At 43.1% G+C, this 115,343-nt stretch carries 110 protein-coding genes, 1 tRNA gene, 3 pseudogenes and 1 riboswitch (1 of these 115 running past the window's edge); of the genes and pseudogenes, 98 read left to right on the top strand and 16 right to left on the bottom strand.

The genetic code is table 11. The annotated features are described in order from the left end of the window. The 3 genes from DWW86_RS12215 to DWW86_RS17160 all read left to right on the top strand — a co-directional run. A protein-coding gene (locus DWW86_RS12215) for a DUF4179 domain-containing protein (RefSeq protein ID WP_117943409.1) crosses the window boundary here: on the top strand, window positions 1-408 show its 3' end. 777 nt of this gene lie to the left of the window's left edge; 408 of the gene's 1,185 nt are visible here — the last part of the coding sequence; the start codon falls outside the window, past its left edge; it ends in the stop codon at window positions 406-408. Window positions 409-422: 14 nt separating this feature from the next. Next, complete coding sequence (locus DWW86_RS12210) at window positions 423-1,409, top strand: M28 family metallopeptidase (protein WP_117943407.1); 987 nt, start codon at window positions 423-425, stop codon at window positions 1,407-1,409. A 566-nt stretch (window positions 1,410-1,975) separates the two neighbouring features. Further along, window positions 1,976-2,143: a hypothetical protein gene (locus DWW86_RS17160; protein ID WP_015543165.1), complete on the top strand. Its 168-nt coding sequence runs from the start codon at window positions 1,976-1,978 to the stop codon at window positions 2,141-2,143. 109 nt (window positions 2,144-2,252) lie between these two features. On the opposite strand, the gene DWW86_RS12205 is transcribed toward DWW86_RS17160, so the two are convergent. Next, the gene (locus DWW86_RS12205; protein ID WP_117943405.1) at window positions 2,253-3,386 is read right to left on the bottom strand and encodes a hypothetical protein; all 1,134 of its coding nucleotides are present in this window, start codon (window positions 3,384-3,386) and stop codon (window positions 2,253-2,255) included. 486 nt (window positions 3,387-3,872) lie between these two features. Between DWW86_RS12205 and DWW86_RS12200 the strand changes: the two genes are divergently transcribed. The 7 genes from DWW86_RS12200 (at window position 3,873) to DWW86_RS12170 (ending at window position 11,595) form a co-directional block, all read left to right on the top strand. Further along, window positions 3,873-4,010, top strand: coding sequence for a helix-turn-helix domain-containing protein (locus DWW86_RS12200; protein ID WP_243002453.1), 138 nt, complete (start codon window positions 3,873-3,875; stop codon window positions 4,008-4,010). Between the two features lie 211 nt (window positions 4,011-4,221). Further along, complete coding sequence (locus tag DWW86_RS12195; protein WP_117447642.1) at window positions 4,222-4,914, top strand: response regulator transcription factor; 693 nt, start codon at window positions 4,222-4,224, stop codon at window positions 4,912-4,914. Then, window positions 4,911-5,942: a sensor histidine kinase gene (locus DWW86_RS12190; protein WP_117943403.1), complete on the top strand. Its 1,032-nt coding sequence runs from the start codon at window positions 4,911-4,913 to the stop codon at window positions 5,940-5,942. The genes DWW86_RS12195 and DWW86_RS12190 overlap by 4 nt, the downstream gene beginning before the upstream one ends. A 165-nt stretch (window positions 5,943-6,107) precedes the next feature. Further along, complete coding sequence (locus DWW86_RS12185) at window positions 6,108-8,141, top strand: ABC transporter permease (protein ID WP_055201191.1); 2,034 nt, start codon at window positions 6,108-6,110, stop codon at window positions 8,139-8,141. Window positions 8,142-8,270: 129 nt separating this feature from the next. Continuing rightward, window positions 8,271-8,531, top strand: a complete 261-nt coding sequence (locus DWW86_RS12180) for a hypothetical protein (protein ID WP_117943401.1) — start codon at window positions 8,271-8,273, stop codon at window positions 8,529-8,531. 5 nt (window positions 8,532-8,536) lie between these two features. Continuing rightward, the gene (locus DWW86_RS12175) at window positions 8,537-9,202 is read left to right on the top strand and encodes an ABC transporter ATP-binding protein (RefSeq protein WP_005927557.1); all 666 of its coding nucleotides are present in this window, start codon (window positions 8,537-8,539) and stop codon (window positions 9,200-9,202) included. 14 nt (window positions 9,203-9,216) lie between these two features. After that, window positions 9,217-11,595, top strand: a complete 2,379-nt coding sequence (locus DWW86_RS12170) for an ABC transporter permease (RefSeq protein ID WP_117943399.1) — start codon at window positions 9,217-9,219, stop codon at window positions 11,593-11,595. 224 nt (window positions 11,596-11,819) lie between these two features. Here the strand turns inward: DWW86_RS12170 and DWW86_RS12160 are convergent, their stop codons facing one another. Beyond that, window positions 11,820-12,860, bottom strand: coding sequence for a DUF6076 domain-containing protein (locus tag DWW86_RS12160; protein WP_008816376.1), 1,041 nt, complete (start codon window positions 12,858-12,860; stop codon window positions 11,820-11,822). A gap of 302 nt (window positions 12,861-13,162) precedes the next feature. Here DWW86_RS12160 and DWW86_RS12155 point away from each other — a divergent pair, with 302 nt between their 5' ends. The 15 genes from DWW86_RS12155 to DWW86_RS12085 all read left to right on the top strand — a co-directional run bounded on the left by DWW86_RS12155 (window position 13,163) and on the right by DWW86_RS12085 (window position 27,884). Next, a complete protein-coding gene (locus DWW86_RS12155) occupies window positions 13,163-13,387 on the top strand; it encodes a helix-turn-helix domain-containing protein (protein WP_024726897.1) in 225 nt (74 codons plus the stop codon). A 147-nt stretch (window positions 13,388-13,534) separates the two neighbouring features. Then, window positions 13,535-13,738, top strand: a complete 204-nt coding sequence (locus DWW86_RS12150; RefSeq protein WP_004614949.1) for a hypothetical protein — start codon at window positions 13,535-13,537, stop codon at window positions 13,736-13,738. 286 nt (window positions 13,739-14,024) lie between these two features. Then, window positions 14,025-14,342: a DUF3847 domain-containing protein gene (locus DWW86_RS12145; RefSeq protein WP_008816380.1), complete on the top strand. Its 318-nt coding sequence runs from the start codon at window positions 14,025-14,027 to the stop codon at window positions 14,340-14,342. Between the two features lie 2 nt (window positions 14,343-14,344). Continuing rightward, window positions 14,345-15,817: a MobQ family relaxase gene (gene mobQ, locus DWW86_RS12140; RefSeq protein ID WP_181985353.1), complete on the top strand. Its 1,473-nt coding sequence runs from the start codon at window positions 14,345-14,347 to the stop codon at window positions 15,815-15,817. 47 nt (window positions 15,818-15,864) lie between these two features. Next, window positions 15,865-16,605, top strand: coding sequence for a CHC2 zinc finger domain-containing protein (locus DWW86_RS12135; protein ID WP_117943395.1), 741 nt, complete (start codon window positions 15,865-15,867; stop codon window positions 16,603-16,605). Then, the gene (locus DWW86_RS12130; RefSeq protein WP_009321442.1) at window positions 16,490-17,830 is read left to right on the top strand and encodes a virulence-associated E family protein; all 1,341 of its coding nucleotides are present in this window, start codon (window positions 16,490-16,492) and stop codon (window positions 17,828-17,830) included. Before DWW86_RS12135 ends, DWW86_RS12130 begins: the two co-directional genes overlap by 116 nt. A gap of 270 nt (window positions 17,831-18,100) precedes the next feature. After that, window positions 18,101-18,286 (top strand): hypothetical protein, encoded by a 186-nt coding sequence (locus DWW86_RS12125; protein ID WP_004849804.1) that lies wholly within the window; start codon window positions 18,101-18,103, stop codon window positions 18,284-18,286. A 38-nt stretch (window positions 18,287-18,324) separates the two neighbouring features. Next, entirely contained in the window at window positions 18,325-20,016 is a 1,692-nt protein-coding gene (locus DWW86_RS12120) for a recombinase family protein (protein WP_463680980.1), read from the top strand. 138 nt (window positions 20,017-20,154) lie between these two features. Beyond that, complete coding sequence (locus tag DWW86_RS12115) at window positions 20,155-20,886, top strand: putative signal transducing protein (RefSeq protein ID WP_286187714.1); 732 nt, start codon at window positions 20,155-20,157, stop codon at window positions 20,884-20,886. A 313-nt stretch (window positions 20,887-21,199) separates the two neighbouring features. Further along, window positions 21,200-21,301: a DUF6034 family protein gene (locus DWW86_RS17390; RefSeq protein ID WP_015543168.1), complete on the top strand. Its 102-nt coding sequence runs from the start codon at window positions 21,200-21,202 to the stop codon at window positions 21,299-21,301. Between the two features lie 319 nt (window positions 21,302-21,620). After that, entirely contained in the window at window positions 21,621-22,016 is a 396-nt protein-coding gene (locus tag DWW86_RS12105) for a poly(ADP-ribose) polymerase family protein (protein ID WP_286187713.1), read from the top strand. A gap of 295 nt (window positions 22,017-22,311) precedes the next feature. Further along, on the top strand, window positions 22,312-23,646 hold the full coding sequence (locus tag DWW86_RS12100; protein ID WP_072522864.1) for an ABC transporter substrate-binding protein: 1,335 nt from the start codon (window positions 22,312-22,314) through the stop codon (window positions 23,644-23,646). Window positions 23,647-23,767: 121 nt separating this feature from the next. Continuing rightward, on the top strand, window positions 23,768-24,664 hold the full coding sequence (locus tag DWW86_RS12095) for a carbohydrate ABC transporter permease (RefSeq protein ID WP_072522865.1): 897 nt from the start codon (window positions 23,768-23,770) through the stop codon (window positions 24,662-24,664). A gap of 9 nt (window positions 24,665-24,673) precedes the next feature. Further along, window positions 24,674-25,534: a carbohydrate ABC transporter permease gene (locus DWW86_RS12090; protein ID WP_083585545.1), complete on the top strand. Its 861-nt coding sequence runs from the start codon at window positions 24,674-24,676 to the stop codon at window positions 25,532-25,534. A gap of 19 nt (window positions 25,535-25,553) precedes the next feature. After that, window positions 25,554-27,884: a glycoside hydrolase family 95 protein gene (locus tag DWW86_RS12085; protein WP_117943391.1), complete on the top strand. Its 2,331-nt coding sequence runs from the start codon at window positions 25,554-25,556 to the stop codon at window positions 27,882-27,884. Between the two features lie 9 nt (window positions 27,885-27,893). On the opposite strand, the gene DWW86_RS12080 is transcribed toward DWW86_RS12085, so the two are convergent. After that, window positions 27,894-28,898 (bottom strand): LacI family DNA-binding transcriptional regulator, encoded by a 1,005-nt coding sequence (locus DWW86_RS12080; RefSeq protein ID WP_117943390.1) that lies wholly within the window; start codon window positions 28,896-28,898, stop codon window positions 27,894-27,896. Between the two features lie 453 nt (window positions 28,899-29,351). On the opposite strand from DWW86_RS12080, the gene DWW86_RS12075 reads away from it, so the two are divergent. The 10 genes and pseudogenes from DWW86_RS12075 to DWW86_RS12035 all read left to right on the top strand — a co-directional run bounded on the left by DWW86_RS12075 (window position 29,352) and on the right by DWW86_RS12035 (window position 35,430). After that, window positions 29,352-30,059, top strand: a complete 708-nt coding sequence (locus DWW86_RS12075) for a FadR/GntR family transcriptional regulator (RefSeq protein WP_117943388.1) — start codon at window positions 29,352-29,354, stop codon at window positions 30,057-30,059. Window positions 30,060-30,193: 134 nt separating this feature from the next. Then, on the top strand, window positions 30,194-31,324 hold the full coding sequence (locus DWW86_RS12070) for an Ldh family oxidoreductase (protein WP_117943386.1): 1,131 nt from the start codon (window positions 30,194-30,196) through the stop codon (window positions 31,322-31,324). 98 nt (window positions 31,325-31,422) lie between these two features. Next, entirely contained in the window at window positions 31,423-32,598 is a 1,176-nt protein-coding gene (locus DWW86_RS12065) for an NAD(P)-dependent malic enzyme (protein WP_117943384.1), read from the top strand. 12 nt (window positions 32,599-32,610) lie between these two features. Continuing rightward, window positions 32,611-32,697, top strand: a pseudogene (locus tag DWW86_RS17385) (amidase); the annotation flags it as partial. A 272-nt stretch (window positions 32,698-32,969) separates the two neighbouring features. Next, window positions 32,970-33,227 carry a hypothetical protein gene (locus DWW86_RS17670; protein ID WP_330392870.1) on the top strand — a complete coding sequence of 86 codons (258 nt, stop codon included), beginning with the start codon at window positions 32,970-32,972 and terminating at the stop codon, window positions 33,225-33,227. A 27-nt stretch (window positions 33,228-33,254) separates the two neighbouring features. Next, window positions 33,255-33,527: a DUF4869 domain-containing protein gene (locus DWW86_RS12050; RefSeq protein ID WP_117943382.1), complete on the top strand. Its 273-nt coding sequence runs from the start codon at window positions 33,255-33,257 to the stop codon at window positions 33,525-33,527. Then, window positions 33,488-33,790, top strand: coding sequence for a hypothetical protein (locus DWW86_RS12045; protein WP_072522871.1), 303 nt, complete (start codon window positions 33,488-33,490; stop codon window positions 33,788-33,790). Before DWW86_RS12050 ends, DWW86_RS12045 begins: the two co-directional genes overlap by 40 nt. 547 nt (window positions 33,791-34,337) lie before the next feature. Next, entirely contained in the window at window positions 34,338-34,478 is a 141-nt protein-coding gene (locus DWW86_RS17570) for a nitroreductase family protein (RefSeq protein WP_353652704.1), read from the top strand. Then, window positions 34,475-34,837: a nitroreductase family protein gene (locus DWW86_RS12040; RefSeq protein ID WP_353652703.1), complete on the top strand. Its 363-nt coding sequence runs from the start codon at window positions 34,475-34,477 to the stop codon at window positions 34,835-34,837. Before DWW86_RS17570 ends, DWW86_RS12040 begins: the two co-directional genes overlap by 4 nt. A gap of 32 nt (window positions 34,838-34,869) precedes the next feature. Next, window positions 34,870-35,430, top strand: coding sequence for an NUDIX hydrolase (locus DWW86_RS12035; protein ID WP_117943380.1), 561 nt, complete (start codon window positions 34,870-34,872; stop codon window positions 35,428-35,430). A gap of 76 nt (window positions 35,431-35,506) precedes the next feature. On the opposite strand, the gene DWW86_RS12030 is transcribed toward DWW86_RS12035, so the two are convergent. Further along, window positions 35,507-36,151 carry a Crp/Fnr family transcriptional regulator gene (locus DWW86_RS12030; protein WP_286187712.1) on the bottom strand — a complete coding sequence of 215 codons (645 nt, stop codon included), beginning with the start codon at window positions 36,149-36,151 and terminating at the stop codon, window positions 35,507-35,509. Window positions 36,152-36,399: 248 nt separating this feature from the next. On the opposite strand from DWW86_RS12030, the gene DWW86_RS12025 reads away from it, so the two are divergent. Beyond that, window positions 36,400-38,190, top strand: a complete 1,791-nt coding sequence (locus tag DWW86_RS12025) for a flavin reductase (protein ID WP_117943378.1) — start codon at window positions 36,400-36,402, stop codon at window positions 38,188-38,190. Window positions 38,191-38,192: 2 nt separating this feature from the next. On the opposite strand, the gene DWW86_RS12020 is transcribed toward DWW86_RS12025, so the two are convergent. Next, window positions 38,193-38,561, bottom strand: coding sequence for a DUF3783 domain-containing protein (locus DWW86_RS12020; RefSeq protein WP_117943376.1), 369 nt, complete (start codon window positions 38,559-38,561; stop codon window positions 38,193-38,195). A gap of 23 nt (window positions 38,562-38,584) precedes the next feature. Beyond that, a complete protein-coding gene (locus DWW86_RS12015) occupies window positions 38,585-38,857 on the bottom strand; it encodes a hypothetical protein (protein ID WP_015543187.1) in 273 nt (90 codons plus the stop codon). Window positions 38,858-39,046: 189 nt separating this feature from the next. Here DWW86_RS12015 and DWW86_RS12010 point away from each other — a divergent pair, with 189 nt between their 5' ends. Next, window positions 39,047-40,036 carry an aldo/keto reductase gene (locus DWW86_RS12010; RefSeq protein ID WP_117943374.1) on the top strand — a complete coding sequence of 330 codons (990 nt, stop codon included), beginning with the start codon at window positions 39,047-39,049 and terminating at the stop codon, window positions 40,034-40,036. Window positions 40,037-40,257: 221 nt separating this feature from the next. Here DWW86_RS12010 and DWW86_RS12005 read toward each other — a convergent pair whose 3' ends face one another. Further along, window positions 40,258-41,445 carry a M20 family metallopeptidase gene (locus DWW86_RS12005; RefSeq protein WP_117943372.1) on the bottom strand — a complete coding sequence of 396 codons (1,188 nt, stop codon included), beginning with the start codon at window positions 41,443-41,445 and terminating at the stop codon, window positions 40,258-40,260. A gap of 220 nt (window positions 41,446-41,665) precedes the next feature. Here DWW86_RS12005 and DWW86_RS12000 point away from each other — a divergent pair, with 220 nt between their 5' ends. After that, a complete protein-coding gene (locus DWW86_RS12000; RefSeq protein ID WP_117943370.1) occupies window positions 41,666-42,169 on the top strand; it encodes an NUDIX hydrolase in 504 nt (167 codons plus the stop codon). Between the two features lie 49 nt (window positions 42,170-42,218). On the opposite strand, the gene DWW86_RS11995 is transcribed toward DWW86_RS12000, so the two are convergent. Then, a complete protein-coding gene (locus DWW86_RS11995; RefSeq protein ID WP_117943368.1) occupies window positions 42,219-42,881 on the bottom strand; it encodes a Crp/Fnr family transcriptional regulator in 663 nt (220 codons plus the stop codon). Between the two features lie 144 nt (window positions 42,882-43,025). Between DWW86_RS11995 and DWW86_RS11990 the strand changes: the two genes are divergently transcribed. The 3 genes from DWW86_RS11990 (at window position 43,026) to DWW86_RS17155 (ending at window position 44,987) form a co-directional block, all read left to right on the top strand. Then, a complete protein-coding gene (locus DWW86_RS11990) occupies window positions 43,026-43,736 on the top strand; it encodes a 4Fe-4S binding protein (protein WP_117943366.1) in 711 nt (236 codons plus the stop codon). Window positions 43,737-43,852: 116 nt separating this feature from the next. Beyond that, the gene (locus DWW86_RS11985) at window positions 43,853-44,644 is read left to right on the top strand and encodes a ParA family protein (RefSeq protein ID WP_072522882.1); all 792 of its coding nucleotides are present in this window, start codon (window positions 43,853-43,855) and stop codon (window positions 44,642-44,644) included. Continuing rightward, a complete protein-coding gene (locus DWW86_RS17155) occupies window positions 44,631-44,987 on the top strand; it encodes a hypothetical protein (RefSeq protein ID WP_072522883.1) in 357 nt (118 codons plus the stop codon). Before DWW86_RS11985 ends, DWW86_RS17155 begins: the two co-directional genes overlap by 14 nt. Before the next feature lie 169 nt (window positions 44,988-45,156). On the opposite strand, the gene DWW86_RS11975 is transcribed toward DWW86_RS17155, so the two are convergent. Next, window positions 45,157-45,651 (bottom strand): DUF2798 domain-containing protein, encoded by a 495-nt coding sequence (locus DWW86_RS11975; RefSeq protein ID WP_072522884.1) that lies wholly within the window; start codon window positions 45,649-45,651, stop codon window positions 45,157-45,159. Window positions 45,652-46,055: 404 nt separating this feature from the next. Beyond that, window positions 46,056-47,528, bottom strand: a complete 1,473-nt coding sequence (locus DWW86_RS11970; RefSeq protein ID WP_117943364.1) for a helix-turn-helix domain-containing protein — start codon at window positions 47,526-47,528, stop codon at window positions 46,056-46,058. Between the two features lie 311 nt (window positions 47,529-47,839). Between DWW86_RS11970 and DWW86_RS11965 the strand changes: the two genes are divergently transcribed. From DWW86_RS11965 to DWW86_RS11940, 6 genes are read left to right on the top strand one after another with little or no spacing between them, the layout of a single operon-like run. Continuing rightward, on the top strand, window positions 47,840-50,809 hold the full coding sequence (locus DWW86_RS11965) for an InlB B-repeat-containing protein (RefSeq protein WP_181985351.1): 2,970 nt from the start codon (window positions 47,840-47,842) through the stop codon (window positions 50,807-50,809). Between the two features lie 15 nt (window positions 50,810-50,824). Then, window positions 50,825-51,310 carry a signal peptidase I gene (gene lepB, locus DWW86_RS11960; RefSeq protein ID WP_117943359.1) on the top strand — a complete coding sequence of 162 codons (486 nt, stop codon included), beginning with the start codon at window positions 50,825-50,827 and terminating at the stop codon, window positions 51,308-51,310. Window positions 51,311-51,362: 52 nt separating this feature from the next. Beyond that, the gene (locus tag DWW86_RS11955; RefSeq protein ID WP_072522889.1) at window positions 51,363-51,821 is read left to right on the top strand and encodes an NUMOD4 domain-containing protein; all 459 of its coding nucleotides are present in this window, start codon (window positions 51,363-51,365) and stop codon (window positions 51,819-51,821) included. Window positions 51,822-51,850: 29 nt separating this feature from the next. Then, on the top strand, window positions 51,851-52,891 hold the full coding sequence (locus DWW86_RS11950) for a DUF7601 domain-containing protein (RefSeq protein WP_117943357.1): 1,041 nt from the start codon (window positions 51,851-51,853) through the stop codon (window positions 52,889-52,891). Next, a complete protein-coding gene (srtB, locus tag DWW86_RS11945; RefSeq protein WP_117943355.1) occupies window positions 52,888-53,652 on the top strand; it encodes a class B sortase in 765 nt (254 codons plus the stop codon). Before DWW86_RS11950 ends, srtB begins: the two co-directional genes overlap by 4 nt. Continuing rightward, a complete protein-coding gene (locus DWW86_RS11940) occupies window positions 53,649-54,386 on the top strand; it encodes a streptococcal pilin isopeptide linkage domain-containing protein (RefSeq protein WP_117943455.1) in 738 nt (245 codons plus the stop codon). The genes srtB and DWW86_RS11940 overlap by 4 nt, the downstream gene beginning before the upstream one ends. A gap of 134 nt (window positions 54,387-54,520) precedes the next feature. On the opposite strand, the gene DWW86_RS11935 is transcribed toward DWW86_RS11940, so the two are convergent. Further along, the gene (locus tag DWW86_RS11935) at window positions 54,521-54,799 is read right to left on the bottom strand and encodes a type II toxin-antitoxin system HicB family antitoxin (protein WP_015543219.1); all 279 of its coding nucleotides are present in this window, start codon (window positions 54,797-54,799) and stop codon (window positions 54,521-54,523) included. A 564-nt stretch (window positions 54,800-55,363) separates the two neighbouring features. Between DWW86_RS11935 and trpE the strand changes: the two genes are divergently transcribed. The 31 genes from trpE (at window position 55,364) to DWW86_RS11770 (ending at window position 89,274) form a co-directional block, all read left to right on the top strand. Further along, on the top strand, window positions 55,364-56,848 hold the full coding sequence (trpE, locus tag DWW86_RS11925; protein ID WP_117943353.1) for an anthranilate synthase component I: 1,485 nt from the start codon (window positions 55,364-55,366) through the stop codon (window positions 56,846-56,848). Further along, on the top strand, window positions 56,845-57,432 hold the full coding sequence (locus tag DWW86_RS11920) for an anthranilate synthase component II (RefSeq protein ID WP_117943351.1): 588 nt from the start codon (window positions 56,845-56,847) through the stop codon (window positions 57,430-57,432). The genes trpE and DWW86_RS11920 overlap by 4 nt, the downstream gene beginning before the upstream one ends. A gap of 53 nt (window positions 57,433-57,485) precedes the next feature. Next, window positions 57,486-58,496, top strand: coding sequence for an anthranilate phosphoribosyltransferase (trpD, locus tag DWW86_RS11915; protein ID WP_117943349.1), 1,011 nt, complete (start codon window positions 57,486-57,488; stop codon window positions 58,494-58,496). 83 nt (window positions 58,497-58,579) lie between these two features. Beyond that, window positions 58,580-59,416 carry an indole-3-glycerol phosphate synthase TrpC gene (gene trpC / locus DWW86_RS11910; protein WP_072522896.1) on the top strand — a complete coding sequence of 279 codons (837 nt, stop codon included), beginning with the start codon at window positions 58,580-58,582 and terminating at the stop codon, window positions 59,414-59,416. A 19-nt stretch (window positions 59,417-59,435) separates the two neighbouring features. After that, a complete protein-coding gene (locus tag DWW86_RS11905) occupies window positions 59,436-60,071 on the top strand; it encodes a phosphoribosylanthranilate isomerase (protein WP_117943344.1) in 636 nt (211 codons plus the stop codon). Window positions 60,072-60,133: 62 nt separating this feature from the next. Beyond that, window positions 60,134-61,318 carry a tryptophan synthase subunit beta gene (gene trpB / locus DWW86_RS11900; RefSeq protein ID WP_117943342.1) on the top strand — a complete coding sequence of 395 codons (1,185 nt, stop codon included), beginning with the start codon at window positions 60,134-60,136 and terminating at the stop codon, window positions 61,316-61,318. Next, on the top strand, window positions 61,311-62,084 hold the full coding sequence (gene trpA / locus DWW86_RS11895; RefSeq protein WP_117943340.1) for a tryptophan synthase subunit alpha: 774 nt from the start codon (window positions 61,311-61,313) through the stop codon (window positions 62,082-62,084). Before trpB ends, trpA begins: the two co-directional genes overlap by 8 nt. A 141-nt stretch (window positions 62,085-62,225) precedes the next feature. Beyond that, window positions 62,226-63,050: an AraC family transcriptional regulator gene (locus tag DWW86_RS11890; RefSeq protein WP_015543226.1), complete on the top strand. Its 825-nt coding sequence runs from the start codon at window positions 62,226-62,228 to the stop codon at window positions 63,048-63,050. A 180-nt stretch (window positions 63,051-63,230) separates the two neighbouring features. Further along, on the top strand, window positions 63,231-63,848 hold the full coding sequence (locus tag DWW86_RS11885; RefSeq protein ID WP_072522900.1) for a DUF4867 family protein: 618 nt from the start codon (window positions 63,231-63,233) through the stop codon (window positions 63,846-63,848). Window positions 63,849-63,907: 59 nt separating this feature from the next. After that, window positions 63,908-65,389 (top strand): L-fucose/L-arabinose isomerase family protein, encoded by a 1,482-nt coding sequence (locus tag DWW86_RS11880; RefSeq protein WP_117943338.1) that lies wholly within the window; start codon window positions 63,908-63,910, stop codon window positions 65,387-65,389. Between the two features lie 164 nt (window positions 65,390-65,553). Next, entirely contained in the window at window positions 65,554-67,011 is a 1,458-nt protein-coding gene (gene xylB, locus DWW86_RS11875; protein WP_015543228.1) for a xylulokinase, read from the top strand. A gap of 436 nt (window positions 67,012-67,447) precedes the next feature. Further along, window positions 67,448-67,530: riboswitch (ZMP/ZTP riboswitch) on the top strand. A gap of 67 nt (window positions 67,531-67,597) precedes the next feature. Beyond that, window positions 67,598-69,283, top strand: a complete 1,686-nt coding sequence (locus DWW86_RS11865) for a formate--tetrahydrofolate ligase (RefSeq protein WP_072522902.1) — start codon at window positions 67,598-67,600, stop codon at window positions 69,281-69,283. Between the two features lie 374 nt (window positions 69,284-69,657). Continuing rightward, window positions 69,658-70,416: an IclR family transcriptional regulator gene (locus DWW86_RS11860; protein ID WP_117943334.1), complete on the top strand. Its 759-nt coding sequence runs from the start codon at window positions 69,658-69,660 to the stop codon at window positions 70,414-70,416. Between the two features lie 159 nt (window positions 70,417-70,575). Further along, window positions 70,576-71,574, top strand: a complete 999-nt coding sequence (locus DWW86_RS11855; protein WP_117943332.1) for a sialidase family protein — start codon at window positions 70,576-70,578, stop codon at window positions 71,572-71,574. Window positions 71,575-71,596: 22 nt separating this feature from the next. Beyond that, the gene (locus DWW86_RS11850) at window positions 71,597-72,517 is read left to right on the top strand and encodes a dihydrodipicolinate synthase family protein (protein ID WP_117943330.1); all 921 of its coding nucleotides are present in this window, start codon (window positions 71,597-71,599) and stop codon (window positions 72,515-72,517) included. An 18-nt stretch (window positions 72,518-72,535) separates the two neighbouring features. After that, window positions 72,536-73,513, top strand: coding sequence for a Bug family tripartite tricarboxylate transporter substrate binding protein (locus DWW86_RS11845; RefSeq protein WP_207661402.1), 978 nt, complete (start codon window positions 72,536-72,538; stop codon window positions 73,511-73,513). Window positions 73,514-73,573: 60 nt separating this feature from the next. Then, on the top strand, window positions 73,574-74,044 hold the full coding sequence (locus tag DWW86_RS11840) for a tripartite tricarboxylate transporter TctB family protein (protein WP_117943328.1): 471 nt from the start codon (window positions 73,574-73,576) through the stop codon (window positions 74,042-74,044). A gap of 12 nt (window positions 74,045-74,056) precedes the next feature. After that, complete coding sequence (locus DWW86_RS11835) at window positions 74,057-75,574, top strand: tripartite tricarboxylate transporter permease (protein ID WP_117943326.1); 1,518 nt, start codon at window positions 74,057-74,059, stop codon at window positions 75,572-75,574. Next, window positions 75,571-76,047 carry a NanQ anomerase/TabA/YiaL family protein gene (locus DWW86_RS11830; RefSeq protein WP_117943324.1) on the top strand — a complete coding sequence of 159 codons (477 nt, stop codon included), beginning with the start codon at window positions 75,571-75,573 and terminating at the stop codon, window positions 76,045-76,047. The genes DWW86_RS11835 and DWW86_RS11830 overlap by 4 nt, the downstream gene beginning before the upstream one ends. A 354-nt stretch (window positions 76,048-76,401) precedes the next feature. Then, window positions 76,402-78,192, top strand: coding sequence for an aminopeptidase P family protein (locus tag DWW86_RS11825; RefSeq protein WP_117943322.1), 1,791 nt, complete (start codon window positions 76,402-76,404; stop codon window positions 78,190-78,192). Next, entirely contained in the window at window positions 78,162-78,749 is a 588-nt protein-coding gene (locus tag DWW86_RS11820) for a TetR/AcrR family transcriptional regulator C-terminal domain-containing protein (protein ID WP_117943320.1), read from the top strand. The genes DWW86_RS11825 and DWW86_RS11820 overlap by 31 nt, the downstream gene beginning before the upstream one ends. A 257-nt stretch (window positions 78,750-79,006) precedes the next feature. Continuing rightward, the gene (gene fucO, locus DWW86_RS11815) at window positions 79,007-80,152 is read left to right on the top strand and encodes a lactaldehyde reductase (protein ID WP_117943319.1); all 1,146 of its coding nucleotides are present in this window, start codon (window positions 79,007-79,009) and stop codon (window positions 80,150-80,152) included. A 379-nt stretch (window positions 80,153-80,531) separates the two neighbouring features. Beyond that, entirely contained in the window at window positions 80,532-81,083 is a 552-nt protein-coding gene (gene cyaB / locus DWW86_RS11810) for a class IV adenylate cyclase (protein WP_117943318.1), read from the top strand. Between the two features lie 188 nt (window positions 81,084-81,271). Next, the gene (locus DWW86_RS11805; protein ID WP_353652702.1) at window positions 81,272-82,267 is read left to right on the top strand and encodes a phage tail tip lysozyme; all 996 of its coding nucleotides are present in this window, start codon (window positions 81,272-81,274) and stop codon (window positions 82,265-82,267) included. Between the two features lie 515 nt (window positions 82,268-82,782). Next, on the top strand, window positions 82,783-82,980 hold the full coding sequence (locus DWW86_RS11800) for a helix-turn-helix domain-containing protein (RefSeq protein WP_002591290.1): 198 nt from the start codon (window positions 82,783-82,785) through the stop codon (window positions 82,978-82,980). 21 nt (window positions 82,981-83,001) lie between these two features. Then, complete coding sequence (locus tag DWW86_RS11795) at window positions 83,002-83,496, top strand: hypothetical protein (protein ID WP_117943317.1); 495 nt, start codon at window positions 83,002-83,004, stop codon at window positions 83,494-83,496. Window positions 83,497-83,773: 277 nt separating this feature from the next. Next, window positions 83,774-84,835, top strand: coding sequence for an IS30 family transposase (locus tag DWW86_RS11790; protein ID WP_117943316.1), 1,062 nt, complete (start codon window positions 83,774-83,776; stop codon window positions 84,833-84,835). A gap of 249 nt (window positions 84,836-85,084) precedes the next feature. Continuing rightward, the gene (proC, locus tag DWW86_RS11785; RefSeq protein ID WP_117943314.1) at window positions 85,085-85,879 is read left to right on the top strand and encodes a pyrroline-5-carboxylate reductase; all 795 of its coding nucleotides are present in this window, start codon (window positions 85,085-85,087) and stop codon (window positions 85,877-85,879) included. A gap of 249 nt (window positions 85,880-86,128) precedes the next feature. Then, on the top strand, window positions 86,129-87,022 hold the full coding sequence (locus tag DWW86_RS11780) for a beta propeller repeat protein (protein ID WP_181985350.1): 894 nt from the start codon (window positions 86,129-86,131) through the stop codon (window positions 87,020-87,022). A gap of 110 nt (window positions 87,023-87,132) precedes the next feature. After that, the gene (locus tag DWW86_RS11775; RefSeq protein WP_117943312.1) at window positions 87,133-87,522 is read left to right on the top strand and encodes a BlaI/MecI/CopY family transcriptional regulator; all 390 of its coding nucleotides are present in this window, start codon (window positions 87,133-87,135) and stop codon (window positions 87,520-87,522) included. 6 nt (window positions 87,523-87,528) lie between these two features. Continuing rightward, window positions 87,529-89,274, top strand: coding sequence for a M56 family metallopeptidase (locus DWW86_RS11770; RefSeq protein ID WP_117943310.1), 1,746 nt, complete (start codon window positions 87,529-87,531; stop codon window positions 89,272-89,274). Between the two features lie 40 nt (window positions 89,275-89,314). On the opposite strand, the pseudogene DWW86_RS11765 reads toward DWW86_RS11770, so the two are convergent. Beyond that, window positions 89,315-89,650: pseudogene (locus DWW86_RS11765) on the bottom strand (LysR family transcriptional regulator substrate-binding protein); the annotation flags it as partial. A gap of 68 nt (window positions 89,651-89,718) precedes the next feature. On the opposite strand from DWW86_RS11765, the pseudogene DWW86_RS11760 reads away from it, so the two are divergent. From DWW86_RS11760 to DWW86_RS11745, 4 genes and pseudogenes are all read left to right on the top strand, one after another. Then, window positions 89,719-89,886: pseudogene (locus DWW86_RS11760) on the top strand (peptide ABC transporter ATP-binding protein); the annotation flags it as partial. 67 nt (window positions 89,887-89,953) lie between these two features. Continuing rightward, the gene (locus DWW86_RS11755) at window positions 89,954-90,409 is read left to right on the top strand and encodes a MarR family winged helix-turn-helix transcriptional regulator (protein WP_181985349.1); all 456 of its coding nucleotides are present in this window, start codon (window positions 89,954-89,956) and stop codon (window positions 90,407-90,409) included. After that, the gene (locus DWW86_RS11750; protein ID WP_117943306.1) at window positions 90,406-91,704 is read left to right on the top strand and encodes a cytidylate kinase family protein; all 1,299 of its coding nucleotides are present in this window, start codon (window positions 90,406-90,408) and stop codon (window positions 91,702-91,704) included. The genes DWW86_RS11755 and DWW86_RS11750 overlap by 4 nt, the downstream gene beginning before the upstream one ends. Before the next feature lie 259 nt (window positions 91,705-91,963). Beyond that, complete coding sequence (locus DWW86_RS11745) at window positions 91,964-92,650, top strand: DUF6198 family protein (RefSeq protein WP_117943304.1); 687 nt, start codon at window positions 91,964-91,966, stop codon at window positions 92,648-92,650. A 4-nt stretch (window positions 92,651-92,654) separates the two neighbouring features. On the opposite strand, the gene DWW86_RS11740 is transcribed toward DWW86_RS11745, so the two are convergent. After that, window positions 92,655-93,128 (bottom strand): DUF1700 domain-containing protein, encoded by a 474-nt coding sequence (locus DWW86_RS11740; protein ID WP_117943302.1) that lies wholly within the window; start codon window positions 93,126-93,128, stop codon window positions 92,655-92,657. Window positions 93,129-93,356: 228 nt separating this feature from the next. On the opposite strand from DWW86_RS11740, the gene DWW86_RS11735 reads away from it, so the two are divergent. From DWW86_RS11735 to DWW86_RS11695, 9 genes are all read left to right on the top strand, one after another. Continuing rightward, window positions 93,357-95,006 carry a response regulator gene (locus DWW86_RS11735; RefSeq protein ID WP_117943300.1) on the top strand — a complete coding sequence of 550 codons (1,650 nt, stop codon included), beginning with the start codon at window positions 93,357-93,359 and terminating at the stop codon, window positions 95,004-95,006. Continuing rightward, window positions 95,003-96,439, top strand: coding sequence for a sensor histidine kinase (locus DWW86_RS11730; RefSeq protein WP_117943298.1), 1,437 nt, complete (start codon window positions 95,003-95,005; stop codon window positions 96,437-96,439). The genes DWW86_RS11735 and DWW86_RS11730 overlap by 4 nt, the downstream gene beginning before the upstream one ends. A 145-nt stretch (window positions 96,440-96,584) precedes the next feature. Beyond that, window positions 96,585-97,622, top strand: a complete 1,038-nt coding sequence (locus tag DWW86_RS11725) for an ABC transporter substrate-binding protein (RefSeq protein WP_015543255.1) — start codon at window positions 96,585-96,587, stop codon at window positions 97,620-97,622. Between the two features lie 165 nt (window positions 97,623-97,787). Then, window positions 97,788-99,317: a sugar ABC transporter ATP-binding protein gene (locus DWW86_RS11720; RefSeq protein ID WP_117943296.1), complete on the top strand. Its 1,530-nt coding sequence runs from the start codon at window positions 97,788-97,790 to the stop codon at window positions 99,315-99,317. Next, entirely contained in the window at window positions 99,310-100,368 is a 1,059-nt protein-coding gene (locus DWW86_RS11715; protein ID WP_117943294.1) for an ABC transporter permease, read from the top strand. The genes DWW86_RS11720 and DWW86_RS11715 overlap by 8 nt, the downstream gene beginning before the upstream one ends. Further along, a complete protein-coding gene (locus DWW86_RS11710; protein WP_015543258.1) occupies window positions 100,368-101,378 on the top strand; it encodes an ABC transporter permease subunit in 1,011 nt (336 codons plus the stop codon). The genes DWW86_RS11715 and DWW86_RS11710 overlap by 1 nt, the downstream gene beginning before the upstream one ends. Before the next feature lie 110 nt (window positions 101,379-101,488). Beyond that, window positions 101,489-102,988, top strand: a complete 1,500-nt coding sequence (araA, locus tag DWW86_RS11705; RefSeq protein WP_117943292.1) for an L-arabinose isomerase — start codon at window positions 101,489-101,491, stop codon at window positions 102,986-102,988. A 75-nt stretch (window positions 102,989-103,063) separates the two neighbouring features. Continuing rightward, window positions 103,064-104,668, top strand: a complete 1,605-nt coding sequence (locus DWW86_RS11700; RefSeq protein ID WP_117943290.1) for a xylulokinase — start codon at window positions 103,064-103,066, stop codon at window positions 104,666-104,668. Window positions 104,669-104,750: 82 nt separating this feature from the next. Then, window positions 104,751-105,446 carry an L-ribulose-5-phosphate 4-epimerase gene (locus DWW86_RS11695; RefSeq protein ID WP_117943288.1) on the top strand — a complete coding sequence of 232 codons (696 nt, stop codon included), beginning with the start codon at window positions 104,751-104,753 and terminating at the stop codon, window positions 105,444-105,446. Between the two features lie 665 nt (window positions 105,447-106,111). Here DWW86_RS11695 and DWW86_RS11690 read toward each other — a convergent pair. Continuing rightward, a complete protein-coding gene (locus DWW86_RS11690) occupies window positions 106,112-108,244 on the bottom strand; it encodes a glycogen debranching protein (protein ID WP_117943286.1) in 2,133 nt (710 codons plus the stop codon). 12 nt (window positions 108,245-108,256) lie between these two features. Then, the gene (gene uraA, locus DWW86_RS11685; protein ID WP_072522936.1) at window positions 108,257-109,507 is read right to left on the bottom strand and encodes a uracil permease; all 1,251 of its coding nucleotides are present in this window, start codon (window positions 109,505-109,507) and stop codon (window positions 108,257-108,259) included. 232 nt (window positions 109,508-109,739) lie between these two features. On the opposite strand from uraA, the gene DWW86_RS11680 reads away from it, so the two are divergent. From DWW86_RS11680 to DWW86_RS11650, 7 genes are all read left to right on the top strand, one after another. Next, window positions 109,740-110,828: an acyltransferase family protein gene (locus DWW86_RS11680; RefSeq protein ID WP_072522937.1), complete on the top strand. Its 1,089-nt coding sequence runs from the start codon at window positions 109,740-109,742 to the stop codon at window positions 110,826-110,828. A 341-nt stretch (window positions 110,829-111,169) separates the two neighbouring features. Next, entirely contained in the window at window positions 111,170-111,370 is a 201-nt protein-coding gene (locus DWW86_RS11675) for a hypothetical protein (protein WP_072522938.1), read from the top strand. A gap of 133 nt (window positions 111,371-111,503) precedes the next feature. After that, entirely contained in the window at window positions 111,504-111,842 is a 339-nt protein-coding gene (locus DWW86_RS11670) for a rhodanese-like domain-containing protein (RefSeq protein WP_083585600.1), read from the top strand. An 89-nt stretch (window positions 111,843-111,931) separates the two neighbouring features. Next, window positions 111,932-112,477: a phosphodiesterase gene (yfcE, locus tag DWW86_RS11665; protein ID WP_015543265.1), complete on the top strand. Its 546-nt coding sequence runs from the start codon at window positions 111,932-111,934 to the stop codon at window positions 112,475-112,477. Further along, window positions 112,474-113,625, top strand: coding sequence for a THUMP domain-containing class I SAM-dependent RNA methyltransferase (locus DWW86_RS11660; protein WP_117943282.1), 1,152 nt, complete (start codon window positions 112,474-112,476; stop codon window positions 113,623-113,625). Before yfcE ends, DWW86_RS11660 begins: the two co-directional genes overlap by 4 nt. After that, entirely contained in the window at window positions 113,622-114,206 is a 585-nt protein-coding gene (locus tag DWW86_RS11655; protein WP_117943280.1) for an XTP/dITP diphosphatase, read from the top strand. The genes DWW86_RS11660 and DWW86_RS11655 overlap by 4 nt, the downstream gene beginning before the upstream one ends. Next, window positions 114,203-114,679 (top strand): metallophosphoesterase family protein, encoded by a 477-nt coding sequence (locus DWW86_RS11650; protein WP_117943278.1) that lies wholly within the window; start codon window positions 114,203-114,205, stop codon window positions 114,677-114,679. The genes DWW86_RS11655 and DWW86_RS11650 overlap by 4 nt, the downstream gene beginning before the upstream one ends. A gap of 431 nt (window positions 114,680-115,110) precedes the next feature. Here DWW86_RS11650 and DWW86_RS11645 read toward each other — a convergent pair. After that, window positions 115,111-115,192 (bottom strand) — tRNA-Leu (locus tag DWW86_RS11645). Between the last annotated feature and the right edge of the window lie 151 nt (window positions 115,193-115,343).

The following is a 115,343-nucleotide window of genomic DNA, read 5'->3' as shown; positions in this document are numbered from 1 at the left end:
CTGAACAAGTTACAGAGCAGTATCTCAGCAGATGTGCCGGAAAAACTCTTCCAGAAGTATGACGTTGAGCTGCGTGGAACGGACAGTAAAGGAAACAAAGTACGGTATGAATTAAAGGATGATGCAGAAACAGAAGCCATCAGTCGTGTCTGGAAATTTAAGACAGATTTCTGGAGAACGTGTGGAAGCGCCGGAGATGATGAGCGGCCGGAGATTCCTGATCCCGACAGTGAATATCTGGAATTACAGCTTTATCTGAAATCCGATGCTATAATAGAAAACAATGTTATTAAAAGGTATGATTTAGATGACGACACCTATGCCGAAGAAGAAAGCAAAGTCTACGATGCAGCAGATGATTCTGAATGGAAAGCTGTTGGAGAAAAGATGCGGATTGATATCAGGTAAGGAGGAACAGAGCAATGAAGAAAATATTGATTGCGTTAATTATGGCAATATCCGTAATAACACCAATCCAGACGATGGCGGAAAGTGTTATACAGTCTGAAGTGGAAATACAGCCTTCGGAACAGAACATTGAGCAGATCATTGATGAGATTACGTCTGAACCGCATCCAATAAATTCTGATGCGATCCAGAATGTAAAGGAATACATCATCCAATATTGGGGTGATTTGGGATATGATGAGATAGAATGTCAGAAGTTTGAATATAATGATGAAAATAATGAGAATGCAATACGGCGTTCCTCACAGGCAGATGTATTTCTGGCACCAACGGCCGAAAATGCAACTATTGACGGCACTGGTGAAAATATTATTGTGACAAAAAAGTCATCCACTGATATGACGAAAAATCTGATCATAAGTGCCCATTATGACAGTGCAGAAGATTCGGTAGGAGCCAATGATAACGGTTCCGGAGTGGCAGCAGTACTTGAACTGGCAAGAATTTTAAAAGATACAGAGATGCCGTATAATGTAAAATTCATCCTGTTTTCGGGCGAAGAAAAATATATGCTGGGTTCAAGATGGTATGTTGGCAATCTGTCTGAGGACGAGCGGAAGCAGATCATCGGAGTAATAAATATTGATACCATCGCAGAAAAAAGTGATCTGGGTTATATGGCGATGATCGAAGGAAACAAACGACCAGATGATATAGAGTATGACGATGAGGGACTGAAAAAACTGGCCGAGTTAAATAAAAACAGCATGTCAGATTTATTTACATCCAGTGACAGATTCTACCTGACAATGGCAACTAACAGTGACCATTATCCATTTGCTTTGGTGGATATCCCGGCAGTTTCCATTGTCCAGGACTGGCAGGATGGATTGAACGTGAATGACAGTTCTGATGTAAAAGAGAATATGGATATGCAGAGGATTGTGGAAGTGATTGAGAAGGTTACGGAAGTGCTTTCTGAGATACCATCAAATAATTAATAAAGAAGAGAGTAAAGCAGAGCCGGGATTCGAAAGGGTCCCGGTTTTTTGCAAGTTTAAATGACAAAAGAAATTCTAATTTTTTTGTTACCACCGGGATTTTTTACGATATATAGTATGAGCAGGAAAATTTTCTTTCGAAATACAAGACAAGGAAAAACAAAACGATGAAAAAAGGGACAATGATGGTTTTTTCGGCATTATTGATGAGCTGCTTTTTAGCAGTTCCGGCAGAAGCTAAGAGCATCGAGAATGGTACTTACCGCGTATAGAAAAGTACAAGATTTCCTATTTATTTATTGGAAGCTGTGAAGTTGAGAAGTATGGAGAGATCAATAGCGAATTCTTAACTTCGCTGGGAAAAGTTGTTTTCCGACAGGGTGAGACGATGATAATTGAGGTTTTCGATGGGGAGAGGGGTGATTGATATAAAAAAGATAAAATTTTGTAAAATGTGTTACCTTATGTAAAAAAATACGATTAATTATATAGATGGCAAATTTGGGCAAAGGAGGTTGTGCATGATTGTTTATCAGCCATACAGAAAATGAAAGGAGTCTAATCATATGAAACATAAGGTAAAGATTATAATACTCAGTGTTTTAGGAGTTTTGCTTGTGGGATCATCAGTGGCATATGCATACTCACAAAAAGGCACTCTGATCTCACAGAAAACAGAGGAGCTGCCTGACGGAAATATTTATGTTGAAGAATTATATGAAATAGATCAGTAAGACAGAAACAGAGGGGATGGCGTATTGATACGACATCCCCTTTATATGGCGAGAGTTGTTAATTACTCTAAAAATAAGTTAAACAAACTGAAAGTTAGCTGAATATGCATTATATAAGCAAGAATGTTTTTTTCGAAAAACGAATAATGTTAAACTCAATTCGCCATTCAATATCGTCTGATACTGGTTTGAAGTGTAGAGCAGAGTAAGCAACATGGAGATTTGCCTGATTGTTGTTGCCACACAGGATTATAGTTGGCTCGTCCGCACCACCGATAATATCAATACAGGCAAGATCAGTTTGTACTTCCGGTGAAAAAGAGTCTGTTGAAGGAGCAACTTCTAAAGTTTTATCGTTATCAGCACAATCATGAATCGAAATATCATTGTCCGGTTCAGGAGAAAGTGTATAGCTCATAGTGGTAAAATGTGTGGGATACAACCAACGGTCAGAGTCCATGCGGTTTTGAGAAAGCGTCTGCTGTTCCAATTTTTGCACAGTTAATGTATATTTTGTTTCACTGATCGGATGGGAGAAAGCAAACTGGTCACCGGGAGAGTGTATCTTAAAATGCGGTCCAGGCATACGAAATGGTTGTTGCTCCATTGTAAGCGAAAGAGATTTTATTGCAGGACGGCGTTTATCTGGCCACAGAAATGCCACCCTAAAAATCATCCATCCATAGGATGTATCCAATTCGTAGTGTTTTAATACCCATTTTGCTTCCGGTTCATTGTTTATTTCGTCCGGTAAACATGGATTAAAGACTACTGAACAGCTGTGAGAGGCCTGCATTGTTGTTCCATTTAATTTTAAACAAGGAATAATATCAAGGCAAAGCGGGTTGTCTAAATCTATTTGCAGTTGTTGTTCTTGTGTAAAATTTAAACAGGAGTCATTTTCGGGGGTTAAATCCCATTTTTTCATAAATTCGCGAATATCTTCTGCCGGAGTACACATACAAAAATCCAAGATAAGCTCCTTGTTGCAAGAATATGCCGAAGGAATAATCCAATGATGCCCAGTCCATTCAAATTGCCTATCCAACCGGATTTCTGTTCCGGCATGGCCTTTTCCTGAAGGTTCCCAGAAGTTTCCGTCAAAATAAACCTTCCATTCAGGGTTGGTCGTTTCTGCATCCGGGTTCATATCCATATCATGTGTATTATCTTCACGGCACTTTGCTCCCATAGAGAAAAGGTTAATTCCGCTTTGTAAAAACTTCTGAAATATTCTGTTCATAATAATCTCCATAACTCTGATTTTTCGAGGTACTTCTATATGGTTGATGATATCATAAAAATGTTTTACTGCACATTTGCATTTATTTTCTATGGGGTGAAAAGAAATACGCTACTCATACTATATATCGTAAAAAATTTCGTATGGTAACAAAAGAATTCAAATTTTTTTAATCAGAAAAAAACCACTACTCATTCAAGTAATGGGCTCCTTACTTTGGTTTGTTAAGATATACTAGGTAAAAAGGAGAACAGTGTTTGAAGCATTTTTACTTTATGTGATTACTTGTATATGGGCAAATATAGAATGGTACTTTAGAATGGGCTATGGTAAAATAAGACAAAAGCTTAAAAGGTTTTTGAAGACAAAATAACGTTAAAATATTTTAGACATACAATGTCTGGTTGAAAATTAGTGGATTCTCGTTTTATGTCGTGGTAATTTGGGAGCATGTTGGTAAGCTGTAAGTGAAAGAGAGGTAGGAGCATGGACACGAAAAAGATTGGAGCTTTTTTAAAGCAATGTCGTAAGGAAAAAAATCTGACACAAGAGCAGCTTGCTGAAAAGTTTGGAGTATCCGCAAGAACAGTTTCCAGATGGGAAACAGGAGTTTCCCATAGTTAAAGATACCACACCAAATATGATGAACCCACGCTTATACACTACCAGCTATAATAAACCGCAAGGACAGCAATTTGATGATACTGCTGTCCTTTCTTTTATAAAATTGCAGTACACATAAAAAAGCTGTAATATGATAAATATATTTGTCCTTGTAACAATTCTCGGACATTTGCCTGTTATACTATCTGCAAAAAGCAAAGGAAGTGAGGATATGAAGCAGATTTTAATTGTCGAGGACGACAGTTTTTTGAATAAGATGTTAGCCTATAACCTGACCGCAGACGGCTACGGCGTGACTTCTACTCTAAATGCCAGAACCGCAGCCGAAGCCATCCGCCAGCGGGAATTTGATTTAGTGCTGTTGGACATTAACCTGCCAGATGGGAACGGTTTTGAGCTGTGCAAGCTGATAAAGCCCCAGCACCCGGACACCATCGTAATATTCCTGACCGCCAACGATCAGGAGAGCGACCAGATACGGGGCTATGAGGTGGGCGCGGTGGACTACATCACAAAGCCCTTTGTGATCGGGGCCTTGCAGCGAAAAATCAAAGCCATGTTCGCTATGCTGGAACACCACAAACCGGCCAAGGACATTTACGACGACGGGCGGCTGTTTCTGGACTTCTCGGAGCAGACGGCTTCCCTAAACGGCAAGCCCCTGACCCTATCCCCGATGGAGTATAAAATGCTGAACCTGTTCCGCAAAAATCCCCGGCAAGTGCTGACCCGTGGGCAGCTTTTGGAAAAGCTGTGGGATATAGACGAGAGGTTTGTAGACGAACACACCCTGACAACCTCCATCAGCCGGATTCGCAGCAAGATTGAATCTGACGGCGGCGCACCCTACATCAAGACTGTTTACGGCATGGGCTATCAATGGACGGGAGGCGAGGCAAAATGAAGTTTCAAAACCTCTCGGTAAAGCGGCTGTTTGGCCGGGTGGCAATGGAGCTTGTCCTCTCCATGTCCGGGATCACCATAGCCCTGTTTCTTGTGACAAAACAGATTGCGGTGCTGCTGACAGGCGGGACGCTGCTGCTGTGCGCCCTTGTGGGGATTTTTGTACTGACGCAGGCGTTTGGAAAGCGGCTGTCGCAGTTTACCGCTGACCTGTGCCAGACCTTAGACCACATGATCGCCGGGAATGAAGCACCCCAGCGCCCGGAGGACAGCGAAACCCAGCTTGCCAGAATCGGACACCGGCTGGCAAGGCTTTACCAGATCATGCAGGAGAACCGCCGCCGGGTGGACGAGGAACGGCAGGAGTTACAGACCCTTGTATCGGATATTTCCCATCAGGTGAAAACGCCGGTAAGCAATCTGAAAATGGCGACGGACACCCTGCTGGAAAAGCCCATGACCGAGGCGGAGCGCACCGACTTTATCCGGGGAATCCGCAGCCAGACGGATAAGCTGGACTTTCTCTTTCAGGCCCTTGTGAAAACCTCACGGCTGGAAACGGGCGTGATCCAGTTGGATAAGAAACCGGGTCGCCTCTTTGATACCGTGGCGCAGGCCATGAGTGGGATTGTGTATGCAGCGGAGAAAAAGGAAATCGCTGTGTCCGTGGACTGCCCGGAGAATTTGACCGTTTTCCATGACAGCAAGTGGACATCCGAAGCCCTCTTTAACCTGCTGGACAATGCAGTGAAGTACACCCCGGCAGGCGGGAAAATCGCCGTGTCAGTGGTGCTGTGGGAAATGTATGTGGAGGTCAAAGTGACCGACACCGGCAAGGGCATTTCCGAAAGCAATCAGGCTGCCATCTTCCGGCGCTTCTATCGTGAGGAAGAAGTACACGAACAGCAGGGCGTGGGCATTGGCCTGTATCTGGCCCGCGAGATCGTAACGCGGCAAGGCGGCTATATCAAAGTGGTTTCGGAGCCGGGCAAGGGTTCAGAATTTTCCATTATGCTGCCGACAAAATAGAACGCGGCGGACGGCCATTTCCGGCTGCCCGCCGTAAATTTTTTTGAAATGTCCGAGCGTTGTAACATTTCACCTCGATTTTCAATGAAATTTTTTGGCCGCTGTAACATTTAGCGGACATTTAGGTTTTACAATACCCTTATCAAATATGGAGGTGATACAACTATGACATGGCCTTTTGAAAATGACACCAGCGCCATTACAAAGAAGCTGGCGCAAAGAAGCTTCAAAGCCAACAAATTACGAAATATTGTTGCTGTAATAGCAATCGTTTTAACATCAATGCTTTTTACTTCTGTAACGACTTTATGTGTTGGAGCGATCCAGTCTATACAGACAACTATTTTGCAAATTAGGGGAACCAGCCCGTCCACTGGTACATCTGTAAATTGGATTGCCATAATAGCAGCTCTGTTTTTTATTATGATTTTTGTAATAACGGGCTATTTGCTCATTCGCAATATTTTTGAGATTTCTGTTGTTCAAGAAATAAAGAAATATGGCTTATTAAGAACAATCGGAACAACGGAGAAGCAAATCAAGCGAATTGTTTATAAGCAAGCATTTTGGCTGTCTATAATTGGTATATCTATTGGGTTGATTTTAGGATATATAGTAGGAATACTTATGCTTCCGTGGATTCTTAATTTTATGAAAGGCGAGTATCACAATCTTTCTGTGAACTTGAGTTTTAATCCTATTATTTTTGTCGTTGCCGGGATATTTAGTGCGATTACTGTTTGGGTGAGCATAAAGAAACCATTCAAAATTGCAGCTACGATTTCGCCCATTGAGGCAACCAGATACTATGAAAAAGACAATTATCATAGTGCCAACAAGAATCGTCTTTCGTTTAAGAATAGAATAACAGAAATGGCATGGAGAAATTTAAGAAGAAATTCAAAGCGTACCATATTTATCGTCTTATCCATGATACTCTGCATTATTCTCCTAAACAGTGCAATCGCAATCGGGAATAGTGTTGATGTTAAAAAATATGTATCTTCTGTTACCTCATTTGATTTTGTTGTGGCAAGCCCAAACACATTTTCTAATGTGCAAGGTTTTCGATTTAAAGATGATTCTGTTAGTAATGAAATCATATCTGATATTGAAAATAATATTCCTGTGCTGAACGGAAGTCGAATTTATAAAAACACTTTGGATGATGTCAGTGTTACTTATGATTATGGTAGTTTGGTCACGGAAGTATTAGACGAATACACAGAAGATAATCACCTTATACGAAGTGGTATGGTTGATGGCAGAACTTATCCAGTAAAACTCGGTGTTGATTATCGACCTCTTTGCAATATTTACGGGGTAGAAAAATCAATACTTCCTAAATTGAATTTCATTGAGGGAGAAACAGATATACAGCAACTAACCTCATATTTGGAAAGTGGAAACTATGTTATAGAAATTTCAGCGATCAACCCAAATGAATCTCCTGAATTTCTTTGTCCGCTCAATCAGGAAGTTACCATTTACAAAGATGGATTGCCTTATAAAACGGTTTCGGTAATTGCGCGTGCAGTGGTTGATTTTTCATTGGTAGAATCTCCGGGTAAGAATGTTGGCTACACTGATGTTGGCGGCGATTGTCCTATTTTCTATATGAGTAATGAGATGTTTGTGGAATTGTATAACAATCCAGCCATAATGAGTTATGTGTTTGATGTGGAAAAAGAACACTTTTTGCCAGCGACCGAGTACATCAATTCTTTGCCTACCGTTGAATACGCATCGTCTGAAACATTGGCACAAACTATGAATGGATTAAAACAAACTATTTTTATCATAGGTGGCCTTATTGGGTTTCTATTAGGAAGTATCGGGCTTGTGAATTTTTCCAACATCATTATAACGGGCATTATAAACCGGCAACGGGAATTTGCTACATTAGAGAGCATCGGAATGACGAAAAAACAAATTAACAAATTGACCGTATTGGAGGGATTGTTTTACGCATTTCTGATTTGTGTAATGGGTTTACCTCTCTCTCTTATTGTTGCAAATACAATTCTTCCTACTTTCTTTAATCAACCTGACTTATGGCTGTTTACAATACAGCCTACGATTTTCCCGTTGATATTAGAGGGAATTGTTATTTGCGTTGTGGCGATTATAGTTCCTCATGTTTCGTTTCGCTATTTTAGAAAAACAAGTATTGTAGCTCGATTAAGGGTAGTTGAATAATAATTTTGAAATGTCCGAGCGTTGTAACATTTCACCCCGATTTTCGATGAAATTTTTTGGCCGCTGTAACATTTCGCGGACATTTGGGTTTTGCAATGACCTTATCAACAAAAGTGAGGAGGCGTTGCAATGGAACTGACCCCGACCATGATTTTGAATCTGGCGCTGCTGATCGTCCCGCCCGTTGCCCTTGTGCTGGCGTTCTGGCAAAGGCTGGCCCAGCACATCCGCTGGACGGTTGCCTTGACTGCCCTCTGTGATGTTCTCCTGTTTTGGGATGAACTGTTCTACTATGAGAGCTTCGGACTGTTCGCTGTGCTGATTCTGGTACAGTTGGCGGCCACCGGCGCAGCAGCGTTCCGCATTTACAACAAACAAAGAGAGGATTGAATTTTATGAGAATTTTACAGACTATCGACCTGAAAAAGTATTACGGTACAGAGCCGAATATCACCCGCGCCCTTGACGGCGTGAACTTCTCTGTAAATGACGGCGAATTTGTGGCCGTTGTGGGAACCTCCGGCAGCGGCAAGTCCACCCTGCTTCACATGATGGGCGGGCTGGACACCCCTACTTCCGGCAATGTGATTGTCCGGGACAAAGAACTGTCGAAAATGAACGACGAACAGCTTACCATCTTCCGCCGCCGCAACATCGGCTTTATCTTCCAGAACTATAACCTTGTTCCGATCCTGAATGTGTATGAGAACATCGTCCTGCCGGTGGAGCTGGACGGGGACACGGTGGATCAGAAGTTTTTGGACGAGATCGTTCACCTGCTGGGGCTGGAAGATAAACTGAAAAATATGCCGAACAATCTTTCCGGCGGCCAGCAGCAGCGTGTGGCTATCGCCCGCGCCTTGATTACCAAACCGGCTATTGTTCTGGCCGACGAGCCAACCGGCAACCTTGATAGCAAGACCAGCGCCGAGGTGCTGGGGCTTATCAAGCGCACCAGTGCAGAGTTCCGGCAAACTGTTGTGATGATTACCCACAACAACGACATTGCCCGCCTTGCAGATCGGATTGTCCGCATTGAGGACGGCAAGATTGTGGAGTAAGGAGGTGGCAGGCTATGACATGGCCTTTTGAGAATGATACCAGCGCCATTACAAAGAAGCTGGCAAAGAAAAGTTTGCAAAGCGAGAGGCGCCGGAATCTGATGGTGGTGATTGCCGTTGCACTGGCGGCGTTTCTAATCTGCTTTACGGGAATTGTGTCTACTTCCCTGACACAAATGCAGCGCAATCAGGTTGTCGATACTTATGAGGCGGTCTGGCTGGGCGTAGAGGAAAACGACATTGAAACCCTGAAAGGACTGCCGGAGTTTGAGCGCGTAGGCGGCTACTATATGCTGGGTGAGGAGCTTTCAGAACAGGGCTATCATGCGTCTTATGTGTATTGCGACGCGCAAATGATGGAGATTACCAAGGCGCAGATGGAGTTGTTAGAGGGCCGGGTTCCTGAAAAAGCAAATGAAGTTGTTGTAAGCGAATACTTTCTTTCCACCTATGGAAACAATGCCAAGATCGGGGACACTGTGACCTTAGATACAGAGAGTTTTCATGGTGATTATGTCGTTACCGGCATTATGGACAGCGTAAATGAAAAAGAAGCGAATACCTGCGCTATCATTCTTTCCAACGCTGCCCTGACAGGATGGAAAGGGTTTGACCCGACTGGCTATCGCGCCTATGTCCATTTCAAAAACAGCGACCAGTTGGGCGAAGAACTGATGACCTCTTATTGCAGGGAGATTGCGGAGGAATATCAGCTTCCTATGCCCAAAATGAACAGCAAGTATTTTGCCTATGCTTCTAAATCCTTTGATTTTGCACTGATGGCTGGCGTGATTGCCATTGTTCTGATCGGCGGCTATATTGTGATCCAGAGTATCTTCCGTATCTCCATCAATGACAAAATCAAGAGCTACGGGCAGCTACGGACGATTGGTGCAACGCCAAAGCAAATCAAGCGGATTGTAAAGCGGGAGGGGCGTAAACTCGGCAGTATCGGGATTTTGATTGGTACAGTGCTGGGTGTATGCGGCGGTTTTCTTTTGTTTCCCAAGGGATTTAATGCTGTTTCCTATGTGGCAACGATTATTTTGACACTCATAAGCAGTTGGATCATGGTATCTGTTTCCATCCGTAAGCCGATAAAAATTGCGGCAGGGATTTCCCCGATTGAAGCCGTCCGTTTTACCCCGGCACAAAAGGACATCCGAAGCCGAAAAAAGAATATCAAGCTCAATCCTGTTTCAATGGGAATTGCGAATTTTAAGCGTGACCGAAAAAAGACCGTTGCTATTGTAGCCTCATTGAGTTTGGGCGGAATTATTCTGCTTGTGGTATCCTCCATTGTTTTGCTGCGTTCTCCAGAGGCGCTTGCAAGACGGTTTTTCCCGGACGGCGACTATAAAATTTATTTGGATTCTGAAATGACAGAAGAAAAGGTTATGGCAGCGGGAAATCCGTTGAATGAAGAATTAAAACAGGAAATCTTATCTATTGATGGTGTTACAGATATAATTTCAAGCAGACAATCTCTCTATGCAACCCTTAAGACGGACATTTACCAAAGCGGTGGTATGTGTGATATGCTGACCGACCAGAATTATGCAACAGTTGAAGCGGCTCTGACAGCAGGAACGATGCCAAAAGATTCCCGTAGTATTGTAATTGACTATAATGTGCTAAAGCAGAATGAGGATATGGGTGTTGGTTCAACAGTTGACTTTTATTTTGGAGAGGGGCAACCGCCTGTTTCCGTCACTGTATCAGGATTGTTTGATTCCAACAAGACGCCTTCCGGGCATGGAAAACTGGCCCTCGATGGAGTACTCTTTTTCGCACCAGAAGCATTGTTCCATGAACTGCACCCGGAAATCGCTTCTTTCGACTATTCATGGAGCATTGTAAACGATCCGAAAAAAACGGACTATGTGGGAGCTGAATTGAAAAATATTGTTGCCAGCCATAGTAATATTGCCTTAGATGAAATCAATACAGTGATTGAATATGAAGAAATGACAAATTCTTTTGCGTTTGGCAGTATGGAGATACTTTCATGGTTGGTATTTCTCTTTGGCGTTATCAACCTTATCAATACGACACTCTCTAACCAGATAGCCCGAAAGCAGGAAAACAGTATTCTGCGTTCTATCGGCCTAACACAAAAACAGCTATGTGAAATGAACATCTGTGAGGGGCTGTGCTATGCGCTCTTTGCAACATTGGCGACGCTGATCGTTGGGCTTCCGGCTTCCATCTTTGCTTGCAGAAAAATGAGTATAGGAGCTTTTGCCGGAAATGTAGTGCCTTACAAATTCCCGGTTTTGGAAATGGGACTGTTCATTCTGGTATTGTTCGGAATGGAACTGATCTTGTCTGTATGGACAATCCGCAGACAGAAAAAGCAATCCCTGATCGAACAAATGCGGGCGATGGAATAACCGTATGGGATCGGCGGGGCGGCGTGTGCTGCCCCGCTTTTTTCGCCATTTCTCAAAAAATTTTTGAAATGTCCGAGCTTTGTAACAATTCAGCCTGTTTTTTTGTCGAAATCAAAGGCACCTCGGACATTTATAGTTCTTCCAAAAGTTTGATGATAATATTACCATTCATGGAAGAAGCAATCTGTTATTGCAATAATGCGAAATTGACGATAGAAAGTTTTTCATATCTCGGTCAGCTCAACAATTACATTACTCTGCTGATACAGCCAGTCCGTAAATTCTTTCGGGCTGGCCGTTCCTGTTTTTACAGCCTTTTTTCTCTGTAAGGCTTCTTTCTTAAAGTCGGAAAAGGAAGCCTGTATTTTTTCCAGACGGTCAGCCGGAAAGCCTGCGGTATTTTTTACCCGGTTTATTTTGTTGCGCCAGTTCTGGCATTCATTTTTATAAAGCAGGTCATAGTTATTTTCTCTTGACCTCTCGTCAAATTCCCGCTTGTTTTGAAGCGCCTGTGCTTTTCGGCACTTGTCGCTGCACAGCTCATACCGCTGGCTCTTTGCCAGAAAATATTTTCCACAGACCTTGCACCGCCGGAAGCAAAGCCCCCAGTCATTCAGCCTGTTCAGATAATAGGTAATCAACGGGTAGAGGGACGCATAGGCAGACACACATTCTTCTGTGCGCCGGTTGTCCGGGAACCAGAGGTCAAGCCGGGTATCTTCTGACGGTGCGCCTTTGAAATAAAGGCTGCCAGCTTGAAATTGTTTCGGTTTTCCTGTCTCCCTGTCAAAGCTCATGGTTTCGTTTTGGAATACCCCGGTCAGTCTGCTCATTTTATCCATGAAGCGGTCACAGGCAGCGTTACGGTCACGGGGTTCTCTGGCAAGCAGATAGCTGTTCCAGATACGGAACGCCACATACATTTTCAGAGGGTCGTTGCTAAGATATTTCTCCCAAAGAAATTCGCTTGCCGCCTGCTCCAGCTCCGGCTGTTTCCATCGGTTGGAGTGGAGAGCTTGCCGCAGCGGAGAAAGCCCGTATAAGTTCCAGTCTCTGTCCGTGTCACGCTCAAAGTTTATCAAAAAAGTTCCCAGTGGGCGTGTCATATCACAAAGCACCTCTGCGTTTTGGCTCCCGTTCAGACGGAAGCGGATCTGCTGTTCTTCCCCAATCAAAATCCGCTCTTTCATTTTCTTCCTGTCCAGCGTCAGGACAAACAAAATCCTCTCAAAACATGGCTCATGCCGTATAAACTGATTCTCCATCCCTATCCCCTGCCTTTGTTTATGGTAATTATATAATTCAGTTATATCCGTTACACTCATGGTATCGCAGAATCATTGTTTTGTCAAGGATAGTACGCTATGATGATTGCGGTTGGTAATTTCGTACCGCACAGTACCTTGACAAGTGAATGACCGTCCAAAAGGGATATGACCGGCAGGAGAAGTGACGCATTCGGCGCACCAATGCAGGGAAACACCGCAGGAATGGGGCAGGAAAACGGCTTTTGGGGAGAACGGCAACAGGAAGCATTTTAACCTATTTGATTTATGGGAGGAACAGAATGAACGATAAAAAGAGATTGAACAGCTACGAGGATTTACCGCTGGTTCTGGATGTGGCGGACATTCAGTGGATTATGGGAATTTCAAGAGCGAGCGCCTATGAGCTGGTACACACACCCGGCTTTCCAGCGTTCCGCAGGGGCAGACTTATCAAGGTCAGCAAAATTGCTTTCTTTGAATGGATGGCAAAAGGCTCCGAAACCGTACCGGGAAGCGACAAATAAGCGTGAGGTATCATTCCCTGACTTGCAATACTGCCGCACTTTCCAAAGGGGCATACAGAGGGAAAAAAACTTAAAAATGATACCGAGACGCTACATCAAAACAGCCTATCTGCGTACATCAGATAGAAACGGAGAAAGGAGCCGGTTATGGCAAGAATGAGTAACAAGCGGCGGTTGGAATGGTCTTTCTTCTTAAATGACCGCAGCCGTATCACTTACAACGAACTGTGCCGGAAATGCCAGCACGAATGTAAACAGAGCTTCCGGGCGGTTGTGGTTGACTGCCCGAAGTATCTTTCCAAGCGTTCCAAGAAAAAGGACAAGACTGCCGGAAACGGCAAAATCCCTTAGGAACTAAGGGCGCACTTCTATACATAGTCTAAAGACCATGTATCGTGCGTCCTGCGGAGCTTACCTCTGCCGCTGATAAAATCAGCAATCCGAGGTCTGCGTTCGCTTCGCTCCGACAAGGTGGCTACACCCCCTTGCGCCGCTAAAGCGGCTATCCCCTGTGTACTCGCCGCAAAGAGAAATCCGCTCTGCGGTTTTCCCTTTTCATCGGGTTTTATAGAAGCACTGACACACGGACTGTCTGCGGATGGTCTTTCTTTATCTTATCAGCAAAGGATGTGAGAACATGGAAAAATCTTTGGAACAGTTGAAGCAGGAATATGAAAAAACCACTGTCCTGCTGGAACAGGAAAAACGGAAAATGCAGCGTTTGAAAAACCGGCAGGCGTATCTGGAAAGCGGTTCCCGGAAACAGAGGACGCACCGGCTGATTACCCGTGGGGCAGCTATTGAGAGCATTGCACCACAGACAAAGGAGCTATCCGAAGCGGAATTTTATTCCCTCATGGAAAGCATTTTGAATCTGCCGCAGGCGGAGCATTTCATCCGGTCTGCCACAGAGAACCACGCCCGTATTTCCGGGCAGGAGAAAGGCGGTGACTAAGGATAGCACTTTATCATTTTTCAATCGCACAGATCAAGCGCAGCGCCGGTCAGAGCGCCATTGCCAGCGCAGCCTATCGAGCCGGGGAGCGTCTTTACAGCAGCTACTATGGAGAAGTCAGCGACTACACCAAAAAGGGCGGCGTGATCGCTTCGGAAATCATGCTGCCGCCCCATGCGCCGGAAATATATCTTGACCGGGCGACCCTCTGGAATGCTGTGGAGAACTGCGAGAAACATCCAAAAGCACAGCTTGCCTATTCCTTTGATATTGCCATGCAGAATGAATTGACGCTGGAAGAAAACATGGAGCTGGCGAGGAAGTTCGTACAGGAGCAGTTTGTGACAAAAGGCATGATTGCCGACCTTGCTTTTCACAGCCCGGAGAAAGAGGACGGCGGCATCCCTAACCCGCATTTTCATGTGATGACAACCATGCGCCCTTTGAACCCGGATGGCACATGGGGACAAAAACAGCGTCGGGAATATCTTCTTGATGAAGATGGAAACCGAATCCGGGATAAAAACGGCGATTATATGTTTAACGCTGTCCATACAACAGACTGGCATGAGCCGGAAACGCTGGAACACTGGCGGGAGCAGTGGGCGGCTGCCGTTAATACAAAATTTGAGGAAAAAGGGCTGGATGTGCGTATCGACCACCGTTCCTATGTGCGGCAGGGGCTTGACCTGATACCTACTGTCCACGAGGGAGCTAATGTCCGGCAGATGGAAGCAAAGGGCATCCGCACCGAGAAAGGGGAACTGAACCGCTGGATTAAAGCCACCAACCGGCTCATGCAGGATGTGAGGAAGAAGATCAAAGCCCTGTTTGTCTGGATGGCAGAGGTAAAAGAAGAACTTTCCAAACCGCAGACACCGAGCCTTGCCGACCTGTTGATCGCTTATTACAACCAGCGCAACGCAGGGGCATGGAGCAATAAAGCCAGAACCGGAAACTTAAAGCAGTTTGCCGAAGCCGTCAATTATCTGACGGAAAACAAGCTGCTCACATTAGAGGATTTGCAGGAGCGTCTTTCCTCTGTCAGTGAAGAATTTGAAGCGTTAAGCGACTCCATGAAAAAGAAATCTGCCCGGATAAAGGAATTGCAGGAATTGATACGGGAGGGCGAGAATTACCAGCGGCTAAAACCTGTTCATACGGAATTGAACAATATCAAGTTTAAGAAACAGAGGGAGAAATTTGAAACATCCCACGATGCGGAGTTACGGCTGTTTTATGCCGCCCGCCGTATTTTGAAAGAAAAACTGGACGGAAAACCCATTGCCCTGAAAGCATGGAAACAGGAATACGCACAGTTAAAAACAGAGTATGCCGAACTGTCTCCGCAGCACAAGCCACTCCGGGAGGAAGTCATACGGCTACGGCAGGTGCAGAACGCCGTAGATACCGCACTGCGCCGGAGGGAGCAGCCACAGGCAGTACAGAGAAAGAAACATGAGATGGAGCTATGATATAATCGGCAGCTTTACCGCTACCAGTATTTTTATGGAGGGAGCATTTGAATGTATTTGAAGCGGTGAAACAGTCTGTTACCACTCGGCAGGCTGCTTCATTCTATGGAATCCGGGTGGGGAGAAACGGCATGGTCTGCTGTCCATTCCACAATGACCGCACGCCCAGCATGAAAGTGGACAGCCGCTTTTACTGCTTCGGCTGCGGGGCTTCCGGGGATGTGATCGACTTTGCCGCTTTGCTGCATGGATTGGGGAAACGGGAAGCTGCGGTCAGGCTTGCGGAGGACTTCGGCGTTTCCTATGAGAAATCCGGCAATGCGTCGCCAGATAGGAAGCGTCACAACAGGTCACAGCCCCGACAAAAATCAGCGGAGCAGAGATTTCAGGAAACGGAACGGTATTGTTTCCGGGTGCTATGCGATTATCTGCGCCTGCTGGAGCATTGGAAAACAGCACACGCCCCACAGCCGCAGGATGCCATCTGGCATCCTCTTTTTGTGGAAGCGTTGCAGAGGATAAGCTACACAGAATACCTTTTGGATATTTTGTTATACGGAGAAATAGAAGAAAAAGCGGCATTGATCGCCGCACAGGGAAAGGAGGTGTTGCGGCTTGAACAGCGAATTTCAGAGCTTGCCGCCGGAAACGCAGGAAGCGGTCAAAAGGACGATGGACACAATGGAACCGGCGCAGACACCGGCAGAAATCCGGGAAACATTAGAGGGGACGCAGAAAGGCGGCGTGAAGAACAGCATCCGAAACTGCCTGACGGTGTTCCAGCGTGACCCTCTGTTTCGCGGGGCGCTGCGCCTGAACCTTTTGACGGAGCAGATTGACATTGTGAAGCCGCTGGGCTGGGAGCGCACCAGTACCACGCTGACCGACATGGACATGAACTACCTGCTTTTGTATCTGGAAGAAAATTACGGGCTTACCAGCGAGAAAAAGGTGCAGAGCGCCATCAAGATTGTTGCCAATGAAAACCGCTACCATCCAGTCAGGGATTACCTGAACAGCCTGCAATGGGACGGCACAGAGCGCATCCGTTACGCCCTGCATCACTTTCTGGGAGCCGATACGGACGAATACACCTATGAAGCCTTGAAACTGTTCCTGATGGGAGCCATCCGGCGGGTATTCAGACCGGGGAGCAAGTTTGAGGTCATGCTCTGTCTGGTTGGTGGTCAGGGAGCCGGGAAATCTACCTTTTTCCGGCTGCTGGCAGGCAGGGACGAATGGTTTTCAGACGATTTGAAAAAGCTGGACGATGAAAATGTGTACCGCAAGCTGCAAGGGCATTGGATTATCGAGATGTCGGAGATGATTGCCACAGCCAACGCCAAGAGTATTGAGGAAATCAAGTCATTCTTAAGCCGCCAGAAAGAAACCTACAAAGTGCCGTATGAGACACATCCGGCAGACCGGCTGCGGCAATGTGTATTTGGAGGGACGACCAACCGGCAGGACTTTTTGCCCCGTGACCGCACCGGCAACCGGCGCTTTCTCCCCGTGACGGTGTACCCGGAACGGGCGGAGGTTCACATACTGGACGATGAAGCGGCGGCGAGGGCGTATATCGAACAGATGTGGGCGGAAGCCATGACGGTTTATCGCAGTGGGAAGTATAAGCTGTCATTCAGCATGGAAATGAACCGATACCTGAACGCCCACCAGCAGGACTTTATGCAGGAAGACACACAGGCCGGCATGATCTACGCCTATTTGGAGGACTACACCGGCGACAGGGTATGTTCCAAGCAGCTTTATGAGGAAGCGCTGGGGAACTTAAATTCCCCGGCAGACTGGGAGACACGGGCAATCTGCGAGATTATGAATACCGGCATTGCGGGCGGCATCATACAGGGCTGGGTAGCCTACAAAAGCCCGAAGCGGTATAAGAAATACGGTTCTCAAAAAGGCTGGGAGCGTGTCAACCAAGCTCCGCCGGAGGGGGACGGTTTTCAGGAAATCACGGAAGAAGAAGCCCGGCAAATGGAACTTCCATTCTGAAAAGCCACCGGTTGACAGTTTGGTTGACGCTTTGGTTGACAGCCGGTTGACGGGGAAAAGCCTGATATTTGGGGCATTTCTCTCCTTTGTCAACCATGTCAACCAAGAAATCAAAGAAAAAGTAAAAAGTAATAATAGAGCGCCTATGGATTGTTTTCAAAGTCTTTTCTGCCGGTTGACACGGTTTGGTTGACACGGAGACAGTCTGCGGCTGTACACCTGTCTGACATTCCCTTGTCGGGCATATTTCATTTATGGAGGTAACTGCCTATGGCAAAAAGCAAAAACGAGAGCAATAACAAAAACAGCGGCACCCTGCTTACCGAAAAAGACGGCACCCAGTATTTTGTCATGGGGAAAGTCCGTATCAAGGTATCGGAGCATTTCGCACAGGATGGGAAGCCGCTTGACAGCCTGCTGGAAGATGTGATCCAGCACGCTGCCGCCGCTTCCTGAAAAAATACGGAATAACGACTGTCAATCAGCCCACGCTTATGATATACTTGTACCAGCGAGTATTGTATAAGCGTGGGTTGTTTCTTTTAGAAGGAGGATTTTTAACCGTGAAACAACCATACAATACAACGATTTATAACACTGCACTATATTTGAGATTGAGCCGTGACGATGAATTACAGGGGGAAAGCGGCAGTATCCAGACCCAGCGCATGATGCTTAGACAGTATGCCGCAGAGCATGGGCTGACCGTTGTAGACGAGTACATTGACGACGGATGGAGTGGGACAAATTTCGAGCGTCCAAGTTTCCAAAGGATGATTGATGACATCGAAGACGGGAAAATCAACTGCGTTGTCACAAAGGACTTATCCCGTCTGGGAAGAAACTATATCCTGACCGGTCAGTACACGGAAATCTATTTCCCCAGCAAGGGAGTACGCTACATTGCCATCAATGACAATGTGGACACCATCAACGGAGAAAGCGAGCTTGCACCGTTCTTAAACATCCTGAATGAAATGCACGCCCGACAGACCAGCAAAAAGGTCAAGGCTGCCATGCACACAAGATTTGCCAATGGCGCACACTATGGAGCCTATGCACCGCTGGGCTATGTAAAAGACCCGGACAAAAAAGGTCATCTTCTGATCGACCCGGAAACACGCTGGATTGTAGAGAAGATTTTTGACCTTGCTGTACACGGGCGTGGAGCCGCCAGCATTACACGGATTCTGGTGGAGGAAAAAGTACCTACCCCCGGCTGGCTGAACTATGAAAGATACGGGACTTTCGCCAATATCTACGCCGGTGCGCCCGCAGAAAAAGCCTATGCGTGGACGATTGCACAGGTCAAGAGCATTTTGAAAGAGGAAACCTACATCGGTCACAGCGTTCACAACAAGCAGAGCAACATTTCATTCAAGAACAAGAAAAAGGTGCGGAAGCCGCAGGAAGAATGGTATCGTGTGGAAAATACCCACGAAGCCATCATTTCCGAAGAAGTGTTCCAAAAAGTTCAAGAGCTGATTGCAAGCAGACGCAGGAAACGCAGAAACGGTACGACACAGATTTTCGCAGGATTGATAAAATGTGCAGACTGCGGATGGTCTTTAGCCTATGGGGAAAACAAGCAGAACAAAAACCCATACGGGTACTACCATTGCAGCAAGAACGGACAGGGATTACGCCAGTGTTCCATGCACTATATCCGCTATGATGTACTGTATGCCTATGTGCTTGCAAGACTGCAATACTGGTCTATGATGGTACAGAAAGACGAGGACAAGCTGCTGAAACGGCTACTCAATGCCAGCGACAGGGAAAGAAACTCTGCGAAGAAAAAGCAGGCTGCGGAGCTGAAAAAGGCAGAGAAGCGTAAAGCCGAGGTTGACGGGCTGTTTGCTAAAATGTATGAGGACTGGTCTGCCGGACGCATAACCGAGTATAACTTCAATATGCTGTCCGAGAAGTACCAGAACGAGCAAAAGGAGCTTGAAACAAAAATAAGACAGCTTCACGAAATGATGGAAGCCGCCGTACAGACCGCAGCGGATGCTGAAAAGTGGATTGCCCTAATGAAACAGTATGTCAACCCTGTGGAGCTGACCGCCGAACTTCTGAACACTCTAATTGAAAAAGTAACCGTCCACGAAGCTGTCAAGGGCGAGGACGGAAGTCGTGAGCAGGAAGTAGAAATCTACTACCGCTTCATCGGCAAAATCGACTGACCTTTCTTTTTTACCCAACAATATCTTTAATTAAGGGAAACGGGAACAAATCTGCCGGATCTTAGTATACTTGTTGAACTTGCTGAGTATTATGATGTTGAAATGAGAGAGCTCCTGGATGGAGAAAGGAGCCAGACTATGAATAAAGAGATGAAAGAAACTCTGGACAAAGTTGCAGTGTATGAAGAATGGGCGAAACGAAAAGCATTAAAAGCTGGAAATCTTGCATTTGCATCAATGTTTATGATTGGTGTTGTGGCAATTATTATTCAGATGCTATTGACAGTGGATATTCGCTTTGTTTTAGGAGAAACAATAAGCGTTTTAGCAGGAGGAATCCTGTATGCAGCTATTATGGTATACAATGGAATATGGGATAAATGTTTGCCTAAACGTGCTACTATATGGAGAGATTTTCTTACCAGCGTGATATGTGCGGGAATTTTTTCGGTCATCTATGGTGTATGCTTGCTAAAAATGGGAGCTACAGAAACACAGATAACACGATTAACATTAGAGTTTTTAATTGGCATTACTATTGTGGCCTTTATTGTTCTTAGAATCTTGGCATTTATCAATCGGAAAAAGAATCAAAAGTCAGCAAATGACCAGGATGAAAAAGAGACTTTATTATCTAAGATGGAATATATTAAGATTTACAATGCACAAAATATAGTAGAGACAGAACAAATCATGGAAATGTTAAAGCAAAATGGAATAGTAGCTTTTTCGCAGGAATCAGGTGCGAATGTTGCGATGCATGGGGCACCTGGATTTGGAATATATGGGGTGGATATATTTGTAAAAACCGATGATGCAGAGAAGGCGGCAGGGGTGATCAAGGAGATTAATAACCAAGAGAATGAATAAAGAGTAGATAATTTGGTGAATATATGTTAATTTAATTATAGACCGTAGGAAGGCGAGGGTAATGCCTGAATCCAAATATTCTATTTGCGGGTGGGCGACTGTTAAAATAGTCGCCCATTCTTTTGGAATACTCACTACATCTCTATTTTGGGATTAGAGGAGAGAGGGGCAGGAAACTATAATTTACTCTTCCATAGGAATTTAGGTTTTTAGGTCACCATCGGATTTTTCAATTTTGTCAGGAATGCACTTTAAAAACATTTCAAATAGAAGTTTTATTTCTGACGGAACACTGGTCATGGGAGACGTGACGATGGATGATGCAGGTGTTCCACTCCTTACTATCGATGCACGTGATGGCAGCGTGATACAAAGAGTACAGGCGGGGTGGGCAGTTTCTACGGGAGACAAGTAAATATTTATAAAGATCTGCTATTACGAGAACCAATTTGCCTGTATATGCATCTAATTAGTGTAAAACAAAAACGTATATAAATCCGGCCGGATAAAAGGAGAAGACAAAGTTATGACAAAAGATGCATTTATTAAGGAGGTTCGGGATGCAGAAGCCATGCTGTATCATATATCAAAGTCTATTTTGAAGAATGACTCTAAATGAGATTGCAGAGCTTGCTTGAGCGTGGTAAAATATATAATCATATCTGTATTGAATAAAATCTGAAATTGAGTTACTTAAAAAGTGACGTTGATAAAAATCCAAAAGAGAGTAAAGAATGAATGAAATAGGATATCATGGAACCTGTTCAAAACATAAAGACAGTATAGAAAGCAATGGATTTGATCCTGCGAAATGCAACTATCGTGCTGATCATTGGCTGGGACAGGGAGTATATTTTTTTGACGATTATGAGAAAGCATTATGGTGGTCTGCAACAGCTGCTTTGCATAATAACGATTTTGGAAGAGTGATTTTTAAGGCGACTATAGAAGCACCAGATGAAGAAGTATTGGATTTGGATGATAATAAACAATTGGATGCATTTTTCACGGAGGTTATCCAATGCATAGATGAAATAGAAAAAGATTGTTCTGGAAATATGCCTGTATTTGATGATAAAAATTTTCGTGCTCTTTTCTTTGATTATTATAAGCAAAAATTCAGTTGGTGACCTAAAATCTGCATGCTACTATAAATTTATAGAATAAAGTAAAGCAGAAGCCAGAAAATCAGTAAAGGATTTTCTGGCCTTTTTTGTTTTAATAAGAATTTATAAATGAAAAATTGTAAAAAACAAACAAAATTAATGCGCTTAAATTGTCACATACGACAAAATGCACAAAAGCGGTTGACACTGTCATATGTTAAATGTATTATAGTCTACAGAAAGTGTTTTTTTTGAAACAAAAATGAACCGGTTCACTTTTGAAACACTAAGTATTACACACATATTCAGGAGGGTATTTATGAAAGCAAACAAAGTATTAGCTATGACATTAGCTATGGCAATGACAGCTGGTATGCTTGCAGGATGTGGCTCATCAGAAAAAGAAGTAAAAGAAACAAAGAAAGTAGAAGACAGTGCTTCAGAGGGAGAACAGATCACATTAAATTACTGGACCTGGTTCCCGAGTAAAGACCAGATTCAGGAGACTGTTGATGCGTTTGAAAAGGAAAACCCTGACATTAAGATCAACATGACAGTAATGGAGAGTAAGGCATTCCAGGAAAAAGTTCCGCTGGCATTAAGTACAGAGGAAGATATTGATGTTATTGGAGTTCAGCCGTCAGCATTTGCAGAAGAAGTTCAGGATTATCTGGCAAATCTGGATGAATTGATGCCGGAAGCAGCAGGAGAAGACTGGAAAGATGCTTATTCAGAGAAGTGTCTTGAGCAGGGAAACCAGCTGACAGGCGGAGATACAAAGATGCTGGTACTCACAAATTCAGGATCAATGGTCGGATTTTATAATGCAGCTCTCTTAAAAGAAATCGGTGCGGAAGTACCTAAGACATTTGAAGAGTATAAAGCAGTAGCTGAAGCATTTAAAGAAAAATACCCGGACAAATATGTAAGTGTATTTGCAGGAAAAGATTCATGGGTTGTAGATGAAATGATGCTGACAGTTCTTGGACAGCAGGGAGATTACTACAATAAATGGAGATACGATGGAGAACCTGTTGACAGTGAGGAATTTAAAGAGGCAATCAACGGTTTGAAGAAATATTTTGATGAGGGCATCTTCTCAGCAGACGTACTTGACCTGGATTATGCAAGTGCAACAGAAGAATTCACAAATGGAGATGCACTTGTTTATTACATGGGTTCCTGGGAAGCACCATTATTGTCCAAGACATTAAGAGACAAAAACGGAATCGAACTTGAAAATGTTGGTGCTATGGCACTTCCAACAGCAGAAGATGATGGACAGCTTACCGTACGTTCTTATATTGACTCCGGAATCGGTGTGGTTGACTATTCAGAGAAGAAAGAAGCTGCAGCTAAGTTTGTTGCATATATGACATTAGGCGATGGAGCAGATATCTTTGGAAAACAGCTTACAGGAACTTCTGCTAAAAAGGATTTTGCAGTGGATGAATCATTATTTGATACAGAGGAATCCAAAGCTGGATGGGATACCATTGTTGATCTGATCAACACAGCAACCGCAGACAGAAATAACGTTTCTGGTTATTCTGATGTTGAAGGTGCAGCAGTTCAGAGCGTACTGAACGGATCAGTATCCACAGAGAGTGCGTTGGAAGATCTTCAGAAAGAATGGACAAGTGGAAAGTATTAATCAGAACAGATAAATGAAAATCTGATGGCAGCATAAAAGAGGAGGCTTCTGACTGCATGACTGGTATAAAAACAGGCAGAGCAGTTGGAAGCCTTTTTTCTACAGAATTGAGGATATTAAGATGACAGGTAAAAAAACAGGACTGAAGGTGGCTAAAAAGAATAACAGAGCGGGATTTTTATTTCTGCTTCCGTTAATTGTTATTTTTATAGGTTTGTTAGGCTATAGTTTCTACTTCCTGATCTCAAACAGTTTCAGAGATGTAACGATAACATTCCGCAGATCAGAATTTGTTGGTTTAGCAAACTATCAAACAATTTTTAAGGATAAGAGTTTTTGGAAATCACTCTTAAATACCTTTATTTTATCAACAGCTAATATTTTTTGTGGTTTAACTTTTGGATTTATCATAGCAATTATTTTGAATTTTAAAATCAAAGGAAAAAGATTTTTCCATGCATTGTTCTTTATTCCGTCAATGCTTCCAATCGCACTGATGGCAACTGTTTTTGGATCAATGCTTGAGTACAAGAATGGTATTGTAAACCAGATCTTAAGAGGTGTCGGACTTGGCGCACTTGCGCAGAGATGGCTTGCAGATCCGAAACTGGCAATGGGAGCTGTGTGTTCCGTTTCCATTTTCATGATAGGTATCCCGATCATGTATTATACGGCGGATCTGACAACGATCAGCAGAAGTATTCTGGAAGCAGCAACAATCGATGGAGCCGGAATGAAAGACCAGCTGTTACTGATCATTTTTCCGGTTCTGAAAAATACACATAAAACAATCATTCTTTCCATGCTTCTTGGTGGTTTCCGAGAAATGGAACGAGTTTATCTGATGACAGACGGAGGTCCGGGAGGATGTACGGAGATCATCGGAACCTATATCTATCGTGCTACACGTTCAGCAGGATCAAACATCGGACTTGTCTGTGCTGCGGCGATCATTGTATTAATTGTTGCATTTATTATTTCATTTATTCAGTTAAAGCTGACATCAAAGAACGGGTAGGTGTAGAAAATGAAAAAAATAAAGAAGATGAAAGAAAAAGATTTTGAAATGGAACAGGATCTGTTTGCCATTTCAAAAGCGAACAGAAGAGGAATGATCATTTTTCTGGCAGTAATGCTGGCTTTATGGTGTGTGCCGATTTATTCTTTGTTAAAAGACTCTTTAAAAGTACATGGATTAGAAAACTACTGGTATGTTCTTACAAATGAAGTAAATGGCGTACCGTTTTATCAGTATTTTATAAACTCAATTATCAATGCAGTCTTTGCATCTGCGCTTCTGGTGTTGATCTGCTCATTCTCCGGCTTTGCATTTTCAAAGATTGAATTTACAGGAAGAAAATTTATTTACAACCTTGTGTTAATGTGTCTTGCAATTTCAGGACCAATCCTGATCATCCCATTCTTCTATATTTATAAGACAGCACATTTGTATAATACACATGTAGCAATCATTCTTTCGGAATGTCTGATCACAATTCCGTTTGGAGTACTCATGATGAAAAACTTTTTCGACGGACTTCCGACTGAACTGATGGAATCAGCAAATGTGGATGGTGCATCCATTCAGCGCTGTTTCTTCAGTATTTATCTGCCATTGGCAAAACCGGCGATCATCAACCTTGCAGTACTGCAGATTATGTGGTCTTTCCAGGATTTCCTTTTCCCGTTGATGTTCCTTACAAAAGATAAAGCGTATACCACAACAGTTGCGGTAAATGCATTTAAAGGGGCATATGGAATGACTCCGCAGAATCTTGGAAGATACAATGCAGCCCTTGTGTTGATTTCCATTCCAAGTATTCTGATATTTACCTTTGCACAGAAATTTATTGTAAATGGAATTACTTCAGGTGCGGTAAAAGAATAAACACGAAAGGTTTAATTCTATGAATAAAACATTAAAATATATTTCACCAGCGAAATCATTTACAGAGGCGCTGCCTCTTGGAAATGGATCTCTTGGAGCAATGGTTTATGGAGGCGTTCCGGAGGAAAAGATTACTTTAAACTATGATACATTTTGGTCAGGAACAGGGCACCGGGAAGAAAAAGAAGTATCCACAGATACACTTGAGTATGCAAGGAAACTGCTCTTTGAGGAAAAATTCTGGGAAGCTGAGCAGTACATGAAAGAAAATATGCTCGGTTTTTACAATGAATCCTATATGCCTTTGGGAATCCTTAATTATGAGTTTGAAAAGATTGAGGAACCACAGGAATATGTGCGTTCTCTTGATCTGGAAAAGGCAGTACTCACTTCAGAATTTAAAGCGCATGAAACTGTTTATACATCTAGAATGTTTATATCAAATCCGGCAAAAGCACTTGTGATCAGAATTACATCAAATGGACCAGATAAACTGAGTTTAAGAGTCGAGCTTGACAGTAAGGTAGAGCATTTAGCTAAAACTGAAAATAATAATTGTTTACTTATCAGCGGAAATGCACCATCAAATGTTCAGCCCAATTATGTGGAATGTGATCATCCAATCGTTTACGAAGAGAAAAATCCAGGAATGGCATTTTGCTGTTATTTACAGGCTGTTCATATAGGTGGAAGTGCTACAGTAAGTTCCGATAGTTTGAGCATTAAGGATGCTGACGAAATTGTATTCTATCTCACTGCGGCAGATGGCTATAAGGGATATGACCAGAAGATTGAAACAAATCCGGAAGCATGTGAGAAGAACTGTCGTGATCAGATCAGGATATTAAACTCGAAAACATATGATGAACTTGAGAAAGAACATATAAAGGATTATCAATCTGTTTATAAAGATGTGTCACTTGAATTGGACGGAGAAGAATATGATCTGCCGACAGACGAACGTCTGAGACGGGTTCAAAATGGAAAACAGGATCTGGGATTATCCTGTCTGTTTTTCCACTATAATCGATATCTTATGATCGCCAGTTCAAGAAAAGGTACGCAGCCGGCTAACCTGCAGGGAATCTGGAGTGAAAGCATCAGGCCTGTGTGGAGCAGCAACTGGACGACGAACATTAATACAGAAATGAATTACTGGCTCAATGGCCCGTGTAATTTGATTGAGAGTTTTGAACCATTTGTTGATTTTGTAGAAGAGCTGAGTCATGCGGGAGAAGAAACTGCAAAGAAACAGTGCCATTGTTCCGGATGGACAGCAAACCATAATGTGGATATCTGGAGACAGACCGGTCCTGTAGATGGTGAGCCTAAGTATGCATACTGGCCAATGGGTGGTGTTTGGCTGTGTTCGCAGAGTTATGAATATTTTAGATATTCTGAAGATCTGAAAACTTTAAAGAATAAAATATATCCGTCACTGAGAGGGTCTGTGCTCTTTTGCCTTGACTGGATGCAGCAGAGAGAAGATGGACTCTATTATACGGCACCGTCTACTTCACCTGAGAACACATTTGAAGATGATGAAGGACACTCCTGCGGCGTAAGCTATATGACCACAATGGATCTGGCAATCATAAAAGAGTTATTTGCAAATTATTTAGCGGCAGCGGATGTATTAGGAATCGAAGAAGATTTGATCAAACTGGTGAAAGAACGCAGCAAACTGCTTCCTGGTTATCAGATTGGAAAAACAGGAATGATTCAGGAATGGATCAAAGATTTTGAAAAGTCAGATGTTGGACACAGACATTTTTCACCTGTATTTGGATTCCATCCGGGGCATTCAATCAAGAAAACCGATACAGAATTAGTACAGGCATGTCAGAATTTTATAGAAGAAAAAGCTGAAAATTTCAAACAGCAGATTGGATGGAGCTGTGCATGGCTAATTAATTTATGGGCAAGATTAGGTGATGGCACAAAGGCGAATCACTACTATGAAGAGCTTCTTCGCCAGTCAGTTTATGACAATTTATTTGATCTTCATCCACCATTAGGTGAAACGGAGGGAGAACGAGAAGTATTCCAGATTGATGGAAACTTTGGAAGTGCAAGCGGCGTTGCCGAAATGCTGATTAGCAGCGAGAAAGGCAAAATTACGATTCTTCCGGCGCTGCCAGACAGCTGGAAAAATGGAAAAGTAAGGGGACTCTTAGCAGCAGGCGCTATTGAAGTGGATATCACATGGAAAGACAGAAAACCTGTCAGTGTATCTCTGCGATCTTCTTCAGATCAGAATGTAAGCCTTTTCTATAGAAACAGGAAACTGGCTGAACAGATAGAATTAAAAAAACAGGAACAACAAATCATAAACTTGTGTTCCTGCTAATAAATTAAATCATACTAATTGTCGGATACTTTCTTTATAATGCATGGTTGGTTTATGCATGATAGTCTTTGGATAATCAGAGTAATCGCCACAGATTCGTTTGTAAAGAAGTTTGCCAGCTTCTGTTCCCATAAGGTTGGTGGGCTGCTCTGCAAAAGATAGCGGTGGGTTAACCACATTTGCAAGAGGAAAGTTATCGAATCCAATGACAGAGATATCCTCCGGTATCTTTAAACGTAAATAGTTGATTGCAAGGTAAGCACCAATGGTCATATCATAATTACTTATGAATATGGCTGTTGGTCTTTTTTTGAGTTTACATAGACGGAGCATGGCCTCATAGCCGCCATCTATACTGTAGTCTCCGCATTGAATATAATCATCACAGAGTGTTAAACCAGCCTCTGTCATAGCCTTTTTGTAGCCGTTGAGACGCCCAACACTGGTGTAATGATTTGGGCTTCCGGTTATGATAGCAATATCCTTATGTCCCAGATCAATTAAACGCTGAGTAGATTCAAATCCAGCAAGTTCATTGTCAAGGACGATGCAGTCGGTTGCGTGATCTTTGATTTCCTGGTCAAGGAGAATCAATGGGATATTGCTTTTCTGAATCATTTCGATTTGTTTGCCATCAGAGGCATATGGAATCAGTACGATTCCATCAACCATACGATCGATAAGATATTGTGTTTTACGCAATTCCATTTCGGCATTGTTATGGCATTCGCATACGATAACACTGTATCCTAAAGGTAATAATGTGGATTCAATAGATGAGATCATAGAAGTACAAAATGTGGAATCAAGCATTGGCAGCAGGATGGCAACGGAGAATGATTTGGCATTGCGCAGTCCTTTAGCTATATTATTTGGGTGAAAATCAAGTTCTTTGATTGCTTCTTCTATTGCCAGACGTGTGCTTTCTTTTACTGTCTTGCCATTAATGTACTTGGAAACAGTACCTACAGAAAGTCCGGCACGAGCTGCAACATCGCGTATTGTTGAGGCCATAATAACGCCTCCCTTCTTAATATGATTGTATTATAAAAATATTAGCATAATTATAGGAATTATTCAATGTTGTTAAAGGTGTATATATTCCTTAATGAATCCTTTGATCCCTGTTCGCTCCGTTCACAACAGCCTGGTCAAAATCCATTCCACTTGCTGTAAACTGTCAGGAATGCTATATTATAGAAATAACGTAACTATTCAGAAGGTAGTATCCCGCGAGGCGTTTTGGCATGTTTTTTGCCAAAATCCCGAGACATATAAGGCAAAATGCCATCGCCGAAGGTGATTTGGAATGCATTTTGACTCGTAACTGTGAGGGTACTGAACAGTTACGAAATAACTGTCATACTGTACAGTTGTATCAAAAATAAACTCTATGGGAAAGACAGTGAAAAAATGATACCGCCTGTAAGAATACACGGACGGAAATGGGATGTGGAGGCATGGAGTATGTTTAAAGAAATTAGAGATGAACGGGCTTTCAACGGGATTTTAAATCAGATTATAGAGAACATTCAGAATGGCAGTCTCAAAGCGGGCGATGCCCTTCCAGCGGAGCGAACAATGGCGGAGATCATGGGAGTGTCCAGACCGGCAGTCAGAGAAGTTTTGAGAGCACTGGAACTGTTGGGAATAGTCAAGCCGGTGCCGGGAGGCGGGAATTATATTACGGAGGATCTGGATACCTGGCTGATCGAACCCTTATCCATACTTTTTAAATTAAATAATGGATATCTGCGCCAGAATCAGCAGTTCCGTGCGGCACTGGAGAGAGAAGCGGCAATTCTTGCAGCGCGAAAGTGCACACCGTTGGATGCAGCAGAATTATGGGTGATTCTTGCACGGCTGGACGCCGCAGAAGATGAAAAGATACGAGGTGAACTGGATCGCGAACTTCATAAGAAGATTGCAAAGATCGCAGATAACCCGATGGTTTACAGTGTCCTTGCGGCAGCGGATCAGCTTACTGAGAGTATTGTTTCCGGGACGAGAGACTACATTATGAAAAAGAATAATTCTGCCAGAGAGGTTGATGACCAGCATCATCGGCTTGTTGAGGCGATCATCAACGGAGATGCAGAACAGGCGGAACGATGTATGTCCGAACATATGGATACGATTGAACGTTATATGGAAGAAATGCAAAAAAAATTCTGAGAAATTTTGGTCATTTTTACAGGATGAATTGATATGATCTCTATTGTATTTTGGTAATACCAGTGGTATAATCAAAATACAAATTGGTAATGCCAATAAATAAAACAGGCAATACCAGAAAGAGAGGCGAAACAATGGGATATGTGAAATGGTCATATGAGACACTGAATCATTTTTGCGGAGACGTATTCAAGGCGTTTGGTTTTTCAGAGGAAGAAAGCAATCAGATCAAGGATGTACTTCTTACGGCTGATCTTTATGGAATTGAAAGTCATGGTATGCAGAGAATGGTGCGTTATCATAAGGGAATCGAAAAGGGAACGATCCATCCGCAGGCAAAGCCTGAAATTGTATTTGAAACACCGATATCTGCAGTGATTGATGGTCATAATGGAATGGGACAGCTTATTTCCGTTTATGCAATGAAAAAAGCAATCGAAAAAGCCAAAAAAACCGGAGTTGGAATTGTAACTGTCCGTGAGTCCAATCATTTCGGTATCGCCGGATATTATGCAAAGATGGCGTGCGATGAGGGACTTCTGGGAATGGCCTGTACAAATTCAGAGGCTATTATGGTTCCTACGTTTGGCAAAAAAGCCATGCTTGGATCAAACCCAATCGCAGTAGCTATGCCGGCAGATCCGTATCCGTTTTTCTTTGACTCTTCTACCACGGTAGTTACAAGAGGAAAACTCGAAATGTACAACAAAATGGAGAAACCGCTTCCGAATGGATGGGCGCTGGACAAAGATGGTCATGCAAGTACAGATGCACCGGATGTCCTTTCCAATATTGTTGCAAAGAAGGGCGGTGGAATCATGCCTCTTGGTGGAAATGAAGAGGTTACAGGAAGCCACAAGGGATATGGATATGGTATGCTGTGTGAACTATTCAGTTCCATTCTTTCTATGGGTGTTACTTCGGATCATTGTTGCACATTCCCGGATAAAACAGGAATCTGCCATGGATTTATGGCAATCGATCCGGCTGCATTTGGTGATCCTCAGGCAATCCGCAGACACTTTTCAGAATACCTGGAAGCTTTGAGAGAAAGTCCGAAGGCAGAAGGTAAAGATCGTATTTATACACATGGTGAAAAAGAAGTTTTTGCAGAAAAAGACAGAAGAGAGCATGGATTACCTGTAAACGATAATACGATGGTCGAACTTGCTAATCTGTGTGGATATCTCAAACTCGACTTTGATAAATATTTTGACGGATATGAGCTTCCAAAAGAAAGCAAATTCTTTACCGGTAATTATTAATAGATTAGAAGATTGCTGTGAACGGAGTGAACAGCAACAATAGAAGAGTCGAATGATACGTTTTCACAAAATTTAAGATATCAGGGAGGATAATAGAAATGGATTATGCAAAAGAATCTTTAAGATTGCATGGAGAATGGAAAGGTAAGATTGAAGTTGTAACAAGAGTACCTGTAGAAAATAAGGATGATCTGTCTCTTGCCTATACACCAGGTGTTGCACAGCCTTGTCTCGAAATCCAGAAGGATGTGGATAAATCTTATGATCTTACCAGAAGATGGAACATGTGTCTGGTAGTAACTGACGGCTCAGCTGTTCTTGGACTTGGAAACATCGGACCAGAGGCCGGAATGCCGGTAATGGAAGGAAAATGTGTACTTTTCAAGGCGTTTGGCGATGTAGATGCATTCCCTCTTTGCATCAAGAGCAATGATGTGGATGAGATCGTTAATACAATTTATCTGATCTCCGGTTCTTTTGGCGGAGTAAATCTGGAAGATATTTCTGCTCCGAGATGTTTTGAGATTGAGAAAAAACTGAAAGAAAAATGTGATATTCCGATCTTCCATGATGACCAGCACGGTACAGCTATCATCACTCTTGCTGGTCTGACCAATGCACTGAAGGTTGTAGGAAAGAAAAAAGAAGATGTTCGTATCGTTATGAACGGAGCAGGAGCTGCTGCAATCTCTATTGCACGTCTCCTTCTGACAGCAGGATTCAAAGATATCACTCTCTGCGACAGAAAGGGTGCAATCTACGAGGGACGGCCGGAAGGCATGAATCCGGTCAAAGATGAAATGGCTAAAGTTACTAACCTGGCTAAAAAATCCGGTTCTCTTGCAGATATGCTGGTTGGCGCAGATGTATTTATCGGTGTTTCTGCACCGGGCGCTGTTACAACAGAGATGGTTAAGACCATGAACAGAGATGCAGTTGTTTTTGCATGTGCGAACCCGATTCCGGAGATCTTCCCGGATGACGCAAAGGCAGGCGGAGCAAAAGTTGTTTCCACAGGAAGAAGTGATTTCCCGAACCAGATCAACAACGTACTTGCTTTCCCGGGAATCTTCCGTGGTGCATTTGATGTGAGAGCAAAAGAAATCAATGACGAAATGAAGTTGGCAGCGTCTGAAGCACTTGCAAATCTGATCACAGATGAGGAACTTTCTCCGGAATATATCATTCCGAAGGCATTCGATAAGCGAGTAGGACCAGCGGTAGCCAAAGCGGTTGCTGAGGCAGCAAAGAGAACCGGTGTAGCTCGTATTTAATAATCAAGATATATGCAGAATGATTTTATTGATGGAGCTCTTGGAACGAAAGAAGCCGTCGCAATTGTTCCTAAAGTAGAAGAGAAAATCAGAAATTTCAAAGGAACAGTTTTTTTACACGAGATATGCAGGAAACTGCACTGAAGGCCATGAAAGCGTGCCAGATAGATATTGTTGGATGAACGGATTACAAAAAGATATGGAATAAGGTAAAGCAGAAGCCAGAAAATCAGTAAAGGATTTTCTGGCCTTTTTGTTAGCATAAGAATTTTTTATGAGAACTTATCGTCATCCTGATGCATCTAATCAGTGTAAAAGAAAAAAGCAAACACGTGTAGTAATCCGGCCGGACAAAAGGAGAAGACAAAGTTATGACAAAAGATGCATTTATTAGGGAGGTTCGGGATGCAGAAGCCATGCTGTATCATATATCAAAGTCCATTCTGAAGAATGACTCTGATTGTGGGGATGCTGTGCAGGAAACAATTCTTAAGGCATATGAAAAACTTCCTACATTAAAAAATGGTGCCCTGATTATCAGAAACAGCTTCCCACAACTGGTTGATATAGATAACCTGCAGGCGGTACATTTTGGGAACATTGACCAGTGGCTTGAAGTGCGGGAGTAGAACTATGTTAAGCATGTATTGGGAAAAATGGAAGAGGCAGTTTATTACCCACCTGTTTATTTTGATAATCGTTATGAGGATGAATGGATTACAGACAAACAGTCTGTTGAGATTATTCGAGACGTGGACAAATCTGATGTAGTAAGTGCACATCTGATTGAAAGCCCAGTTCTTGGTCCTATTTCACCCAAAGAATTGTCAGGGGGCGTAAAGACAGTCCTATTGATGCTATTTGATGAGACAGGAAGAATTTTTAATGCATGTATAAGATATATTCTGATGAAAATGTTTTGCCGATAAAGCCGGAAAAAATAATTGTTGAAGATTCAAATTCAGGGTATGATTTTTTTCATTCGGTAAGTGAAGATCAGGCTTCGGAAGAATATATTGAGAGCAGTGAATTCTTCAGCTGGGAGAGATACTTTACCAAGTTATTGATTGAGCAAACCGAAGGTACTTATCTGAAATATAAAAAGTCCAGATTGAATAAGTTTTATCTCCATGAAAAGAATAAAGACACTATTTTAAAAAGTATCAAGGGAATAAAATTTAAAAATTATTAAAAATGGGAAAATTCGGGCCAAATCAGTTGGAAAATGCCTTTTCCATGATACTCAGACTTTCCTCAGGAGTCAGTGGATTGTATATATCTTAATATTGTTGTGGTGTTGTGTAGAAGATGACTGCGAGAGGAGTAAGTTGTCTGGAGGTCAACGAAAATATAGGTTCCGAATGACTATGGAAAGGATAAGCTGTGTGGAGACCAATCAAAATTGTGGTGCTAGATGACCTGGTAAAGAGTAAGTCTGCTGGAAACCAACATGATTTAGATAAAATGGTTGGCCAGTGATAGAGCAAGTATCTTGCAGGTCATTGAAGGTAATAAAATTGGATGGTTTGTATATGAGCAACACCAATTTAAGCCAATAAAATGAATATATAATGGACCCTATAATTAAAATGATTTTACAAAAAAAATCAGGAAAATATGATAGAAAAAACTGTTATTGTGAGAATTAATTGCGGATGAAGTGAAGATATTTGTTAGCTTTATAAAATATACATGTTATAATGGAACTATCTTAAATAATAAGCAAGGGAGCATGTAATATGAACAGTATTTTTCACAGAATCAGTGTAAGAAAATATGAAGATAGACCAGTAGAAACGGAAAAAATCATGGAGATTCTGAAGGCGGGAATGCAGGCACCAAGTGCATGTAACCAGCAGCCGTGGAAATTTTTGTGGTGACCGATAAAGAAAAAATCCAGAAATTATCCAAAGTAACTCCATACACCGGATGTGCAGCAGGGGCACCTGTAGTTATTGTTCCTGTATATCATACAGAAGGACTTGTTGCACCATCTTTTGCGCAAATTGATATGGCGATTGCACAGCAGAATATCTGGCTGGAAACAGATGCGCTGGGCCTCGGAGGAGTATGGTTTGGTATCGCACCGATGGAGGATCGAATGGAAGAAGTCCACAGATTTCTGGAGCTTCCGGAAAATGTGAAGGTATTTTCTATGTTTGCACTGGGCTATCCGGCAGAGACAAGACCTCAGCAGAACCGATTTGCGCCTGAAAGAATACATTTCATTGAGAAATAAAAACTAATACGGATAAGAAGGAAAGAATAAAAATGGAATTATTTGATGTTATAGACAGCAAGGGTAATCCAACAGGACAGATTGTATCAAGGGAAAAAGCGCATGCAGAGGGAATTCCGCACAGAACAGCTCATATATGGATCATCCGTGAAAAAGAAGGCAGAGTGCAGATTCTCTTACAGAAACGATCACAGAATAAGGATTCCTTTCCGGGAAAATTTGATACTTCTTCAGCCGGACATATTCAGGCAGGAGATGAACCATTGGAATCTGCACTTCGGGAACTGAAGGAAGAACTGGGAATCAGTGCAGTACCGGAACAGCTGCATTTTGCCGGAACCTTCCCAATATCTTTTGCCAGAGAATTTCACGGGAAAATGTTCCGCGATGAAGAAATTGCTTTTGTTTATATCTACAAAGAATCTGTAAATACAGATGAACTTGTACTTCAGACGGAAGAAGTAGAGAGCGTTCAGTGGTTTGACCTGGAGGAAGTCTGTGAAAAATGCGAAAAATACAGAGATATCTTCTGCGTACCCACCGGAGGCCTGGAAGTGGTGCGGAAATATCTGGATAAGGTAAAAACTGCATGAAAGATGGAAACCGTGCGGAGAGTAAGTCAAATGAAAGTCCGTGTAAATTGGATGCTCCAGACATGAGAAAATCCAGTTACTCCCGCAGACGAATATTTCTTCCTTTTTTGGTTAGAATCCCCTCTTTTTCCAGATTTTTCAGCTCTCTGGTCATGGCACTTCTGTCCACGGTAAGATATTGAGCCAGTGCGGTATAAGACATAGGAATCTGTACGCTATGGCTGTGAGTCTGGCTGGAAAGGTTGTTCAGATATGCCAGTAATTTTTTTTTGGTCGTGGTTCTGGATAATACATAAATCCGTTCCATTTGCTGCCTGGACTGCATAGCCGCCATCTGCAGCAGATTGCTGACCATCTGACTGTGATGGTGGCATGCTTTTTCACATCTTTTGATCACATGATCATAATCAATGAACATTACCTTTGTTTCTTCTTCGGCGGTCACATAATAATGCTGAGAGTCTGCCGGGAGAAGAAACGGTTCTCCAAAAACAGCATCTTTCTTAAGCTCATCGATCATATATTCATTTCCTTCTTCGTCGCAGCAGTAAAGAATTGCTCTGCCATAAAGAATCAGGCCGATCTTGTTCATAGAACGGGAATATTCCATGATCGTCTCTCCATTTCGGAAAATATCTTCTCTTGCATGAAAACAGACGCGCATTCGTTCCTGCTCTTCAGGAAGAATATCCGTAAAAAGTGTAATATGTTTTTCCATCATGTTTCCCCCTTTTTCCAGATTATAACATATTTTTTCAGGCAGATCATTAATTTGTGACTTTTGCAACAGAAATTCCTGCGCCATTCTGTTATTCTTTTAACAAAGTTATGAATTACAACAAAGTTACAGAATACAGGAAACAAAGACTATAAAACAAATAAAAGTAAAACAATAAAACTAAACCAGCACAAGTAAACAGAAAAAACGGAAACTTAATTATTCAATCTAAGAGAAACGGAGGAAATTATATGAAAATCACAGATACCATCAAATACGTAGGTGTAAACGATCACCGCATTGATCTTTTTGAAGGACAGTACAAAGTCCCGGGTGGAATGTCTTATAATTCTTATGTGATCCTGGACGAAAAAATTGCGGTTATGGATACTGTAGATGCAGATTTTACTCACCAGTGGCTTGACAATATCCAGCAGGTTCTGGATGGCCGTAAACCGGATTATCTGATTGTACAGCACATGGAACCTGATCATGCCGCCAATGTTGCAAATTTCCTGAAAGTATATCCGGATACTACAGTAGTTGCTACAGGTAAAGCGTTTAGCATGATCCGAAACTTTTTTGAACTGGATCTGGAAGGAAAGAAAATAGAAGCGGAAAACGGCAGTACACTTTCTCTCGGATATCATCAGCTTACTTTCGTATTTGCACCGATGGTTCACTGGCCGGAAGTTATGGTTACTTATGACAGCACAGAAAAGGTTCTTTTTTCCGCAGATGGCTTTGGAAAGTTCGGAGCGCTGGATGTGGAAGAACCATGGGATGACGAGGCAAGAAGATATTTTATCGGTATCGTAGGAAAATACGGTGCACAGGTACAGAAACTTCTCAAAGTAGCGGCCACTCTCGATATTCAGAAAATCTGTCCGCTTCATGGACCTGTTCTTACAGAAGATCTCGGACATTATATCGGGCTTTATGATACATGGTCTTCCTATATGCCGGAAGATGACGGAATTGTGATTGCCTATACTTCCGTATATGGACACACCAGAATGGCAGTTTCTCTTCTTGCTGAAAAATTAAAAGCAAAAGGATGTCCAAGGGTTCTGGTTTATGATCTTGCAAGAGATGATATGTCCCAGGCATTGAGTGATGCTTTCCGCTATTCAAAACTGATCCTGGCAACCACAACTTACAATGCAAGTATCTATCCGTTTATGAATGATTTTATTACCCGACTGGTAGAACACAATTACCAGAATCGTACCGTCGGCCTCATTGAAAATGGTTCATGGGCACCTCTGGCAGCAAAAATTATGAAAGAAATGATGTCTAAGTGCAAAAAAATCGACTGGCTGAAAAACTCTGTACACATCTGGTCTGCTGTAAAGGAAGAAAACCGTAAACAGATCGATGATATGACAGATGAACTCTGCAAAGAATATATTGCAAAAGATGATACTCTTGCAAACAAAAATGACATGACTGCGCTTTTCCGCATCGGTTATGGCCTTTATGTAGTTACCTCCAACGATGGAAGAAAAGATAACGGTCTTATTGTAAATACAGTTACGCAGCTGACGGACAATCCATATCGCGTAGCTGTAAATATCAACAAGGCAAATTATTCTCATCATGTAATCCGGCAGACGGGTGTTCTCAATGTAAACTGTCTGTCTGTAGATGCGCCATTCTCTGTTTTTCAGCAGTTTGGCTTCCAGTCCGGCAGAACCGTCGATAAATTTGCAGGTCAGAAGATCAACCGTTCCGGAAACGGACTTGTATTTCTGGATAAATATATCAATGCATTCATGTCACTGAAAGTAGAACAGTATGTCGACCTTGGTACGCATGGAATGTTCATCTGCAGCGTTACAGAAGCGCGTGTTATGAGTGATCAGGATACCATGACTTATACGTACTATCAGCAGAATGTAAAACCGAAGCCGGAAACAGAAGGTAAAAAAGGTTTTGTCTGCAAAGTCTGCGGCTATGTCTACGAAGGCGATGAACTTCCGGAAGACATCATTTGCCCGCTGTGCAAGCATGGAGCTGTGGATTTTGAACCGATACAGTAAAACTAAATAAAACGCAGATGTTCTTTAAACAGCTCCTGATACAATGCTTCCGCAGTCCAGAAGATATTGTGTGGGGTAATGATAGCTTTTAATGGAATAGATGCTGCGCCGGTCTGCTTATAGTCGGCGAGAAAGGCATCCATCTGTGTGGAGTCGGTCCCGGAGAATACCATCATTCCGAGTGGGAAATCCGGGCCGATATAATTTGTTTTTTCTTTGTGAAAGCCCTGGATTCCGGCAAGAAAGCCAAGCTTCTGCCCATAATTTATCCGGGAAATTTCTTTTACCTGCATTCCGTTTTTCAGGGCAGTACTGCGAACCGCTCTGAGTTTTTCTGTTTCGAGTCCGAAAGTTAATATAATCTGTGCCATTTTTCTACCTTTCTAAATCAGTTTTAGAGCCCATTCTGATACACGTCATTGATCACGCTCTGGGCCTGTTCCAGTTCTTTTTTCTGAATGATCGCATTTCGGTCACTTAAGATCGCAAGCATTTCATCTATGAGGTCTTCAATCCGCGGATTGCTTATTCGATAGAGATATCCGAGCATCCGGGTGGCAGTATAATCTGTATTCATATTTTTGTATGCAATCTCTGCACAAAGTTCTTTGGGATATCCTTTGCTGAGTAAAATTTTATATAATTCATCAGTACGTTCTGATGCCATGATCTGTCACTCCTCTATAGTATTTCCATTTCGTGTTTTTATGTATCTTGATTATAGCAACAAATAAATCGAATGGCTATTCCATTTTCGGAAAAGTAAAAGCCTTACAAAATTTCTTGACTTTCGAAATATTTGAACGGATAATCTTCTAGAGAAGGAATTTGAATATCATTTTGGAGGGTGAAGGAAATGTATACAGCATCGAAAGAACGATATACACAGATGGAGTATAAGCGCTGCGGAGACAGCGGCTTAATGCTTCCGAAGGTGTCTCTGGGACTGTGGCACAATTTTGGTGACACAGCGAATTTTGAGAATATGAAAAAGCTTTGTTTCACTGCATTTGACAATGGTATCACACAGTTTGACCTTGCAAATAATTACGGACCGGAGCCGGGAAGTGCCGAGAAAAACTTCGGCCGTATTCTGAAAGAGGATCTTGGAGTTTACCGAGATGAGCTGATCATTACAACAAAAGCAGGATATGATATGTGGGAGGGCCCTTACGGGAACTGGGGAAGCCGCAAATATCTTCTTGCAAGTCTTGACCAGAGCCTGAAACGAATGGGACTGGAATACGTCGATATTTTTTATCATCACAGAATGGATCCGGAAACTCCTCTTGAAGAGACAATGGGAGCGCTGGCAAGCGCAGTGCAGAGTGGAAAAGCAATCTATGTCGGTCTTTCCAACTATGACGGCCCTACACTGGAAAAAGCAGCTGCAATCCTCAAAGAGCTGCATTGTCCGTTTGTAATTAACCAGAACCGCTATTCTATTTTTGACAGAACTGTAGAAAAAAATGGATTAAAAGATATGGCGGGCAAACTGAAAAAAGGTCTGATCACATTCAGTCCTCTTGCACAGGGACAGCTGACGGACCGCTATCTTCATGGTATTCCGGAAGACAGCCGAATCCGTACAGATGGAAGATTTTTAAAAGAAAGTACACTGGATGAGCACAGGCTGGATCAGATTCGTAAGCTGAATGATCTGGCAGCGCAGCGAGGTGAGAAACTTGCCGACATGGCACTCGGATGGTTGCTTCATCACGACGAAGTTACAAGTGTACTGATCGGTGCATCAAAACCGCAGCAGATTCTTGACAATGTAAAAGCAATCAGCTGTGCACCATTTACAGAAGAAGAACTGAAACTGATTGATGAGATTTCAGCGTAATTATTTAATACGCTGTAGAAGATATAACAGAAGTATAGCAAGGCTGTCGTACTAAGTGCGGCAGCCTTTTTTGCGGTGCGCCCGGTGGCGCGTCCGCTGATTCAAAGTAGGTGCCGGACAGGTCGCAAATGTTCAGTATTATATAAGCGGAGAGGGCACGAATGGAATCTGACCAAAAGTCCACGTGATGTTTGATGGATATCATGATGTCGGTGAAGCTTTTATTTTGATTTTTCTTCCAGAAAATCGTACGCGAACTGTGCGTACATAGCGGCTCCGCGTTTTAAGACACTTTCATCTACGGTATAGTGATCGTTGTGATTTTTGGCGGTGATACCGAGAGATTTATTCTGGCTTCCGACCAGCCCAAAGACACCCGGAACCTTTTCCATATAGTAGGCGAAGTCTTCACTGATCATCATTTTCGGGAATGGTTTCAGACAATCAGAACCGTACATTTTGGTAGCGGCATTTCTTGCAATCTGTACCAGATCTTCATGCTCATTAATGATAGGAGCCGGAAAATATTCAAAAGTCAGAGTAGCCTTTGCTCCCATGGAAACAGCTGTATTTTCAGCGATTCTGCGGAGCAGAGGCTCCGTTTTTTTGCGCATTTCAGGGGAATGGGTACGCGTAGTTCCCTCCAGAATGACCTTATCAGCAAGAATATTAAAGCGCTGTCCGCCTTCTATCTTACCGACGGTGACAACCAGTGGATTCAGAGGATCATTCATACGGGAAACGATTGCCTGAATTTCTGTGATGATATAAGCGGCAGTCAAAATCGCATCGGCACCCTGATGCGGGGTGGAACCATGAGAAGAAACACCCTCGATTTCAATTCGGAAATTGTCACAGCTGGCCATACGTGGGCCAGATTCAAAATTCATATAAGGTGCATCCAGATCTCCCCAGATATGTGTGCCGTAAATGGCATCTACATCGTCCAGAAAACCATGCTCGACATAGTACTGTGCACCGAGGCAGGATTCTTCTGCAGCCTGAAAGATGATCTTTACATTTCCTTTCAGGTCTTCTTTTTTTGCCATCAGCATACGGATTCCGCCCAGAAGCATGGCAATATGGCAGTCGTGTCCACAGGCGTGCATGACACCTGGATTCTGACTGCAAAAAGCAAGTCCGGTGTGTTCATCAACGGGAAGTTCATCGATATCTGCACGAAGAGCGACTGTCTTGCTCTCAGGGGTAGCTTTGCCTCCCTCGATCATCGCCCAGAGACCGTTATAATCCGGATAATAGTGAGGAGTCAGCCCCATTTCTTCAAGAAGTTTTCCAATCTGCCCGGTGGTATTTTTTTCCTCAAAAGAAAGCTCCGGATGCGCATGAAAATAACGCCTCTGCTCGATGATCCAGTTCTCGTTTTGTTCTGCCAGATTCTTAAAATTCATGTCGATCTTCTCCCATGCAAGTACATTTTCTGGATTTATAGTAGCCGAAAGAGCAGAAGCTGTCAATGGAAATCCGAAACTCCCATTTGCAATCCCCTTTCTGGGATGCTATGATAAGCACCAGAAGCATGACTGGGAAATTCGCCAGAAATACAATATAAAAATTCAATACAAAGTTTAACAGGAAATTTAATACAAAATTCAACAGGGAGACAAAGAAATGGAATACTGGGATATATATGATAGAGATAAGAAACCGACGGGCCGCACAATGAAACGCAACGACTGGTGTCTGAAGGACGGGGAGTACCATCTGACAGTACTTGGGGTGGTGGCGCGTCCGGATCACAAATTTCTGATCACGAAACGAGTCATGACGAAAGCATGGGCACCGGGATGCTGGGAGGTTTCTGGTGGGGCCGCGCAGGCTGGTGAGGAGTCACGCGAGGCTGTTCTTCGCGAAGTAAAAGAAGAGACCGGCCTTGATGCACGGGATGCCGACGGCGGTTATTTGTTTACTTACAAACGTGAAAATCCGGGCGAGGGAGATAACTATTTCGTCGATGTATATCGCTTTATCATGGACGTTAAAGACGAAGATCTGCACCTGCAGGAAGCAGAAACAGATGGCTATATGTTTGCAACTCTGGAGGAGATCAAAGCCTTTGCAGCAGAGGATAAATTCCTTCATTATGACAGTATCAAACAGGCCTTTGAATTCTGATAAAGCTGTCGTATCAAACATGGCAAAACGCGATAAAAGCAAGTACAATCTAGTCGATATCTTTTAATACAAAACTATTTTTGTGATAGTCCAGAAGCCCTTCTTTTTTCATTTTACCGAGTTCCTTTGACAGAGCGCTGCGATCCAGACTGAGGTAATCTGCAAGCTGCTGGCGGTTCAGCGGAATGTCGATGTAACGGCTTTTCTGCAGTCCTGCCTGATAGGAAAGATAGGAGAGCAGACGATCGCGGATCTTCTTGGAAGAGGTGTGCAGGATGCGGCGTGAGAGCAGCAGGTTTTTGCGTGCGCTGATTATCGTCATATTGTGGATCAGATGCGAATATTCACCTTTTCCGGAGGCAGAAAGCCTGAAAAGCTCAGGTACATTCAGAAAGAGGATTTCTGCTTCTTCCATTGCGATGACATCGACCATCATCGGTTCGTCGGGAATACAGGCATAAGCTTCTGCAAATACTTCCCCGGCGCGTGCAAGACTTATGATATTTTTGTTGCCCCACAGGTCATTGTTTTCAATCTGGACAGTACCGTATAATACGATTCCTACATCAGTGACAGGAGTTCCCGCAAGATAAACCGGGGCTCCTTTTTTATATTTTTTTGTAAAAGTTTTCAGTCCGTACAGAAGGTTTTCCGTCGCGGAGGGGGAGCACCCCTGAAACAGTGCTGTGCGGGAAATCAGTTCATAATCCATAACAATTCTCCGTTTTTGCTTATTTTGTGGTTATAACCACGGATTTTTCCTTGTTAGTTTAGTATTCTTTGGGTGTAAGGTCAAGGCACAAAAAGAAAAAGAGTAAGAAGAAACCAAAAAATAACAAAAACAGGAGGATATTTTATGATCAGAAGAATTATTCACATAGACGAAGAAAAATGCAACGGGTGTGGAGCGTGTGCGGCCGCCTGCCACGAAAGCGCAATCGGAATGGTTGACGGTAAGGCGAAGCTTCTGCGTGACGATTACTGCGACGGACTTGGGGACTGTCTGCCAGCCTGTCCGACCGGTGCGATCACATTCGTAGAGAGAGAAGCAGCAGCTTATGATGAAGAAGCGGTACTTGCAAATCAGCGAAAAAAAGCAGAAGAGAATAAATCAGCACATCATATGAGCGGTGGATGTCCGGGAAGCCGTATGCGTCAGATGAAGCGTGAGGTGGCAGCAACTCCGACTGAAAATAAAATGGAATCTCAGTTGCAGCAGTGGCCGGTGCAGATTAAGCTTGTGCCGACTCAGGCACCGTATTTTGAGGGTGCGAAGCTTCTGATCGCGGCAGACTGTACTGCCTATGCCTATGCAAATTTTCATCAGGATTTTATCAGAGGGAAAGTTGTTTTAGTGGGCTGTCCGAAACTGGACAGTGTAGACTACAGTGAAAAACTGGAGGAGATCATCCGAAGCAACAACATCAGTAGCGTGACGGTTGTACGTATGGAAGTTCCGTGTTGTGGTGGACTGGAAATGGCAGCAAAAAAGGCTCTTCAGAACAGCGGGAAATTCATTCCGTGGCAGGTTGTCACAATCTCCGTCGACGGGAAAATTCTGGACTGAAACAACAGTAACAAACAACGTTACCTGCTAAAATAATAAGCAATAAGCATTGCCAATTTTGACAGAATCCCTTATAATGTGACATAGGAAATGACATTTTTTATGGAGGGATTCCGATGGGAAAGACCGTGACGATCTGTTTTACCAATAACAAAGGAGGCAGTGGTAAATCTACTACCTGTTCGAACCTCGGTGCGGCGATGGCGCGTGCCGGAAAAAAAGTACTTCTGGTGGATGGAGATATGCAGTTGAATCTGTCGCTGGCATTCTTTCCGGAGGATTGGGTACTTGAACATGCACAGGGAGAAAATAATCTCTATTATGCAATTGGGAAACAGGCGGATCTGACAGATTATATCGTGCATACACCGTACGAAAATCTGGATCTGGTTCCATCTTCCACACTGATGAGTTCAATCGAATATGAGCTTTTTACAAAGTGGCAGAGAGAATTTATCCTGCGAAAATGCCTGCAGAAGATCAAAGATTCCGAAGTTTATGACTACATCCTGATCGATGCACCGCCGACACTTGGCGGCTGGGTAATGAATATCCTGTGTGCATCTGACAAGGTGATCATTCCTGTGGAAGCAAGCCCGTGGGGAATGTTTGGTCTGGCAAATATGTTTGAGTTTCTGAATGAAGTAAAGCAGATTTCACCGGAACTTGAGGTTGCCGGAATTGCTGTTACGAAGGTCGATACCCGTAAAAATTACTTCAAACAGACGATGGAAACCCTGCATGAGCTGGAAAGTATTTATGTATTTGAACATGTGATCCGCGTAGACAGTTCCGTAGAATGGTCCCAGGATAACAGTGTTCCGGTAGTTGAATATAAGAAATCCAGCAGAAGTGCAAAAGAATATATGGAATTGGCAGAGGAGGTCATGAATCGTGTCAGTAGGTAAAGACAGCATCCTGCGTGCAGCAAATGCAGATGCAAAAACAACAGAAGTAAAAGCAGAAGCAAAAACGGCAGAAGAAGTAAAAGCTCCGGCAAAAGCAGAGGCAGCGAAAGCACCGGCAGCAAAGAAAGCTCCTGCAAAGAGAACCGCAGCCAAAAAGACAACAACTGCGAAAAAAACAACAACCACAAAGAAGACAACGACAAGAAAGAAAACTGTGAAGACATCCGTTCTTACACCACAGAATTCTGAAGAACTTCAGGCAGCTTTTGTAAAAAATGCAGAGCCGGAAACTGTTGCAGGACCGGTTCATATCAATGAAGATCTTCCTGTATATCTTCTGTAATAAGAGAAGATTTCGACTCCAGGTCTTCTGAATTAGAAATCAAAGAAAACAAAAATCTGGTCATGCAGAGAGTCTTCTAAGATCTCCACAGACCAGATTTTTTACGCCAAAGTATGCAAGAGAAGTTGCCAGTGGCAAGTTCACTGTATTGAAATACTTTATATCAGATTTATTCAGCAGATGCAGAGACAGCCTGTACAGCTTCATTTTCTCTGAAAATATGTCTGAAAATAAAGCGTACGATCGGACCTGCATAGATCAGCTGCCAGAAGAATGCCATTGGGAAATTCATTGCGGTTGTCTGAAGCCATACAGCGACGAACTGGCTGCCGGCATTTTTAAACAGGATTGTTGCGGCAAGGCTCATAAGCGGACACATAAAAGCAACAGATGCCACGGAGATTGCAAGGATCTTGCTGAACGGATGGCTGTTTCTGAAATCAACCATACGTGCAGCGCACATGAAAGCAAGCTTGGATACAATAAAGAAATCAAGGATGAAAGCAATCGGGCCCATGATCACAAGTTCATGAAATGCGGAGAGAAAAACTTCATTTGACATTCCGCCGATGTTGAGAGAGATGTTGTAACAGATCATCGCATAAACCATAAAAAATACCATAATGATCGTAAAAATAACTTCCTGAAATTTGTTTTTAGGCATAAAAAAACCTCCTTAAAATGATTAAATTGATACACTACTGTTCATAGTAAGTTACGTGAGCATGTGTTGTTCGTTAATCATTCAAAGAGAATGTGCGTTTCCAATTAGACCATATTCAATTTTGCGTGGATTATATTAACACACAGAAAAAAAGATGTCAATCATAAATTTCGCAGTATATAAAAACCAAAATACAAACCGGTCAGACCAAAAGAGAGGATTTTTGACGAAAAAGGTAAAAAAATTGCCCACACAATATGCCACATATTGTTTCATGTAGGAAAAATGTTATATACTGTAAACAGTTAAATGATCCGGTGAGTATGAAAATGAAAAAGAAATACCCTGATGAGTACTGAGCATTTCAGTATACATCAGGGTGTTTTTATGTAAATAACAGAAGATCATTCTGTTTCGGTTCTTTCCTTTTTCAGATAATCAATGATCTGCCGAATCATGGCAACACTTTCTTCTTTGCTGTAAAAACAGCTTTCTTCCATATTTTCCAGATAGTCACGGAAAATTTCTACCAGCTTTGTCTCTTCTATGTTCAGTACAAAAATTTCACCGGCATTGTTTTTGAAGATCATTGTACCGGAATTTCCGCGGATGCAGAAATGAAGATTTCCCGGGAGATGATTCAGTGGTTTCTGAAGAAAACGGTACGCACCGGATTCGCAGCATGCACATACACCTTCCAGAACCTGTATGCGCTGTCTAGTAGTCAGTGGATGATAAAAAATCTCCGGAATCTCATCTGTGCGTCCGGAACGTACAAACTGCAGAAGTCCCTCATATGTAGAATAGATAAAAAACTGCTGATTTTTTATTTTGTCCATACTCATCTGAAATGCCTGTTCAGCCATGGCAAGGATCGCATCTGCATTCGGGAGATCGTGGTTAAACATCTCACGCAGCAGAGTACCGGTAAAAAATGGTGTCAGACAGGATTCCGGCTGGATGCCGAGCAGGTCATTTTCGGCGAAATCGGAATCAAACATGTTGCCGATTACAACGGCATGATTTTCCGGAGTAAGCGGAGCAGGAGTGAAGAACAGTGTACACTGTTCCTGATAGGATATGTACAGATTTTTAAGCATACGCAGTACTTCTCCGGAGCGGAAAAAGATGCCGGTCTGATAGTCTGAACTGCACAGAAGCGCTTCATCTGAAGTAAGAATCATGCACGGATAAAGATTAAAGCTCTGGTAATGTGATTCAATATTGTCATAATAATAGTACAGTGAGTAGTCATGCCCTGCCATATAAAGCGGGAATACGCTGTGCAGGTATTTCAGGTTGATGAGCTGATGATCATCTGTAAAGGTTGTCTTGGTTCCGACGCACATGATCTGGCTGATCTTCAGCGAATCGGAAGGATTCAGGCTTGCAAGAAGATTGAACAGGAATTTGTAGTCCGGCTGCAAAAAGAGACTGATCTCACCGGAATCACGGTCTGCTTCCGAAAGGATCATCTGGTGGACATAATAGTTTATATGCTGCAGAGAAGTCAGTGAAATACAGTCGGACCGGTTTTCTGCATAAGTAAGATCCGGAGTAAAAGAACAGCCGCAGAATTCTGCAGAAGGCTGATCCGGAAAATTGCAGATAAAACTTTCCACACTTTTTCTTTTATAATACGCATCTGCGCCGATTCTGGCGACATCCCAGCTTTCTTTAAACTTTTGCCATTCCATCGGAGAGAGGTGCATAAACTGCGCCATTTTTTTTATGATTTCATCAGACGGAGGATTACGCTTTCCACTGATAAATTTGTACATAGTTGAACGGTCTGTATCACAGTATTTGGCCATGGAATAGACTTTGATTTTTTTGTCATCGATAAATTGACTGAGTGTGTCGGAAAAAGCAGACATATAAGAAAACTCCTCATAGATTATTCGTTGATATAAGCATAGCATGAGATGCCCGAAAAGTCCTGTATTTATTGAAAAACAGTGAAAATAATTTCTGAAAAATCCGGAAAGACCGAAGAATGAATGTCGAACTTTATATGAAAAACACGAATAATATATGCAAAAATGACGCTGTAGGCTGCAATTCTGGAAGTTGTATACTCAATTACGCGCTGATAAACTATAGGTGTCACAGAAAACGGAGTAATGCTGAAACAGAAAGACATAAAAACTGTGACAAATATGAAAAAGGAGGAAGGGAGAAAAACGGAATGTTAAAAGGAATAAGAAAGATAATGGTATTCCTGTTGACGTTGGCTGTGGTCTTATCCTTCATCTGCCAGACAGATCCGCAGATTTTTGCACAGAGTCCGGATGTTACTGACGATGAAGCAGAGGTGGCTGTTCAATCTGATGAGACGGCACTCCCTGAAGATGAACAGACGGCAGAAGAGGGGCCGCAGGAGTCGAAAGAAGCGGCAGAGGAAGAAGTTACGAAAGAAGAAACGCAGGAAGAAACTCCAGTGTCAGAGACGACGCAGATGCAGGACACAGATGCGGACGAGCATCGGGGGATGGTAACGAAGCAGGAAACGGCTGATTCGACAGAGGTATCCGGGAATGCAGAGATGAGTTCGGATGAAGCGGGTTCAGTCAGCGTACAGACAATCCTTATTGATCCGGAAACACACTTTACGGTAACCTGCCGTTTTTATAGAACAGAAGATAAATCAGAAGATCCGATTAATACCCAGATTCTTTCTGAAAATGAAATTCCAGTAAAACCGCAGACACCGGCGGCATCCGGTGAAAATGCAGATAAGAAAAAATTCCTGGGGTGGTTTCGGGAAGACGGAACGGAATTTACAGCAGAGGATTTTTTGAAAACAGGTGCACAGATTGCCGGAAAACAGGACGGTAATCTCACAGAAAATGTGGAACTCGATCTTTTTGCAAAGTTCAGTAATGTACATTATGTCTATTACAAAACAGATAATGGAGAGCATGGTAGAATCCTTCATACTGAAGCATTGGCAGATGGTGAAAAAATTATACCTGTTTCAGAAAATTATGGATACAAAGCAGAGGTGGGATATGTATTTGTCGGCTGGTCCGGGAACGCAGAGTCCAATCAACCGGACAGTGAATATACGATCAGCAGCGCAGACGGTGATTTTATCCTTTATCCGGTAGTAAAAAAAGCAAGCTGGATACGCTTTGTATCAAATGGTGGAACGGCAGTAGATCCGCAGCTGGTTTCCTATGGTGAGAACTCACAGAAGCCTTCTGATCCTGTGAAAGCCGGATATATATTTGACGGATGGTTCACCGATGAGGATTGCAGTCAGGCATACACATTTGGACAGACGGTAGAAACAGATCTTATTTTGTATGCGAAATGGAGAGAAGGAACTGCCGGCTACAAGGTTGTGTACTGGAAAGAAACGTTGACGACAGGTGTATATGATTATGTCAGTCAGGAGTCGGCAAGCGGTGCGACTGGAAGTACTGTGAAAGCAGATATTTATGGAAATGCCACAAGGTATTCCTGCTTTCATTATGATTCAAAGGCATCGAAAGATGTGACGATCGCAGGTGACGGGTCTACGGTACTGAATGTACGGTATGCGAGAAATTCTTATGTTTTTAAATTCCATCTGAATGACGGAAATGGAAGTATTCAGATCGGAGGAAAGACATATACAGGAAGTAATTATTCGTTTACCGCAAAATACGGTGAAGCGATCGCAGACAGATGGCCGGCCGGAAATGAGGTACAGTACAATAACAGTGGTTGGGGATGGAACTGGTATTTTAATGGATGGAAAGGCGGAAAAAACACAGAAATACTTAAAACCTCAAAGCGACAGACAGTTACAGAGGACTTAATAAGGACAGATAAAGACAATGAAATACAGAATTATACAGCAGACTGGCAATCGAATTTGTATAAATTGGATGTACGTTATTGGGGACAGAACGTAGACAATGATGAATATACAGAATTAACAGATTACAGCCAGTTTGTATATGCGGCAGGATCTTTTAATCCCAAAAATATTACGGGATATGACTATGAGAAGCAGGAAGTGACCGATGGTGGACGGGAAAATGCAGACCAAACGTATAATTTTTATTACACACGAAAAACATATGACCTCCAATTTTACAATGTCAGTCAGAAACCGGTAAAAACAGTTCAATTTATTCGTTTCGAGAAGGATATTTCCAATCAGAATTGGACACCGCAGCCGCCGGATTCACTTCCGGAATATATGACGGAATTTGCAGGATGGTATACAACTCCGGGATGTGAAGAGGGTTCTGAATTTTCTTTTGATAATGCAAAAATGCCGGCATCTAATCTGGCACTTTATGCACAGTGGAGAGCAAAGACGATCACAGTTACGTTTGTGACCGGGGAGAATGCAACACAGATTCCGGAACAACAGTTTGAAGCAAATCATGTGGCACGGAAGCCGGAAGATCCGGAGAGGACACACTACAGGTTTGTCGGATGGACAATGGATGAAGCAGGAACGCAGCCGTTTAACTTTGACCAGATTCTCACGAAAGATCTTACGTTGTATGCGCAGTGGGCAAATGAAGGCAGTTACACACTTACTTATGATGCAAATAACGGAGAAATAAATACTCCGACATTGCTTGATACCAGACGTTATGCGGGCGGTGCCAAAGCAAAGATGGCGGGAGTCCCGAAAGACTGGGCGGTGCCGGAAAACTCGAAAGGATTTCTCTGCTGGAATACAGAGGCAGATGGTACCGGTATGGATTATTACCCGGGGAATGAATTTGTGATGCCGGAAGAGGATGTGATCCTTTATGCAAAATGGACACAAAAAAGGAAAACAACGCTTACCTATAATTACAACGGCGGTATGGTAAATGGAGAGAAAAAAGCAGACGATGTTGTGGAAATCGAAAATCCGAATGAGAACTATACAATCAATAACGATTGTGTTGATGTAAAGATGAGCGGATTTTACTTCGCCGGCTGGAGCACTTCTGCGGACGGAAGCGATGGAGTCCTTCTGAAGAAAGGTGATGTGATCCGAATCGATACATTGGATGAAGATAGCAACGTGCTTTATGCGCAGTGGAAAGAAGAAACACCGGCTCCGATGGGTATCACAGATGAGCCACTTCCGTTTGCTGTGATGTCACTTGCAGGAATCGGCGTGGCCGGACTTCTTCTGAAGCCGGCACGGCGGAAAAGATAAAAATCGGAGAGAAATATGAGAGCACTTCGTAATTTTCTGGTCAGGCTGTTTTTGCTGATCACGGTTATCGGGATTCTTTTTGGAGTGGTCTTTGGGCTAACGCCTATGGCAAATGCAGATATGCAGCCGGCGGTATGTGCGGGTGATCTGATGCTTTATTACAGACTGGACAAAAATCTGAAAAGTGATGATGTTGTGGTATTCCAAAAGGAAGGTATACAGTATACCGGACGGATCGTGGCAGTGCCCGGAGATGTTGTGGAGATCACGGATGAGTCAGATTTAATGGTCAATAAAAGCACGGTGATGGAAGACAATATTTTTTATACGACACCGGCATATGATTCAGAGGTGGAATATCCTCTGGCGCTGAAAGAGAATCAGTATTTTATTCTCTGCGACAACAGGGAAGGAGCAAAGGACAGCAGGTCTTTTGGGGTAGTGGATACAAGTGAAATAAAAGGAAAAGTCATTACCATAGTACGCCGTTCGGGTATCTGATGGATGAGTGACGGAGCAGTAAAAAAGATTACAGACAGGATAAGGTGAGAGTATGTGGCGGGATATAAAAGGATATGAAGGACTATATGAGATAAACGAAAATGCAGTTGTCCGCAGAGTAGACGGCACAGGAATTGACGGGAGAAAGGTTTCTACGCATGTAGTTGTGTCTTCACGTACGAAAAAAGGGACACGTTACATTGCACTCTGGAAAGAGGGTGGGCGCAGAACCTATATGCTCCATAAACTTTATGCGACAGCATTTCAGATGTCGGAAAATGAGGCGATACGGAGATTGTACCGTGGCTTTAACGGAAATGGGGAGGCAATCCACAATGTATGCGGGACACTTCTTGAAAGTCTGAAAATCTATGAAAAAGAACAGGCGGAAGGACTGAATAGGAATGATGAGATTCTGTATATCCGTCAGTTTCTGGAAGAGCTGAAGACAGACATGGAAGAAAAAAACAGGTATCTGGAAGAAGTTCCGCAGAGGATGGCAGAGATGTAGCAGTAAAAAGGTTTAAGGAGGAAGTAAGTATGATAAGCAAAGCGAAATTTATGAAAAAAATGGCAGCTGTTGTAATAGCTGGTGCAATGATGACGGTAATGGCTGTGCCGGTCATAGCAGCAACCAGTCCAATCGGCAAAGGTGTTGACGGACTTAAAATTTCAAAAACACTGGAAAAATATGAAAATTCATATATACCGAATACAACTTTTGGTTTTGAGATTGCTCCGGGAGTTGCGGATCCGGACAATAAAGTAGAAGTCGGCCCTGCAGGCGGTGTAACTTTTGCGAATGGATCTACAACAGGAAGCATTGGTTTTTCATCTGCAAAAAGTGATATCGGGAGTAAACAGAAAACGAAGGATACAGCACTTATGGTCAATGCATCATCGTTTGTTGAACCGGGAATTTACCGTTATGTGATTAAAGAGACTTCGACAAGTGGATTTGAAGGCATTGCTTATTCTACAGAAAAAAAGATTCTGGATATCTACAAATATTCAGATGACTCTTTTGACTACCGCTTCTTTGATGAGGCCACCGGAGACAAGCTGTCGGAAGCAAATTTTACGAACACATATAATCATGCAGAAGGTCAGGTACAGGATCTGACGGTATCAAAGACAGTAACCGGGAAGCTTGGTAATCTGTCAAAAGAATTTGCGTTTAATATTGCAATAAACAGCAGCAATAACGATGAAGTATATTATGTTACAAAAAATGGTGAAACAGCAATTGAACAGTGGAATGGAAGCAGTACAGCAATCACACTGAAATCAGGCGACAGTGTTACAATCTATGGCCTTTCTGCAAATGATTCTTATACTATTACAGAGGTTGAGGCAAATGCGAATGGTTATACAACCAGCATTGCAAATGCAGATTCTTCTAAAGATGGTACGGCTACCGGAACAATTACGGCAGATACGAATGTCAGCTATACAAATACAAAAGATGCAACACCTCCGATGGGTATCGTAATGGATATCGCTCCATATGCGATCATGGTAGCAGCAGCCTTTATCCTTGGTTTTGCGTTCCTTCGCGTCAGACATTACGGAAAAAAATGAAAATAATTGTTTTTGTATCAAAGACAGGTGACTGGCTGGTCAGCTTCGTGGCGGCAATTCTGGCAACTGTGATGCTTTTGTACGGCGTCTATGCCCTGTGGGATACGGCAATGCTGTATCAGGGGGCGTTTGTCTCTCAGAATCTGATGAAGTATAAACCGTCTGTGTCAGTGGATGAGGATGATGCAGGTCTTAATGAACTTCTGGCAATCAATCCGGATGTCCGTGGATGGCTGACGATAGACGGCACCCATGTGGATTATCCAATCGTACAGGGCGAAGACGATATGGAATATGTAAACAAAGGTGTGTATGGAGAGTTTTCATTGTCCGGGACCATTTTTTTGGACAGTGAAAACACATCAGATTTCAGCGACTGTTATAATCTGCTCTTTGGGCATCATATGGCAAATGGTGCTATGTTTGGGGATGTGGTCCGGTTTACTGACAGGACTTATTTTGAAAAGCATCAGACAGGGAGGCTTTTTTATCCGGATGGAAGAAGCGTTGAAATCACTTTGTATGCGTGTCTTCAGACGGATGCTTATGACAGGCTGGTGTACCGGCCGGAAGTCAGAAAGCAGGAAAACATGGCAGAACTGCTTGCATATATCCAAAAAGAAGCTGTGCAGTACCGGGACATCGGAATTACCAGGCAGGACCGGCTGATCGGGCTGTCAACCTGTGCTGAGGCAGAAACAAATGGCCGTGTGATCCTCTTTGGGCGGCTTGAAAAAGAAAAGCAGGTGAATCAGACATGATAAAAAAAATAAAAAAGTTATGCAGGCTGCTCTGCATTTCGGCGCTGATCGGGATACTGCTCTTGCCGGGTCAGGTGATGGCGGATAGGGGAGGAAACAGCTGCCGGGTCACACTTCCGGTTTCGGTTATTTACAGGAACCAGAACAGCGCAGACAGCAGAGTTTTTGAGTATGTGCTTTCCGCAAAGGAAAGCGGGGTACCGATACCACAGGAAACGGAACTTTGTATTACAGTCTCAAATGGAGCGGGCAGAGGGTTGTTTGGAGCAATCGAATATACGGAACCCGGGGAATATCATTATGAAATATCTCAGAAATCCGGTTCCGTAAAGAATATACGATATGACCAGAGCCCCTATGAAGTGACGGTATATGTCCTGAATGATGGACAGGGAGGATTCGAATCAGAAGTCTGGGCATCAAGGAAGGGAAGCGGAAGTAAAACGGATGCAATTCAGTTTGTGAATACAAGACTGATTGCAAAAAAGCCTGTTGCGACACCGGTCATTACCCGGATACCGACAACCAAATCAACTACAGCGCTTAAAAGAGCGACAACGGTGCAGGGAAGACCGGGCGGCAGTACGACGGCTGTATCACACAGTGTGAAAACAGCATCCAGTCCGAAGACCGGAGACAATACACCGCTTGAAGTATTTGTCGGAATCCTTGTACTTTCGGGAGTGATGGCAGCGGCGATACTGGTACTCCGAAAACGGCAGAAAAAGCAGTAAAAGAGAAGTAGAAATTTGCTGTGGCAATGTTTCTGAAAATATCATAATACAAAAATACCGGTGGAATCGAATCAACGTTCCACCGGTATCTGTAGTTCTGGTAAATATTCCCTGAACAAAAAAAGTTGGAATGATCATTCATCCCAACCCTCATAAAATCTGATATTGACGGAGATATTCCGGACAATATCTCCATCCTGAAGTTCCAGATCATCCTCATCGGAAACCGGCGGAAGCTGGCAGTCATCTTCATCAAGTTCAAGTGTGATCCAGTTGTAGGCAGCTGCATTAGCCTCTTCGATGGCCTCGTCAAGTGTGTCGCCCTCACCGTAACAGTCTTCAAGATCAGGGAAAAATCCCCGGTAAGTTCCTTTGTCAGTTTTGCGGAAAACCGCAGGATAAATAAATTTCATAGTGGATAAACTCCTTTTTATGATACGACAGTGCCTGTATGACACTGCTTTTTTTCTTTGCTTATTATATCATATTCTCCGAAGTTTAAAAGAGGGGAATCACAAAGTTGAGAATAAAAAATGTGAAATCTGTCTAACCCTATTGACAATTAAAAAAAATCATGCTATTTTATAGAAAATTCAATTTAATAAGTTAAACCGTTGAAGCGGAGATAAAAGCTGTTATGCGCGCACAGAGAATCCGGGTGGGTGAGAGCTGGATGGAAATGCAGGCTGCTAAATGGACCGCTGAGGGCACAGGGAAAGGTAGTAGCTTAGTATTCTGTGACGTAGGGCATACGTAAGTTGCCGGGAATATGCAGGTATTCCGCAAAGCGCACGAGTCATTTCGTGAATCAAGGTGGCACCGCGGGTGAAGTTTATTGCTCGTCCTTGACAGAGGAATCTTTGTCATGGACGGGCTTTTTATGTTACAGGAAATTATTCTGTAATATTCCAATAACGTAAAATGCTCCGCTTTATCAGACACATTCTAAGAAATGCATCAGGAGGAGGTAAAGATACATGTATCCTACACTGGAAAACATCAGAGAGATTGCAGCAAAAGGACAGTACAAAAGAGTTCCGGTCTGCCGGGAAGTGTATGCAGACAGATATACACCGGTAGAAGTTATGAGAACTTTAAGGAAGGCAAGCAGACATTGTTATCTGCTGGAAAGTGCCAGCCAGACAGAAGTGTGGGGACGCTATTCTTTCCTCGGATACGAACCGGTGATGGAAATTACCTGCACAGATGGATGCATGAAGATACGTCGTACAGAAGAAGAAAATAAAGAAGAAATTACAAAACAGGTCGCGCATCCGGGAGACACTTTAAGAGAGATTTTGAAAGAATATAAAAGTCCGGTGATGGAAGAAATGCCTCCGTTTACCGGTGGGCTGGTAGGATATTTTTCTTACGATTATATCAAATACAGCGAGCCGAAATTAAAGCTTGGAGAGCACGAAGATCCGGATTTCAGGGACATGGATCTGATGTTATTTGATCAGGTAATTGCGTTTGATCATTATCGCCAGAAGGTACTTTTGATTACAGGAGTGATGCTTGATGATCTTGAAAAGTCTTATCAGAAAGCAGAAAAAAAACTTCAGGAAATGGCAGATCTGATACGCGATGGAGAGAAAGAGGAGTTTCCTTCATTGAAGCTGGCATCTGAGATCAAACCACAGTTCCCAAAAGAAAAATACTGCGGTATGGTTGAAAAAGCAAAGCATTATATCCATGAAGGTGACATTTTTCAGGTTGTGCTTTCTAATCCGATGAGGGCGAAAGCAGAGGGAAGCTTATTTGATACTTACAGAGTTTTAAGAGCGACAAACCCGTCACCGTATATGTTCTATTTTTCCAGTGATGATATCGAACTTGCAGGTGCATCACCGGAGACACTGGTAAAACTTGAAGACAAAAAACTGACAACATTTCCTCTTGCCGGAACAAGACCGAGGGGTAAGACAAGAGAAGAAGATCAGGAACTGGAAGCCGGACTTTTAAAAGATGAAAAGGAACTTGCAGAGCATAATATGCTGGTCGATCTTGGGCGAAATGATATAGGAAGGATCAGTAAGATCGGAACGGTTGAAGTAGAAAAATATATGACTGTGGAACATTTTTCACAGGTTATGCACATCGGTTCCACGGTTGCAGGTGAACTCAGAGAGGACAAAGATGCAATAGACGCCGTTGATTCCATTCTTCCGGCAGGAACACTATCCGGAGCACCGAAGTTCCGTGCATGCCAGATCATCGAAGAACTGGAGCAGAGTAAACGAGGCATCTACGGAGGAGCTATCGGTTATCTGGATTTTGCCGGAAACCTTGATACCTGCATTGCAATACGACTGGTATACAAGAAAAAAGGTGAGATCTGTATCCGGTCCGGAGCCGGAATTGTGGCGGACAGTATTCCGGAAAAAGAATTCGAGGAATGCTGCAACAAGGCGAGAGCGGTTGTACTGGCAATCGAGAAAGCACAGGAGGGACTGGAATGATCGTACTGATTGATAATTATGACAGCTTTTCGTACAACGTATATCAGCTGATCGGTTCCGTAGCACCGGATATAAAAGTTGTACGAAATGATGAATACAGCGTAAAAGAAATCGAAGAAATGAAGCCGGAAGTACTGATTCTCTCACCGGGACCGGGCAGACCGGCAGAAGCAGGAATCTGCATTGAGGCAATTCGATACTTTGCCGGAAAACTTCCAATCCTTGGTATCTGCCTCGGACATCAGGCAATCTGTGAAGCTTTCGGCGGGGAAGTCTCCTATGCAAAGGAACTGATGCATGGAAAGAAAAAGACCATTTATACGGTTGGAAAGAGCCCTCTTTTTGAAGGACTTGGGGACAGCTTTCAGGCAGCAAGATACCATTCACTGGCAGCAGTAAGAGAAAAATTACCAGATGTCTTAAGGGTTACTGCTGAGGCGGAAGATGGTGAAATCATGGCTGTTGAACATACAGAATATCCGATTTTCGGAGTACAGTTTCATCCAGAATCTGTCATGACACCGGATGGAAAAGTGATGGTGGAAAACTTTATGAGAGTTGCAGAGCAACGAAACAATTCGTAAGTATTCATAGTTATAGGAATTTGGTATAAAAAAATAATCAGGAGGAAATTAAAATGATTAAAGAAGCAATCGTAAAACTTTCCAAAAAAGAAAATCTGACATATCAGGAAGCAGAAACAGTTATGGATGAAATCATGAGCGGACAGGCGACAGCGGTACAGATGTCTTCCTATCTGACGGCACTTTCCATGAAAGGCGAGACGATTGATGAGATCACTGCATCTGCAGCAGGAATGCGTGCACACTGTATTAAATTACTGCATGATCTGGATGTACTTGAAATCGTCGGAACAGGTGGTGACGGGGCCAATTCTTTCAATATTTCCACTACTTCTTCACTGGTTATTGCAGCTGGCGGAGTTCCGGTTGCCAAACATGGAAACCGTGCAGCATCCTCAAAAAGCGGTGCTGCCGATGTACTTGAAGCACTTGGTGTAAATATTACGATTCCACCGGAAAAGAGTGCAGAACTCCTCAAAAAAATCAATATCTGTTTTCTGTTTGCACAGAATTATCATATCGCAATGAAGTATGTGGCACCGATCCGTAAAGAACTTGGAATCCGTACAGTATTCAATATTCTCGGACCTTTAAGCAACCCGGCGGGCGCCAATATGGAACTGATGGGAGTATTTGATCAGGCACTTGTAGAGCCGCTTGCACAGGTAATGGCGAAGCTTGGCGTGACAAAAGGAATGGTTGTATTCGGACAGGATAAGCTGGATGAGATTTCAATGAGCGCACCTACGTCTGTTTGTGAAATCAAGGATGGCTGGTTCCAGTCTTATGAGATCACACCGGAGCAGTTCGGTTACGAAAGATGTTCCAAAGATGATCTTGCAGGTGGTACTCCGGCAGAAAATGCTGAGATCACAAAGGCAATTTTAAGAGGAGAAGAGAATGGACCGAAGCGTCAGGCAGTATGCTTAAATGCGGGTGCAGCACTCTATATTGCAGGCAAAGCTGAGACAATGGAAGCCGGTGTCCGTATGGCTGAAGAACTGATTGACAGTGGTGCGGCACTGAAAAAACTGGATGAATTTATCGCCTGCTCAAATGAGTAAGTGCTATAATAGGAAAGTCAGAGTATTGTTCCGAATGAAGGGATTGTATATCTGAACTTTATAAGAAAAGGAAATTTATTATTATGAATATATTGAATGAGATTGCCGAAAAGACGAGAGAGCGTATCGAAAGAGATAAAAAAGAAATGCCCCGTGAAGATCTGATCAACGAGATCCGACAGAAAAAAGTCCAGATGCTTCTGAATCCGTTGATCCAGTCTGAAACGGCAAAAACACCACACAGTTTCTACCAGGCACTGAAAAAACCGGGAATGTCTTATATCTGCGAGGTCAAAAAAGCCTCCCCGTCAAAGGGACTGATCGCATCGGATTTTCCGTATCTGGAGATCGCGAAAGAGTATAAAGCAGCCGGAGCAGCGGCTATTTCCTGCCTGACAGAGCCTTTTTATTTTCAGGGTTCAGATCAGTATCTGTGGGAAATTGCATCGGAAGTAGACATTCCGGTCCTTCGAAAAGACTTCGTAATCGATGATTATATGATTTTGCAGGCAGCCGCATACGGAGCCGCAGCCGTACTTCTGATCTGTGCGCTTCTGGATGATAAACAGCTTCGGGAATATCGAGAAATGGCAGAAGACCTTGGTATGGATGCGCTGGTAGAAGCACATGACGAGGAAGAAGTAGAGCGTGCAATAAAGAGTGGAGCAAGGATCATTGGTGTCAATAATCGTGATCTCAAGACGTTCGAAGTGGACATGCAGAACAGCATACGGCTTCGTAAACTTGCACCGGACAATGTGATTTTTGTATCTGAAAGCGGTATCCGAACATCAGAAGATATCAAAAAATTACATGAAAATCAGATTGAAGCTGTGCTGATCGGAGAGACACTTATGCGCAGTCCAGATAAAAAAGCAGCACTGGAGGAACTGAATGGAGCACCTTTAGAAGAAGCATAAGTACATAGAGATACAGGAAATGAAAACAGAAAATTTCAGCAAAACAAAGATTAAAATATGTGGTTTAAGACGCAGGGAAGATATCCTTGCAGTCAATGAAGCGAATCCTGATTATTGTGGATTTATCGTTGAATTTCCCAAAAGCTTCCGTAGTGTGACAGCAGATGAGGTAAGAGAACTGGTGAAGAATCTTTCACCGGAAATTCAGCCGGTCGGGGTGTTTGTCAATGCGTCAATGGAGCTTGTAAGGTCACTTTTAGATGATGGAACACTTGCCATGGCACAGCTTCACGGACAGGAGAAGGAGTCTTATATTGCAGAATTAAAAGCACATACAGATAAGCCGGTCATCAAAGCTTTTTCCATAAAAACAGCCGATGATATGGAGAATTCATTGCAGAGTCCGGCAGATTATATCCTGCTTGATCAGGGCAGCGGTGGAACCGGCAAGACATTTGACTGGTCTTTGATTCCAAAGATTGAACGTCCATTTTTCCTTGCAGGAGGAATCGGGGAAGAGAATCTGGAGCAGGCGCTCAGGGAGATTCACCCGTTTGCGGTGGACTTGAGCAGTAGTGTGGAGACAGAAAAGTGGAAAGATCCGGAAAAGATCCGAAGAGTTGTGGATATTGTAAGAAACGCAGTACAGGATTAGAGAAGAGATTGTAGAGCAACAAGAATATTTTGAAGGAAAACATAGAGGAGGAAATCAAGCAAATGTCTAAAGGTAGATTTGGAATACATGGAGGGCAGTACATTCCGGAGACACTGATGAATGCAGTGCTGGAATTGGAAGAGGCCTATAATCACTATAAAGATGATCCGGAATTTAACCGTGAGCTGACAGACTTACTCAACAATTACGCAGGACGTCCGTCTCGTTTATATTATGCCGCACATATGACGGAAGACCTTGGCGGGGCAAAAGTTTATCTGAAACGTGAGGACTTAAACCATACTGGAGCACACAAGATCAACAACGTTCTCGGACAGGTTTTACTTGCAAAAAAAATGGGAAAAACACGTGTCATTGCAGAGACAGGTGCCGGTCAGCATGGTGTTGCAACGGCAACGGCAGCTGCTCTTATGGGCATGGAATGTGAAGTTTTTATGGGTAAAGAAGACACGGAACGTCAGGCATTAAACGTATACAGAATGCGCCTTCTGGGAGCAAAAGTACATGCCGTTACATCAGGAACTGCGACCCTAAAAGATGCTGTTTCTGAGACAATGAGAGAGTGGACAAACCGTATTTCCGACACACATTATGTACTCGGCTCTGTCATGGGTCCGCATCCGTTCCCGACGATCGTACGTGATTTTCAGGCTGTTATTTCTAAAGAAATAAAAGAACAGATCCTCGAAAAAGAAGGAAAACTTCCAGATGCCGTACTTGCCTGTGTAGGTGGCGGTTCCAACGCAATTGGTACATTTTATAACTTTATCGAGGATGAAGGTGTGCGTCTGATCGGCTGTGAAGCTGCTGGACGTGGTGTAAATACAGCAGAAACAGCAGCAACGATCGCAACTGGAAAACTCGGTATTTTCCATGGAATGAAATCTTATTTCTGTCAGGATGAATATGGTCAGATTGCACCGGTTTATTCCATTTCTGCTGGTCTGGATTATCCGGGAGTCGGACCGGAACATGCACATCTTTATGACATCGGACGTGCGGAATATGTACCGGTAACTGATGATGAAGCGGTAGATGCTTTTGAATATCTGTCCAGAATTGAGGGTATTATTCCGGCAATCGAGAGTGCTCACGCTGTGGCATATGCAAGAAAAATCGTACCACAGATGCGCAAAGATCAGATCGTAGTTATTACAATTTCAGGACGTGGAGATAAGGACTGTGCGGCAATAGCACGTTACAGAGGGGAGGATATCCATGAATAAGAGAATTACAGAAGCATTTGCAAAAGGAAAAGCATTTATCCCGTTTGTTACCTGTGGGGATCCATCTCTTGATGTTACTGAAAAAATCGTTTATGCAATGGAAGAAGCCGGTGCAGATTTGATTGAACTCGGCATTCCTTTTTCTGATCCGACAGCAGAGGGACCGATAATTCAGGGGGCGAATTTACGTGCTTTATCTGGTGGGGTTACGACTGATAAAGTATTTGATATGGTTGCAAAAATCCGTAAAAATACATCAATTCCGATGGTATTTATGACGTATGCGAATGTTGTTTTTTCTTACGGTGTAGAGCGTTTTTGTAGGAAAGCAGCGGAAGTGGGAATGGACGGGATGATTCTTCCGGATGTGCCGTTTGAGGAAAAAGAGGAGTTTGCATTGGTAGCGGAGAAGTATGGACTGGATCTGATTTCTCTGATTGCACCGACCTCTCATGAACGTATTTCTATGATTGCAAAAGAGGCAGAAGGTTTTGTTTATTGTGTGTCTTCTCTTGGCGTTACCGGTATGAGAAGCCATATCACGACAGATATCGGAGCGATGGTTCAGCTTGTAAAAGCGCAGAAGGATATTCCGTGTGCGGTCGGTTTTGGAATTTCCACGCTGGAGCAGGCGAAGAAAATGACAGAGCAGGCAGATGGAGTGATTGTAGGTTCTGCGATCGTAAAACTCTGTGAAAAACATGGCGCAGAATGTGTACCGTACATAAAAGAATATGTAAAATCAATGAAGGATGCGATAAGATAGATAAAGGATTCCCGGTGAGGTGGAGGCTACTTTTTCTATTGCTTGTAAATAGAATATCTTCATGCTATGATAGGAATTAAGTAGAAATATTTATGGGGGTATATAAATATTATTGAAAATGATTCAGGAGAGGGGTATGGCATGGAATTCCAGCATGAACTGGTGATCCCGGATGAGGGACTGCCATTTAAATTCTTTTTGTTTGAGGGAAGTCAGGGAAATTATGTACGGGAAAAGCACTGGCACACATCCGTTGAGATTTTTGCGGTGATGGAAGGTTCGCTGACATTTTACCTGAATGACGAGAAGCATCCGCTTAAGGCGGGAGAGCTGATGATCATTAATTCAAATGAAGTGCATTCAATTGATTCACCGGAGGAAAACCATACGGCAGTTTTGCAGATTCCGCTGAAACAGTTTGAAGATTATTTTACGGCACACCGTTTTATCCGTTTTGCGGGAAGCATACCGGAAATGGACGGAAAGCTTTCAAAACTCGTGCGTGAAATGTATAAACTTTACGGCAAACGCGGAACCGGGTATGAGTTTAAAATCCGTTCTTTTTATTATGATGTATTGTATCTTCTGGTCAATCATTATCGTCTTGATGAGGCAGGGGAGCAGGAAGTACGTCACAGCCGACGTTTGGATGCGCTTGCAAGAATCACTTCCTATATGAGAGAACATTATCAGGAAGAATTGAAACTGGCTGAAGTTGCGAATATGTTTGGCTACTCGGATGCATATTTATCCAGAATGTTTCAGAAATATGCAAATGTCAATTTTAAGACATATCTGCAGGATATTCGCATGACTTACGCATACAGAGAATTATTGAATACCGACAAGACGATCAGCCAGATCGCACTGGACAACGGATTCAGCAGCAGCCGCGCGTTTACAAGGGAATTTCAGAAGCGTTACGGCATTTTGCCGAGTGAACTCGATAAAGCAGATAAAAAATAAAGAAAGATGAAACAGGCGCTCTCGCAGGCACCTGTTTTTTTGGAATTTTTATAAATGTTTTGACAACTAAAAAAATACAAGGTCAAAAAAGTGCACTAAAGAGGACAAAAAATCTGGCGCAATTGAAAGCAGCTCATGCTATACTGAATTCAACATAAAAAATAAAGGAGGTAACTTCAGGTGAGGATTCAGAATGTAGCAGATGATGCGTTCCGTAGATATGGTAAAGTACTGGAGGGGTATGATTTTACGGAACTTCTGAAGGAAATGAAACACACTCCGGTTCCGGAGGACGTGACTTATGTTCCTTCCGTAGAAGAAATGGAAGCGCTGCCGGTTGCAAAAGAACTGCAGAACAAGGGATATGGCGGTCTGCCGATTGAAATCGGATATTGCAACGGACATAACAAGAAATTAAACGGTCTGGAATATCACCGCAGCTCCGAGATCAATGTTGCAGTGACAGACCTTGTACTGCTGATCGGACATCAGCAGGATGTGGAGAAAGATTTTACATATGACACATCAAAAGTAGAAGCTTTCCTTGTTCCTGCAGGAACTGCAATCGAAGTATATGCAACTACACTGCATTATGCACCATGCCATGTAAATGAAAGCGGTTTCCAGTGCGTTGTTGTCCTTCCGAAAGGAACCAACACAGAACTGACTTTTGAAACAGCTTCCGAGGGAGAAGACAAGCTTCTCACAGCGAAGAACAAATGGCTGATCGGTCATGAAGAAGCAGCTATTGAAGGTGCATTCAACGGACTGAAAGGTGCAAATGTTGGAATCGACTGATTGTGATTTTTTATTAAAACGCAGAAATACATTCTATATAATATGGAGGAATTTATATCATGAATAATATACCGGTAGTAAAACTTGGAATCATTGCAGTAAGCCGTGACTGTTTCCCGATTCAGCTCTCCGAGAAGAGACGCGCAGCAATCAAAGCAGCTTATAAAGGAGAACTTTATGAATGTCCTGTGACTGTTGAGAACGAACAAGACATGGAAAAAGCTCTCGAAGATGTAAACAAAGCAGAGTGTAACGCGCTGGTTGTTTTTCTTGGAAACTTCGGACCGGAAACACCGGAGACACTGATCGCAGAAAGATTTGACGGACCGTGCATGTATGTTGCAGCAGCAGAAGGCGATGGCGACATGATCAACGGACGTGGTGATGCTTACTGTGGTATGCTGAACTGCTCCTATAACTTAAAGATGCGTCATCTTGAAGCATACATTCCGGAATATCCGGTTGGAACAGCAGATGACATTGCAAAAATGATCGGTGATTTTGTACCGGTTGCACGTGCTGTCATCGGTGTTCGTAACCTCAAGATTATTACATTCGGACCACGTCCGCAGGATTTCTTTGCATGTAATGCACCAATCAAGGGTCTTTATGAACTGGGCGTTGAGATCGAAGAAAACTCCGAACTTGATCTTCTCGTTGCTTTCAAAGAGCATGAAAACGATCCTCGTATCCCGGAAGTTTGTGCAGATATGGCAAAAGAAATGGGTGAAGGAAGATATTACGAAGATCTCAATGCAAGAATGGCACAGTTCGAACTCACTCTTCTTGACTGGGCAGAAGCTCATAAAGGTGCAAGAAAATATGTTGCATTTGCTGATAAATGCTGGCCGGCATTCCCGTCACAGTTCGGATTTGAACCTTGCTATGTAAACAGCCGCCTTGCTTCCAGAGGTATTCCGGTATCCTGTGAAGTTGATATCTACGGCGCACTCAGTGAGTACATTGGACTTTGCATTTCCAACGATGCTGTTACTCTGCTTGATATCAACAACTCTGTTCCGAAATATATCTATGATGAAGATATCAAAGGAAAATATGATTACAAACTGACAGATACATTCATGGGCTTCCATTGTGGAAATACTCCTGCATGCAAGATGTGCGAATCCAGAGCCGTTAAATATCAGCTCATCCAGCACAGACTTCTTGAGCCGGCAGGATCTGATCCAGACTTTACAAGAGGAACTCTTGAAGGTGACATCGCTGCTTCTGATATCACATTCTATCGTCTGCAGTGCAACTCCGAAGGTGAACTGGTAGCATACGTTGCAGAAGGAGAAGTCTTAGATGTACCGACAAGATCCTTTGGTGGTATCGGTATCTTCGCTATCAAAGAAATGGGAAGATTCTATCGCCACGTACTGATCGAGGGCAACTATCCGCATCACGGAGCAGTTATGTTCGGACATTATGGAAAACAGTTCTTCGAAGTAGTGAAATTCCTCGGACTGGACGTAAAGAAGATTGGTTACAACCAGCCGGCAGGTGTAAGATATCCGACAGAAAATCCATGGGGTTAATCTACACATTCTGACTATAACAAAATAAAACAATACAGGCATCCCGGGAGTTTTCCTGGGATGTCTTGGCAAAAAGAAAAATAAAGATAAAAAATTAATAGCAATCGCAAACAGAATGTGCATGAGTTTTATACATATGATGGAGTGCACAGTTAGGAGGAAACATGTATTATATCGGCGTTGACCTTGGTACTTCCGCAGTAAAACTTCTTCTGATGGAAGAATCCGGAAAGATCTGTAATATCGTATCAAAAGAATACCCATTGTTTTTCCCGCATCCGGGCTGGTCAGAACAGAATCCGGAAGACTGGTTTACCCAGAGTGTTGAGGGAATGAAAGAACTGACAGAAGGAATTGACCGCTCTCTGGTAGCCGGAATCGGTTTTGGCGGACAGATGCACGGGCTGGTAACATTGGACGAAAATGATCAGGTGATCCGCCCGGCAATTCTCTGGAATGACGGACGTTCCCAGAAAGAAACAGAATATCTCAACAATGAGATCGGTAAAGATAAATTATCTGCATACACAGCAAACATTGCATTTGCAGGATTTACAGCTCCGAAGATCCTCTGGATGAAGAAAAACGAGCCTGATAAATTTGCAAAGATCGCAAAGATCATGCTTCCGAAAGATTATCTGGCATACAGACTTTCCGGATCTTTCTGCACAGATGTTTCTGATGCATCCGGTATGCTTCTTCTTGATGTGAAGAATCGCTGCTGGTCAAAAGAAATGATGGAAATCTGTGATGTAAAAGAAGAACAGCTTCCAAAGCTGTATGAGAGTTGGGAAGTTGTCGGTACACTGAAACCGGAAGTGGCAGAAGAGCTTGGTTTCTCAGCAGACGTTAAAGTTGTAGCAGGTGCCGGTGACAATGCGGCAGCTGCTGTCGGAACAGGAACTGTTGGTGACGGACAGTGTAATATTTCTCTTGGTACTTCCGGAACTATCTTTATTTCCAGTAAAAACTTTGGTGTTGACGAAAACAATGCACTGCATTCTTTCTGCCATGCAGACGGAAGTTATCATCTGATGGGATGTATGCTGAGTGCGGCTTCCTGCAACAAATGGTGGGCAGAAGAAATTCTTCAGACAAAAGATTTCGCAGCGGAGCAGGCACCGATTCAGAAACTTGGTGAAAACAATGTATTCTTCCTTCCGTATCTGATGGGAGAAAGATCTCCGCATAATAATCCGGATGCAAGAGGTGTCTTCTTCGGAATGTCCATGGACAGCACAAGAGCTGATATGACACAGGCTGTTCTGGAAGGTGTGGCTTTCGGTCTCCGTGATTCTCTGGAAGTTGCAAGAAAACTTGGTATTAAGATTGAGCGTACAAAGATCTGCGGCGGTGGTGCAAAGAGCCCTCTGTGGAAGAAAATCATTGCAAATGTTATGAACCTGAAAGTCGATGTACTGGAAGTAGAAGAAGGCCCGTCCATGGGTGGCGCAATGCTTGCGGCCGTTGGATGCGGAGCTTATCCGGATGTTGAAACGATTGGTAAAAAGATGGCGCATGTCGTAGATACCGTAGAGCCGGAAGAAGAACTTGTGGCGAAGTACGAGGAACGTTACCAGAAATTCAAGGAGTTATACCCTGCCTTGAGACCACTTTTTTAAGGTCCTTCCTTAACAACCGTCAATGGTTTGACAACCTAAGAAAACCCCTGAGGGGGAGCATCTCGGAGTTGCGAAAGGCCGAAGCTCCCCCTCAGACTCCCCCTTTTTGGCCCCGCTGAAACAAAATAAAAGTTAGAGTTAATCAATAGAATGATAGAGTACCAGAATAACTTTCTCCATACGGAGATCGGGGATTCTGGTACTTTTTGTATGTTTACATACATAGATAACCTGGGAGGAGTAAAAAAGCCCAGGGGTGTGCAGAGGGGACCGGCGAGGTCCCCTTTGCATAGAGTATATAGAGTCCTTGATTCTATGTGCAAAATATACAAAATTTATTTTGATTTTTTTGTACTTTTGCGAAAAGAAAAGAATAATTTTGATAATTTCTTGACGAACTAAAGTCTTTATGATAAAATTGTCTCAACAATTTAAAAGAATCTCTGATGACTGGCGGAGCAGTGGAAATCACCACATGGGAATCAGAGATTTGCAGAGCCGACCGTCTGGGCAGTATTTGAGGAAACCTCGGATACTGCTTTTTTTAACTAAAAAGTGACGCGGCGCCTACAGAAAGGAGACAATTATGGGATTCAAAAGTGACATCGAAATTGCACAGGAGTGCGAAATGCTTCCAATCACAGAGATTGCAGAAAAAGCAGGTATTGATGACAAATATCTGGAGCAGTACGGAAAATACAAAGCAAAAATTGATTACAATCTTCTGAAAGAAAGTGACAAAAAGGATGGTAAACTGATCCTTGTAACTGCAATCAACCCGACACCGGCAGGTGAAGGAAAGACCACAACAACCGTAGGTCTTGCAGATGGTATGCAGAAACTCGGCAAAAACGTAATGGTAGCTCTCCGTGAGCCATCCCTCGGACCGGTATTCGGTGTAAAGGGTGGAGCAGCAGGCGGCGGTTATGCACAGGTAGTTCCGATGGAAGATATCAACCTTCATTTCACAGGTGACTTCCATGCAATCGGTGCAGCCAACAACCTTCTTGCTGCAATGATCGACAACCATATCTTCCAGGGCAATGCACTGAACATTGACCCGAGAAAGATCACATGGAGAAGATGTGTGGATATGAATGACCGTCAGCTCCGTAACGTAGTAGACGGCCTCGGCGGAAAGACAAATGGTATGCCTCGTGAAGACGGATATGACATTACTGTTGCATCCGAGATCATGGCAGTCCTTTGCCTTGCAAGTGACATCAAAGACCTGAAGGAAAGACTTTCCAGAATCATCATCGGATACACATATGGTAAAGTTGCAGAGCAGAAACCGGTAACAGCAGGTGACCTTCATGCAGAAGGTGCTATGACTGCACTTCTGAAAGATGCCCTGAAACCAAACCTTGTTCAGACACTGGAACACGTTCCGGCAATCGTACATGGCGGACCATTCGCAAATATCGCACACGGATGTAACTCCGTAACAGCAACAAAGATGGCTCTGAAGCTTGCTGATTATGCGATCACAGAGGCAGGCTTTGGTGCAGACCTTGGTGCTGAAAAATTCCTCGACATCAAGTGTCGTATGGCAGATCTGCACCCGAACGCTGTTGTTATCGTAGCAACTGTACGTGCCCTGAAATACAACGGTGGTGTAGCAAAAGCTGACCTCAACAACGAAAATCTGGAAGCACTGGAAAAAGGTATCCCGAACCTTCTGAAACATGTAAGCAACATCAAGAATGTATATAAACTTCCTTGTGTAGTTGCTATCAATGCATTCCCGACAGATACCAAGGCAGAGCTTGACTTTGTAGAGTCTAAGTGTAAAGAACTCGGCGTAAACGTTGCTCTTTCTGAAGTATGGGCAAAAGGCGGCGAAGGCGGAATCAAACTTGCAGAAGAAGTTCTGCGTCTGGTTGAAGAGCCAAACGACTTTACTTATTCCTATGAACTGGAAGGCTCCATCGAGGACAAACTGAACCAGATCGTACAGAAAATCTACGGTGGCAAGAGAGTTGTACTTACAGCAAATGCCCAGAAACAGGCAAAACAGCTTGAGGCTCTTGGTTTCGGCAACTGCCCGATCTGCGTTGCTAAGACACAGTACAGCCTGACAGATGATCAGACAAAACTCGGTGCACCGACAGACTTCGAAGTTACAGTACGTAACCTGAAGATTTCCGCAGGCGCAGGATTCATTGTAGCCCTGACTGGCGAGATCATGACCATGCCAGGACTGCCGAAAGTACCAGCTGCAGAGAGAATCGACGTAGATGAGACTGGAAAGATTACGGGACTTTTCTAAAAATATAAGGAACTTCCTTGCAAACCGTCAATGATTTGGCAATCAGGTAAAACCTTGTGCGAGGGGAGGGCGCTCACAGTTGCGAAGGCCGCTCTCCCCTCGCGCACCCCACCGGGCCACGCTAAAAGAAATTAATTTAATTAAACCAATAGAATGTCAGAGTACCAGGATACCCTCCTCCACACATAGACAGGGTGTTCTGGTACTTTTTGTATTTTTACATAGTTCTCATATTTGGCATTTTTGCATGAAAAACTGAAAATAAATATATGAATTTTGTCCAATTGTTATTATAATATAAATGTGCTATTCTTTAGTTACAAAATAATTTATAACAAAGTTCTGAAATACAGAACAACAGCGGGAGAACGTCAATGGATCAGGATGAGATCAAAGTTAAGTCATTAAAAAAAGCACTGGATGTTCTGAATTGTTTTTTGGTAAAGCCTACCTGGGGTGTCACAGAGATCAGCGACCGTCTTGGTCTGTACAAGAGTAATGTTTATGATATTCTGACGACACTGAAGGCAATGGATTATCTGGAGAAGGATGAAGAGACAGAGCGATATAAACTGGGAATGCAGGTTTTTGCATTGAGCAGGGCAATGGAAGAAACTTTTTCCATTATCAAGATAGCAATGCCATATATGCAGGAACTTGCCAATTTTACAAATGAAAGAGTATATCTTGCCATTCCTCATGATGGAGAGGTTGTATATCTGGAAGCAACTTATCCGGCTGAGTCTGTCAATCTGATGCGTTCTATTCTGGGTGAGAGAGCTGATATGCATTGTACCGGAATCGGTAAAGCAATGCTTGCAAATCTTTCGGAAGAAGAAATAAATGAATATCTTCAGAAAACCCTTACTGTCTATACAGATCATACGATTTCCGATCCGGTTCAGCTTAGAGCAGAGCTTGAGGCAACAAGGCAGAGAGGATATGCAATCGATGACATGGAGCATGAGTTTGGGGTGAAATGTGTGGCAATGCCTATTTTTGACAAGACTCATAAGCTATATGCAGCGATCAGTGTCAGCGGTCTTGCAGTTCATTTTACAGATGACCAGATTCAGGAATGGGCATTGTTGATCAAGAAATATGTGGCGAAGATCGAGAATCGTTTATCCTGAAAATACTTGTTAAGAAAGAATATATAGATAACAGACACTTTTATAAACAGCAGAAATTATTATAAATGTGAACGTGAGCTATTCGCGTTCACAAAAAAATATCTATATAACAGAACGATGTTCTGAAATACAGAACGAACTAAGATAAGGGAGGATGAAATGAAACTGATTATGGAAAAGTGTCCCACAGACATGTGTCATGCTTCCACATTACTGAAAATCGGACCGGACAGATTTCTTGCAGCCTGGTTTGGTGGGACAAAAGAAGGAAACGGTGATGTGGCAATCTGGTTCACCAGGGGAAATGAAGAACATTTTGAAGAACCGAAAATTCTGGCACAGTCCGAGGAAGCACACTGGAATCCGGTGTTGTTCCGGGTTGATGAAAAGAAGATCATCATTTTTTACAAAGTAGGAAATGAAATAAGTAAATGGCGGACCATGTACCGGGTTTCTGAAGACAACGGAGAAACTTTTGGAGAAGAAAAAGAACTGGTTCCGGGAGATCAGGGAGGCAGAGGACCGGTGAGAAACAAACCGATCCGTCTGAAAAGCGGAAGAATCCTGGCACCGGGATCTACTGAACAGGGAATTTGGAAAGCATTTGTGGATCGTTCCGATGATGATGGAAAAACATGGAATAAATCACAGGAAGTTGAAATCAGTCAGCTGGAGTATAAGAGTGGAGAGCGAACAGTCGGAAAAGATGACAGTTCCATTCCGGTAAGTGAGCAGTCTTTTTATGGAAGAGGTGTGATTCAGCCAACTTTATGGGAAAGTATCCCGGATCAGGTGCACATGCTTCTTCGAAGTACTGAAGGAATGATCTACCGGAGCGACTCCAAAGACGGAGGGGATACTTGGACGGAAGCTTATGCCACGGAACTTCCGAATAACAACAGTGGAATCGACATGATACGTTCCAAAGATGGAAAATTATTTCTTGTATATAATCCGATTGGAGTAAACTGGGGAGATAGAACACCGATTTCTCTTGTAGTTTCAAAAGACGATGGAAAGACATGGGAAAAAATCAGAGATCTGAGTACAGGTGAGGGCGAATTTGCATACCCGGCTATTATTCAGGATGAAGATTTTTTATATATCACATACACATACAAAAGGAAAAATATAGCCTTTTGGAAGATTAGAAAATAACAGGAAAGAGGAGGAAGAAAAAATGGAAAATCGTTTCCCGGGAGGTTCATGGCCGGTTATGCTGACTCCGTTTACAGAGGACAACAAAATTGACTATGATGGCCTGAAAGAACTGGTGGACTGGTACATCAAAAACGGTGTTTCCGGAATGTTTGCCGTATGTCAGTCAAGCGAAATGTTTTACCTGTCTCTTGATGAGAGAGTAAAATACGCAGCCAAAACTGTGGAGTTTGCGGCAGGAAGAGTTCCTGTCATTGCATCCGGACATGTATCAGACAAGATTGAAGATCAGATTACAGAGCTTAATGAAATCGCAAAAACAGGAGTAGATGCAGTAATTCTGATCACCAACCGTCTGGCAAAAGAAGATGAAGATGATTCTGTGTGGATCGAAAACTGCAAAAAAATTCTGGACAACATGGATCCGAATGTTCCGCTTGGCTTTTATGAGTGTCCGTATCCGTACAAGAGACTGCTTACACCGGAAACTATTTCCTGGTGTGCATCTACAGGAAGATTTTATTTCCTGAAAGATACCTGCTGTGATATTGCACAGATCCGAAAGAAGCTGGAAGTTATCGAAGGATCCAATCTGAAACTGTACAACGCAAATACAACGACATTGCTTGAATCTATGCGGGAAGGAGCAGCCGGTTTCTGCGGAGTTATGGATAATTTCCATCCGCAGCTTTACACATGGCTCTGCGAACACTATAAAGAAGAAAAAGCAAAAGAAGTTTCTGAATTCCTGACGATTGCATCGCTGATAGAGAGGCAGTATTATCCTGTAAATGCAAAATATCATCTTTCTGAGGTGGAAGGTCTTCATGTGACACTGAACAGCAGAACAAAAGATAAATCGGGGCTGACAGAAACATTTAAAGAAGAAGTAAGAGATCTTAATGAACTTACAAAACGTGTAGAACAAAAGATTGTGGGATAATCAAGGGAGGAAAAAATTATGGAGTGTAAAAAAGTAGCAGCACTGGTACTCGCAGGAGCAATGGCAGTAACGACAATGGCAGGATGTGGAAGTGCAGGTGGATCAGACAAGTATCCGGGCAAAGATATTTCTGTTATCATTCCGAAAGCAGCAGGTGGTGGAACTGATACCGCAGCAAGAGGTCTTCTTCAGTACATGAAAGAAAATCTTGATGGAGCTAATTTTGTAGCAACCAACAAACCGGACGGCGGCGGTGTTACCGGTATGGTAGAAACCTCAGCAGCAAAAGCAGACGGATATACACTTGGAATGGTAACTGTTGAGCTGGCAATGTTCCCATGGCAGGATAAATGCCAGGTAACACCGGAAGATTATGCAGCAATTTGTGCACCGATCGCAGCACCGGCAGCACTGATCGTACCAGCGGATGCACCATATGATTCCGTTGATGATTTTGCAGCATACTGCAAAGAAAATCCTGGTACCGTTCAGGTAGGAAACTCCGGTATGGGAGCTATCTGGCATGTGGCAGCAGTAAGTTTTGAAAAAGAATTTGGTGTGGAACTGAAACATATTCCTTATCCGAATGGTTCCGCAGATATTGCTGCGGCACTTACCGGCGGACATATTGATGCAACGATCGCTGATCCGTCCAGCTATAAGTCACAGGTAGATGCTGGAGAGATGAAGATTCTTGGTGTTATGTCTGAAGAACGTTCCAGCATTTATCCAGATGTTCCTACTTTCAAAGAATTGGGACATGATCTGGTGATCCGTGCATGGGCAAGTCTTGTAGCTCCGAAAGATACACCTGAAGAAATTCTGACGCAGCTGAGAGATGCAGCAAAGACAACCTGCGAAAGTGATGAATTCAAAGAATACTTCGAAAAACAGGGTATTGATCCACAGTGCATCATTGGAGATGACTGCCAGAAGATGATGGAAGATGACTATGCAATGTATGAAGATCTCTTAAAAGATATTGAGACTGAATAAACGGACTGTCATGCAGGCAGGAGGAAAATCCTTCTGTCTGCGTCATAGGAGGCAAATAAAATGGGAAACATGAAAAAAGCAAATTATATAATTTCTGTGATCATGCTTTTGGTCGGTGTGGGTGTTGTGGCGCTGGCTTCGTCACTTAAAATAAAAATTGGCGAAGGTGATCCGGGAGCCGGATTCTGGCCGATGATGCTTGGCATTCTGATCATTGTTTTTTCAGTATGCCTACTGATTTCAACGATTAAAAATAAAGAAAAACTTGAAGCAAAGACATTTACAATCTCAACACCGGCAAATATCAGAGTTTATATCCTTTTTGGAATTATTGTTCTGTTCTGTGTGGTGCTGTATTTTCTCGGATTTTATATTGGTGCACTGTTGTTCATTCCGGCACTGATGTATCTGATGGAAGTACGGAGCGTAAAGAAGATTGCTCTTACAACGATTATTACACTGGCAGCTGTTTATATTCTGTTCGGCATGCTTCTGAATATTTCTCTGCCGGCACCGATATTTATGAGATAAGGAGGTAGAAGAATGTCTGACATTTTAGTAGCACTTGGCAATGTATTTACGATAGGCAATCTGGCAGGCCTTATTTTCGGAACCGGTGCAGGTATCCTGATCGGAGCAATGCCGGGACTTTCTGTAAACATGGGTATTGCGCTTTTGTTTCCACTTACGTTTGCGTTCCAGGGAGTCGGTGGAATCCTGATGCTCCTTGGTATATACTGTGGAGCGATATACGGAGGATCCATTTCGGCAATCCTTTTGAAAACACCGGGCACACCGGCATCTGTAGCAACCACCCTGGACGGATATCCGATGGCAACGAAATTGAAGCAGCCGGGACGGGCACTTGGTTTATCTACGTTTGGTTCCACATTTGGAGGAATTTTCAGTGCAATCTGCCTGATCATCTTTTCTCCAATGCTTGCATCTGTGGCACTGAAATTTTCAAAACCAGAGTACTTTGCACTTGCAGTATTCGGACTTAGCATCATCACCAGTGTTTCTTCAGGATCTATCTTAAAAGGTCTTTTGGGAGGATTCATCGGACTGTTTATCGCAACTATTGGAATTGATAATCTGAGCGGTTCTGTGCGTTTTGCTTTTGGTTCTACATATCTTCTGGGCGGTATTTCTTTTGTACCGATTCTGATCGGACTGTTTGCTTTTTCTCAGGTTCTTCAGAGCGTGGAGGACTGTTATAAAGAAAAATATGTAAAAACAGATGTAAAACTTACCAGAGTATTTCCTACATGGGAGGATCTTAAGAGAGTGTTTGTAACACTTCTCCGTTCCTCTATTATCGGAACCTTTATTGGATGTGTACCTGGAACAGGTGGTGACATCGCTTCGTTTGTTTCTTATGATCAGGCAAAGAGATGGTCAAAATATAAAGACAATTTTGGCAATGGTGAACCGGAAGGTATCGTTGCTCCGGAGGCCGGAAACAACTCCGTATCCGGTGGTGCAATGATCCCGATGCTGACACTTGGTATTCCCGGTGATGGTGCGACTGCAATCATGCTTGGAGCATTGATGGTTCAGGGAATGCAGCCTGGACCGCTGCTTTTTAAAGAGCAGGCAAGCTCTGTATATGCAATTTTTATCGGCCTTCTTCTTGCAAACGCAGTTATGGGTCTTATGGGATTCTCTCTGATCAGAGTATTTGTCAAGGTTGTAAATATTCCAAAAGAGATCCTGCTCCCTGTTATTTTTACTCTTACTTTTGTTGGTGCCTATGCTTATAACAATTCCATGAACGATGTATTTGTAATGGTATTCTGTGGCTTCCTCGGATACTTTATGAATAAGACAGAGTTTTCCATGTCTGCAATCGTAATTGGTATCATTCTTGGAGCACTGGCAGAAACAAACTTCAGAGGCGCCCTTACCATGAGTGACGGAAACTTCTCCATTTTCCTGACTCACCCGATTTGCGCAGTTTTCCTTGCACTGGCAGCAATTTCCCTTCTGTCGCCGGTACTCGGACCTGTTGTAAAGAAACTTTTTGGCAAGGACAAACCAAAACAGGAGACAGGAGCATGATTTTTGATAAAATAGAAAATCTTGACAGATACAGAGAATTTGCAGAATACGGAAAACTCATAAGAGATTTTATAAAACAGGACAAAAGTGAGCATCTTGCGGAAGGACGCTATGAGCTGGATGGTGAGAAGCTGTTTGCTCTGGTGCAGACTTATGAGACAAAAGATAACGACGATGCCCGAATGGAAGCGCACAGAAAATATGCGGATCTTCAGTTTATGGAAGAAGGCGAAGAGCGTATTTATGTGGATTTTGCAGATGAACTGGAGGTGGAAGAAGACAGGACGCCGGTTCAGGACATTCTGTTTTACAAAAAAGCAGAGGATCACGGGTTCAATCTTCTTACAGAAGGAACATTCGGATATTATGCACCGCAGGATGCACATATGCCCTGCATAAAAAATAAAGAAAAGCAGAATGTCCGAAAGATCGTATTTAAGATTGCCGGGGACTGCCCGTCAGCCCGCCAATGATTTGGCAATCAGGTAAAACCTTGTGCGAGGGGAGGGCGCTCACAGTTGCGAAGGCCGCTCTCCCCTCGCGCACCCCACCAGGCCACGCAAAGCAAGAATTAATTCAATTAAACCAATAGAATGTCAGAGTACCAGGATACCCTTCTCCACACATAGATAGGGTGTTCTGGTACTTTTTGTATGTTTACATATTTAGGTAAAAGAAGAAATCTTTATATTTACGCCCAGGGGTTGTCAGGGGACCGGCGAGGTCCCCTGACGGGGTATAAGGGCAGCTCCCTTAGTTGACAAACAGAAAGAATCTGTTTAACATGGATTACAGATTTACAGATTATCAGGCGGGAGGCGTAGGTTATGACAGTAAAAGAAAGGCTGGAAGCTCTTCGTATTCTTATGAAAGAAAAAGGAGTCGATGCATATCTGGTTCCGACGGATGATTTCCACGGTTCGGAATATGTGGGTGATTATTTTAAATGCAGAAAATATATTACAGGTTTTACGGGTTCGGCAGGAACAGCGGTTATCATGAAGGATATGGCAGGACTCTGGACGGATGGCAGATACTTTATTCAGGCGGCAGATCAGCTTAAGGGAAGTACGATCGAACTGTTTAAATCCGGGGAACCGGGAGTTCCGACCGTCCATGAATTTCTGAAAGAAAAACTGGAACAGAAGATGTGTCTGGGATTTGACGGACGTACAGTAAGTGCGAAAGAAGCGGAAGAATTGCAGCAGCTTCTGGGAGAAAAAGACATTAGTTTTTCGGTGGATGATGATCTGATCGGGGAAATCTGGAAAGACCGTCCGGCACTTTCATGTGAACCGGTGATGGAGCTTGATGTAAAGTGGGCCGGTGAGACAAGAGCAGATAAAATTGCAAAGATCCGCGAGCAGATGAAAGCAAAAAATGCAGACGTTTTTGTACTGACTTCACTGGATGATATTGCGTGGCTTTTGAATATCCGAGGCAATGATATTCACTGTTGCCCGGTGGTGCTTTCTTATCTGATCATGACAGATACCGAGCTTCGGTTATATGCAAATGTCAGTGCCTTTGCGCAGAAAATCTGTGAGAATCTGGAAGCTGACGGAGTGAAAATTTATCCATATAATGAAGTCTATTCTTACGTGCAGGCGATACCGTCCGGCAGCAGAATCTTTCTCTCCAAATCCGGTGTCAACAGCCGTCTTGTGAGCAATATTCCGGCAGATGCGGTGATTTTGGATGAGGTAAATCTGACACTTCTTCCGAAAGCTGTCAAGAACTTTACAGAGATGGAAAATGAGAGACTCGCACACATCAAAGATGGTGTTGCGGTTACTAAATTCATTCACTGGCTGAAAACAAATGTGGAAAAAGAGACAATCACAGAATTGAGTGCGGCGGAAAAACTCTATCAATTCCGAAGCGAACAGGAGCATTTTCTCGGGGACAGTTTTGACCCGATTATTGCATATGGAACACACGCTGCTATTGTGCATTACAGTGCAACAAAGGAGACGGATATTCCGCTTGAGGCGAAAGGAATGGTACTTGCAGATACGGGCGGACATTATCTGGAAGGAACGACAGACATTACAAGAACGATAGTTCTTGGTCCGGTCAGCAATAAAGAAAAGAAATATTTTACCGCGGTTCTGCGTGGAAATCTGAATCTGGCAGCTGCGAAATTTAAGTATGGATGTACCGGATTAAATTTCGATTATCTTGCGCGTGGACCACTCTGGGAACTGGGAGAGGACTATAATCATGGCACCGGACATGGTGTTGGTTACCTTTTAAATGTACATGAAGGACCGAATGGTTTTCGCTGGAAAAATCTCCCGGATCATCCGGCACCGATACTGGAAGAAGGTATGCTTACTTCTGATGAACCGGGCTATTATCTGGAGGGAGAATTTGGAATCCGTCACGAGAATCTTGTACTCTGCCGGAAAGCAGAAAAGACTTCTTTCGGACAGTTTATGCGCTTCGAAACACTGACAATGGTACCGTTTGATCTGGATGGAATTGATCCGAAACAGATGTCTGACCATGAAAGAAAACTATTAAATGATTACCATCGCAAAGTGTATGAGACAATCACACCATACTTAAATGAGGATGAAAAAGAATGGCTGAAACAGGCAACCAGAGAGATCTGACCAAGGGAGAAAAAACAAAATATCGGCTTGCAAGAGCAATGAAAGAATGTATGAAATCCACTCCGGTAGAAAACATTACTGTAAAGCAGATTACGGAAGAATGTGGGCTTACCAGGCAGACTTTTTACAGAAATTTTCTGGATAAATATGATCTGATCAACTGGTATTTTGACAAGCTTTTGGCAAAATCTTTTGAGCATATGGGACAGGGAAAAACAGTTTACGATGCGCTTGTGAAGAAGTTTACTTATATTCAGGAAGAGCAGACATTTTTTGCTGCGGCATTTCGCTATGATGAACAGAACTCTCTCAGACAGCATGATTTTGAATTGATTCTAGAATTTTATGAAAATCTGATTTGTGAAAAAAGTGGCAAAAAAGCCGGAGAAAACATTCATTATCTTTTGGAAATGTACTGCCAAAGCTCGATCTATATGACGATCAGATGGGTGACAGGAGAGTTGACATGTACACCGGAGGAACTTGCTCAGACAGTGGTTGACGGTATGCCGGGAAAACTTGCAGAGGTTTTTGTGGATCTTGAAATTTTAAATTGACATTACAAAAATCCCGTAAATAAAGGGATTTTATTGAACAAACAGACGCTATATAGAAAATACACTGTCATTTTTACTGAACATGAATATATAAATTTGGAACAAATCACGAAAGTTACAGGAAACGTTACACTCAACGGATTTTGTAACTTTCTTTTTTATGGATGCATTGTTAATATAATGACAAAGTCCAAGCAAATAATGCTGTACAGATGCAAAAGACAATGTGCAGACAAGTAAGAAAGGAATGTTTAATCATGGCAAACAGAATCAATTTGAATGGAACTTCTTATCACGGAGCAGGCGCAATCGCTGAGATCGCAAACGAGGCAAAAGCACATGCATTTAAGAAAGCTTTTGTATGTTCCGACCCGGATCTGATTAAATTTAATGTTACAAGTAAGGTAACAGATGTCCTTGAAAAAGATGGCCTGGAATATGAAATTTACTCAGATATTAAGGCAAACCCGACAATCCAGAATATACAGAATGGTGTAGCTGCATTTAAGAAATCCGGTGCAGATTATATCGTTGCAATCGGTGGCGGATCTTCCATGGACACAGCAAAAGCAATCGGAATTATCATTGCGAATCCGGAATTTGAAGATGTAAGAAGTCTGGAAGGCACTGCACCGACAAAGAAACCTTGTGTACCGATCATTGCAGTTCCGACAACAGCAGGAACTGCTGCAGAAGTTACCATCAACTATGTTATCACTGATGTAGAAAGAAAACGTAAATTCGTATGTGTTGACCCACATGATATGCCGATCATCGCAGTAGTTGATCCGGAAATGATGTCTTCTATGCCTAAGGGTCTGACCGCTTCTACAGGTATGGATGCACTGACACATGCAATCGAAGGCTATACCACAAAAGCTGCATGGGAAATGACAGATATGTTCCATCTGAAAGCAATCGAACTGATTTCCAAATCTCTTCGCGGTGCAGTAGAAAACACAAAAGAAGGCCGTGAGGGAATGGCACTTGGACAGTATATTGCAGGTATGGGATTCTCAAATGTAGGCCTTGGAATCGCACATTCCATGGCACATACTCTGGGTGCTGTTTATGATACACCACATGGTGTTGCATGCGCAATGATGCTCCCGATCGTTATGGAATATAATCAGGAATGTACAGGTGAAAAGTACCGTGAAATCGCCCGTGCTATGGGTGTCAAAGATGTAGATTCCATGACACAGGAAGAGTACAGAAAAGCTGCAATCGATGCAGTCAGAAAGCTTTCTGTTGATGTAGGAATTCCGACAAAACTGGAAGCAATTAAAGAAGAAGATCTTCAGTTCCTTGCAGAATCTGCACACGCTGATGCATGCGCACCGGGCAACCCGAAAGATGCCAGTGTGGAAGATCTGAAAGATCTGTTCAGAAAGATTATGTGATTTAAAGAATCATATAAAACCGCAAAGGGACGTCGCCCGTCCCTCTGCACACCCTGGGCTGGGTGTGGATAAGAAATTTTGTTGTATGGGGAATCCTTTGAAAATATCTCCTGGTGTTTCAGGAGGGGAGATTTTCGTATGAAGGGTTCCTCTTTTTTATTGGATTTTTGAGTCTGGGAAGATGGTAAGGCAAGGCTTTCCTGCGAAATGACATACTATTGGGGGAACGGATGGATATTAGAATTATGTGTCAGGTTTCAGATGTGTTTGATATGAACTTGTGATATATTAAGTAAAAAGAAATCCATATCAGTGGCTGGAAGTAACAGAAAATAACTGGTAATCGGACAGTATTTTAATGTAAGGAGCAGGAGCAAATATGAGTGTAGAAGTTGAGATTAAACTAAAGATAAACAGCAGGACAGATATAGAGAGGGTTCTGGAAGAAACGGGTTTTGTGAGGGCAGATCTTGTTCTGGAATCGGATACTTATTATACGTCAGATCATCATGATTTTGCCGCTTTGGATGAGGCTTTTCGTGTACGCAGTACGGAGAATCGAATGACAGGCAAGAGGAGTGCAGCCATTACATACAAGGGGGCAAAAATGGATAATATTTCCATGACCAGACAGGAGTTGGAAACAACTGTAGGGGATGCCAAAATCTGTCGTAAAATACTCGAACACATCGGTTTTCGACCGGTACCTCCGGTAGAAAAGCTGAGACAGTATTTTCACAGGGAGAATATCACAGCGTGCGTTGATACTGTTACCAATCTTGGGGATTATCTGGAACTGGAGATTATTGTCGAAACAGAAGAAAAAAAAGAAGCAGCACTGGATAAGGTTAAAGAAATACTGCAGACGATCGGCTATTCTATGCAGGACACCACGAGAACTTCTTATCTGTCCATGCTGCTTGCAAAGTAGTACAATAACATGCCACAGAGCCATATCCCTTCCAGTGACTCTGCGGTATTTTTTGCATGTGGAAAATTTTATGAAAAAATCTGCATCCTTTTTGATGTTTTGCGCGTCTAATAAGTAGAAGCACATAAACAAAGCTTTTACACAACATTTCCTGACGACCGGTCGAATACAGGAGAATGGAGACTACGATGAATGAATTTTTGATACGAAAGGCGAAAAAAGGTGACAAAGATGTATATAACTGCACACAGCACGTATGGGACGAGTTTAAGCGTAAAATCAGCGGACAGGCAGAAACGCCGCAGGGAAGTAATGAAAAAACAATCTGGGATTTTCTTACAGGCAAGGGCTTAAATGCTTATGCCGTGGCTGGTATTATGGGTAATCTGTACGCTGAAAGCGGGCTTATGCCGAACAACTTACAGAATACCAATAACAATAAGCTGGGAAAAACGGACGCAGAATATACAGCAGCGGTGGATAATGGCAGCTATGGCAATTTTGTAAAGGACAGTGCAGGCTATGGGCTGGCACAGTGGACGTATTGGAGCAGAAAGCAGGCGCTGCTTAATCATGCAAAACAGGCGGGCGTATCCATTGCAGACCTTAATATGCAGCTGGGCTTTTTATGGGAAGAATTGCAGGGATACACAGCAGTAATGGACGCACTGAAAAAGGCGGGCAGTGTGCGTGCTGCATCTGATGCCGTTCTTACTGGATATGAAAAGCCAGCAGACCAGAGCGAAACAGTAAAGAAAAAGCGTGCAGAGTACGGCGAGGGATACTATAAAAAGTATGCAGCAGAAAACGGTACAAAGTATTACAGAGTGCGCAAGAGCTGGACGGACGCAGCAAGCCAGCTGGGGGCGTTTACGTCGCTGGAAAATGCAAAGAGCGCTTGCAAGGCGGGTTATACTGTATATGATGATAACGGCAAGGCGGTATATACCGCAGCGGGGCAGCAGGCAAGCGCAGGCGTTCCGTTTAGCGTACAGGTGGATATTTTAGACCTTAATATCAGAACGGGAGCAGGCACGAACTATGCAAAGACAGGAGAAACCACAGGAAAGGGAGTATTTACCATTGTGGAAGTGAAAGCCGGACAGGGCGCAAGCGCAGGCTGGGGACGCTTGAAGAGTGGCGCAGGCTGGATTAGCTTAGATTATGCCACAAGATTAGCTTAAGTTTTCGAGGGTGGGCGGTTTGCTGTCTGCCCTCTATTTTTTTTGCATATTGTGATAAATAATCATTGACAATATACCGAAAACGGTATATAATTAAACCATAGAAAGGAGATAGATACAAATAAGTGCAAAGCACTGGAAAGGAGAAAAGGGAATGGATACCATACATGATATACTGGAAATAATAAAGGACTTAGTAGAAATCTTAGTTTTAACATTAACAGCCCGCCAGCTGGTAAAACAAAAGAAATCTAAAAAGTCCAAGAAGAAAAAGTAAATACATAAGCTGCCCTGCAAAGGGCAGCCCCCCAAAAGGGGTATTGCTTTTCTAAAAACAGTATATCACACCCTACAAAAAATATGAATAAGAAAATCAGCTTTTTACTGGTGGCGTTAGTGGTACTTGATATTATGGACGGAGATTTTAAAACGCTATCCATACTGGACGGTGTGAAAGTGGCATTATATATAATATGCTTTGCATTACTGGTATGGAATAGAAGAGAGGGCAAGGCATGAATTTAGGCGAAAACATTAAAAAAGCACGAAAAGCGGCAGGCGTGACGCAAAAGGAACTTGCAGAGCGCCTGCAAGTATACCAGAAAGATATAAGCCGCTGGGAAAACAACGAGCTTACGCCAAACGCAATAACACTGGCGAAAATTTGCAGAGAGCTTAACGCCTCTGCTGATGAAATTTTAGAATTGAAGTAGAAACGAAAGCGAGGGCTTACTATGACAAAGAAAAAGGTAATTTTATTGGTAGTGGCTGCATTATTTGCAGTAAGCGGTTTAACGGCGCTGCCGTCTGGAAATATAACAGGTGGGGTGGGTTGCATTGTGATTGCAGCAGTATGCGCCTATTTTGGACTGAAAAAGAAAAGCGCAGGAAAAGAGAACGAAAACAGAACGTCAGCGCCTGCCGCCGCATCTGGTAGCAGGGTTTTAGATACAATCAGAACGAAAGTAGTAGGCGTGACGTTCAATAATGAGGACGGAGAAAACAGGCAGGATATTTTAAGCAGAATGTCCGGCAGTGAAGATATTACAGTAGAAAAGTACACATACAACGGAGAGCCTGCCGCATACGTAAAGTGGGGCGATAAGGTAATAGGCAATCTATCGGCAGAGCTGGCGGGGGACTTAGCGAGAAAGTACCCGAAAGCCCGCTACACCGCAGAAATACTGGAAATTTCTGGGGGGGGGTACAGACGTTCGGGTGCAATATAGAGCTTGACGTAATCGAGGACGCAACGCCCAGCGTAAGCCAGCATACGGGAGAAACTACAGTATATGTAGACCGTAGCAACAAAAAATACCATAGTAAGCCTAACTGTTCGGGAATGAAAAACCCAAAGAGCATACCGCTAAGCCAAGCAAAGAAGAAATACACCGCTTGTAAAAAGTGTTGTAAATAGGTAAAGGCATAAGCCGCAGACTTGTAAAAGAGTTTGCGGCTTTTCGTCGTATATGGGGAAAGAACAGGAACGAAAGAGAGGTAGCAGAAATGGCGAATAAGAAAGGCAGCCGACAGCTGACATGGACAGACCGTATAAGTATTGAGGCATTGAAAAAAGCAGGGCATAGCGTGATAGAGATAGCAGAACAGCTGGGCGTACACCGCAGCACTATATACAATGAGCTTAAGCGAGGGGAATATATGCACAGAAATAGCGACTATACAGAAACATTAAGTTATAGCCCAAACAAGGCACAAATGAAAGCAGAGGAAAATTTAAAGGCAAGGGGTACACAGCTTAAAATAGGAAACGATATTGCATACGCAAATTATATAGAGGATAAAATAGTAAATGAAGATTATAGCCCAGCTGCGGTACTGGGAGAATTGAAAGCACAGGGGAAAGAGGGGGAATTTTCCGTAACAGTATGCGTAACGACCTTATACAGCTACATTGATAAGGGTATTTTCCTTAAGCTGTCTAATAAGAATTTGCCAGTAAAGAAGAATAAGAAGAGAAATTATAAGAAAGTACAGAGGCAACAGAAAAGGGCGGCAGCAGGAGAGAGTATAGACAAACGCCCGAAAGAGATAGATACACGGGAAGAGTTTGGCAACTGGGAAATGGACAGCGTTTTAGGTAAGCGGGGAAAGTCAAAAAATACGTTGCTGGTACTGACAGAGCGGAAAACCAGAAACGAGATTATATTTAAACTGCCAGACCATACAGACGAGGCAGTGGTAGCGGCACTGGATAGATTAGAAAGAAAATGGGGCGCTGATATGTTTAAGCGGGTATTTAAGACAATCACAGTAGACAACGGCAGCGAGTTTGCAGATGCAGAGGGCTTACAGCGTTCTATTATCAACGAGGGAGAAAAGAGGACAAAGGTATATTACTGCCACCCGTACAGCAGTTGGGAGCGTGGCACAAATGAGGTAACAAATAAGATGATACGCCGGAAGATACCGAAAGGCACAAATTTTGACGACAGGACAGAGGAAGAGGTAGAGAGTATAGAGAACTGGATAAACGGATACCCACGCAAAATACATGGCTATCATTCAGCAGGGGAACTATTCGAGGAAGAGGTAAAGCAGCTTGCATAAGAACGGAAATAGGGAGCGTGAGAGGCTGGCAGCAGTGGCAGCCTTACTATTGCGCTGCCTAAAAGTGAAAATATACAATAAAACAGGCTACGTATTGTGCAAAACGGCAAAACGATAAAAACATGAAAAAATGTCGAATTTAATGTTGACATTTTTAGAATGAATGAAATAATAAGATAGTATTTTACTTTTTGGGTGGAAACGGGTATCATATGGGTAACAACGTTTTCACCCAAGGAGGAGATTATCATGAAGATTGGTTTTATCGGTTGTGGAAATATGGCGACAGCCATTTTAAAAGGAATTCTGAAAAGCAGTGAGGTGGCAGCAACAGATATCATTGCATCTGCCAAAACAGACAAAACCCGCGAAAAGATTGAGAAGGAACTCGGCATTCAGAAGGCGGATACGAACGCACAGGTTGTGGAATTTGCCGATGTAGTTTTTCTGGCAGTGAAACCGCAGTTTCTGGAAGAAGTGCTGGATGAAATCAAAGATAATGTAAAAGAAGGACAGATTTTTATTTCCATTGCACCGGGTAAAACTTTGCAGTGGCTCGGGGAACATCTGGGAGAAGGGACAAAAATCATCCGTACAATGCCAAATACACCGGCGATGGTCGGAGAAGGCATGACAGCTCTTTGTGTGAATGATCTGGTGACAGAGGAAGAGACAGCGCTGGCAGTAAAACTCTGCAATACCTTTGGTAAGTCAGAAGTGATCCCGGAACATCTGATGGATGCAGTGGTTGGAGTTTCAGGAAGTTCTCCGGCATATGTATTTATGTTTCTTGAGGCGATGGCAGATGCAGCGGTTGCGGATGGAATGCCGCGTGCACAGGCGTATAAATTTGCGGCACAGGCCGTACTCGGAAGTGCGAAACTGATGCTGGAGACAGGCAAACATCCGGGTGAACTGAAAGATATGGTATGTTCACCGGCAGGAACGACGATTCAGGCAGTACGTGTTCTGGAAGAAAAGGGACTGCGCAGCGCAGTGATCGAGGCACAGTTGGAGTGCGTGAAGAAAGCAAAAGGAATGTAATTTTTCTGAGAAAACAAAAATAGCAGGTACGAGATTTTTCCACTGTAATAGAAAGCCGACAGTTACTTACTGTGAACGGGGAATATTACAGTGGATTTTTTTTACATATCGAGGAGATGGCAGTGGTACAGCAAGCGTTCCAAAATTCTACAATTGTAGAAAAAAAGAATTGACAGAAATGTTCTACAGATGTAGAATAAAAACAACTTCTACAAAAGTAGAAAATAAAAGTCAAAGGGAGAATCTATTATGAAGATGAAATCTGCAAAATTAATGACACTGATGACAGCTGTGGCGCTGGGCATTTTTTCCGGTGGAAATGTTATGGCCGCCGGGAATGGTGATTTTTATATGCAGCCACCGGCAGATTCCGGATGGCAGAAGGCGAATACGGAAGGGGCTTATGCAAGTTACACAAATGGCAGTGATTATATAATTGTCTATAAATATTCGGTGGATGATGATAAGGTGGAAATTGCCAGATGTGATGATACATATGAGGCATGTTATCAGACGATTTATTCTGAGGGAAAAAGCTTGTATATGGCGGTTGGATATGCAAAAGATGCAGATGATATCAGTGAAGTAAGAAAACTGATAGAGGACATTTCCTATCCGGGAAATCCGTCTTCTGCAAGGCAGGAAAGTGATGCAGTTACTTATGATTCTACATCCAAGAATGCATCTGACAGCCAGAGTGTGGGAGCGACCTCCTCTTCTTCAGATGCAGACGGAAGTGACTCGGATGGGGAAAGTTCTTCAGAAGAAAATGCAGATGTTCTTTCTACAGCTACGCTGACGTTATTTGATAGCAATGGAAACAGTGTTTCTGTAGACAGAATCATTTATAAAAACTATGACAGTGAATATATCGGTGATGATGGAACAGTCTACACGACCGACGATGAGATTTATTTTACAGACCAAAACGGTAAGACCTGGCAGGCATTGAATGATGATACACATTATATGGGAGCAGAGCTTGAACAGCACACCCTTACAGATGCAGACGGCAACAGCGTGACAGTTACACAGACTACAAATGGAGATTACTATTTCCGTGATGATAATGGGACAGGATTTACTGATAACGGTGACGGAACATGGAGTGATGAGAATGGAAACAATTATACAGAAAACTGACAAGTGAGTTGTTTCGTTTTGAAAAGGAAACAGTTGTAATTGGTTGCGAATATGATACAATTAAATTGATCCTACATTTGTAGAAATTAGTGACAGAGGGAGGCGAAAAAGTGAAAAAAACATATCAGAGGCTTCCGGAATCAGAACTTGATATTATGCTTGTTCTGTGGAATGGCACTCCGCCGATGACGCGACCGGAGATCGAAAAAGTAATCAATACCAGGAAAAATCTTGCACCGACAACAATCCTGTCATTGTTGACCAGACTGGAAGCCAAAAATTTTGTAGAAGTGACCAAGCAGGGAAAAATGAATCTATATACGCCGTTGATTTCACAGACAGATTATCAGGCACATGAGAGCCAGAGTGTTCTTGAGAAACTTTATGGAAATTCACTGAAAAAATTTGTAACATCCCTTTATCAGGGGAAAAAAATCAGTTCGGAAGAAATTCATGAGCTTAGCGATTTTCTTAAGGAGATCGAAGACAGGGAGGAATAGTGGATTGTGGAAGTATTTGTTTTGCATATTCTGAAATTAAATATTATTGCGGCAATTGTAATTTTACTTGTAAAATTGCTTGCGCGTCCACTTAAAAATAAAGTATCAGCCAGGTGGAAATATTTCATATGGATGTTTGTCGTGCTCAGCCTTCTGATTCCGATACGTTTGCCGGCTGCATTTTCGATTGTGGATTTTAAAGTGCAGCAGTCTGTCACGGAAAGCGGTGTTCAGAGGAAGGTGCAGACTACAAAGGTCTCTGATACTGCACAGCCTGTGAGTGAAAATACACAGAATTTCGCAGGAGTTTCCATTCAAAAGCCATCGGCTATTCATGAGAATGGTAAATGGGCGGGAATTGCAGCAGGTATTTTTCTTACAGTCTGGCTGATTGTGGCAATCCTGAAAATGACGGGAGAATTTGTGGCGTACTATCTGTCAGTGAAAAATCTGGAGAGAATGAGTCTTCCGGTCAGTGATCCGGTAAGCATTCAGATATACAGAAAGGCATGCAGAAACAGACATATTCGAAAAGCTCCGGAGCTGAGGCAGAATGCAGGACTTACGACACCGCTTCTGGCCGGGCTTTTTCGTACAAGACTGTATCTTCCGGCAACCGGTTATTCGGCAGAAGAACGAAAACTTGTATTCTATCATGAACTGACACATTATTACCACAAAGACCTCTGGTATAAGATGCTCCTTCGAATCGGTGCTTCTGTGTACTGGTTTAATCCATTTCTTCTTCTGATGTTGAAGGAGGCAGATGAAGACATTGAGAATCTGTGTGATACGGCAGTCGTACACAGCGTGAACAAGAAGGAATGCAGTATGTACAGGCAGCTGCTTCTTCGAACTGTTGCAATGGATAATCAGGTTCCGTATGTAACAGCGAGCCTGAATGACAGCGGAATGGTATTCAGGGACAGAATTATGTATATGATAAATATACGAAAGCTTCGAAGAGGAATCCTTCCGGGAATTCTGATGGCGGCGCTTTTAGCAGGTGGTAATCTGGCGTTTAATATTTCGTCAGAACTAACGGAAGCTGCAGTGTCTGCCGGTACGGAAAGAACCGGTCAGGCAGAGGGGAATGAGATTCGTAATGAGAATCCGATGCAGCAGACAGAGAAGACTTCTGAACTGGTAGATATGCAGGAAATCACGGAAACACAGAGCGGGCAGGATGATACAGAAGTAACGGATGCAGAGAATATGTCACAAAATGTGGAAAAATCCACAGAAAAAAATGCTACGGAAATGTCATCTGTATCTGACGGGGAAAACAATGCGCAGGCAACGGAAAATACAACCTCTGAAAATGATTATCCTACCGATGGTGATGGCTATTATTATGAGCAGCTGCCGGACGGAGTGCCATACACCAGTGGATTCAGTGGTTCTTCCGGAGTTGCATCAATCGTGGCAGCTGGCGAAGGTGATACCGAATCCAGAGTTCTTTACGATAACGGAAACGGAACTTATTCTGATGATAATGGCTTCCGTTACAGTTATCAGGGAAATGGTGCCTGGGCAGATGCCAATGGAAATTCCTATAGTACATGGAATGATGAGAATTATCATTTCGGAATCGAACTGGAGCAGCGTGAGCTTCAGGGCGTCAATGGAACGGTGGATATAAAAGAGACTACAAACGGTGATTATTATTATCGTGATTCAAACGGTGTAGGCTATACTGACAATGGTGATGGTACCTGGACTGATGAGAATGGAAATACCTATACGGAATAGGAATATCCCGAGTGAGTCACACGTTGACTGATACTAGAATTTAAAAAGTATTTATATGTTCATGAATGGCAGTGATGAACTGCTGTGCAGCAGGAGAGAGACCGGCATAGGAACGGATACCGATACCAAGTTCTCTGGAAAAATTGGGTTCCAGAGGCAATGCCTGAATCTGGGCACGTGCATTTCCGATAACAAGATTTGGAAGCATGCTGATTCCGAGATTATTGGCAACCATAGAGATCACCACATGATCATCCATGGAGGAAAAACGGATATCCGGTTCGATGCCGGTTTCTTTCAGTACCTGATGGATGTCATAATCGATACCTTCCGCGGAAATAACGAAAGGCTGATTGGCCATTTCTGTGATTGGGAAAGCTTTTTTGTTAGGGCAAGGCCCTGTTTTACATTGTGAAGTTTTTCGTTGATCCGAAAAACGGAACTTTAAATGTTATGAAAGATCTGGCAAAAGAGGGTATGACAATGATCGTAGTCACTCATGAGATGGGATTTGCCCGTGATGTGGCGGACCGGGTTATTTTTATGGCAGACGGATATGTGGTGGAAGAGGGAAAACCTTCGGAAATGAATACATTTGACATTTTTATATAAAATAGTTATAATTCTAACGTTTGGAATTATAACTATTTTATTTTGCCCGAAAGGAAGGGAAAATGATATGGATACATCATTGCATTATCTGACAATGGCAAATCAGATGCTGATCCAGAAGCGATTGCTGGAGCGTGTGAAAGCTTCGGGGCTTACGCTTGGACAGCCCAAAGTGTTGGATTATCTGAAAGATCATGACGGTGCTAGCCAGAAGGAGATCGCAGCCGGATGTTTAATAGAAGCCGGATCACTGACCTCAATCCTGAATCGTATGGAAGAAAAAAATCTGATTGAACGTCGGATGCTCAATGGCAACAGGAGAACCTTTCATATTTTTATGACTGAATCTGGAAAAAAAAGCCAGAAACTGGTTGAGGAAGTTTTCAGGGAAATTGAAACGACTGCCTGGAAAGATATTTCGCCGGAAGAAGCAGAAGCTTTTATGGCGGTTTATCATAAAATTTATAAGAACCTGTCTGAGACAGGCTGTGAACATACAGGGAAAGAGGAAAGTAACAAATGAACAAACTAAAAAGATATGTGATTTTTCTGATCGGGCTTTTTGTGAACTCGCTCGGTGTCAGCCTGATCACGAAAGCAAGCCTTGGAACATCGCCAATTTCATCAATTCCATATGTACTGAGTCTTAGCTTTCCGTTTACACTTGGAAACTTTACAATATTTTTCAGTATATTTCTGATCTTACTGCAGCTTTTGATCTTGCGCAAAAACTTCAAGCTGGAACACGTATTACAGATTCCGGTTTCCATCATCTTCGGATATTTTATTGATCTGACGATGCTTCTGTTTGCATGGGTAAATCCACAGGTATATATCATGAAGATCATTTATCTGCTGATCGGATGTCTGATCCTTGGATTTGGTGTATATATGGAAGTGCTGGCGGATGTTGTCATGCTGCCGGGCGAATCTTTTGTCCGTGCAATTGTTCTGACATGGAAGACAAACTTCGGAACGACAAAAATCTGTTTTGATGTGTCAATGTCAGTGATCGCAGCAATCCTTTCATTTGTATTTACCGGACGTCTTAACGGAGTGCGTGAAGGTACGATCATTGCGGCACTTTTGGTTGGATTTATCGCGAGAGTGGTAGGTAAAAAACTTGCGTTTGTAAAACCGATGCTGTTCCCGGAAGAATATGTCGGAGAGAATGCAGAAAGTACAGACAAAGTGCAGGCTGACAGCAAATCAGTGCATGCTGCACAGCGTAATGTAATTCTGATCGGCAGACAGTTCGGAAGTGGCGGCCACGACATTGGAAAAGCACTTGCAGAAAAACTCGGATATGCTTTTTATGATCAGGAAATTATTGAGATGACTGCCGGAACAACAGGGTATACACCGGAATTTATTCAGAAGAATGAAGAAATGATGACCAGCAGTTTCCTGTATGATCTTGTGAATCAGATGTATATGTATGCGCAGGCAGACGAGGAAGCACCGAAGGATAAAATATACGAGGCAGAATCTAAAGTTGTAAAAGAACTGGCAGAAAAAGGAAACTGTGTGATCGTAGGTCGCTGCTCGGATTATGTACTGCGGGATAACCGTAACTGTCTGAGAGTCTTTTTCTCTGCTCCAATGGAAAACAGAATGAAACGTGTTATGGAACGTCTGCATCTCTCTGAAAAAGATGCAAGACAGAAAATCCAGAAGGAAGATAAATGGCGCGCAGATAATTATCGCTATTATACGGGGCGTATCTGGGGCGCAGCAGGGAACTTTGATCTGACAGTGAATACAGCGTTTGGAGAGGATTACATTGAGATGTGTATCCGTGAGGCGATGAAACGATAAGATAAATACAAAAACAACAAAATAAAGATATAAAAACCGACAGGTATTCGCTACAATAAAAGCAGAAAATACAGGTCGGTTTTTATATTATATAAGGCAGGATAAGATACCTGTCAGACAGAGAAAGGCAGCAGAAATGGTAAGAATCAGTGATATTATACGTGCAGAATTAGATTAAAAAATTTTTCCTCTTTAAAAACAGATGCCAGGGTGCTAAGATAGGCAGGGTGAAAATCAATTATTACGGAGGAAATATAAATTGACAGAAAAAAACGAGACACAAAAGAAAAAAGATCTGCCGGTGCTGCGGGGTGAGCTGGCATTGCTGGTGGTTGTACTGATCAACAGTCTGGGCGTTGTGCTGATGCTGTATTCCGGATCCGGAATTTCTGCAATCTCCAGCGTACCATATGCATTCTCAGAAGTATTTACGAAGGTTTCCCTCGGCACCTGGACCTATATTTTCCAGGGACTGCTGGTATTATCCCTGATGATCATGCGAAAGAAATTTGTCGCACCGTATCTTTTCAGTTTTGTTGTTGGATTTGCATTCAGCGAAATGCTCGATGTACATGAGATGTGGATTAATGTGCTGCCGACAGCAATCGGATACCGGGTCATTTATTTCATTATCAGTTATCTGCTTCTCTGCATCGGAATCGCACTTTCCAACCGCTGCGGCCTGCCGATCATTCCGACAGACCTGTTCCCGAGAGAGCTGGCAGATATCACGAAAGTACAATACTCCAGAATCAAGATAGGATATGATGTTACCTGTCTTACAGTAACTGCACTGATGACCTTAAGTATCCTCGGACATCTGGACGGACTCGGAATCGGTACGATCCTTGCCGCATTTACCATGGGAAAAGTAATCGGAATGATCGGCGACAAGATGGATCAGCGTGTAAGATTCGTATCCTTTATGACAAAGAAAACAGCATAAGAAACTATCGTTTACGTAACTGGGAAACGATATACATAATCACACCGGCAACGATCATAACCGGGATCAGGACACCGAGAATCGTGACCAGCAGAAGTAATACGACAGCAGCAATCAAAATGACAGCAACTTTACCGTACCATGTGGAAAGATCCAGCTTAAAGCTGTGCTTCTTAACATGCCCCCGGGCGGAATCGGAGCTGTCATATTTGTTATAATAGGAATCTGCTTCATTGTATATAGCAGAATATGTGCTTCCGTTCTGCGGATTGCCGGCACCGACTTCTGTATCAAGAAGCGTCCGGGCAATCAGGCGTGGGTCACCGAGCTCACTTAAGACCTCAGTTTCAGTACGGCCTTTTTGCTGCTCATCTTCGATATAATTGCGATAATACTGCACATGTGCAGCAACATTTCCTTCCGGCATCCGACCGGAAAGCTGATTATATAAAATATCAAGAAATTCTGTTTTACTCATCATTTATCTCCATATGAAACAAATTTATATCAGGATTTACACCCCTTTTTCAGATTGGCAATATCATACCACACATATCCACACCGGCAAAGAGATTGAAGTATTAAATTTTTCTAAAAACAATACTGCAAAATTGCGACAAAAAAGGAACTTGTCTGACAAAAAAGGAACTGGTATAGTATATAGCAGAGATTCTATATAATGAAAAGCAACAAGAGGGGTGGAGTAATGTTAAAAATTTTTCTGGCAGAGGATGAAGTCATTGTAAGAGAGACTATTAAACGTATGATTCCGTGGGAAGAACTGGGGTTTGAACTTGTGGGAGAAGCCGCGGATGGAGAGATGGCACTTCCATTACTGATCAGGCAGAAACCCGATCTTCTCATCACAGATATCAAAATGCCGTTCATGGATGGACTGACGCTTGCAAAGCTGGCAAAGAAAGAACTTCCGGAACTTAAGATCGTGATTCTTAGCGGATACGACGATTTTAATTATGCGAAACAGGCAATCAGCATCGGAGTGGAGGAATATCTCCTGAAACCGATTACCAAGAATGCATTGATCGAGCGTCTTTCCGAGATACGAAGCCGTTACGAACACGAAAAGACACAGAAAGAATACTACGAGAAATTTCAGAGAGAAATGCAGGTTTATGAGAAAAACAGCAACCGGGATTTTTTTGAAGCACTGGTATGTGGTTCCATGGATATGATGGAAGTGTATAAAAAAGCTGAGAAACTGGGACTGGATATTGTAGCAGAGGCATATAACATCCTGATTTTTACGATGAATTCCGAGGAGGATTTTTCAGGTCAGAAGGAAGGCTATTCCGAGTGGGAGGCAGAGTCACTGGAAATGTTGGAAGATTTTTTTTCCGATAATACTTCGGCAATGCTGTTTCGCTGCAATATTTTTTCTTATGGTGTCCTGATTAAAGGACAGAAAGAAACAATTGATGAAAATACCAGGAGCTGCATTGATGAAATCAAAAAGATTCTTGACCGGAAAGAACAAAAAAGGCAATGGTTTGTTGCTGTCGGAGAATCGGTAGAGCGTCTGAGTCAGCTGCAAAAGAGTTACCACAGTGCATCCAGAGCTTTTTCCCAGAGATATCTGTATGGTGAAAATATTCTTTACTATGATGAGATGGAACTGATGGAGCATCGCAGTGGTCAGGCAGATACAAATGATAATGCTTATCTGAAAAACGTAGATGTTAATGCACTGAATCCGGCTATTTTGCAGAAGTTTTTAAGCAATGGTCTTCAGGAAGAAACCGAAAACTTTGTAAAGGACTATTTTTATGCAATTGGGCAGGAGCCGATGGAATCACTTGTATTCCGAAATTATGTCATTCTGAATGTACGTTTTTCGGTGCTCTCTTTTCTGAAAAGTCTGGGGTGTGACACAGAAGAAATGGAACCGGAAAATACAGAGGAAATTCTGGCAGAGAGTGGAAAAAACATAGAAAGTGCTATTACATACGCGAAAAAAATGATTTCTCAGGCTATCACGATCCGGGATCAGAATTCCGGTAATAAGAATCGAAGCATTCTGAAGACTGCGGTGGATTTCATTGATGAACATTATATGGATGAAGACATTTCGCTTAATACAGCTGCGAATGTGGCAAATGTAAGTTCCAATCATTTCAGTGCATTGTTCAGTCAGAATATGGGACAGACGTTTATTGAATATCTGACTACTCTTCGTATGAACAAGGCGAAGGAACTTTTACGCTGCACGGGCATGCGTTCAAGCGAGATTGCAGGAGAAGTCGGATATAAGGATGCACATTATTTCAGTTACCTTTTCAAGAAAACACAGGGTATGACTCCGAGTGAATATCGAAAAGCCCGGGAGGAAAAAGCATGAGAGGAGTACCCCGGAAAAGAAAAAAGCAGATGGGACTTAAGAAACGTATGAACAGACTTCTGTTCAGTACGATGATTCCAATGGCCTGTCTGCTGGTTATTCTGCTTGTGATCTTCTGGCAGTATGCAGGGCAGTATAATAAGCTGTCGGAGAATCTGGCGGTCAGCAGTAAATTTAATCTGAGTTTCAAGGATGAACTAGATCTGGAAATGTATTATCTGGCAATCGGCTCAAAAGAGGCAAGTGAACTGGATGATGTTGTGGGACAGGTGGAAGATGCGCAGCAGATTATGAAAAAGTTGCGTCAGAATACATACCATGCCAGTGGCGTAAAATGTCTGAACAGTCTGGATGCATATCTGGATAATCTGAAAAAGAGAATGCTCCAGTTGATGGCAATCAAAGAATATGATAAACGAATGGAATTCATGGACAGTAACATTCGTATCATCACAGGGTTGATCATGCAGGAGATGCAGAATTATATCTATAATGAATCTATGTATCTCGTAAAGGTTGAGACGAATCTTACACGCCGAGTTAAGATTTTGATATCGGGGATGGCGGTATTGCTGATGGCAACATTGGGAATCCTGATGAGAAGATCATTCCGTCTGACTGGTGGAATCATTCGCCCGGTAACAGAGATGCTGGATAAGGTAAAGAAGGTCGGACGTGGAAACTTCGACGTTCTTCCGGTTGCGGCGGAGATTATAGAGATTGAGGAACTGGATCAGGGCATTAATAAGATGGCACGCAGAATCAGCGGACTTCTGGAAAATGTCCGTCAGGAAAAAGAAATGCAGCATCTGACGGAACTCCAGCTTATCCAGGCACAGGTCAACCCGCATTTTCTTTATAATACTCTGGATACGATCGTGTGGCTGATCGAAGGTGGAATGACGGACGATGCCGTGAAGATGATTTCCAGTCTTTCTATTTTCTTCCGCACATCACTTTCGAAGGGAAATGACATCATTCCTCTTGCGGAAGAAAAAAGACACACGTTGAGTTATCTGGAAATTCAGCAGTTCCGTTATCATGATATTCTGGAATTTGAATTGTCCATACCAAAAGAAATGGATGTAATACAGGTTCCGAAACTTTCTATTCAGCCTCTGGCAGAAAATGCCCTTTATCATGGAATAAAAAATCGCCGTGGTAAAGGTAAGATTACGATAACCGGCAGGGAAGAAGAGAACGCAATTGTTCTTACAGTCAGTGATAACGGACAGGGAATGACACCGGAGCGTCTTCACGAAGTACAGGAATCAATACGGACAGGGGAAAGAGCCGGATTCGGGCTTGCAGCAGTAGCAGAACGAATTGCTTTGTACTATGGACCGGGGTATGGAATGACGATTTCTTCTAAAGAAGGTATTGGTACTACCGTGGAGATCCGCCTTGGAAAAAATATTCAACCGAAATCGTAAAAAAATCAACCTGTTAAAATCATGACAGATAAAAGCATAAAAGTATGAACTTTTTTCCGAAAATAATCCATGGAGTTTTCGTAACAAATTGCTATAATAAAACCATATTAAAAAACACGAACAAATGTAAAGGGAGGATTACAAAATGAAGAAAAAAATGGTGACAGCACTCTTGGCAGTATCAATGCTTGCAGGACTTTCCGCAGTGAACGTAATGGCAGCGGATGACGACACAATTACAGTTGGTTTCTCACAGGTAGGAGCAGAATCTGACTGGCGTACTGCAAACACAGAGTCCATGAAATCTACTTTCTCAGAAGAAAACGGATATGAGCTGATCTTTGATGATGCGCAGCAGAAACAGGAAAATCAGCTTACAGCAATCCGTAACTTCATTCAGCAGGAAGTTGACTATATCGTACTTGCACCTGTAACTGAGACCGGTTGGGATACCGTTCTTCAGGAAGCAAAAGATGCAGGAATCCCGGTTATCATCGTTGACCGTATGGTAGATGTATCTGACGACAGTCTCTACACCGCATGGGTAGGATCTAATTTCAAACTTGAAGGTCAGAAAGCAATGGCATGGCTGGATGCATATCTGGAAGCAAAAGGTCGCGGCGATGAAGAAATCAATCTTGTTGATATTCAGGGAACCATCGGAGCATCTGCTCAGATCGGACGTACAGAAGGATTTGATGAAGCTGTAGAAGCTCATGACAACTGGACAACACTTGCTCAGCAGTCCGGTGAATTCACACAGGCTAAAGGACAGGAAGTTATGGAATCTATCCTGAAACAGAGTGGTGATGACATCGACGTTGTATACTGCGAGAACGATAATGAAGCATTCGGCGCAATCGATGCAATCAAAGCAGCAGGATACGAAGTTGGCGGCGAAGAAGGCCAGATTCTTGTAATGTCTTTCGATACAACAAACGCAGGTCTTACACAGACACTTTCCGGCGAGATCACATGTGATACAGAGTGTAACCCACTTCACGGACCACGTGTAGAAGAAATCATCCAGAAACTGGAAGCCGGCGAAGATGTTGACAAACAGGCATATGTGGATGAAGTTGCATTTGCAGCTGACGATACTGTAACAAAAGTTACAATCGATGGAACAGATTATGACATCACACCGATCACTCAGGAAATTATCGACGGACGTGCATACTAATCTTGAATAACTTGAAATTAAACTGAAGCATAGTTATAAGTAATGAGCCCGGGGCGTGGAACAGGATCCAGATTAGAAGGATTTTATGGGCCACGCCCCTTTTGCGCTCAAAAACAGGCAAAATAAATGGAAAAATGAAAGAAAACAGGGAATGGAGGAAAGAAAATGGAACAAAACATTGTTTTGGAAATGCGTGATATAAGTAAAAATTTCACCGGTGTCCGTGCCCTTTCCCATGTGGATTTTACACTTCGAAAAGGTGAAATCCATGCACTGATGGGAGAAAACGGAGCCGGAAAATCAACACTGATCAAAGTTCTGACCGGTGTACATGAATTCGAAAGTGGTTCCATTCATATGAATGGTGAAAATAAAGATATCATCAATCACTCGCCGCAGGAGGCTCAGGCAAACGGTATCAGTACCGTATATCAGGAGGTAAACCTCTGTCCGAACCTGACCGTTGCGGAAAATCTGTTTATTGGACGTGAACCGCGTAATAAGGCGGGAATGATCAGCTGGAAGGAAATGAATGCACGTTCTGCAAAGCTTCTGGAAAGTCTGAATATCAATGTTCCGCCGACACAGATGCTGGATGAATGCTCTGTGGCAATTCAGCAGATGATCGCGATTGCGCGTGCTGTTGATATGAAATGTAAAGTACTGATTCTGGATGAGCCGACTTCCTCTCTGGATGATGAAGAAGTTGAGAAACTGTTTGTACTGATGCGCCGGCTCCGCGGTGAAGGCGTAGGAATTATTTTTGTCACACATTTCCTGGAACAGGTATATGCAGTCTGTGACAGGATCACAGTCCTTCGAAACGGAGAACTTGTAGGAGAATATGAAACGAAAGATCTTCCGCGAGTTATGCTGGTTGCCAAGATGATGGGTAAAGATTTTGATGATCTGGCAGATATCAAGGGAGACCATAAAGATAAAAAAGTCTTCTCAGATACACCTGTTATTGAAGCAAAGGGTATCGGGCATAAAGGAACGATCAAACCGTTTGACCTTAAGATAAATAAAGGAGAAGTAATCGGACTTACCGGACTTCTTGGATCCGGACGTTCTGAACTGGTTCGTTCCATTTACGGTGCAGATAAAGCAGATTCCGGTACACTGAAAGTAAACGGAAAAGAAGTAAAAATAGGCAGTCCTCTGGATGCGATGAAACTTGGCATGGCATACCTTCCGGAAGATCGTAAGGCAGAGGGAATTATTGCAGATCTTTCTGTAAGAGAAAATATCATTATTGCAATGCAGGCAAAGAAAGGTATGTTCCATCCGATGAGTCGCAAAGAGATGGAAGAAGCGGCAGATAAGTATATTGATATGCTGCAGATCAAGACAGCAAGCCGTGAAACTCCAATCAAGAGTCTTTCCGGTGGTAACCAGCAGAAAGTTATCCTTGGACGCTGGCTTCTGACAAATCCGGAATATCTGATTCTGGACGAACCGACACGAGGAATCGATATTGGTACAAAGACAGAAATACAGAAGATTGTGCTTGATCTGGCAGATCAGGGAATGGCAGTAACCTTTATCTCATCAGAAGTAGAAGAGATGCTTCGTACGTGTTCCAGAATGGCTGTTCTCCGTGATGGAGAAAAAGTAGGCGAACTGGAAGAAAGTGAGCTTTCACAGAGCAACATCATGAAAGCAATTGCAGGAGGTGACGATAAGAATGAATAACAGTAGATTAAAAAAGATCACACATGCGAGACTTTTTCTTCCTATCGTGTGTCTGATTGCGGTTCTTTTGATCAATGTGATCAAAACACCGGATTTCTTTAATATTACAATTCGAAATGGCGTTCTTTACGGATATGTTATCGACGTTATCAACCGAGCATCAGAACTTGTTATTCTTGCTGTTGGTATGACGCTTGTTACGGCGGCATCCGGTGGACAGGATATCAGTGTTGGTGCGGTTATGGCAGTTGCAGCAGCTGTGTGCTGCCAGATTTTATCAGGTGGAGCATCTTCTGTAACAGCTTATCAGAATTCTATTATTCTTGCAGTTGTGGCAGCGCTTCTTGCTTCTGCACTGTGCGGCGCATTCAACGGTCTGCTTGTAGCAAAATTGAACATTCAGCCGATGGTCGCAACTCTGATCCTTTATACTGCAGGACGTGGTATCGCACAGCTTGTTACCAACGGACAGATTACTTATATCCGTGTACCGTCTTTCCAGATGGCAGGTGGATATATCGGTAAATCCCCGGTTCCGACCCCGGTACTATTTGCAATCATAACTGTTGTGATCGTAGCTCTGATTTTGAAAAAAACAGCTCTCGGACTTTATATCGAAAGTGTTGGTATCAATGGTAAGGCGGCAAGACTGGTAGGTCTGAACTCCACCATGATTAAATTCCTGACTTATGTGATCTGCGGTGTGCTTGCAGGAATCGCCGGTCTCGTAGCATCCAGCCGTATCTATTCTGCAGATGCAAATAATATTGGACTGAACCTTGAAATGGATGCCATCCTTGCTGTTGCACTTGGCGGCAACTTCCTCGGTGGCGGTAAGTTCAGCCTGATTGGTTCCGTAATTGGAGCTTATACAATCCAGGCATTGACAACTACTCTGTATGCAATGAATGTAAAAGCTGATCAGCTTCCTGTTTACAAGGCAATCGTTGTTATTATCATTGTTACTTTACAGAGTGATGTATTTAAGAGATTCGTAGAAAGCCACAGAAGCAAAAAAGTTTCCGTTGCAGCAGAAGGAGGTCAGAAATAATGAAACAGAGAAAGAAAATGACAAGTACCGGATTTCTGCTGCTGATCACAATTGTCCTGTTTTTCGTTATGTATGCAGCAGGTATGGTGATTTTTGCAGACAAAGGTTTTGCTAAACCGCAGATGTTTCTGAATCTTTTTGTATCTAACGCAGGTCTTCTTGTAATTTCCTGTGGACTGACGATCGTTATGATCACAGGTGGTATTGATATTTCTGTTGGTTCCGTAACAGCGCTTGTTTGCATGGTTATGGCAGACCTTATGGAAAACAAAGGGGTAAGCGCATATGTTGCGGTACTTGCAGCACTTTTGATCGGTCTTGCTTTTGGTATCGTACAGGGATTCCTGGTAACCTATATGGGTATCCAGCCATTTATCGTAACACTCGCAGGTATGTTCTTCGGACGTGGCATGACAGCAATCATCAGCACCGATATGATTTCCATTAAGAATGAATTATTTTTGAAATGGGCAAATTACAGATTCTATATGCCATTTGGCTCCACAAACAAAAAAGGAAAATTTATCCCGGCATATATACCGCCGACAGTTGTGATCGCAATTGTTGTAGTTCTGATCATTGCAATCCTTCTGAAATATTTTAAATTCGGACGTAAACTGTATGCAATCGGTGGAAACAGACAAAGTGCTCTTATGATGGGCCTTGATGTAAAGAAAACAATGTTCCGCGCTTATGTACTGGATGGTTTTCTTGCAGGCCTCGGCGGATTCCTTTTCTGCCTGAACAGCTGCGCAGGTTTCGTAGAGCAGGCAAAAGGCCTTGAAATGGATGCAATCTCGTCAGCAGTTATTGGTGGAACACTTCTTTCCGGCGGTGTTGGTACCCCAATCGGATCTATGTTCGGTGTACTGATCAAAGGAACGATTTCCAGTCTGATCACTGCTCAGGGTACTTTATCAAGCTGGTGGGTACGAATCGTACTTTCCGCACTGCTCTGCTTCTTCATTGTTATCCAGTCTGTACTGGCATCTGCGAAAAAGAAAAAATAGTGAGATATTAGAAAATTAGAATATTCTTAAAAAAATACAATGTACTCGAGCTGTCAGGAATGATAGCATACCTAAAATGGCAGTATATGAAAACAGGAGGATCTTGAATTATGCTTACAGGAAAAAATTACAAATTCTGGTTCTGCACAGGTTCACAGGATCTTTATGGAGATGAGTGCTTAAGAAAAGTAGCAGAACATTCCAAAATTATTGTGGAAGAACTGAACAAATCCGGCGCACTTCCGTTTGAACTGGTATGGAAACCGACACTGATCACAAATGAACTGATCCGTAAAACATTCAACGAGGCAAATGCTGACGAAGAGTGTGCCGGTGTTATCACATGGATGCACACCTTCTCACCGGCAAAATCATGGATCCTCGGACTGAAAGAATACAGAAAATCACTGTGCCATCTGCATACACAGTTTAATCAGGAAATTCCATATGATACGATCGACATGGACTTCATGAATGAGAACCAGTCTGCACATGGTGGCAGAGAGTACGGTCATATTGTTACCCGTATGGGAATCGAGCGAAAAGTAATCGTCGGACACTGGGCTGATAAGAAAGTGCAGGAGAGACTGGCATCCTGGATGCGTACCGCAGTCGGAATCATGGAAAGCAGTCATATCCGCGTATGCCGTGTTGCCGATAATATGAGAAACGTAGCCGTTACCGAAGGTGATAAAGTAGAAGCACAGATCAAATTCGGATGGGAAGTCGATGCTTATCCGATCAATGAAGTGTGTGATTATGTGAAGGATGTTTCAAAAGGCGATATTGATGTTTTAGTCGAAGAATATTATAATAAATATGACATTCTTCTTGAGGGCAGAGACCCGGAAGAATTCAAACGTCATGTAGCAGTACAGGCAGCAATTGAGATCGGATTTGAGAGATTTCTGGAAGAAAAGAATTACCAGGCAGTCGTTACTCATTTCGGCGATCTTGGCGGCTTACAGCAGCTTCCGGGACTGGCAATGCAGCGGCTCATGGAGAAGGGATATGGATTTGGCGCCGAAGGTGACTGGAAGACAGCGGCAATGGTACGTCTGATGAAAATCATGACTGCAGGTGTGAAGGATGCGAAGGGAACTTCTTTCATGGAAGATTATACATACAATCTTGTTCCGGGTAAGGAAGGCATTCTTCAGTCACATATGCTGGAAGTTTGCCCGACCATCGCTGACGGTAAGATCGGTATCAAAGTATGCCCGCTTTCTATGGGTGACAGAGAGGATCCTGCAAGACTGGTGTTTACCTCCAAGACAGGCCCGGCAATTGCAACTTCTCTGATCGATCTTGGTGACAGATTCCGTCTGATCATCAATGATGTTGAGTGCAGGAAGACAGAAAAACCGATGCCGAAACTTCCGGTAGGAAGCGCATTCTGGACTCCGCAGCCGGATCTGGCAACAGGAGCTGAGGCATGGATCCTTGCCGGCGGTGCTCACCATACTGCATTTTCCTATGACCTTACAGCAGAACAGATGGGTGACTGGGCTGCTGCAATGGGAATTGAAGCTGTCTACATTGACAAAGATACGACTATCCGCAATTTCAAGAATGAGCTGAGATGGAATGAGCTTGTATTCAGAAAATAAAGAGTTACTGCGAATGAAGTGGACAGTAATAACAAAGCGGATGTGACAATCAAAACATTCGGGAGGATTTACAAAATGAGTGTAAATGAAGCAAAGACAGCAATTTTAAATAACAAAACAGCGCTTGGAATCGAGTTCGGATCTACAAGAATCAAAGCAGTTCTGGTGGATGATAAATACAATCCGATCGCATCCGGAAGCTATGATTGGGAGAACCGCTACGAAAACGGTGTCTGGACATATTCTCTGGATGATATCCACAAAGGTTTGCAGGGCTGTTACAGCGACCTTGTGAAGGATGTAAAGGAAAAATATGACGTGGAGCTTACCAGCGTCGGAGCACTTGGAATCAGTGCCATGATGCATGGCTACATGCCGTTTGATAAAGAAGGAAAGCTTCTGGTACCGTTCCGCACATGGCGAAATAATATTACCGGAGAAGCATCTGAAAAGCTGATGGAACTTTTCCAGTATAATATTCCACAGAGATGGAGTATTGCACATTTGTATCAGGCAATCCTGAATGGAGAAGAGCATGTAAAAGACATTGATTATATGTGCACATTAGAAGCATATGTACATCGTTTGCTGACCGGAAAAAGAGTTCTTGGTATTGGTGATGCGGCAGGTATGTTTCCGATTGACTCCACGACAAAAGATTACAACCAGGAGATGGTTGAGAAATTTGACAAACTGGTAGAGCCTTATGGATTCCCGTGGAAACTTCGTGATATTATGCCGGAAGTCATGGTTGCCGGACAGGATGCAGGTACTCTGACTGAAGAAGGTGCGAGATTCCTTGACCCGACAGGCAAACTCAAAGCAGGCATTCCGATGTGCCCGCCGGAAGGTGATGCAGGAACCGGTATGGTGGCAACCAACAGTGTAAAACAGTGTACCGGTAATGTTTCCGCAGGTACTTCTGTATTTGCAATGATCGTTCTGGAAAAAGCACTTTCCAAACCATACAAAGAGATCGATATGGTAACGACACCGGCCGGTGATGCAGTTGCCATGGCACATTCCAATAACTGTACGTCTGATCTGAATGCATGGGTAAATGTATTTAAAGAATTTGCAGAAGCAATGGGTATGGAAGTGGATATGAATAAACTGTTCGGAACCCTTTATAATAAAGCTCTGGAGGGTGATCCGGACTGTGGCGGACTTTTATCCTACTGCTATTTCTCAGGCGAGCATATGACAGGATTTGAAGAAGGAAGACCGTTGTTTGTACGTTCTCCTGAAAGCAAATTCACGCTTGCAAACTTTATGAGAACGAATCTTTATACCTGTCTCGGAGCAATGCGTGTAGGTTTAAATATCCTGATCGATCAGGAGCATGTCAAGATCGACAGACTTTTAGGACACGGCGGACTGTTCAAGACCAAAGGTGTAGGACAGCAGATTCTTGCAGATGCAGTGAATGCACCGGTATCTGTTATGTCAACAGCAGGTGAGGGCGGTGCCTGGGGTATTGCGCTTCTGGCTGCTTACCTTGTGGACAGGAAGGAAGGCGAGACTCTGGATGAATTCCTGGACAACCGTGTATTTGCAGGAAATGAAGGAAGCACACTGGATCCGGAACCGGAAGGTGTCAAAGGATTTAATGAATTTATGGACAGATATCTGAAGGGACTGCCGATCGAGAGAGCAGCGGTAGAATCAACAATCTGGTAATAAGACAAAATGAAGATTAAGAACGTAAGTTGCTGTGAAAGAAATGAATGGCGATTTACGTTCTTTGTAAAGGAGAAAATAAATGCTTGAGAAATTAAAAGAAGAAGTTTACAAAGCAAACATGGATCTTCCGAAATACGGACTGGTTACTTTTACATGGGGAAATGTCAGTGGCATTGACCGTGAAAAGGGACTGTTCGTGATCAAGCCGAGTGGTGTGGAATATGATAAACTCAGACCGGAAGATATGGTGGTTGTTGATCTGAATGGAAACAAAGTCGAGGGTGAATATAATCCGTCATCAGACACACCAACCCATGTGGTTCTTTATAATTCATTTCCGAATATCGGCGGAATCGTACATACACACTCTGAATGGGCGACGAGCTGGGCACAGGCAGGAAGATCAATTCCGTGCTATGGCACAACCCATGCAGATTATATTTACGGAGAAGTTCCGTGCGTGCGGAATCTGACAAGGGATGAGATCGAAGAAGCGTATGAAAAGAATACAGGCGTGCTGATCGCAGATTATTTTAAAGATCTTGATTATAAAGCTGTTCCTGCAGTGCTCTGCAAGAATCATGGTCCTTTTACATGGGGAAAGGATGCACACGAGGCGGTTCATAATGCAGTTGTGCTTGAGGAAGTGGCGAAGATGGCATGCCGCTGTGAACTGATCAATCCGCAGGTAAAACCGGCACCGCAGGAACTGCAGGACAAACACTACTACAGAAAACATGGTGCGAATGCCTATTATGGACAGATAAAAAAATGATAAAGGTTTCCCGGTGAGAAGCGAAGGGATAAAGTTAAGATTCCAGGAGGAGGGCTGCATGTGAAGTATCCTCTGGAGCTGGCTCAAATCAAAAATTCTAAAGTATCAGGAAGTACAGAACTTTGCTAAAAACGATACAGAAAAGTGCTGAACTCGCTGTCGCTCAGACAGCAGCATTTTCTGTATCAACGCAAAAACCTGTACCTTCCGATACTTGGACGAATTTTTTCAAGCGAGCCAGTTCCAGAGGATACTAACATGCAGCTCGCACGCTGGAGTCTTTCTTTTTATCTATCAGGTTTTCCCGGACTTTATCTGGGTAGCGGAACGCGGCCCCGGGGCTTCCCTGAGGCTCCGAAAATACAGGGAGGATGGTGGAGATTTCTCGATAACTGGCTGTAAAACAAAAACTCTGCACAAAGATTGTCTGACTTCTGCAAGAGTTCATGGAAGTACTTTGAGATGGAATGTCTGCGTTATATATCAAAAATATATTGTCTGAGCGTCAGCGAGTTATATATTTTTGATGCATGTATTTAGCAGACAGAACATATCATTAGTACTTCCGGACTCTGAAGCCGTCAGCATATCTTGTGCAGAGTTATATTGTTTATAGCCCTTTATCGAATACTACACCATGAAGGCTGTATTTCCGGAAACAGGTCCTAATAATCTTTCCCTGTAAACACAGCCACGCTCCTCGGTCTCATCACAAAGCTGTGATCGATCCGCGCCGCTTCCTCATCAGGATAGCAGTATTTGCCATTGCCGTCACCGTAAGTGTTGACATTCAGATGCCATGCACCACGTCCGTGAAGATTCGGAAGAGTAATCGTAACATCCTCCCAGAAAGTATTGACCGCAATATAGATCAGATCATCGTGTCCTTTTTCCTTATCATATCCCGCAAAGCTTACACAGAATGTACGTGCATCACGCGGAATATCTGTCTTATCAGCATTTACATTGTGTGTATGGATCGGATCCATGCCACAGACAGAAGTAGGAAGCTGTTTGTGGATGACAGGATGCTGTTTACGGAATGCAATCATAAATTTGAAAAATTCAAACAAATCTCTATTCTTTTCCAGCATTCGCCAGTCAAGCCAGGAAGTAATATTGTCCTGACAGTAGCTGTTGTTGTTGCCAAATTTTGTATTGCCGAATTCATCTCCGGAAAGGAACATCGGCGTTCCGCGGCTGCACATCAGTACAGCACAGGCGTTGCGGATCATACGGCTGCGAAGTGCGAGCACTTCCGGATCATCCGTGTCACCTTCCACACCACAGTTCCAGCTCCGGTTGTCGTCAGCACCATCGGTGTTGTTCCAGCCATTTGCCTCGTTGTGCTTTTCATTATAGGAATAAAGATCATAAAGCGTAAATCCGTCATGGCAGGTAAGGAAATTGACACAGGAATTATAACCGGCATAATTATTGTGATTATGATCATAAAATCCTCCATAGAGATCTCCGGATCCGGAAATACTCCATGCGGCATCCCACGCATTCCAGCACTCACCCTTCAGAAAACTTCGAAGGGCATCTCTGTAACGGCCATTCCATTCTGCCCAGCGGCCGCTTGCAGGGAAACTTCCTACCTGATAAAGTCCGCCGGCATCCCACGCTTCTGCAATCAGCTTGACATTGCTGAGGATCGGATCGTTTGCAAGAGTACGGAGAAGTGGAGGATTGTTCATTGGTGAACCATCTTCATTTCGTCCGAGGATACTTGCAAGATCAAAACGAAAACCATCGACACGATAGTTGATCGTCCAGTAGCGTAAACATTCCAGAATGAGCTGCTGAACAACCGGATGGTTACAGTTCAGAGTGTTGCCACAGCCACTGAAATTGTAATAATTTCCGTCTGGGGTGAGCATGTAATAAATGTTGTTGTCCAGTCCCTTGAAGCTGATGGTTTTGCCCTTTTCGTTGCCCTCCGCGGTATGGTTGAATACAACGTCCAGGATGACTTCAATACCGTTGGCATGAAGCTCACGAATCAGCGTCTTAAGCTCAGTGCCCTCCTGGTTGTGCTCATTGGCTGCCGCATAGCTGCTGTTCGGTGCAAAGAATCCGACTGTATTGTAGCCCCAGCATTCGAGAAGCTGTTTGCCGTCAACAGTACGGGAATTCATGGTTTCGTCAAACTCAAAGATCGGCATGAGCTCTACTGCATTGATCCCGAGTTCTTTAAGGTATGGAATTTTTTCCATCAGACCGGAAAAAGTACCTCTGTGTTTGACACCTGAAGACGGATGATGTGTAAAATCACGCACATGTAATTCGTAGATGATCAGGTCGCAGAGCTCTTTTTTTGATTGTGGAGTATCGCCCCAGTCAAAACGGTCGCGGACAACTCGTGCATGATAGTTGTGATCCCAGCGAATTCCCCACGTACGCTGTCCTGCGACAGCTTTTGCATAAGGATCCAAAAGGATATTGTTTTTGTCGAAGAGAAGCCCTTTTTCCGGACGATAAGGACCATCTACACGATATGCATACTCAAATTCTTCGATATTGAGCCCATAGACGATCATGGAATAGACATCACCGATCTTGTAGGCATCCGGGAATGGAATGACGGCAAAAGGCTCTTCCTGTGCGCGGTGGAACAGAAGCAGTTCACAGGAAGTTCCGCCGCAGGTATGAATAGTAAAATTCACTCCGTTTTGAAGCGGAGTGGCTCCGTTCAGATCATAGATACCCGGACGTACGGGAAATCCGGAGATTTCCGCCATTGGTACGGATTCATATGGATGATCGGATATAAATTTCTGATGATACGATTTCATTTTTTGCTCCAATTATAAGTCGTTAGTAAGATGTAATTTGTCAAGAATATAGAAAATAAGGCTAAGGATCATGGCAACCACACATGCGAGAACCATTCCGGTAAGCTTGACATTTCCGAGGTTCAGTGCGATTCCGGAAAGACCGACGATGAAAACAACAGAGGTCAGCGCCAGATTACGGGATTTGCTGTAATCTACCTGATTGTCAACCAGCATACGCAGACCGGAAGTTCCGATCATACCATACAGCAGGAATGAAATTCCGCCGATAACAGGTCCCGGGATCGTGTTGATCAGGGCGGCAAGTTTGCCGAGGAAGGAACAGCAGATGGAAAGAACTGCAGCGCCTCCGATAACCTGTACACTGTAGACTTTTGTCATTGCCATGACACCGATGTTTTCTCCGTATGTTGTAGTCGGTACGGAACCGAGACATCCGGAAAGTGTAGTGGAAAAGAAGTCTGCAAAAAGAGAACGGTGAAGTCCCGGATCTTTCAGAAGATCTTTGCCTACGATCTTGCTTGTTACGATCTGATGTCCGATGTGTTCGGAAGTTACAAGAAGCAGTGCCGGAAGAATGGTAAGGATTGCTTCCAGATTAAATTTCGGTGCCTGAAAATTCGGAAGTGCAAAAAATGCAGCTTCTTTTACTGCAGTGAAATCAAGAATGCCACATGCAACTGCGGCAACATAACCTGCGATGATTGCAATCAGGATCGGAATAACGGACAGGAAACCGCGGAAGAGGATCTGGCCGAATACAGCAACTCCCAGTGTGATCAGAAATACAATCACATTTTTCATATCAATACTTTCGTCCAGAAGACCGGCTGTGCTGGCAGCGCTTCCGGCAAGTTCCAGACCGATTAGTGCAACAACCGGTCCCATAGCTGCGGTCGGAAGAACAATGTCGATCCAGTTCGTTCCACACTGACGGATGATCAGCGCAACGATCATTCCACAGATACCGAGAACCACAAAACCGCCCAGCGCATACTGAAAACCGAATTTTGATGCAACCAGAAGTCCCGGTGACAGGAATGCAAAACTGGAACCCAGATATGCAGGTGCCTTGCCCTTTGTGATAAGAATAAATAAAAGTGTTCCGACACCGTTCATCAGAAGAACGATGGCCGGGTTGATCCCAAACATAAACGGAACCAGAACAGAGGCGCCGAACATGGCAAACATGTGCTGGATACTTAGGGGAATCAACAGATTAACAGGTACTTTGTCCTCTACTTGGATGATTTTTCTCTCCACTTTACCCTCGCTTTCTTATCTGCTGAGTGCAGATAAACTCAAATTCCAGATAATTATAACACAGCGAGATCACTATGGGAAGTTGCTGTTCACAGGTAATCAGCAGGAACTTATTGACGGATTTTTCTTGAAAAATGAGAAGGGTATGATATAGTATTAAACGTGTATATTTATGGGTCTGACAGGGCCAGGAAGGTATACAAATACTAAAGATTGTGAAGGAGATTTGCGCATGATGAGCGTTCAAACAAAAGTTCAAAATCGGGGGACCGGCAGTGCCCGGGTAGAAATTTATGATTGGCTGAGATTGGTTGCAACAATTTTTGTTGTTATTGGTCATAGTGCCTATTTGAGAATCCATACTACATTTGGAGGTGTTGCATATGCGTTGCCGGAAAACATTAATGCCGCATATTACTCTCCTGTAATGCAATTTTTCAGATATTTGTCCAGATGGGTATATGGATTTCATATGCCATTATTCTTTATGTTATCCGGTGCTGTATTGGCACTTAGACCGTTGGGAAGATTTGACGCTGTTGTTCAGTCAAAGATTAAAAGATTGATAATTCCATATTTTGTATATGGATGGCTGTTTATGTTACCAGTCAAATATATTGGTCACTTTTATAGTCGTGAGTCTGTTTTGCAGGCTATGCAGGGGCTTTTGTCCGGTCAGGATGCAGGGCATTTGTGGTTTTTAACAGCGTTATTCTGGTGTCTTATTATTTTTGTGCTTATAGAAAAAATAACCATAAAACTTGGCTGTGACAGTAGATATTTACTGCTGATGATTGCGGGACTGATACAGCTGACATATAGCTATATACCGTTTGATGTGTTGAAAATGAAAACCGGACTGAGTTATATCTTCTGGTTTGCATTGGGATTTGTATTTGAGAAGGAACGTCAGGAACGCGGATTATGGAATATTAAGAAAACGGTTCTTGCTTATATTATATTGACGGTAATAGAATTTGGCAGCAAAAGATATGGAATTCTTAATGAATTTTTTGTTATTCTTTGTGGATCTGTGCATACTTTCCTGTTGGCAGATATCTTATCAAGGATATTTAAAAATATTACAAAAACAAAAGGCTGGAAAATTGTTACAAGAAATCTGTTCTATATATATTTGTTCCATGATCCGCTTGAATATGTTGTTTTACGGTTGTTTATGGGACATAACTGGTTATCATCAGCGCTGGGGTGTTATTCATATACATTTTGTAGAATAGTTGTTATATTTTTCATTTCACTTATAGGTGGAGAACTAATGACGCATATCAAGAAAACAGCTGGAAAAATTCTGGCAAATTAGACTTTTTAAATTAAAAGGCTGGAAAAGTAAGTGTAACTTATTGACGAAATGTTGTTGCTTTTTTAAATAATTTATATTATAATCATCAGTGTAAAAAGAATTTACCCTTCAAAAATTCTTTTTTACATAACCCCTTATTTAATTATTTATACTCCCCTTGAAAGGCCTGGTAGCTCCCCTACCGGGTCTTTCTCTTTGCCATTTTATAATATAAAACAGAAATAGATAATATTGGAAAGACTAATATTATTTCGTAAAATTTTGAATAAACTTTCAAGTTCGAGGAACAATAACTGGTGTAATGAAGTTACACTACAAAATAAACCAGGAGGAATGTACAAATGGCAAAAAATTATGAGAGTGAAAACAAGGCAAAAAACTATACGACTGATAAAACTTCCAACAGCAGAAATGCAATGGACAGCCAGAACTGCGGAAAAAACAGCTCAAAGAACGCTTCCAGAAACAGCTCAAAGAACAAAACTTCCAGTGCATATGATGCATACGACAAAACACAGGATGATTATTCTGACAGATACTAAAGAAAATTGCAGGTAAGATTTTCCCTTCTTATTAGAGAGGCTGACAGATGTCGGCCTCTTTTTCGGGTGCAAAAACCGGTTGACAGAGACTGAGGCAGCGGGCGGACCGGCACATATAAAACGACGGAGCCATATGATAAATAAAAAAGGACGGTTTGTCATGTTTCCGATTGAGACGATTTCTGCGAAGATGCTTGATTATTATGTCGGGCGTTCGGATGCGTTGATTATAGATCTGCGGGATGCAGGCTCTTATAACAAGAGTCATGTAAAAGGAGCAGTCAATGTTCCGTATGGAGAACTGGAGGGGGAATATGATTTTCCAAAAGAGAAACTGCTTGTTTTTTACTGCGACAGAGGTGGTGCGAGTATGGCAGCAGCGAGAGAATTTGTGCGCAGAGGATATAGAACACGGTCGGTCATAGGCGGATTTGCGGCATACAGAGGAAGAAATCTTGTAATTTCCAGATAACCATGATAAGGTAGACTGTAAAGAATAATTGTTGGCGCAGACCGTGCAGAGAGTGCGGGTCAGAACCAACAGAGCAGAGGAGAATTTATATGAAATACATGTTTGCATCAGATGTGCATGGTTCGGCGTATTACTGCCGGAAAATGCTCGAAACATATAAAAAAGAACAGGCAGAACGCCTGGTATTACTGGGCGATCTGCTTTATCATGGGCCGAGAAATGATCTTCCGAAGGAGTATGCTCCGAAAGAAGTGATCAAAATGCTCAACGGTATGAAGCAGGAAATCTATGCAGTACGTGGTAACTGCGAAGCAGAGGTAGACCAGATGGTACTGGAATTTCCGGTGATGGCAGATTACTGCATTCTGGCAATCGACGGGCTGACTTTTTATGCGACACATGGACATGTCTATAATGAAAATAATCTTCCGCCGTTTTGTCCGGGAGATATCCTGATCCATGGACATACACATGTGCTGAAAGCAGAGCAGAGAGAGAATTATATCCTTCTGAATCCGGGTTCCGTATCTATTCCGAAAGAAGGAAATCCGCCAACTTATGCGGTTCTGGAGGATAAAGTTTTTACGATTAAAGATTTTGACGGAAATATTGTCAAAGAAATGAGGCTCGGATGAAATATATGGAATTGATCGCACCATGCCATTTTGGTATGGAGGCAGTGCTGAAGCGCGAGATCCTTGATCTGGGATACGAGATCAGCAAAGTAGAAGATGGTAAAGTAACTTTTCTTGCCGATGCGGAGGGAATCGCACAGGCGAATATGTTTCTTCGTACGACAGAGAGGATCCTTCTCAAAGCAGGAGAGTTTAAAGCGGTCACATTTGATGAACTTTTTGAAAAAACAAAAGCAATCCCGTGGGAAGAATATATTCCGAAAGACGGTAAATTCTGGGTGGCAAAGGCAAATTCCGTGAAGAGTGCGCTGTTCAGCCCATCTGATATTCAGTCCATTATGAAAAAAGCAATTGTTGAAAGACTGAAAAGTGTTTATGGAATTTCATGGTTTCAGGAAGATGGGGCAAGCTTCCCGATCCGTGTTTCTTTTATGAAAGATGTTGCAACGATCGGCATCGATACTTCCGGTGTTTCCCTTCATAAGAGAGGGTATCGTCAGATGACTGTCAAGGCTCCGATCACTGAAACACTTGCAGCAGCGCTTATCATGCTGACACCGTGGAACAAAGACAGAATCCTTGTCGACCCGTTTTGCGGAAGTGGTACTTTCCCGATTGAGGCGGCAATGATCGCGGCAGATATGGCACCGGGAATGAACCGTTCCTTCCTCGCAGAAGACTGGAAACATCTGGTTCCGCGTAAATGCTGGTATGATGCGCTTGAAGAGGCACAGGATCGTGTCAATACAGATATTCAGACAGATATTCAGGGATATGATATTGATGCAGAGGCTTTGAAAGCAGCACGTTCCAACGCGAAGATGGCAGGTGTGGACGGACTGATCCATTTCCAGCAGCGTGCAGTGAAGGATCTCAGCCATCCGAAGCCGTATGGGTTTATTATCACCAATCCGCCTTATGGCGAGCGTCTGGAAGAAAAAGAAGCGCTTCCGCAGCTTTACCGTGAGATCGGGGAGAGTTACAAACGTCTGGATAAATGGTCGATGTATCTGATCACATCCTATGACAGGGCGGAGAACGATATTGGAAGAAAAGCGGACAAGAATCGTAAGATATACAATGGAATGCTGAAAACATATTACTACCAGTTTTTGGGTCCGAAACCGCCAAGGAGGAAAAAAGATTGAAAAAAGTGATTTTTGCAACAGGTAATGAGGGGAAAATGAAAGAAATCCGTGAGATTCTTGGAAATCTTGATATCGAACTTCTTTCCTTAAAAGATGCCGGCATTCATGCAGACATTGTAGAAGATGGCAAAACTTTTGAGGAGAATGCACAGATCAAGGCAAAAGCAATCTGTGAGATGACAGGTGAGATCGTACTGGCAGATGATTCCGGACTTGAGATTGATTATCTGAATAAAGAGCCGGGAATTTATTCCGCACGTTATATGGGGGAAGATACTTCCTACCATATCAAGAATGCGAAGCTGATCGAACGACTGGAAGGTGTGCCGGATGAAAAGAGAACTGCAAGATTTGTATGTGCGATTGCAGCAGCGTTCCCCGATGGAAGCATGAAGACTGTCCGCGCAACGATGGAAGGCCGGATCGGATATAAAGAGAGCGGAGAAAACGGCTTCGGCTATGACCCTATTTTTTATCTTCCGGAATATGGTTGTACTTCTGCGGAAATTTCCATGGAAGAAAAAAACAAAATCAGCCACAGAGGAAAGGCACTGCGGGCAATTAAGGATGAACTTCGATGAAAGTTCTGATTGTCAGTGACACACATGGCCGTGATGAAAATCTGGAGCAAGTGGTAATGAATGAAGCACCGTTTGATATGTTTGTGCATTGTGGAGATGTGGAAGGCAGGGAAATCTTTATTGAGGCACTCGTGGAATGTCCGTGCTGCATTGTGTCGGGAAATAATGATTTCTTTTCGGATCTTCCGAGAGAAGAAGAGATTGAGATCGATGGAAATAAAGTGCTGGTAACGCACGGGCACTATTATGGCGTGTCGATGGATATTTCCGGTGTGGCAGAAGAGGCTGCGTCCAGAGACTGCCAGGCGGTCTTTTTCGGACATACGCACAAGCCGGTCATTGAGAAAATAGATGGAGTGCTTGTAATTAATCCCGGAAGTCTGTCTTACCCGAGGCAGCATGGTAGAAGACCAAGCTATGCGGTTCTGGAGGTGTCTGGCGGGAAGATGTCGGCTGAGATTCGATATTTGTGATGAATGAGCCACTGTTCTGCAGAAGAATGTGAAACTGCAGGAGAGTGGCTTTTATGTTGCCGGAAAAATTTTGCGCGGGGATGACTTAGAGCAAAATAAGCGCCGGGGGAGTCAACGAAATTTGGGACTGTGTGTGACTTGCAGAAAAGTAAGTGTTGGGGGAGTCAACGAAATTTGGGGCTGTGTGTGACTTGCAGGAAAGTAAGTGTTGGCGGAGTCAATGAAATTTGCGGGCTACGGATGACTTGCTGAAGAGTAAGTATTGATGGAGTCCACAAAATCTCTGAAAATGTATGACTTAATAGAGGGTAAGTAGAAATTAAATCAAAGAATTGGCAAAATCTGAATGATTTAAATAAGAGTAACAGAATCGAGGGTCAATTTGATTGGCAGAATGAAAAAAGGGACCGATCAGGTCCCTTTTTCAGTAGTGCGGATAACAGGACTTGAACCTGCACGTCGTAAAACACCAGAACCTAAATCTGGCGCGTCTGCCAATTCCGCCATATCCGCGTATGTATATTTAAATATGTAAACTGAATTGTAACTTCCGTATTTTTTATACAGGTATTGAAAAAGCACTATCAAATGATAGTGCTTAGTTCAATGAGACATCGGGGATTCGAACCCGATTACACACTTGAAACCCTTGAAAAGAAAGGAG

The sequence above is a fragment of the Ruminococcus sp. AF17-22AC genome (assembly GCF_003460065.1).
Lineage (GTDB): Bacteria > Bacillota > Clostridia > Lachnospirales > Lachnospiraceae > Blautia_A.
Note: the sequence above shows the minus strand (reverse complement) of the source record. Positions and strands in the feature narration are given on the sequence as shown.

Excerpts from the sequence above, each read along its gene's own strand:
- DWW86_RS12195 (WP_117447642.1), top strand. The coding sequence starts at position 4,222 with ATGAAGCAGATTTTAATTGTCGAGGACGACAGTTTTTTGAATAAGATG.
- DWW86_RS12000 (WP_117943370.1), top strand. The coding sequence starts at position 41,666 with ATGGAATACTGGGATATATATGATAGAGATAAGAAACCGACGGGCCGC.
- lepB (WP_117943359.1), top strand. The coding sequence starts at position 50,825 with ATGAGAGCACTTCGTAATTTTCTGGTCAGGCTGTTTTTGCTGATCACG.
- DWW86_RS11735 (WP_117943300.1), top strand. The coding sequence starts at position 93,357 with ATGTTAAAAATTTTTCTGGCAGAGGATGAAGTCATTGTAAGAGAGACT.
- DWW86_RS11955 (WP_072522889.1), top strand. The coding sequence starts at position 51,363 with ATGTGGCGGGATATAAAAGGATATGAAGGACTATATGAGATAAACGAA.
- trpD (WP_117943349.1), top strand. The coding sequence starts at position 57,486 with ATGATTAAAGAAGCAATCGTAAAACTTTCCAAAAAAGAAAATCTGACA.
- DWW86_RS12015 (WP_015543187.1), bottom strand. The coding sequence starts at position 38,857 with ATGGCATCAGAACGTACTGATGAATTATATAAAATTTTACTCAGCAAA.
- xylB (WP_015543228.1), top strand. The coding sequence starts at position 65,554 with ATGTATTATATCGGCGTTGACCTTGGTACTTCCGCAGTAAAACTTCTT.
- DWW86_RS11880 (WP_117943338.1), top strand. The coding sequence starts at position 63,908 with ATGAATAATATACCGGTAGTAAAACTTGGAATCATTGCAGTAAGCCGT.
- DWW86_RS12155 (WP_024726897.1), top strand. The coding sequence starts at position 13,163 with ATGAACGATAAAAAGAGATTGAACAGCTACGAGGATTTACCGCTGGTT.
- DWW86_RS12090 (WP_083585545.1), top strand. The coding sequence starts at position 24,674 with ATGAAAAAAATAAAGAAGATGAAAGAAAAAGATTTTGAAATGGAACAG.
- DWW86_RS11970 (WP_117943364.1), bottom strand. The coding sequence starts at position 47,528 with ATGTCTGCTTTTTCCGACACACTCAGTCAATTTATCGATGACAAAAAA.
- DWW86_RS12020 (WP_117943376.1), bottom strand. The coding sequence starts at position 38,561 with ATGGCACAGATTATATTAACTTTCGGACTCGAAACAGAAAAACTCAGA.
- DWW86_RS11675 (WP_072522938.1), top strand. The coding sequence starts at position 111,170 with ATGGCAAAAAATTATGAGAGTGAAAACAAGGCAAAAAACTATACGACT.
- DWW86_RS11795 (WP_117943317.1), top strand. The coding sequence starts at position 83,002 with ATGACAAAGAAAAAGGTAATTTTATTGGTAGTGGCTGCATTATTTGCA.
- DWW86_RS12010 (WP_117943374.1), top strand. The coding sequence starts at position 39,047 with ATGTATACAGCATCGAAAGAACGATATACACAGATGGAGTATAAGCGC.
- DWW86_RS11825 (WP_117943322.1), top strand. The coding sequence starts at position 76,402 with ATGACAGTAAAAGAAAGGCTGGAAGCTCTTCGTATTCTTATGAAAGAA.
- trpE (WP_117943353.1), top strand. The coding sequence starts at position 55,364 with ATGTATCCTACACTGGAAAACATCAGAGAGATTGCAGCAAAAGGACAG.
- DWW86_RS11920 (WP_117943351.1), top strand. The coding sequence starts at position 56,845 with ATGATCGTACTGATTGATAATTATGACAGCTTTTCGTACAACGTATAT.
- fucO (WP_117943319.1), top strand. The coding sequence starts at position 79,007 with ATGGCAAACAGAATCAATTTGAATGGAACTTCTTATCACGGAGCAGGC.
- DWW86_RS11820 (WP_117943320.1), top strand. The coding sequence starts at position 78,162 with ATGGCTGAAACAGGCAACCAGAGAGATCTGACCAAGGGAGAAAAAACA.
- DWW86_RS12120 (WP_463680980.1), top strand. The coding sequence starts at position 18,325 with ATGATATACTTGTACCAGCGAGTATTGTATAAGCGTGGGTTGTTTCTT.
- DWW86_RS11725 (WP_015543255.1), top strand. The coding sequence starts at position 96,585 with ATGAAGAAAAAAATGGTGACAGCACTCTTGGCAGTATCAATGCTTGCA.
- DWW86_RS12115 (WP_286187714.1), top strand. The coding sequence starts at position 20,155 with ATGAATAAAGAGATGAAAGAAACTCTGGACAAAGTTGCAGTGTATGAA.
- DWW86_RS11975 (WP_072522884.1), bottom strand. The coding sequence starts at position 45,651 with ATGCCTAAAAACAAATTTCAGGAAGTTATTTTTACGATCATTATGGTA.
- DWW86_RS12050 (WP_117943382.1), top strand. The coding sequence starts at position 33,255 with ATGGAAGAGGCAGTTTATTACCCACCTGTTTATTTTGATAATCGTTAT.
- DWW86_RS11800 (WP_002591290.1), top strand. The coding sequence starts at position 82,783 with ATGAATTTAGGCGAAAACATTAAAAAAGCACGAAAAGCGGCAGGCGTG.
- DWW86_RS12150 (WP_004614949.1), top strand. The coding sequence starts at position 13,535 with ATGGCAAGAATGAGTAACAAGCGGCGGTTGGAATGGTCTTTCTTCTTA.
- DWW86_RS11670 (WP_083585600.1), top strand. The coding sequence starts at position 111,504 with ATGATAAATAAAAAAGGACGGTTTGTCATGTTTCCGATTGAGACGATT.
- DWW86_RS12030 (WP_286187712.1), bottom strand. The coding sequence starts at position 36,151 with ATGATGGAAAAACATATTACACTTTTTACGGATATTCTTCCTGAAGAG.
- DWW86_RS11755 (WP_181985349.1), top strand. The coding sequence starts at position 89,954 with ATGGATACATCATTGCATTATCTGACAATGGCAAATCAGATGCTGATC.
- DWW86_RS11950 (WP_117943357.1), top strand. The coding sequence starts at position 51,851 with ATGATAAGCAAAGCGAAATTTATGAAAAAAATGGCAGCTGTTGTAATA.
- DWW86_RS11805 (WP_353652702.1), top strand. The coding sequence starts at position 81,272 with ATGAATGAATTTTTGATACGAAAGGCGAAAAAAGGTGACAAAGATGTA.
- DWW86_RS11720 (WP_117943296.1), top strand. The coding sequence starts at position 97,788 with ATGGAACAAAACATTGTTTTGGAAATGCGTGATATAAGTAAAAATTTC.
- DWW86_RS11845 (WP_207661402.1), top strand. The coding sequence starts at position 72,536 with ATGGAGTGTAAAAAAGTAGCAGCACTGGTACTCGCAGGAGCAATGGCA.
- DWW86_RS11660 (WP_117943282.1), top strand. The coding sequence starts at position 112,474 with ATGAAATATATGGAATTGATCGCACCATGCCATTTTGGTATGGAGGCA.
- DWW86_RS11835 (WP_117943326.1), top strand. The coding sequence starts at position 74,057 with ATGTCTGACATTTTAGTAGCACTTGGCAATGTATTTACGATAGGCAAT.
- DWW86_RS12025 (WP_117943378.1), top strand. The coding sequence starts at position 36,400 with ATGAAAATCACAGATACCATCAAATACGTAGGTGTAAACGATCACCGC.
- DWW86_RS12200 (WP_243002453.1), top strand. The coding sequence starts at position 3,873 with ATGGACACGAAAAAGATTGGAGCTTTTTTAAAGCAATGTCGTAAGGAA.
- DWW86_RS17390 (WP_015543168.1), top strand. The coding sequence starts at position 21,200 with ATGGATGATGCAGGTGTTCCACTCCTTACTATCGATGCACGTGATGGC.
- DWW86_RS12085 (WP_117943391.1), top strand. The coding sequence starts at position 25,554 with ATGAATAAAACATTAAAATATATTTCACCAGCGAAATCATTTACAGAG.
- proC (WP_117943314.1), top strand. The coding sequence starts at position 85,085 with ATGAAGATTGGTTTTATCGGTTGTGGAAATATGGCGACAGCCATTTTA.
- DWW86_RS17670 (WP_330392870.1), top strand. The coding sequence starts at position 32,970 with ATGACAAAAGATGCATTTATTAGGGAGGTTCGGGATGCAGAAGCCATG.
- DWW86_RS11750 (WP_117943306.1), top strand. The coding sequence starts at position 90,406 with ATGAACAAACTAAAAAGATATGTGATTTTTCTGATCGGGCTTTTTGTG.
- DWW86_RS11990 (WP_117943366.1), top strand. The coding sequence starts at position 43,026 with ATGATCAGAAGAATTATTCACATAGACGAAGAAAAATGCAACGGGTGT.
- DWW86_RS11700 (WP_117943290.1), top strand. The coding sequence starts at position 103,064 with ATGAGTGTAAATGAAGCAAAGACAGCAATTTTAAATAACAAAACAGCG.
- DWW86_RS12125 (WP_004849804.1), top strand. The coding sequence starts at position 18,101 with ATGGCAAAAAGCAAAAACGAGAGCAATAACAAAAACAGCGGCACCCTG.
- DWW86_RS12180 (WP_117943401.1), top strand. The coding sequence starts at position 8,271 with ATGGAACTGACCCCGACCATGATTTTGAATCTGGCGCTGCTGATCGTC.
- DWW86_RS11790 (WP_117943316.1), top strand. The coding sequence starts at position 83,774 with ATGGCGAATAAGAAAGGCAGCCGACAGCTGACATGGACAGACCGTATA.
- DWW86_RS11855 (WP_117943332.1), top strand. The coding sequence starts at position 70,576 with ATGAAACTGATTATGGAAAAGTGTCCCACAGACATGTGTCATGCTTCC.
- trpA (WP_117943340.1), top strand. The coding sequence starts at position 61,311 with ATGAATAAGAGAATTACAGAAGCATTTGCAAAAGGAAAAGCATTTATC.
- DWW86_RS11695 (WP_117943288.1), top strand. The coding sequence starts at position 104,751 with ATGCTTGAGAAATTAAAAGAAGAAGTTTACAAAGCAAACATGGATCTT.
- DWW86_RS11740 (WP_117943302.1), bottom strand. The coding sequence starts at position 93,128 with ATGAGTAAAACAGAATTTCTTGATATTTTATATAATCAGCTTTCCGGT.
- DWW86_RS12160 (WP_008816376.1), bottom strand. The coding sequence starts at position 12,860 with ATGGAGAATCAGTTTATACGGCATGAGCCATGTTTTGAGAGGATTTTG.
- DWW86_RS12130 (WP_009321442.1), top strand. The coding sequence starts at position 16,490 with ATGGACACAATGGAACCGGCGCAGACACCGGCAGAAATCCGGGAAACA.
- DWW86_RS11710 (WP_015543258.1), top strand. The coding sequence starts at position 100,368 with ATGAAACAGAGAAAGAAAATGACAAGTACCGGATTTCTGCTGCTGATC.
- DWW86_RS11995 (WP_117943368.1), bottom strand. The coding sequence starts at position 42,881 with ATGGATTATGAACTGATTTCCCGCACAGCACTGTTTCAGGGGTGCTCC.
- DWW86_RS12070 (WP_117943386.1), top strand. The coding sequence starts at position 30,194 with ATGGGATATGTGAAATGGTCATATGAGACACTGAATCATTTTTGCGGA.
- DWW86_RS11730 (WP_117943298.1), top strand. The coding sequence starts at position 95,003 with ATGAGAGGAGTACCCCGGAAAAGAAAAAAGCAGATGGGACTTAAGAAA.
- DWW86_RS17160 (WP_015543165.1), top strand. The coding sequence starts at position 1,976 with ATGAAACATAAGGTAAAGATTATAATACTCAGTGTTTTAGGAGTTTTG.
- DWW86_RS12095 (WP_072522865.1), top strand. The coding sequence starts at position 23,768 with ATGACAGGTAAAAAAACAGGACTGAAGGTGGCTAAAAAGAATAACAGA.
- DWW86_RS11680 (WP_072522937.1), top strand. The coding sequence starts at position 109,740 with ATGATGAGCGTTCAAACAAAAGTTCAAAATCGGGGGACCGGCAGTGCC.
- DWW86_RS12005 (WP_117943372.1), bottom strand. The coding sequence starts at position 41,445 with ATGAATTTTAAGAATCTGGCAGAACAAAACGAGAACTGGATCATCGAG.
- DWW86_RS11890 (WP_015543226.1), top strand. The coding sequence starts at position 62,226 with ATGGAATTCCAGCATGAACTGGTGATCCCGGATGAGGGACTGCCATTT.
- DWW86_RS11965 (WP_181985351.1), top strand. The coding sequence starts at position 47,840 with ATGTTAAAAGGAATAAGAAAGATAATGGTATTCCTGTTGACGTTGGCT.
- DWW86_RS11905 (WP_117943344.1), top strand. The coding sequence starts at position 59,436 with ATGAAAACAGAAAATTTCAGCAAAACAAAGATTAAAATATGTGGTTTA.
- DWW86_RS12175 (WP_005927557.1), top strand. The coding sequence starts at position 8,537 with ATGAGAATTTTACAGACTATCGACCTGAAAAAGTATTACGGTACAGAG.
- DWW86_RS12185 (WP_055201191.1), top strand. The coding sequence starts at position 6,108 with ATGACATGGCCTTTTGAAAATGACACCAGCGCCATTACAAAGAAGCTG.
- trpC (WP_072522896.1), top strand. The coding sequence starts at position 58,580 with ATGAATATATTGAATGAGATTGCCGAAAAGACGAGAGAGCGTATCGAA.
- DWW86_RS12190 (WP_117943403.1), top strand. The coding sequence starts at position 4,911 with ATGAAGTTTCAAAACCTCTCGGTAAAGCGGCTGTTTGGCCGGGTGGCA.
- DWW86_RS11935 (WP_015543219.1), bottom strand. The coding sequence starts at position 54,799 with ATGAAATTTATTTATCCTGCGGTTTTCCGCAAAACTGACAAAGGAACT.
- DWW86_RS12045 (WP_072522871.1), top strand. The coding sequence starts at position 33,488 with ATGTATAAGATATATTCTGATGAAAATGTTTTGCCGATAAAGCCGGAA.
- DWW86_RS11865 (WP_072522902.1), top strand. The coding sequence starts at position 67,598 with ATGGGATTCAAAAGTGACATCGAAATTGCACAGGAGTGCGAAATGCTT.
- DWW86_RS12035 (WP_117943380.1), top strand. The coding sequence starts at position 34,870 with ATGGAATTATTTGATGTTATAGACAGCAAGGGTAATCCAACAGGACAG.
- cyaB (WP_117943318.1), top strand. The coding sequence starts at position 80,532 with ATGAGTGTAGAAGTTGAGATTAAACTAAAGATAAACAGCAGGACAGAT.
- DWW86_RS12210 (WP_117943407.1), top strand. The coding sequence starts at position 423 with ATGAAGAAAATATTGATTGCGTTAATTATGGCAATATCCGTAATAACA.
- srtB (WP_117943355.1), top strand. The coding sequence starts at position 52,888 with ATGAAAATAATTGTTTTTGTATCAAAGACAGGTGACTGGCTGGTCAGC.
- DWW86_RS12100 (WP_072522864.1), top strand. The coding sequence starts at position 22,312 with ATGAAAGCAAACAAAGTATTAGCTATGACATTAGCTATGGCAATGACA.
- DWW86_RS11860 (WP_117943334.1), top strand. The coding sequence starts at position 69,658 with ATGGATCAGGATGAGATCAAAGTTAAGTCATTAAAAAAAGCACTGGAT.
- DWW86_RS12105 (WP_286187713.1), top strand. The coding sequence starts at position 21,621 with ATGAATGAAATAGGATATCATGGAACCTGTTCAAAACATAAAGACAGT.
- DWW86_RS12205 (WP_117943405.1), bottom strand. The coding sequence starts at position 3,386 with ATGAACAGAATATTTCAGAAGTTTTTACAAAGCGGAATTAACCTTTTC.
- DWW86_RS11850 (WP_117943330.1), top strand. The coding sequence starts at position 71,597 with ATGGAAAATCGTTTCCCGGGAGGTTCATGGCCGGTTATGCTGACTCCG.
- DWW86_RS11650 (WP_117943278.1), top strand. The coding sequence starts at position 114,203 with ATGAAAGTTCTGATTGTCAGTGACACACATGGCCGTGATGAAAATCTG.
- DWW86_RS12170 (WP_117943399.1), top strand. The coding sequence starts at position 9,217 with ATGACATGGCCTTTTGAGAATGATACCAGCGCCATTACAAAGAAGCTG.
- DWW86_RS12145 (WP_008816380.1), top strand. The coding sequence starts at position 14,025 with ATGGAAAAATCTTTGGAACAGTTGAAGCAGGAATATGAAAAAACCACT.
- trpB (WP_117943342.1), top strand. The coding sequence starts at position 60,134 with ATGTCTAAAGGTAGATTTGGAATACATGGAGGGCAGTACATTCCGGAG.
- DWW86_RS11940 (WP_117943455.1), top strand. The coding sequence starts at position 53,649 with ATGATAAAAAAAATAAAAAAGTTATGCAGGCTGCTCTGCATTTCGGCG.
- DWW86_RS12075 (WP_117943388.1), top strand. The coding sequence starts at position 29,352 with ATGTTTAAAGAAATTAGAGATGAACGGGCTTTCAACGGGATTTTAAAT.
- DWW86_RS11690 (WP_117943286.1), bottom strand. The coding sequence starts at position 108,244 with ATGAAATCGTATCATCAGAAATTTATATCCGATCATCCATATGAATCC.
- yfcE (WP_015543265.1), top strand. The coding sequence starts at position 111,932 with ATGAAATACATGTTTGCATCAGATGTGCATGGTTCGGCGTATTACTGC.
- DWW86_RS11780 (WP_181985350.1), top strand. The coding sequence starts at position 86,129 with ATGAAGATGAAATCTGCAAAATTAATGACACTGATGACAGCTGTGGCG.
- DWW86_RS12080 (WP_117943390.1), bottom strand. The coding sequence starts at position 28,898 with ATGGCCTCAACAATACGCGATGTTGCAGCTCGTGCCGGACTTTCTGTA.
- DWW86_RS11985 (WP_072522882.1), top strand. The coding sequence starts at position 43,853 with ATGGGAAAGACCGTGACGATCTGTTTTACCAATAACAAAGGAGGCAGT.
- araA (WP_117943292.1), top strand. The coding sequence starts at position 101,489 with ATGCTTACAGGAAAAAATTACAAATTCTGGTTCTGCACAGGTTCACAG.
- DWW86_RS11830 (WP_117943324.1), top strand. The coding sequence starts at position 75,571 with ATGATTTTTGATAAAATAGAAAATCTTGACAGATACAGAGAATTTGCA.
- DWW86_RS17570 (WP_353652704.1), top strand. The coding sequence starts at position 34,338 with ATGAACAGTATTTTTCACAGAATCAGTGTAAGAAAATATGAAGATAGA.
- DWW86_RS12065 (WP_117943384.1), top strand. The coding sequence starts at position 31,423 with ATGGATTATGCAAAAGAATCTTTAAGATTGCATGGAGAATGGAAAGGT.
- DWW86_RS11715 (WP_117943294.1), top strand. The coding sequence starts at position 99,310 with ATGAATAACAGTAGATTAAAAAAGATCACACATGCGAGACTTTTTCTT.
- DWW86_RS11840 (WP_117943328.1), top strand. The coding sequence starts at position 73,574 with ATGGGAAACATGAAAAAAGCAAATTATATAATTTCTGTGATCATGCTT.